General features: G+C 52.1%; 97 protein-coding genes, 6 rRNA genes and 1 other RNA gene (1 of these 104 running past the window's edge). 51 read left to right on the top strand and 53 right to left on the bottom strand.

The annotated features are described in order from the left end of the window. From dnaA to gyrB, 4 genes are all read left to right on the top strand, one after another. A complete protein-coding gene (gene dnaA, locus B6A39_RS00005; RefSeq protein ID WP_083000146.1) occupies positions 1 to 1,467 on the top strand; it encodes a chromosomal replication initiator protein DnaA in 1,467 nt (488 codons plus the stop codon). A 55-nt stretch (positions 1,468 to 1,522) separates the two neighbouring features. Next, on the top strand, positions 1,523 to 2,626 hold the full coding sequence (dnaN, locus tag B6A39_RS00010) for a DNA polymerase III subunit beta (protein ID WP_009723350.1): 1,104 nt from the start codon (positions 1,523 to 1,525) through the stop codon (positions 2,624 to 2,626). Between the two features lie 100 nt (positions 2,627 to 2,726). After that, positions 2,727 to 3,830, top strand: coding sequence for a DNA replication/repair protein RecF (gene recF, locus B6A39_RS00015; RefSeq protein WP_083000149.1), 1,104 nt, complete (start codon positions 2,727 to 2,729; stop codon positions 3,828 to 3,830). A 39-nt stretch (positions 3,831 to 3,869) separates the two neighbouring features. After that, positions 3,870 to 6,290, top strand: a complete 2,421-nt coding sequence (gene gyrB / locus B6A39_RS00020) for a DNA topoisomerase (ATP-hydrolyzing) subunit B (RefSeq protein ID WP_083000151.1) — start codon at positions 3,870 to 3,872, stop codon at positions 6,288 to 6,290. A 191-nt stretch (positions 6,291 to 6,481) separates the two neighbouring features. Here the strand turns inward: gyrB and gmhB are convergent, their stop codons facing one another. From gmhB to glyQ, 4 genes are all read right to left on the bottom strand, one after another. Further along, the gene (gene gmhB / locus B6A39_RS00025) at positions 6,482 to 7,063 is read right to left on the bottom strand and encodes a D-glycero-beta-D-manno-heptose 1,7-bisphosphate 7-phosphatase (RefSeq protein ID WP_083000153.1); all 582 of its coding nucleotides are present in this window, start codon (positions 7,061 to 7,063) and stop codon (positions 6,482 to 6,484) included. A 9-nt stretch (positions 7,064 to 7,072) separates the two neighbouring features. After that, on the bottom strand, positions 7,073 to 7,870 hold the full coding sequence (locus B6A39_RS00030) for a hypothetical protein (RefSeq protein WP_083000155.1): 798 nt from the start codon (positions 7,868 to 7,870) through the stop codon (positions 7,073 to 7,075). A 234-nt stretch (positions 7,871 to 8,104) separates the two neighbouring features. Next, on the bottom strand, positions 8,105 to 10,171 hold the full coding sequence (gene glyS / locus B6A39_RS00035; RefSeq protein WP_083000158.1) for a glycine--tRNA ligase subunit beta: 2,067 nt from the start codon (positions 10,169 to 10,171) through the stop codon (positions 8,105 to 8,107). After that, positions 10,171 to 11,142, bottom strand: coding sequence for a glycine--tRNA ligase subunit alpha (glyQ, locus tag B6A39_RS00040; RefSeq protein ID WP_083000160.1), 972 nt, complete (start codon positions 11,140 to 11,142; stop codon positions 10,171 to 10,173). Before glyQ ends, glyS begins: the two co-directional genes overlap by 1 nt. A 110-nt stretch (positions 11,143 to 11,252) precedes the next feature. On the opposite strand from glyQ, the gene rfaD reads away from it, so the two are divergent. Then, positions 11,253 to 12,209, top strand: a complete 957-nt coding sequence (gene rfaD, locus B6A39_RS00045; RefSeq protein ID WP_083000163.1) for an ADP-glyceromanno-heptose 6-epimerase — start codon at positions 11,253 to 11,255, stop codon at positions 12,207 to 12,209. Next, a complete protein-coding gene (gene waaF, locus B6A39_RS00050; protein WP_083000165.1) occupies positions 12,202 to 13,242 on the top strand; it encodes a lipopolysaccharide heptosyltransferase II in 1,041 nt (346 codons plus the stop codon). The genes rfaD and waaF overlap by 8 nt, the downstream gene beginning before the upstream one ends. Here the strand turns inward: waaF and B6A39_RS00055 are convergent. The 4 genes from B6A39_RS00055 to B6A39_RS00070 are packed head-to-tail and all read right to left on the bottom strand — an operon-like array spanning position 13,232 to position 17,557. Then, on the bottom strand, positions 13,232 to 14,872 hold the full coding sequence (locus tag B6A39_RS00055; protein ID WP_083000168.1) for a sulfatase-like hydrolase/transferase: 1,641 nt from the start codon (positions 14,870 to 14,872) through the stop codon (positions 13,232 to 13,234). The genes waaF and B6A39_RS00055 overlap by 11 nt on opposite strands. A gap of 57 nt (positions 14,873 to 14,929) precedes the next feature. Continuing rightward, positions 14,930 to 15,634 (bottom strand): YrbL family protein, encoded by a 705-nt coding sequence (locus B6A39_RS00060; RefSeq protein ID WP_083000171.1) that lies wholly within the window; start codon positions 15,632 to 15,634, stop codon positions 14,930 to 14,932. 20 nt (positions 15,635 to 15,654) lie between these two features. Further along, positions 15,655 to 16,773, bottom strand: coding sequence for a glycosyltransferase (locus tag B6A39_RS00065; protein ID WP_083000173.1), 1,119 nt, complete (start codon positions 16,771 to 16,773; stop codon positions 15,655 to 15,657). A gap of 25 nt (positions 16,774 to 16,798) precedes the next feature. Then, positions 16,799 to 17,557 carry a glycosyltransferase family 2 protein gene (locus B6A39_RS00070; protein ID WP_083000175.1) on the bottom strand — a complete coding sequence of 253 codons (759 nt, stop codon included), beginning with the start codon at positions 17,555 to 17,557 and terminating at the stop codon, positions 16,799 to 16,801. A 74-nt stretch (positions 17,558 to 17,631) separates the two neighbouring features. Between B6A39_RS00070 and B6A39_RS00075 the strand changes: the two genes are divergently transcribed. Next, a complete protein-coding gene (locus tag B6A39_RS00075; protein ID WP_232318738.1) occupies positions 17,632 to 18,660 on the top strand; it encodes a glycosyltransferase family 4 protein in 1,029 nt (342 codons plus the stop codon). Positions 18,661 to 18,700: 40 nt separating this feature from the next. Here B6A39_RS00075 and B6A39_RS00080 read toward each other — a convergent pair whose 3' ends face one another. Then, complete coding sequence (locus B6A39_RS00080) at positions 18,701 to 19,480, bottom strand: 3-deoxy-D-manno-octulosonic acid kinase (RefSeq protein ID WP_083000180.1); 780 nt, start codon at positions 19,478 to 19,480, stop codon at positions 18,701 to 18,703. Between B6A39_RS00080 and B6A39_RS00085 the strand changes: the two genes are divergently transcribed. The 3 genes from B6A39_RS00085 to waaA are packed head-to-tail and all read left to right on the top strand — an operon-like array spanning position 19,479 to position 23,285. Beyond that, the gene (locus tag B6A39_RS00085) at positions 19,479 to 20,576 is read left to right on the top strand and encodes a glycosyltransferase family 9 protein (RefSeq protein WP_083000182.1); all 1,098 of its coding nucleotides are present in this window, start codon (positions 19,479 to 19,481) and stop codon (positions 20,574 to 20,576) included. The genes B6A39_RS00080 and B6A39_RS00085 overlap by 2 nt on opposite strands. Continuing rightward, positions 20,566 to 21,996 carry a bifunctional D-glycero-beta-D-manno-heptose-7-phosphate kinase/D-glycero-beta-D-manno-heptose 1-phosphate adenylyltransferase HldE gene (gene hldE, locus B6A39_RS00090; protein ID WP_083000185.1) on the top strand — a complete coding sequence of 477 codons (1,431 nt, stop codon included), beginning with the start codon at positions 20,566 to 20,568 and terminating at the stop codon, positions 21,994 to 21,996. The genes B6A39_RS00085 and hldE overlap by 11 nt, the downstream gene beginning before the upstream one ends. Continuing rightward, positions 21,996 to 23,285, top strand: coding sequence for a lipid IV(A) 3-deoxy-D-manno-octulosonic acid transferase (waaA, locus tag B6A39_RS00095; protein ID WP_083000187.1), 1,290 nt, complete (start codon positions 21,996 to 21,998; stop codon positions 23,283 to 23,285). Before hldE ends, waaA begins: the two co-directional genes overlap by 1 nt. On the opposite strand, the gene rpiA is transcribed toward waaA, so the two are convergent. Beyond that, complete coding sequence (rpiA, locus tag B6A39_RS00100; RefSeq protein ID WP_083000190.1) at positions 23,277 to 23,951, bottom strand: ribose-5-phosphate isomerase RpiA; 675 nt, start codon at positions 23,949 to 23,951, stop codon at positions 23,277 to 23,279. The two genes, waaA and rpiA, sit on opposite strands and share 9 nt — an antisense overlap. A gap of 160 nt (positions 23,952 to 24,111) precedes the next feature. Between rpiA and ilvA the strand changes: the two genes are divergently transcribed. Continuing rightward, positions 24,112 to 25,626 (top strand): threonine ammonia-lyase, biosynthetic, encoded by a 1,515-nt coding sequence (gene ilvA / locus B6A39_RS00105; RefSeq protein ID WP_083000192.1) that lies wholly within the window; start codon positions 24,112 to 24,114, stop codon positions 25,624 to 25,626. A gap of 412 nt (positions 25,627 to 26,038) precedes the next feature. On the opposite strand, the gene B6A39_RS00110 is transcribed toward ilvA, so the two are convergent. The 3 genes from B6A39_RS00110 to B6A39_RS00120 all read right to left on the bottom strand — a co-directional run bounded on the left by B6A39_RS00110 (position 26,039) and on the right by B6A39_RS00120 (position 27,248). After that, positions 26,039 to 26,671 carry a 5-formyltetrahydrofolate cyclo-ligase gene (locus B6A39_RS00110; RefSeq protein WP_083000194.1) on the bottom strand — a complete coding sequence of 211 codons (633 nt, stop codon included), beginning with the start codon at positions 26,669 to 26,671 and terminating at the stop codon, positions 26,039 to 26,041. A gap of 34 nt (positions 26,672 to 26,705) precedes the next feature. Further along, a non-coding RNA gene (gene ssrS / locus B6A39_RS00115) (6S RNA) lies at positions 26,706 to 26,888 on the bottom strand. A 51-nt stretch (positions 26,889 to 26,939) separates the two neighbouring features. Beyond that, entirely contained in the window at positions 26,940 to 27,248 is a 309-nt protein-coding gene (locus tag B6A39_RS00120) for a cell division protein ZapA (protein ID WP_009723371.1), read from the bottom strand. 207 nt (positions 27,249 to 27,455) lie between these two features. Here B6A39_RS00120 and B6A39_RS00125 point away from each other — a divergent pair, with 207 nt between their 5' ends. The 4 genes from B6A39_RS00125 to B6A39_RS00140 all read left to right on the top strand — a co-directional run bounded on the left by B6A39_RS00125 (position 27,456) and on the right by B6A39_RS00140 (position 31,998). Beyond that, complete coding sequence (locus B6A39_RS00125) at positions 27,456 to 28,034, top strand: UPF0149 family protein (protein ID WP_083000197.1); 579 nt, start codon at positions 27,456 to 27,458, stop codon at positions 28,032 to 28,034. A gap of 14 nt (positions 28,035 to 28,048) precedes the next feature. Further along, positions 28,049 to 29,389: a Xaa-Pro aminopeptidase gene (pepP, locus tag B6A39_RS00130; RefSeq protein WP_083000199.1), complete on the top strand. Its 1,341-nt coding sequence runs from the start codon at positions 28,049 to 28,051 to the stop codon at positions 29,387 to 29,389. Positions 29,390 to 29,474: 85 nt separating this feature from the next. Continuing rightward, complete coding sequence (gene ubiH / locus B6A39_RS00135; protein ID WP_083000201.1) at positions 29,475 to 30,716, top strand: 2-octaprenyl-6-methoxyphenyl hydroxylase; 1,242 nt, start codon at positions 29,475 to 29,477, stop codon at positions 30,714 to 30,716. A 25-nt stretch (positions 30,717 to 30,741) separates the two neighbouring features. Then, positions 30,742 to 31,998 carry a UbiH/UbiF/VisC/COQ6 family ubiquinone biosynthesis hydroxylase gene (locus B6A39_RS00140; protein WP_083000203.1) on the top strand — a complete coding sequence of 419 codons (1,257 nt, stop codon included), beginning with the start codon at positions 30,742 to 30,744 and terminating at the stop codon, positions 31,996 to 31,998. Here the strand turns inward: B6A39_RS00140 and B6A39_RS00145 are convergent. The 3 genes from B6A39_RS00145 to gpmI all read right to left on the bottom strand — a co-directional run bounded on the left by B6A39_RS00145 (position 31,995) and on the right by gpmI (position 36,088). After that, positions 31,995 to 33,296 (bottom strand): S41 family peptidase, encoded by a 1,302-nt coding sequence (locus tag B6A39_RS00145; protein WP_083000205.1) that lies wholly within the window; start codon positions 33,294 to 33,296, stop codon positions 31,995 to 31,997. The genes B6A39_RS00140 and B6A39_RS00145 overlap by 4 nt on opposite strands. Positions 33,297 to 33,383: 87 nt before the next feature. After that, a complete protein-coding gene (locus B6A39_RS00150; RefSeq protein ID WP_156886184.1) occupies positions 33,384 to 34,520 on the bottom strand; it encodes a murein hydrolase activator EnvC family protein in 1,137 nt (378 codons plus the stop codon). Between the two features lie 5 nt (positions 34,521 to 34,525). Further along, positions 34,526 to 36,088: a 2,3-bisphosphoglycerate-independent phosphoglycerate mutase gene (gene gpmI / locus B6A39_RS00155; protein WP_083000209.1), complete on the bottom strand. Its 1,563-nt coding sequence runs from the start codon at positions 36,086 to 36,088 to the stop codon at positions 34,526 to 34,528. Between the two features lie 252 nt (positions 36,089 to 36,340). Here gpmI and B6A39_RS00160 point away from each other — a divergent pair, with 252 nt between their 5' ends. From B6A39_RS00160 to ruvX, 7 genes are all read left to right on the top strand, one after another. Then, positions 36,341 to 36,763, top strand: a complete 423-nt coding sequence (locus B6A39_RS00160; RefSeq protein ID WP_030071716.1) for a rhodanese-like domain-containing protein — start codon at positions 36,341 to 36,343, stop codon at positions 36,761 to 36,763. A 70-nt stretch (positions 36,764 to 36,833) separates the two neighbouring features. Further along, on the top strand, positions 36,834 to 37,343 hold the full coding sequence (gene secB, locus B6A39_RS00165) for a protein-export chaperone SecB (protein ID WP_083000211.1): 510 nt from the start codon (positions 36,834 to 36,836) through the stop codon (positions 37,341 to 37,343). A 2-nt stretch (positions 37,344 to 37,345) separates the two neighbouring features. Further along, positions 37,346 to 38,101 carry a 16S rRNA (uracil(1498)-N(3))-methyltransferase gene (locus B6A39_RS00170; protein WP_083000215.1) on the top strand — a complete coding sequence of 252 codons (756 nt, stop codon included), beginning with the start codon at positions 37,346 to 37,348 and terminating at the stop codon, positions 38,099 to 38,101. A 285-nt stretch (positions 38,102 to 38,386) separates the two neighbouring features. Further along, entirely contained in the window at positions 38,387 to 39,091 is a 705-nt protein-coding gene (locus B6A39_RS00175; RefSeq protein WP_083000217.1) for a CvfB family protein, read from the top strand. Positions 39,092 to 39,167: 76 nt separating this feature from the next. Next, on the top strand, positions 39,168 to 40,124 hold the full coding sequence (gene gshB / locus B6A39_RS00180; protein WP_038480022.1) for a glutathione synthase: 957 nt from the start codon (positions 39,168 to 39,170) through the stop codon (positions 40,122 to 40,124). A gap of 73 nt (positions 40,125 to 40,197) precedes the next feature. Next, positions 40,198 to 40,755 (top strand): YqgE/AlgH family protein, encoded by a 558-nt coding sequence (locus B6A39_RS00185; RefSeq protein ID WP_038480025.1) that lies wholly within the window; start codon positions 40,198 to 40,200, stop codon positions 40,753 to 40,755. Positions 40,756 to 40,767: 12 nt separating this feature from the next. Next, positions 40,768 to 41,223, top strand: coding sequence for a Holliday junction resolvase RuvX (ruvX, locus tag B6A39_RS00190; RefSeq protein WP_083000219.1), 456 nt, complete (start codon positions 40,768 to 40,770; stop codon positions 41,221 to 41,223). Between the two features lie 15 nt (positions 41,224 to 41,238). On the opposite strand, the gene pyrB is transcribed toward ruvX, so the two are convergent. Beyond that, positions 41,239 to 42,264, bottom strand: coding sequence for an aspartate carbamoyltransferase (gene pyrB / locus B6A39_RS00195; protein WP_083000221.1), 1,026 nt, complete (start codon positions 42,262 to 42,264; stop codon positions 41,239 to 41,241). A gap of 594 nt (positions 42,265 to 42,858) precedes the next feature. Here pyrB and B6A39_RS00200 point away from each other — a divergent pair. The 5 genes from B6A39_RS00200 (at position 42,859) to B6A39_RS00220 (ending at position 51,531) form a co-directional block, all read left to right on the top strand. Beyond that, positions 42,859 to 44,391, top strand: a 16S ribosomal RNA gene (locus tag B6A39_RS00200). A 321-nt stretch (positions 44,392 to 44,712) separates the two neighbouring features. Next, positions 44,713 to 47,606 (top strand): 23S ribosomal RNA (locus B6A39_RS00205). A 166-nt stretch (positions 47,607 to 47,772) separates the two neighbouring features. Next, positions 47,773 to 47,888 (top strand): 5S ribosomal RNA (rrf, locus tag B6A39_RS00210). The 16S, 23S and 5S rRNA genes sit together here, the layout of an rRNA operon. 635 nt (positions 47,889 to 48,523) lie before the next feature. After that, positions 48,524 to 50,059, top strand: coding sequence for a class I SAM-dependent methyltransferase (locus tag B6A39_RS00215; protein ID WP_083000223.1), 1,536 nt, complete (start codon positions 48,524 to 48,526; stop codon positions 50,057 to 50,059). A 128-nt stretch (positions 50,060 to 50,187) separates the two neighbouring features. Next, on the top strand, positions 50,188 to 51,531 hold the full coding sequence (locus B6A39_RS00220) for a deoxyguanosinetriphosphate triphosphohydrolase (RefSeq protein ID WP_083000226.1): 1,344 nt from the start codon (positions 50,188 to 50,190) through the stop codon (positions 51,529 to 51,531). Positions 51,532 to 51,535: 4 nt separating this feature from the next. Here B6A39_RS00220 and B6A39_RS00225 read toward each other — a convergent pair whose 3' ends face one another. Genes B6A39_RS00225 through B6A39_RS00235 form a run of 3 tightly spaced genes read right to left on the bottom strand, consistent with a single transcriptional unit; the run spans position 51,536 to position 53,578 of the window. Then, positions 51,536 to 52,444 (bottom strand): nuclease-related domain-containing protein, encoded by a 909-nt coding sequence (locus B6A39_RS00225; RefSeq protein ID WP_083000228.1) that lies wholly within the window; start codon positions 52,442 to 52,444, stop codon positions 51,536 to 51,538. A gap of 58 nt (positions 52,445 to 52,502) precedes the next feature. Beyond that, complete coding sequence (locus B6A39_RS00230; RefSeq protein ID WP_083000230.1) at positions 52,503 to 52,877, bottom strand: translation initiation factor Sui1; 375 nt, start codon at positions 52,875 to 52,877, stop codon at positions 52,503 to 52,505. Positions 52,878 to 52,879: 2 nt separating this feature from the next. After that, positions 52,880 to 53,578, bottom strand: coding sequence for an HAD family hydrolase (locus B6A39_RS00235; RefSeq protein ID WP_083000232.1), 699 nt, complete (start codon positions 53,576 to 53,578; stop codon positions 52,880 to 52,882). Positions 53,579 to 53,827: 249 nt separating this feature from the next. On the opposite strand from B6A39_RS00235, the gene B6A39_RS00240 reads away from it, so the two are divergent. Then, the gene (locus tag B6A39_RS00240) at positions 53,828 to 54,151 is read left to right on the top strand and encodes a hypothetical protein (RefSeq protein WP_083000235.1); all 324 of its coding nucleotides are present in this window, start codon (positions 53,828 to 53,830) and stop codon (positions 54,149 to 54,151) included. Between the two features lie 5 nt (positions 54,152 to 54,156). Here B6A39_RS00240 and B6A39_RS00245 read toward each other — a convergent pair whose 3' ends face one another. The 7 genes from B6A39_RS00245 to tkt all read right to left on the bottom strand — a co-directional run bounded on the left by B6A39_RS00245 (position 54,157) and on the right by tkt (position 61,159). Then, a complete protein-coding gene (locus tag B6A39_RS00245; RefSeq protein WP_083000237.1) occupies positions 54,157 to 54,498 on the bottom strand; it encodes a hypothetical protein in 342 nt (113 codons plus the stop codon). Between the two features lie 122 nt (positions 54,499 to 54,620). Further along, a complete protein-coding gene (gene fba, locus B6A39_RS00250) occupies positions 54,621 to 55,685 on the bottom strand; it encodes a class II fructose-bisphosphate aldolase (RefSeq protein ID WP_083000240.1) in 1,065 nt (354 codons plus the stop codon). A 65-nt stretch (positions 55,686 to 55,750) separates the two neighbouring features. Next, entirely contained in the window at positions 55,751 to 56,920 is a 1,170-nt protein-coding gene (locus B6A39_RS00255; RefSeq protein ID WP_083007816.1) for a phosphoglycerate kinase, read from the bottom strand. A 47-nt stretch (positions 56,921 to 56,967) separates the two neighbouring features. Next, complete coding sequence (locus tag B6A39_RS00260) at positions 56,968 to 58,011, bottom strand: type I glyceraldehyde-3-phosphate dehydrogenase (RefSeq protein ID WP_083000242.1); 1,044 nt, start codon at positions 58,009 to 58,011, stop codon at positions 56,968 to 56,970. Between the two features lie 60 nt (positions 58,012 to 58,071). After that, positions 58,072 to 58,791, bottom strand: coding sequence for an LrgB family protein (locus tag B6A39_RS00265; RefSeq protein ID WP_083000245.1), 720 nt, complete (start codon positions 58,789 to 58,791; stop codon positions 58,072 to 58,074). Beyond that, positions 58,781 to 59,134, bottom strand: a complete 354-nt coding sequence (locus B6A39_RS00270) for a CidA/LrgA family protein (RefSeq protein ID WP_083000247.1) — start codon at positions 59,132 to 59,134, stop codon at positions 58,781 to 58,783. The genes B6A39_RS00265 and B6A39_RS00270 overlap by 11 nt, the downstream gene beginning before the upstream one ends. 33 nt (positions 59,135 to 59,167) lie before the next feature. Beyond that, on the bottom strand, positions 59,168 to 61,159 hold the full coding sequence (gene tkt / locus B6A39_RS00275) for a transketolase (RefSeq protein ID WP_083000250.1): 1,992 nt from the start codon (positions 61,157 to 61,159) through the stop codon (positions 59,168 to 59,170). A gap of 247 nt (positions 61,160 to 61,406) precedes the next feature. Here tkt and metK point away from each other — a divergent pair, with 247 nt between their 5' ends. Then, the gene (metK, locus tag B6A39_RS00280; protein ID WP_083000252.1) at positions 61,407 to 62,627 is read left to right on the top strand and encodes a methionine adenosyltransferase; all 1,221 of its coding nucleotides are present in this window, start codon (positions 61,407 to 61,409) and stop codon (positions 62,625 to 62,627) included. Between the two features lie 183 nt (positions 62,628 to 62,810). Beyond that, a complete protein-coding gene (gene ligB / locus B6A39_RS00285) occupies positions 62,811 to 64,556 on the top strand; it encodes an NAD-dependent DNA ligase LigB (protein WP_083000254.1) in 1,746 nt (581 codons plus the stop codon). A gap of 5 nt (positions 64,557 to 64,561) precedes the next feature. On the opposite strand, the gene B6A39_RS00290 is transcribed toward ligB, so the two are convergent. Then, complete coding sequence (locus tag B6A39_RS00290) at positions 64,562 to 65,500, bottom strand: AEC family transporter (protein ID WP_083000257.1); 939 nt, start codon at positions 65,498 to 65,500, stop codon at positions 64,562 to 64,564. Between the two features lie 178 nt (positions 65,501 to 65,678). On the opposite strand from B6A39_RS00290, the gene metF reads away from it, so the two are divergent. After that, a complete protein-coding gene (gene metF / locus B6A39_RS00295; protein WP_038480077.1) occupies positions 65,679 to 66,521 on the top strand; it encodes a methylenetetrahydrofolate reductase [NAD(P)H] in 843 nt (280 codons plus the stop codon). A gap of 118 nt (positions 66,522 to 66,639) precedes the next feature. On the opposite strand, the gene B6A39_RS00300 is transcribed toward metF, so the two are convergent. The 4 genes from B6A39_RS00300 to prlC form a co-directional block, all read right to left on the bottom strand. Beyond that, positions 66,640 to 68,838 carry a TRAP transporter permease gene (locus B6A39_RS00300; protein ID WP_083000260.1) on the bottom strand — a complete coding sequence of 733 codons (2,199 nt, stop codon included), beginning with the start codon at positions 68,836 to 68,838 and terminating at the stop codon, positions 66,640 to 66,642. A 97-nt stretch (positions 68,839 to 68,935) separates the two neighbouring features. Further along, on the bottom strand, positions 68,936 to 69,916 hold the full coding sequence (locus B6A39_RS00305; protein WP_083000262.1) for a TAXI family TRAP transporter solute-binding subunit: 981 nt from the start codon (positions 69,914 to 69,916) through the stop codon (positions 68,936 to 68,938). Positions 69,917 to 70,297: 381 nt separating this feature from the next. Then, complete coding sequence (locus tag B6A39_RS00310; RefSeq protein WP_009725002.1) at positions 70,298 to 70,549, bottom strand: YheV family putative zinc ribbon protein; 252 nt, start codon at positions 70,547 to 70,549, stop codon at positions 70,298 to 70,300. A 62-nt stretch (positions 70,550 to 70,611) separates the two neighbouring features. Further along, the gene (gene prlC, locus B6A39_RS00315; RefSeq protein WP_083000264.1) at positions 70,612 to 72,660 is read right to left on the bottom strand and encodes an oligopeptidase A; all 2,049 of its coding nucleotides are present in this window, start codon (positions 72,658 to 72,660) and stop codon (positions 70,612 to 70,614) included. A 223-nt stretch (positions 72,661 to 72,883) separates the two neighbouring features. On the opposite strand from prlC, the gene B6A39_RS00320 reads away from it, so the two are divergent. The 3 genes from B6A39_RS00320 to B6A39_RS00330 all read left to right on the top strand — a co-directional run bounded on the left by B6A39_RS00320 (position 72,884) and on the right by B6A39_RS00330 (position 75,589). After that, positions 72,884 to 74,224 (top strand): sodium-dependent transporter, encoded by a 1,341-nt coding sequence (locus tag B6A39_RS00320; RefSeq protein WP_083000265.1) that lies wholly within the window; start codon positions 72,884 to 72,886, stop codon positions 74,222 to 74,224. A 43-nt stretch (positions 74,225 to 74,267) separates the two neighbouring features. Further along, a complete protein-coding gene (locus B6A39_RS00325) occupies positions 74,268 to 74,804 on the top strand; it encodes a gamma carbonic anhydrase family protein (protein ID WP_083000267.1) in 537 nt (178 codons plus the stop codon). Between the two features lie 113 nt (positions 74,805 to 74,917). After that, positions 74,918 to 75,589 carry a metal-dependent hydrolase gene (locus B6A39_RS00330; RefSeq protein WP_083000269.1) on the top strand — a complete coding sequence of 224 codons (672 nt, stop codon included), beginning with the start codon at positions 74,918 to 74,920 and terminating at the stop codon, positions 75,587 to 75,589. On the opposite strand, the gene B6A39_RS00335 is transcribed toward B6A39_RS00330, so the two are convergent. The 3 genes from B6A39_RS00335 to B6A39_RS00345 are packed head-to-tail and all read right to left on the bottom strand — an operon-like array spanning position 75,565 to position 79,629. Further along, positions 75,565 to 76,947: a sigma-54-dependent transcriptional regulator gene (locus B6A39_RS00335; protein ID WP_083000271.1), complete on the bottom strand. Its 1,383-nt coding sequence runs from the start codon at positions 76,945 to 76,947 to the stop codon at positions 75,565 to 75,567. The genes B6A39_RS00330 and B6A39_RS00335 overlap by 25 nt on opposite strands. Then, complete coding sequence (locus B6A39_RS00340; protein ID WP_083000274.1) at positions 76,940 to 78,859, bottom strand: sensor histidine kinase; 1,920 nt, start codon at positions 78,857 to 78,859, stop codon at positions 76,940 to 76,942. Before B6A39_RS00340 ends, B6A39_RS00335 begins: the two co-directional genes overlap by 8 nt. Next, entirely contained in the window at positions 78,856 to 79,629 is a 774-nt protein-coding gene (locus tag B6A39_RS00345; protein ID WP_009724995.1) for a GntR family transcriptional regulator, read from the bottom strand. Before B6A39_RS00345 ends, B6A39_RS00340 begins: the two co-directional genes overlap by 4 nt. 309 nt (positions 79,630 to 79,938) lie before the next feature. Here B6A39_RS00345 and lldD point away from each other — a divergent pair, with 309 nt between their 5' ends. From lldD to rrf (B6A39_RS00365), 4 genes are all read left to right on the top strand, one after another. After that, positions 79,939 to 81,093, top strand: a complete 1,155-nt coding sequence (gene lldD, locus B6A39_RS00350; protein ID WP_083000277.1) for an FMN-dependent L-lactate dehydrogenase LldD — start codon at positions 79,939 to 79,941, stop codon at positions 81,091 to 81,093. 529 nt (positions 81,094 to 81,622) lie between these two features. Next, positions 81,623 to 83,155: ribosomal RNA gene (locus tag B6A39_RS00355) — 16S ribosomal RNA — on the top strand. 321 nt (positions 83,156 to 83,476) lie between these two features. Then, positions 83,477 to 86,370 (top strand): 23S ribosomal RNA (locus B6A39_RS00360). A 166-nt stretch (positions 86,371 to 86,536) separates the two neighbouring features. Continuing rightward, a 5S ribosomal RNA gene (rrf, locus tag B6A39_RS00365) occupies positions 86,537 to 86,652 on the top strand. 278 nt (positions 86,653 to 86,930) lie between these two features. Here the strand turns inward: rrf (B6A39_RS00365) and B6A39_RS00370 are convergent. From B6A39_RS00370 to flgA, 4 genes are all read right to left on the bottom strand, one after another. Continuing rightward, positions 86,931 to 87,686 (bottom strand): SDR family NAD(P)-dependent oxidoreductase, encoded by a 756-nt coding sequence (locus B6A39_RS00370; RefSeq protein ID WP_083000280.1) that lies wholly within the window; start codon positions 87,684 to 87,686, stop codon positions 86,931 to 86,933. 79 nt (positions 87,687 to 87,765) lie between these two features. Continuing rightward, positions 87,766 to 88,215 carry a flagella synthesis protein FlgN gene (locus tag B6A39_RS00375; RefSeq protein ID WP_083000283.1) on the bottom strand — a complete coding sequence of 150 codons (450 nt, stop codon included), beginning with the start codon at positions 88,213 to 88,215 and terminating at the stop codon, positions 87,766 to 87,768. A gap of 10 nt (positions 88,216 to 88,225) precedes the next feature. Continuing rightward, positions 88,226 to 88,492 (bottom strand): flagellar biosynthesis anti-sigma factor FlgM, encoded by a 267-nt coding sequence (gene flgM, locus B6A39_RS00380; protein ID WP_038480118.1) that lies wholly within the window; start codon positions 88,490 to 88,492, stop codon positions 88,226 to 88,228. Between the two features lie 85 nt (positions 88,493 to 88,577). Beyond that, entirely contained in the window at positions 88,578 to 89,294 is a 717-nt protein-coding gene (gene flgA / locus B6A39_RS00385) for a flagellar basal body P-ring formation chaperone FlgA (protein ID WP_083000285.1), read from the bottom strand. 194 nt (positions 89,295 to 89,488) lie between these two features. Here flgA and flgB point away from each other — a divergent pair, with 194 nt between their 5' ends. From flgB to flgL, 11 genes are all read left to right on the top strand, one after another. Continuing rightward, the gene (gene flgB, locus B6A39_RS00390; RefSeq protein ID WP_009724004.1) at positions 89,489 to 89,920 is read left to right on the top strand and encodes a flagellar basal body rod protein FlgB; all 432 of its coding nucleotides are present in this window, start codon (positions 89,489 to 89,491) and stop codon (positions 89,918 to 89,920) included. Between the two features lie 24 nt (positions 89,921 to 89,944). Beyond that, complete coding sequence (gene flgC / locus B6A39_RS00395; RefSeq protein ID WP_038480124.1) at positions 89,945 to 90,355, top strand: flagellar basal body rod protein FlgC; 411 nt, start codon at positions 89,945 to 89,947, stop codon at positions 90,353 to 90,355. Positions 90,356 to 90,357: 2 nt separating this feature from the next. Further along, positions 90,358 to 91,053, top strand: coding sequence for a flagellar hook assembly protein FlgD (locus B6A39_RS00400; protein WP_038480127.1), 696 nt, complete (start codon positions 90,358 to 90,360; stop codon positions 91,051 to 91,053). Positions 91,054 to 91,087: 34 nt separating this feature from the next. Next, positions 91,088 to 92,374, top strand: a complete 1,287-nt coding sequence (gene flgE / locus B6A39_RS00405) for a flagellar hook protein FlgE (protein ID WP_038480130.1) — start codon at positions 91,088 to 91,090, stop codon at positions 92,372 to 92,374. Between the two features lie 42 nt (positions 92,375 to 92,416). After that, positions 92,417 to 93,175, top strand: coding sequence for a flagellar basal-body rod protein FlgF (flgF, locus tag B6A39_RS00410; RefSeq protein ID WP_083000288.1), 759 nt, complete (start codon positions 92,417 to 92,419; stop codon positions 93,173 to 93,175). 30 nt (positions 93,176 to 93,205) lie between these two features. Beyond that, positions 93,206 to 93,988, top strand: a complete 783-nt coding sequence (gene flgG / locus B6A39_RS00415; protein WP_038480136.1) for a flagellar basal-body rod protein FlgG — start codon at positions 93,206 to 93,208, stop codon at positions 93,986 to 93,988. 51 nt (positions 93,989 to 94,039) lie between these two features. Continuing rightward, positions 94,040 to 94,729, top strand: a complete 690-nt coding sequence (locus B6A39_RS00420) for a flagellar basal body L-ring protein FlgH (RefSeq protein WP_083000291.1) — start codon at positions 94,040 to 94,042, stop codon at positions 94,727 to 94,729. A gap of 39 nt (positions 94,730 to 94,768) precedes the next feature. After that, on the top strand, positions 94,769 to 95,911 hold the full coding sequence (locus B6A39_RS00425) for a flagellar basal body P-ring protein FlgI (RefSeq protein WP_083007817.1): 1,143 nt from the start codon (positions 94,769 to 94,771) through the stop codon (positions 95,909 to 95,911). Further along, a complete protein-coding gene (gene flgJ / locus B6A39_RS00430) occupies positions 95,912 to 96,976 on the top strand; it encodes a flagellar assembly peptidoglycan hydrolase FlgJ (protein WP_083000294.1) in 1,065 nt (354 codons plus the stop codon). Positions 96,977 to 97,038: 62 nt separating this feature from the next. Further along, the gene (gene flgK, locus B6A39_RS00435) at positions 97,039 to 98,697 is read left to right on the top strand and encodes a flagellar hook-associated protein FlgK (protein ID WP_083000296.1); all 1,659 of its coding nucleotides are present in this window, start codon (positions 97,039 to 97,041) and stop codon (positions 98,695 to 98,697) included. Positions 98,698 to 98,712: 15 nt separating this feature from the next. Continuing rightward, complete coding sequence (flgL, locus tag B6A39_RS00440; protein ID WP_083000298.1) at positions 98,713 to 99,966, top strand: flagellar hook-associated protein FlgL; 1,254 nt, start codon at positions 98,713 to 98,715, stop codon at positions 99,964 to 99,966. Between the two features lie 163 nt (positions 99,967 to 100,129). Here flgL and fliR read toward each other — a convergent pair whose 3' ends face one another. The 13 genes from fliR to fliF form a co-directional block, all read right to left on the bottom strand. Then, on the bottom strand, positions 100,130 to 100,921 hold the full coding sequence (gene fliR, locus B6A39_RS00445; RefSeq protein ID WP_083000300.1) for a flagellar biosynthetic protein FliR: 792 nt from the start codon (positions 100,919 to 100,921) through the stop codon (positions 100,130 to 100,132). A 4-nt stretch (positions 100,922 to 100,925) separates the two neighbouring features. Then, the gene (fliQ, locus tag B6A39_RS00450; protein WP_038480153.1) at positions 100,926 to 101,195 is read right to left on the bottom strand and encodes a flagellar biosynthesis protein FliQ; all 270 of its coding nucleotides are present in this window, start codon (positions 101,193 to 101,195) and stop codon (positions 100,926 to 100,928) included. A 28-nt stretch (positions 101,196 to 101,223) separates the two neighbouring features. After that, a complete protein-coding gene (fliP, locus tag B6A39_RS00455; protein ID WP_083000303.1) occupies positions 101,224 to 101,991 on the bottom strand; it encodes a flagellar type III secretion system pore protein FliP in 768 nt (255 codons plus the stop codon). An 8-nt stretch (positions 101,992 to 101,999) separates the two neighbouring features. Further along, the gene (gene fliO, locus B6A39_RS00460; RefSeq protein WP_083000305.1) at positions 102,000 to 102,452 is read right to left on the bottom strand and encodes a flagellar biosynthetic protein FliO; all 453 of its coding nucleotides are present in this window, start codon (positions 102,450 to 102,452) and stop codon (positions 102,000 to 102,002) included. Then, positions 102,449 to 102,967 carry a flagellar motor switch protein FliN gene (gene fliN, locus B6A39_RS00465; protein WP_083000308.1) on the bottom strand — a complete coding sequence of 173 codons (519 nt, stop codon included), beginning with the start codon at positions 102,965 to 102,967 and terminating at the stop codon, positions 102,449 to 102,451. Before fliN ends, fliO begins: the two co-directional genes overlap by 4 nt. Continuing rightward, positions 102,964 to 104,019 (bottom strand): flagellar motor switch protein FliM, encoded by a 1,056-nt coding sequence (gene fliM / locus B6A39_RS00470; RefSeq protein ID WP_009723988.1) that lies wholly within the window; start codon positions 104,017 to 104,019, stop codon positions 102,964 to 102,966. Before fliM ends, fliN begins: the two co-directional genes overlap by 4 nt. Positions 104,020 to 104,039: 20 nt before the next feature. Then, positions 104,040 to 104,516, bottom strand: coding sequence for a flagellar basal body-associated protein FliL (gene fliL, locus B6A39_RS00475; protein WP_083000310.1), 477 nt, complete (start codon positions 104,514 to 104,516; stop codon positions 104,040 to 104,042). 168 nt (positions 104,517 to 104,684) lie between these two features. Further along, positions 104,685 to 107,003: a flagellar hook-length control protein FliK gene (locus B6A39_RS00480; RefSeq protein WP_083000313.1), complete on the bottom strand. Its 2,319-nt coding sequence runs from the start codon at positions 107,001 to 107,003 to the stop codon at positions 104,685 to 104,687. 23 nt (positions 107,004 to 107,026) lie between these two features. Beyond that, positions 107,027 to 107,479, bottom strand: coding sequence for a flagellar export protein FliJ (fliJ, locus tag B6A39_RS00485; protein ID WP_083000316.1), 453 nt, complete (start codon positions 107,477 to 107,479; stop codon positions 107,027 to 107,029). A 2-nt stretch (positions 107,480 to 107,481) separates the two neighbouring features. Next, complete coding sequence (gene fliI, locus B6A39_RS00490; RefSeq protein ID WP_083000318.1) at positions 107,482 to 108,870, bottom strand: flagellar protein export ATPase FliI; 1,389 nt, start codon at positions 108,868 to 108,870, stop codon at positions 107,482 to 107,484. Positions 108,871 to 108,910: 40 nt separating this feature from the next. Then, on the bottom strand, positions 108,911 to 109,678 hold the full coding sequence (fliH, locus tag B6A39_RS00495) for a flagellar assembly protein FliH (RefSeq protein WP_083007818.1): 768 nt from the start codon (positions 109,676 to 109,678) through the stop codon (positions 108,911 to 108,913). Then, positions 109,671 to 110,678 carry a flagellar motor switch protein FliG gene (gene fliG, locus B6A39_RS00500; protein WP_009723982.1) on the bottom strand — a complete coding sequence of 336 codons (1,008 nt, stop codon included), beginning with the start codon at positions 110,676 to 110,678 and terminating at the stop codon, positions 109,671 to 109,673. Before fliG ends, fliH begins: the two co-directional genes overlap by 8 nt. Continuing rightward, positions 110,671 to 112,434: a flagellar basal-body MS-ring/collar protein FliF gene (fliF, locus tag B6A39_RS00505; protein ID WP_083000321.1), complete on the bottom strand. Its 1,764-nt coding sequence runs from the start codon at positions 112,432 to 112,434 to the stop codon at positions 110,671 to 110,673. The genes fliG and fliF overlap by 8 nt, the downstream gene beginning before the upstream one ends. Positions 112,435 to 112,691: 257 nt before the next feature. Here fliF and fliE point away from each other — a divergent pair, with 257 nt between their 5' ends. Continuing rightward, positions 112,692 to 113,018, top strand: a complete 327-nt coding sequence (gene fliE, locus B6A39_RS00510; protein ID WP_083000323.1) for a flagellar hook-basal body complex protein FliE — start codon at positions 112,692 to 112,694, stop codon at positions 113,016 to 113,018. 134 nt (positions 113,019 to 113,152) lie between these two features. On the opposite strand, the gene B6A39_RS00515 is transcribed toward fliE, so the two are convergent. Next, positions 113,153 to 113,536, bottom strand: a complete 384-nt coding sequence (locus B6A39_RS00515; RefSeq protein WP_083000326.1) for a flagellar protein FlaG — start codon at positions 113,534 to 113,536, stop codon at positions 113,153 to 113,155. A gap of 230 nt (positions 113,537 to 113,766) precedes the next feature. Between B6A39_RS00515 and B6A39_RS00520 the strand changes: the two genes are divergently transcribed. Further along, positions 113,767 to 115,343, top strand: partial view of an HD domain-containing phosphohydrolase gene (locus B6A39_RS00520; RefSeq protein WP_083000328.1) — the 5' portion only. It continues 115 nt past the right edge of the window; only the first 1,577 of its 1,692 coding nucleotides appear in the window; its start codon is at positions 113,767 to 113,769; its stop codon lies beyond the right edge, outside the window.

Consider the following 115,343-nt stretch of genomic DNA (forward strand, 5'->3'; position numbering starts at 1 on the left):
GTGTCACTCGCGCTTTGGCAACAGTGCCTGGACTACCTGCAGGACGAACTGAATTCCCAGCAGTTCAATACCTGGATACGTCCGCTGCAGGCAGAAGAAGGAGAGACCAATGAGCTGCGCTTGTTGGCGCCGAATCGCTTTGTGCGCGACTGGGTGAGTGATAAGTACTCAAAGCGTATCAGTGAGCTGATGCGCGAACTTGCGCCATCCAAGCCTCCCAAAGTCAGCTTGACAGTAGGTAGCCGCCGTGTCGCAGCACCTGCTCCGCAGCCGAGAGATTTAGGTAACCCGGTCTCAGCATCCCCTTCAAGGCAAGCATCGCCTGCGGTTCATACACCGCCAAGGGGAGACCTTGCTGATGAGCGAGAAATTGATCAACTGCGAGAAGAGTCACCGAGTAGGCGAGTAAATGAGCGCCAAGTACAGGTTGAAGGCAGCCTAAAACACGGTAGTGGGCTGAATCCTAATTTTACCTTTGATACTTTTGTTGAGGGTAAATCGAACCAGCTGGCTCGCGCTGCATCTCGTCAGGTATCCGAAAACCCTGGTGGCGCCTATAACCCGCTATTTTTATATGGTGGCGTTGGTTTAGGTAAAACACACTTGATGCACGCTGTTGGTAACGCTCTGGCTGGCCGCCGTGAAAATGCCCGTGTGGTGTATCTACACTCGGAGCGTTTTGTCGCAGATATGGTGAAAGCACTACAGTTAAATGCGATTAACGACTTCAAACGTTTTTATCGCAGCGTTGATGCATTACTTATTGATGATATTCAATTTTTTGCTGGTAAAGAGCGTTCCCAGGAAGAGTTTTTCCACACCTTTAATGCGTTGTTAGAGGGTGGCCAGCAAATGATTCTTACCTCTGACCGCTATCCAAAAGAAATTAGCGGTGTAGAGGAGCGTTTGAAATCACGCTTTGGCTGGGGTTTGACAGTGGCGATTGAGCCACCGGAGTTGGAAACCCGTGTAGCGATTTTGATGAAAAAGGCAGATCAGGCGAAAGTTGATCTCCCACACGACGCTGCCTTCTTTATTGCTCAGAAGATTCGCTCGAACGTCCGCGAGCTTGAGGGTGCGCTGAAAAAGGTTATTGCAGACTCGCATTTCATGGGTAAAACCATTACTCAGGACTTTATTCGTGAATCGCTTAAAGACCTATTGGCGTTACAAGATAAGCAGGTAGGGGTTGATAATATTCAGCGGACGGTTGCTGAATATTACAAAATTAAAGTTGCTGATCTGCTTTCTAAACGCCGCTCTCGTTCCGTTGCGCGGCCAAGGCAAGTGGCTATGGCGCTAGCAAAAGAGCTGACGAATCATAGTTTGCCGGAAATAGGCGATGCCTTTGGTGGTCGTGATCACACAACCGTGTTACACGCATGCCGTAAGGTAAAAGCACTGCAAGAAGAAAATGCGGATATTCGTGAAGATTATAAGAATCTTCTTCGCCTGCTAACTAGTTAACCGTTATCGTTTGGGCCTGCACTGTGGGCCTTTCAGGATAGAAACCGGAGTACCGATGAAATTTACTATTTCCCGAGAGGCGTTGCTTCGCCCGCTGACTCTGGTGGCGGGCGTAGTTGAACGGCGCCAAACGCTACCAGTACTTTCTAATGTACTGATCCAAGTAGAAGGGGATCAGGTAGCATTAACCGGTACCGACCTAGAAGTGGAACTAGTAGGCCGTACCGTGGCGAGTCAAGTTGATCAAGAGGGCGCCGCCACGGTTCCTGCTCGTAAGCTGATGGATATCTGTAAATCGTTGCCCGATCAATCTGAGATTCAACTGGCGGTGGAAGAGGGGCGTGCCGTTCTTCGCAGTGGTCGTTCACGCTTTACGCTATCGACGCTACCCGTTGCAGAATTTCCGAATATTGAAGACGCTGATGGTAGTCAGGAACTTAGTGTACCTCGGGGAACATTGAAGCACCTGATTGAGTCAACGTCGTTTGCAATGGCTCAGCAGGATGTTCGTTACTACCTAAATGGCATGCTGCTCGAAATTCAAAGCAACTTATTGCGCACCGTTGCGACGGATGGACACCGTTTAGCCATGTGCTCACGGCCTATCGATATTGTTGTTGATCAAGCACAAAAGCTAATCGTGCCGCGCAAAGGTATCCTAGAGCTTTCTCGCTTGTTGGATGATAGTGATGAGCCGGTAAGCCTTACCCTGGGCTCAACCCATGTTCGCGCTCATACAGGTGACTTTACGTTTACCTCAAAACTTATTGACGGCAAGTTCCCTGACTACGAGCGTGTAGTGCCTCGCAATGGCGATAAAGTATTAATCGCTGAGCGTGCTGAATTACGTCAGGTGCTTTCACGTACAGCTATCCTCTCAAATGAGAAATATCGCGGTGTACGGCTGTACCTTGAGGAAAACAATCTTAAAGTAATGGCCAACAATCCTGAACAGGAAGAAGCCGAAGAGAATGTGGCCGTTGAATATAATGGTGGAGCCATGGAAGTTGGCTTTAACGTAGGCTACTTGGTAGATGTACTATCGGTTCTGGACGAGGACCGAGTGCAAATGACGCTAGCAGATCCCAATAGTAGTGCGCTGTTAGAAGAGCCCGGCGGCGGCGATGCGCTTTACGTTGTTATGCCGATGCGATTATAGCCGCAATAGGTAGCTAATGAGGGCGGCGCTTCTGATGGCAGAAGCGCCGTTTTCGCGTTTACAAGGAAGGTTTCATGGTCTTATTTATCGGCAATCGTTAATGAGTGTGACTCGATTAAATCTTCAGGGATTGCGTAATTTAGCGCCAGTTGATATGTGTCCTTCACCCCGTATTAATTTGATATATGGCGTTAATGGCAGTGGAAAAACCAGCCTGCTAGAAGGTCTTCATATCCTAGGGATGGGGCGCTCTTTTAGGACTCGTCAGCTGAAGCATGCTATACAGGCTGAGGCGCCCTATATGACACTCTACGGCCGCTTGGCAGGCGACCCTGAGGTTGCGCTTGGCGTAAGGAGAATGCGCGCACAGCGTGAGCTAGAGCTCCGCTTACGTGGTGAAAAAGGTGTTCGCTTAGCAGAGCTAGTTGAAGCCATGCCGTTGCAGTTAATAAACCCAGATGCCTTTCGCCTTCTTGAAGGGTCGCCCGCTGGGCGAAGGGAGTTTCTAGACTGGGGTGTGTTTCACGTGAAACACTCTTTTCTCGACGCATGGAAGCGAACGCGTCGCGCTGTGAAACATCGGAATGCGCTCCTTAGGCGTGGTAGAATAGTGCCAAGCGAAATAGCGGTGTGGGAGCAAGAGTTGGCGCTCTGGGGGGAACAGATGGATACGCTAAGGCAAGCATGGTTCAGTGATTTCTTGCCAGTGTTCGATCAAACCCTAAAAGAGCTGATCTCTCTACCTGATTTAACGCTGCTTTATGCAAGAGGCTGGGATAAGCAGCGCGCACTTGCGGATGTTTTGCAGGATAGCCGCCAAGCGGATCAGCAAATGGGCTTTACCCAGCAGGGGCCCCAGCGTGCGGATATACGAATCAGATTGAACAAGCAGCCTGCTGTTGAAGTCCTTTCCAGAGGCCAGCAAAAGCTGGTAGTTAGTGCGCTGAAGCTTGCCCAGGGGCGGCTTCTGGAAAGTACAACGCAACGACATTGCATCTATTTAATCGACGATTTGCCAGCGGAGCTGGATAGCAGGCACCGAGCTCGGTTTTGCAATTTACTTGAAAAGATGCAGTGCCAGGCATTTATTACTAGCGTCGAACCCTCCGCGCTTCGTGGTATATGGGAACCCTCAACAGATGTCGGGATGTTTCACGTGAAACACTCAGATCGAGGGTTAAGCCAATTACTGCCGGACGGGTAGGCGACACGGAACGAGACAGACTTCACGACGGAGTGGTCAATGAGCGAGCAGGCTTACGATTCATCAAGCATTAAGGTGCTCAAAGGGCTAGACGCAGTGCGCAAGCGCCCAGGCATGTATATCGGCGATACCGACGACGGCACCGGGCTGCACCACATGGTTTTCGAGCTGGTGGATAACTCCATCGATGAAGCTCTGGCGGGTCACTGTAGTGAAATTCGTGTGGTTATTCACCCGGATGAATCAATAACGGTGAGTGATAATGGCCGTGGTGTTCCTACCGAGTTACATGAAGGCGAAGGCGTCTCAGCAGCAGAAGTTATCATGACAGTACTGCACGCTGGCGGTAAATTCGATGATAATTCATACAAAGTGTCAGGCGGTCTACACGGTGTAGGGGTGTCGGTTGTTAACGCGCTGTCAGAAGAACTGCGGCTAACCATCTGGCGTCAAGGGGAAGTGTTTGAGCAGGTTTATCATCACGGTGTACCACAGGCGCCATTAGGTGTAGTAGGTAAAACGGAAAAAAGTGGCACCCGTGTGCACTTCCGTCCGTCACCGAATACTTTTGCGAATATTGAGTTCCACTACGATATTCTCGCTAAACGCCTGCGTGAACTCTCATTCTTGAATTCAGGCGTTGCTATCCGTTTAATGGATGAGCGTAGCGGAAAAGAGGAGCTGTTTCATTATGAAGGTGGTTTGAAAGCATTTGTTGATCACCTGAATAAAAATAAAACAGTTCTGAACCCCGTCTTTCATTTCAATGCAGTGCGAGAAGATGGCGTCGAAGTAGAAGTGGCAATGCAGTGGAGCGAGGCCTTCACGGAAAACATTTTTTGCTACACCAATAATATTCCTCAACGAGATGGTGGAACCCACTTAGCGGGTTTTCGTGCCGCGCTTACACGAACGCTTAACCACTATATCGAAGCTCAGGGGCTGCTGAAAAAATCGAAGGTCAATACGTCGGGTGATGATGCTCGTGAAGGCTTGACCGCGATTATCTCTGTTAAAGTTCCTGATCCTAAATTCTCGTCTCAAACCAAAGACAAGCTGGTTTCCAGTGAAGTTAAAACGGCGGTTGAGCAGGAAATGGGGCGGCTGTTTGCTGATTACCTGATCGAGAAACCTAACGAAGCTAAGTCGATCGTTAATAAGATGTTAGATGCTGCTCGAGCGCGAGAAGCCGCTCGTAAAGCACGGGATATGACTCGCCGTAAGGGCGCGCTCGATATTGCGGGGCTACCTGGAAAGCTTGCTGACTGCCAAGAGAAAGATCCAAGCCAATCAGAACTTTATCTGGTGGAGGGTGACTCTGCTGGTGGCAGCGCTAAACAGGGACGTGACCGTCGTACCCAGGCAATTTTACCGCTGAAAGGTAAGATACTAAACGTTGAGAAAGCGCGCTTCGATAAGATGCTGTCATCTGCTGAAGTCGGCACGCTGATTACAGCGCTAGGCTGTGGTATCGGTCGCGAAGAGTTTAACCCCGATAAGCTACGTTATCATTCAGTCATTATTATGACCGATGCCGACGTTGACGGTTCGCACATCCGTACGTTGCTGCTAACGTTCTTTTTCCGTCAGATGCCTGAATTGATTGAGCGTGGTCACATCTTTATTGCTCAGCCCCCCCTTTATAAAATTAAGCGGGGTAAGCAAGAGCTGTACCTGAAAGATGAACAGGCAATGACCGACTACCTGACCACCACTGCATTGGATGGGGCTGGGTTATATGTCAATGCTGATGCACCTGGCATCGCTGGTTCTCAACTAGAAGCATTGGTTACTCAGTACCGAAATGTGATGAAGCGGATTGATCGCCTTGCACGTGTCTATCCCATTGCAGTACTCAAACAGGCTGTGCATGCAACGGCGCTTCAGGGTGAGGTAAGTCTTAAAGACCGCATCACCATGGAAAATTGGATTGCTGAGCTACAGAAAGCTATGGATGACATGGTAGCTTATGAGGGCGGACCGCGTTACCAGTTCTATCTTCATGAAGATAGCGAGCGCGGCTTACACTTGCCAGCAGTGTCTTTGATTGCCCACGGCGTTACGACTGAGTATGTGTGGGGACTGGACTTCTTTGAGAGCACTGATTATCGAGCCATTACGGGCCTTGGTGAGACGTTAAACGGGTTGCTTGAAGAAGGTGCTTATATTGCCCGTGGCGAGCGCCAGAAGCCAGTTACGCACTTCTCCGAAGTGTTGGCGTGGTTGATGCAAGAGGGGCAGCGTGGGCTCTCATTCCAGCGCTATAAAGGCCTGGGGGAAATGAACCCTGATCAGCTGTGGGAAACCACTATGGATCCCGACAGCCGTCGTATGCTGCGAGTAACCATTGAAGATGCGGTTGCAGCCGATATGATGTTCAACACGTTGATGGGGGATGAAGTGGAGCCTCGTCGTGAATTTATTGAGACGAATGCCCTAGTTGCTAATCTAGATGTCTGATAGGTGTGTCGGCATATGTTTCACGTGAAACAGTTCAGTTCAGCATAGTCATTAGTTCTAGGCTCTAAATAAACGCATCGTTAGATGAAAACCAAAACGCCGCGCCTAAAAAAATGGGAGAGCGGCGTTTTTTTATGAGGTTAAAACTAGTTAGAGAAGCCGGGGTGAAACCGGAAAGCTGAAGCCTTGTGTTACTGCTGTTGGCATAGCCAGTCTGCAAACGCGGCTAAATCTGGATAAACAAGTGTGTTATCAAGGTTAGTGTGGCTTGCTAGCGTTTTCTCCCCTTTGCCTGTTCTGACCAGCACGGTACGGCATCCTACTGATTCGCCAGCGCTTAGATCCCGCAGGCTGTCGCCGACCATCCAACTGCCGATAAGGCTCTCCATACCTAATTGCTGCTGAATTTGCAAAAGCAATCCGGGCATTGGTTTTCGACAAGAGCATTGATCATCTGGGCCGTGAGGGCAGTAAGCAATATGCGCAATACATCCCCCTTTCGCCTCAACCAGTGCTATTAAGCGATCATGCATTGAATGGAGCGTTGCCTCATCGTAATAGCCCCGTGCAATACCCGACTGATTGGTAGCTATTGCCACGGTGTACCCTGCCTTGTTTAGTTGTGCAATAGCATCGATCGCTGAAGGGTAGGGGACCCACTCTTCTAGTGATTTAATATAAGCATCAGAATCGTGATTGATGACACCGTCACGATCAAGAATGACTAGGCAGGAGGCTGCAGGGAGCTTTGATGAGTCTGAAATAAGGGACATAGCGTCCTTCTATTGGCTACGTAGCTGTTGGTCTAAAGTGGACAGTGCATGAAGGGTAGCTGCAATTTTCTTCCCATCACTACCTAAAAAATGAAAGGGGATGCGGCCTAAACGCTTAAATCGTGAGAGCGTGCCAATGAAGCGTTCCTGAACTTCTGGTTGCGACTGCCTTAATCCATTGAGTAGTGCTGGCGTTAAACGTTCCATATGAGGGGCACGAGAACTTAGTTTGCCATAGAGAGAGAAAATAAAGCAGTGCCAGTCCCGGACCATGCAGTTCGTCAGCTCATGATAGGTACCAGGATCGGTCTCAAAATCGATAAAGACAATACCCTCTTTATTGACCAATATATTTCGTGCAAAGGCTTCACTTAAGTAACACTGCTTTGCGTGAACATCATTCAGCGCCTGAGTGCTCATCTGTAGGTAATGATCAATCTCATTGACACTTTTAGCAGACAGTAATTTATCCAGCAGCGTTTGCGAAGGCTCCTCTGCATCGCTTACATCCGCAAGAAGTAGTGCTTGGGGAGATTCGGCTAATATAATCGGGACTGCTATTCCTGCCTTAGAAAGGGATTTAATTCGAGCTGCTTCTAGAGCAACGCTTTTCTCTCCCCCTAAGTTAGGAACGGGTTTAAGTGCTTCAATACTCAGCCACTTAGCTAATAGGGTAAGCGGTAGGTAGGCCAGGCGTGAATTTCGTTTCGTCGCCTTTTTTAGCCATACTCGTTTTGTATTAAGCATATAAGGCGCAATGTTTGCCTGTTGTTGAGGAAGAGTATCAAGCAAGAATAAGTCGTACATAGGCCGGTTCCATGGCGATTAAAGCAGTTATGACCATGGCCTTTTACAAGGAAATGGCGCTGCGATTAAGCTCTAATTTTACCTTGGTGTTTCACGTGAAACAAATAGTCGGCATAACCCTGAGTTTAGTCTGAGGGGAGGAGGCGAGACAAATGTGATAAGCGAAAAAAGCCCGGCTTGAGTGAAGCCGGGTCTTCTGTTGTTATTTGGGTGAACCGATAACGGTACAGGGGCTTATTGCGGCAGCTGGGAAATATCCGCCACTTCAAGGAACAGCGCTTGCAGGCTGGCAAGCAGCGCCAAGCGGTTTTGGCGGACAGCGTCGTCATCGGCCATGACCATTACCTGATCGAAGAAAGCATCGACAGGTTCACGTAACGTTGCCAGTGCATCCAGTGCTTGCTGGTAGTCGCCGGCTGAAAATAACGGAGCTACTTGCTGTTGGCTGGCCGTTACTGCATTGAATAGCGTCTTCTCAGCTTCTTCCTGAAGCAGGCTCTGATCAACCTGGGTACTACCGTTGTGTTCCTGCTTGCTCAGAATATTAGAAACCCGCTTGTTCGCGGCAGCTAAAGCAGCGGCTTCTTCCCGCTGAGCAAAGGCCTTAACGGCACGTAAGCGACGAGCAAAATCCAGCGGTTTGGTTACTGGGCGAGCGCGTACCGCCAAGTACATTTCAGCACTAATACCTTCTTCTTGGCCCCAGGCGCGGAAGCGGTCCAGCATGTAGGTCAATACATCTTCCACCAAGCCTTCCGCCTTAGGCAGGTCTTGGTGCTGTTCTGCAGCTACGCTGAGTAGCTCGCGAAGATCTAAATTAAGCTGACCTTTGACCAGAATGTTTAATACACCAATAGAGGCACGGCGTAGGGCAAACGGATCCTTTGCGCCGGTTGGGCGCTGGCCAATACCAAAGATGCCAACAAGGGTATCTAGACGGTCGGCTAACGCCAGCGCTTGGCCTGCAAGGCTTTGTGGAATGTCGTCACTGGCAAAGCGGGGTAGATACTGCTCTTCTAGTGCCTGAGCAACCTCAGCGGGCTCACCATCCTGTTCTGCATAATAGCGGCCCATAATGCCCTGAAGCTCTGGGAATTCGAGTACCATCTCGGTGACCAAGTCGCACTTGGAAAGTGCCACTGCACGCTGGGCATGGTTCACATCTGCATTAATGTGCTCAGCAATATAAGTGGCTATCGCCGTGCTGCGACGTGCCTTGTCAGCCAACGTACCTAACTGTTGCTGGAATACCACGCTTTCCAGCTGTGGGATGCGAGAGGCCAGGGTTTGCTTGCGATCCATATCGTAGAAGAAAGCAGCATCCGCTAAGCGCGGGCGGATCACCTTCTCGTTGCCGGAAATCACTTGCTGAGGGTCGGCGCTGTCAATGTTAGAAATGGTAATAAACAGCGGCTTTAGCTTGCCTTGGTCATCCAGCAAGTGGAAATATTTTTGGTTGGCCTTCATTGAGGAGATGAGACACTCCGCAGGCACTTCCAGAAAGCGCTCATCGAAGCTGCCGGTTAATGCGACCGGCCACTCGACTAATCCGCTGACTTCAACCAACAACGCTTCGTCGATAACGGCATTGGCTTCTTGAACTTCGGCTTCAGCTAATACCTGTTCACGGATGCGTTCGCGGCGCCGCTGGCGATCAGCTAGTACGTAGGCATTTTCTAGTGCAGCTAGATAATCATCGGCATGCTCAAGCTGTATGGCATCTGGCGCATGGAAGCGGTGGCCAAAGGTGGTACGGCTAGCCTGAAGGCCAAGCGCTTCTGCGGCAATGACGTCGCAGCCATAAAGGGCAACTAGCCAGTGAACCGGACGGGAGAATTCAACGCGTGACGAACCCCAGCGCATATTCTTAGGTACCGGTAGCGACTGTAGTGTTTTGCGAACCATCTCTGGCAGTAGCGCCTGTACAGTCTCGCCTTGCTGCTGTTCGCGGAAACCAAGCCAAGTACCTTTATCGGTTTCTAGGTGAACCAACTCATCAACGCTGACGCCGCAAGAACGCGCGAAGCCTTCGGCTGCTTTGGTGGGCATGCCATCCTTGTATGCAGCGGCTAGGGCAGGACCTCGGCGCTCAACTTCACGGTCAGGCTGCTTGTCTGCAAGCCCAGTAACCTGCACGGCTAAACGTCGCGGGGTCGCGTAAGCGGCGATGCTTTGGAAAGGAATCTCGGCTTCTTGCAGGCCTTTTTCGATGCCCGCAGCAAACGCATCAGAGAGTGCGTCCAGCGCGGTTGGGGGAAGCTCTTCTGCGCCCAGTTCTAATAAAAGCGTATCAACGGCCATTATGCGTCTCCCTGATCGGCGAGTGGTTCTTGTAACAGTTCGCGGCGCAGGGCTTCGGGCGCCATCGGGAATCCTTCTGCTTTACGAGACTCAAAATAGGCAGTAGCGACATCGCGTGCCATGGTACGAACGCGCAGAATAAAGCGCTGGCGTTCGGTCACGGAAATCGCATGACGAGCATCTAACAGGTTAAATGTATGGGACGCTTTCAGAACCTGCTCGTAGGCAGGCAGCGGCAGATTGGCTATCAGGAGCTTGCTGCACTCTTTTTCTTGGTGATCAAAGGCGGCGAATAGCTGATCAACATCAGCATGCTCAAAGTTATACGCCGACTGCTCACGTTCATTTTGAAGATAAACATCGCCGTAGCTGACCTTGCTGCCGTCAGGTGCAATGGCCCACACTAAGTCATACACGCTATCGACGTTTTGCAGGTACATGGCGATACGCTCAAGCCCATAGGTGAGCTCGCCAGTTACGGGATAGCATTCAATGCCGCCTGCTTGCTGGAAATAAGTAAACTGAGTGACTTCCATGCCGTTGAGCCACACTTCCCAACCAAGGCCCCAGGCGCCTAGAGTAGGGGATTCCCAGTTGTCTTCCACGAAGCGCACGTCATGAATGAGAGGATCGAGTCCCAGGCGCTTTAATGAGCCTAAATAGAGGTCCTGCAGATTGCTGGGCGATGGCTTCATTACCACCTGAAACTGGTAATAATGCTGTAGGCGGTTAGGGTTTTCGCCGTAGCGGCCGTCTGTTGGACGACGGGAAGGCTGTACATAGGCAGCATTCCAGGTTTCTGGACCAATTGCTCGTAGGAAGGTGGCAGGGTGGAAGGTGCCCGCGCCGACTTCCATATCGAGAGGTTGGAGAATGACACAGCCTTGTTCTGCCCAGTATTGCTGCAGAGTAAGGATCAAGCCTTGAAAGGTCGACACATCAGATGTCGATTGGTTTGTCGAGACACTCATCGCGGAAAGCACCGTTGGCCATGAATTCATAAGCCGTCAAGTATACAATCACAGAGAGATGGGTTATAGGCACGTTAGCCAACAGAGCTGCTTTTGATAAGGAGAACGAGATGATCGTTGTAACTGGCGGGGCTGGTTTTATCGGTGCCAATATTGTCAAAGCGCTGAACGCTCGTGGCCGTGATGATGTGATGGTGGTTGATGACTTACGCGATGGTACCAAGTTCGTCAATTTAGCCGACTGCACGTTGGCTGATTATCTGGATAAAGATGATTTTCTAGCGCGGATTAAAGCTGCGTTGCGCGGTGAGTCTGTCGATTTGCCGACCATTGATGCTATTTTCCATGAAGGTGCATGCTCCGATACAACGGAGTGGGATGGGCACTACATGATGGAGAACAACTTCGAGTACTCAAAAGTACTGCTTAACTACTGTGAAGCGTTAGGCATTCCTTTTTTATACGCGTCATCGGCGGCTACTTACGGCGGCAGTGAGGTATTTAAAGAAGCGCCTGAGCATGAAAAACCGCTCAACGTCTATGGCTACTCTAAGCTGTTGTTTGATCAGCATGTGCGTTCACGCTGGGATGAGTTGACGACACAAGTGGTTGGCTTTCGCTATTTCAATGTTTATGGTCCTCGTGAGCAGCATAAGGGCAAGATGGCGAGTGTGGCCTACCATAATCATTTACAAATTCGAAATGGGGAAACATTAAAACTTTTTGGGGCTTACGGCGGCTATGAGGCCGGAATGCAGAGTCGTGATTTTGTTTTCGTTGGGGATGTGGTCGACGTCAATCTGTGGTTTTTAGATAATCCTCATGCGTCCGGTATTTTTAATTTGGGCACTGGACGGGCAGAGCCATTCAAAGCCATTGGCGAGGCTGTAATCGGCTTTTATGGTCAGGGTGAAATTGACTACATTCCATTTCCTGAAGAACTAAAAGGGCGTTATCAAAGCTATACCCGAGCCGATATCAGCAACCTGCGCGCCTCAGGGTGTGATGTTGAGTTTAAAACAGTTGCCCAAGGCGTAAATGCATATTTGGAGTGGCTGAATGGCTAATTCTGCCAAACGAATGTTAGTAGTTGGCCCTTCCTGGGTAGGTGATATGGTGATGGCACAAAGCCTGTTCATCACCCTTAAAGCCCGCAATCCAGGTGCAACCCTGGGGGTAGTAGCCCCTGCGTGGTCAAAGCCTATTCTTGAGCGTATGCCTGAGGTAGACGAGGTGCTTCCATTGGCAGTGGGGCATGGTGAATTTGGCCTTGCCAGCCGCCGTGAGCTGGCTGCCCGTTTACGAGGACGCTTTGATCGTGCCATTGTTCTGCCGCGCTCATGGAAAGCGGCGCTGGTGCCCTTTATGGCGCGTATTCCCGAGCGTATCGGTTTTTTGGGTGAACACCGCTACGGCTTATTGAAAGAGCGCCGCAAGCTGGATAAGCAGGTGTTGGATCAAACGGTTAAGCGGTTTGTTTCTCTGGGCCTGCCGCTGGAAGAAGCCATAAAAGGCGAATTTGAGATTCCGACGCCGCGTTTAACGATTGATCGAAATAACTTGGTCAATTTACGCCTTACTCACGCGCTATCGTCGCGTCCAGCTATTGGAATGATGCCAGGAGCGGAGTACGGGCCAGCTAAGCAGTGGCCGTTAGGCTATTTCCATGCGTTAGCAGTGCGACTGGTTAAGGATGGATTTGAGGTGCGTGTGTTTGGCGGGCCGAAAGATCATGCCGCTGGAGATAGCATTGTGAAAGGGTTGCCCCACGCGCATAACTTATGCGGCAAAACCCAATTGTCGGATGCGGTAGATCTATTGGCAGACTGCCGCCAGGTGGTCACCAACGATTCAGGCTTAATGCACGTTGCCGCTGCGGTAGGCGTGCGTATTCACGCTCTATACGGTTCTTCATCACCTGCTTACACACCGCCCCTAACCGATAATGCTGTCATTCACTATCTAGCGCTTTCCTGCTCACCTTGCTTTAAGCGTACTTGCCCACTGGGGCACACCAACTGTCTGAATGACTTAGGCGTAGAGCAAGTGTATCGAGCGATGAGGGTCGATAGTCAGCGCGCTAATAACGTTAGCGCATAATTTCGACTTCATCGGCCTGATCAGCAGGGGTTTCTATGACTTGTTGTTCGGTGCTTTCTTGTGGTTCGCGCCGTTGAGGGGTCAGTCCTTCCCAAAGGCGATGCTGTAACGCTGTCTCTTCCCGTAGGCGCTCGTTAAGCACCTCAAGCCCATGCGTTTCAACCAGCGTTGGTTGACTGCTAAGCAGAGATGCCCCAAGTCCTGCACGGTTATCGTTAAGCGGCAGGCCCATGGCGTCCAAAATAGTGGGGAATACGTCTAACATTGTCGCCCCCCGATGTACTGTCAGCGGTGAGATACCTTCGCCCAACATGATCAGCGTATTCTCTCGATCAAGCGTTGTTAGTTGATCCCAAACCGACACACGCATCGTAAGATGATCACTGAGCACGACAACCAATGTGTTTTCGAGGAGGCCTTCTTGTTCAAGACGCTCAATAAGATCGCGCGCCTGGCTAGCCGAGCATTTCACTGAATATAAGATATCTTGGCCGTCGAATTCCCCCTGGCGGTCTAGGCACGTTTGGGAGGGAAAACCGCTAGGGGCGTGTCCGGCAATGCTTAGATTAACCACTGCCCAAGGGCCGTCATCCTCTTCATTCAAACGACGAATTTCATTCACAGTAAAATCGTAAAGAGTGTCGTCATAGAGCCCCCAGCTATTTATGTACTCTGGGTCATCGAGCTCCGCTGAAAGCTCCTCTTTTCCCTTTACCGTATTAAACTGATGGCCGCGATAGAAAAGCCCTTTACCAGCAAACTGAGCACTAGCTCCACCCAGATAGCTAAGTCGATAACCTTGAGCTGCGAGCACATCGCCTAGGCAATCGACGCCGGGGACTACTTTGGAGAGCGGGTCGAACTGACTGTCATGCAAAAGTCCCGCAGGCATCAGTGGTACGCCACATTGGCTAGCAATCATGCCGGCCATGGTCCAGCCAGTGTTTTCCATTTGCTGGATACCTTCGAAGACCAGCCCTCGTTCGCCTAGCGCGGTTAAGTCAGCGTAAGCATCACCAAATAGTTCATTGCTATACGTACGCTCAATGCTTTCCAGATACATCACCAGAAGGTTAGGCGCATTGGTTTGATCTTCCGTGGGCGGCGGCACGTAACGGCGATCTAACCAAGCACCATCGTCCGTTACGATGGCCGCGCTGCGCTGACCTAAGCCGTATAGCATTGGGTTTGCTGCTAACAAGAGAAGTGCAGCAAAGCGTTCAGCTATCCGCCATCGCTGATCATGCCGCGTAATCCAGGTAACCGATGCCAGCACTGCGAGCACGCTAATTGTGTAAATAACGGCAGTGATCATTTTTCCAGCACCACCATGTTCGGCCATGCCCGCTTGAAGGTGGAAAAACACTGCGCCTAAATCGACATTGCCAAAGCTGTCAGCTAAGTAGATATAAATGCCTAACAAGCTGATAGGTACCAGCGACCAAGGCCACACTGGGCGGTAGCGAGCGTTTAGCGGTGCTCCCCAGCGTAGCTTGATGCCAAAGCCAATCCACACGGTGGCTGTAAAAAATAGCGTCCACCAAGGCAGCCGAGTCAGCACAGTGATGGCGTAGCCAATACATAAACCGATGACAGTCACTGCTATTTTTCGGATAACGCTAGGGTCCATATATAACCTATGTTTTCAGTCGAGCCGTGGCTGGCAAGCAGATATGACATATGTCAGTTAGCCACGCGAATTATCAGAAGACGCTTTCGAAGTCGCATGTAAAGGCGGGGCTGCTGCGTAGCGATAATTGCCTGCATAAACCTCTTGAGCACATTTAGTAAATTGCGATTTTGCTTGCTGCCATTTTCGATGAGTATAAAAACCTGATAATCGCTTACTTTTTAATAAAAGGTATGTCTTGAAGTTTAGTTTTTTAGGTGAAAAGCCATCCACCATAATGAGTTTATACTCATTATGATTACCATTTAAAATGAAATTATCAATATTGAAGTCAGACGCTGGGATGCCCGAATTGAAAAAGCTTCTGATAATATCCTCGACCAATATCAAGGCTTTATCAACCGTAAGTTCTTTTCTGAACAAGAGCTTTCGCAGCGTTAACGACTTACCTTTATCGTCGAAGATCTTATCTACTACTAATCCCGGTCCCCTGTTGGTAGTAACCCAGGTGTGACAGAAGCTTATGTGACTACTTTTGCACATTTTTTTTATTTTCTGAGACACATACCACTCAGACAGACTTTGCCGATGACCTTTTTTCCAATGATTTGAATCTCGTGAAATTTTAATTAACTTAGAAGGGTGTTCTTTATAGAGATAACAAATACGATTGCTGCCATAGGATAAAATGTCATCGTCATGCAAGATGATTTGCTCACTATTATTAATTTCTTTAGCGATCTTTTTATATGAAAAATACATGGATCATCCTTGATCTTTGTTTAAAAGAATTGCGAAAGTAAAGTTTTGAGCGCCTTATACTGATATTCATAAGTGAATTGGCTAGCTCTGTTCGCAACCTGATTTGATAGCAAGTCATTGTTTTGCATCAATATTTTTTCGGAGGCCTGAGCCCATTGGCAAGCGTCATAGCCGGACACAATGAGCTGTTTATAGTCCCCTTCCAATATTTCTCCAGCACCGACACGCTCAGATATTAGAGGCAGTGTAGAACAAGCCATTGCTTCTAACACCACGCAGCCAAATTCCTCGATATGTGCGGGTAACATAAATAAATCTAACGCAGCATAATATTGCTCTACGTTGGGAACCGTTTTTTTCCAAATAAAATGGTGTCCGATATTAAGTTTTTCAGCTTTTTCTTTGTAGGCGGCCGTGTTTCCCTGGCCAATTACCAGGAATCGATAATTTAAAGTGGCTTTTTTTACGAGACAGTCAGCAATATCAATAAATAAAGATAAATTTCTCTTTTTGAAATCTCCAGAGGTTACTAGGCCTATCAGTTTTTCTTGTTTTTTAATGCCGAGCTCATCTCGGCGAGCCTCTCTATAATTAATTTTAACGGAAGCGTTAAATTGCTTAGGATTATACCCAGGATAAGAAACTTCAATTTTATCCTCAGGTAGGTTGTATCGACTACTTAAATCATTTGCCATCAATCGAGAGTTGGCAACCACTTTTTTAAAGGCTCCTTGCGACATAATCTTTCGATGCATTTTCGAGACATCGCTTTGGAGATCAGCAGCTTCCGGATAGATAAGCCCTTGGGCAAGGTCGACGCAGTTATGCATAAAAACGATATCGGCATTGTCTGAATCGCCGTGGCTGATAACGAGGTCAGGCTTATGGCGTAGGCGCCAGGCATTGGCACGAGCACTAAACCAGCGCCGACGTACTAATCCTTTGAAAGGAAAGGTAGATATCTTATGTAATGTGCCTCCGGTGGAGTGGATATTGGCAGCATCCGCTTTTTCACACAAGACGGTGACGTTATAGCCCATCGCGCTCAAAATCGAGATTTGTTGCAATGCAATTCTTGCAGCACCTGTCATTTTGTTAAGTTTACGTATCGCAACAACAGCGGTGGGTGCTTTCTGCATTGTCAAACCTATAGAAGTCTAAAATTTAGCGATTGGTCTTTAAATAGTTTTTCATGTACTTCCAAAAGACACCGTTAGCATTGGATACTGCAATGACGAGACCTCTCCAACCATCTAAACATCCGCGCTGTAATAAATAGGTGCGAATGAAGGCAAATAGCGCTTTTATAAAAACAATGGGCACCGGATATGCTTTCAGCTTTCCTGAGTCAGCCCGAATAGTCGAATAACGGTTAACTTTTTCTAAAAGCTGGGATAAGTCTGTGACTGCCGTATGCGTAATGGTGCCTGTTAAACGCTGCACACGGCTATGTTGGCTAAGTGCAATTGACTCATGAACCATGGCATCGTTGAAATTATGGCATTGGCGGTTAAATAAGCGAATCAGCCAGTCATTACCCCATCCGGAATGGCGCACAGGGCGGCCCATCATCCAATTTTCGCGCAACACCTGGCCAAGGTCGTTTGGCAAGGCCTTGTCTACCCAGGCAAGAATAGCTTCTACCAGTATCGGAGATAGGGCCTCATCCGCATCTAACGACACAATCCAGTCATGTTTTGCTAGCGAAACAGCGTGACGTTTGGTTGGGCCAAAACCTAGGAACTCACCTTCATATGACGTTACGTTTGGATAGTCTGCCGCGATTTTTAGCGTATCGTCGCTTGAGCCGTTATCGTAAATAACAACATCATCAAAATCCTGAACAGAGTCCAGGGTTTGTCGCAGTGTGGCGGCAGCATTTCGAGTGATGATAACAACGCTTACGCTAGCGGGTATGGGCATGACTGTCCTGTTAGTATGAGCGACGGGTGCTATTATATCTGCTTTTATACCCAAAATATTCAAGTGAGGCGCTTTTGCAAATTATTCACGTTAATCTGGCTAAGGGTTTTCGAGGAGGAGAGCGCCAAACGGTATTATTAATACAAGCCCTCGCTAAACGTCCGGATGTAAAACAGCAAACCCTGGTTTGTCAGCCCTTGTCGCCTCTGCGCGACGAGTTAGCTGATACAGCTAATGTGCGGTTTGTTAATGCATCGTCTCAGTTGGCGGGGCACTGGCTTGCTGGAAAAGCGGATATTGTTCATGCTCACGAGGCAAAGGCTGTTCATTGGGCTTGGCTGCACAAAAAGCTGTTTCAGACGCCTTATATTCTTACCCGCCGTGTCGATACGCCTATCAAAAGGAAGTGGAGCAACGTAGTTTTTTATCGTAATGCCCACCGTTGTGTCGCCATTTCCAGTGTAATAGCTAATGAAATTGGCTCACTGAGCTCCCGGCCAATACCTTTAATCCCCAGCGCCTTTTCTCCCTCGACGCCTGATCTAATGATTGCTAAAACGTTGCGCCATACTTATAGCGGGCGTTTTATTGTGGGCCATGTGGGGGCACTGGTAGATCGTCACAAAGGACAGCGTGTACTACTAGAGGCAGCTCGGCAGCTAGAGCAGACGCATCCTGAAATACTCTTTCTCTTTTTTGGCCGTGGGGAAGATGCCTCGTTACTTCATAAAGAGAGTGCCGAATTAGGTAACGTTGTTTGGATGGGCTTTAAACCCGATATTAACAACTATATGCCTGCTTTTGATCTCTTTGCATTCCCTTCCCGTAATGAAGGCTTGGGGTCAGTACTGCTGGATGTGATGAATGCAAATGTGCCGGTTATTGCCAGCGAGGTGGGAGGAATCCCGGATATCGTCAAGCATCTCGAAACTGGTTTTTTGGTTCCACCCAACAATGCCAAGAGGTTAGCCGAAGGCATTGTGGCACTTAGGCACGATGATTCGTTAAGAAATAGGTTAGTGACGACAGCGCGTTCCACGCTTAACAACTACTCTTCTGAGGCGATGGCAAGTGCTTACTTGGCGTTATACCGTACTTTGTAGTGCGCCAACGTTTTCAGAAACGTGCTCTTAAACGTTCTTTTTATGCGTCGTACCCTTGGCGTATAGCATGCAGATTCGCATGTTGAGTGAATTTGTTAATCGAGCGTTCAAGGCGGGCTAGGTTATCTTCCTGCCACTTGCCTGGTGGCCGCAAGCGGCAGCGATCCAGGTCAATCAACCAGGGCTCACCATGATGATCAATCAAGATATTGCGCGCATTAAGATCAACATGATCAAGGCCTGCTTGATGGAAGCAATTGATCATTGTGCCAACGCGCTGAAGCAAAGCGTCATCTGCTTTCCCTGCTGCCAATAAGCTAGCAAGCGCCTGAGCGCCTGGAATCCTGACAGTTATGAGCGCGGCTTCATACGTAAGGCCATAACGAATAATGCAGCAGGCAACGGGGCGCGGCACGGGCAGCCCCTGGTCATACAGCGTAGCGGTTAAGCGCAGCTCGCGAAACGCACGGGTGCGCTCTTCACCCAGCCACAGGTAGCGTTTCTTACTCAGCTTGGCAATGAGTCCACCGCGGCGATAAGGCCGCAATACCCACTGTTCTGAATCACTGGCCTTTAAGAAAAAACTGCTTCCCCTTCCTGGTGCTTCCCCAACGATTAAATTACGCTCACGCCAATAGGCCTGATGGAATAGATCGGGATGAAGTGGGTGTGACTGCCCTTGAGACTGTTGTTGTGATTGATGTTGAGATCCAGCTTGCGATCGTTGTTGCGACAGTTGGTGTGACGTGGCAGCGTCACTTAAACTGTCTACATCATGTAAAATCAGCCAATTTCTTTGCCGGAGTGCCGCTAAGCGCATGAAGCCCTCTCTGCCTGCTCAACCTAACCATATTGCTATTTTGCGCCTCTCCGCGTTGGGAGATGTGTGCAATCTTGTGCCCACGGTGCGTGCTTTGCAGCGCCAATGGCCGCACGCTCGCATTACCTGGATAATCGGCAAGGGGGAGCACAGTTTACTGTCGGGGCTTTCTGGGGTCGAGTTTGTTGTTTATGACAAGTCCACCGGTCTTGCGGGCATGCGTACCCTGTGGAAAGAGCTTTCCGACACTCGCTTTGATGTACTGCTACATATGCAGCAGGCGATACGCGCTAGCGTGCTTTCGCTTGGCCTCAAGGCCAATGTACGGGTGGGCTATGATAAGTCGCGTGCTAAAGACGCCCAGCATTGGTTTACTCAGCATCAGCTTGCGCCGCATCCTAACGCCCATGTGTTGGAGTCGTTTATGGATTTCGCTCGCTTGCTCGGCGTAGAAGATGATCGATTGGAATGGAATCTGGCTGTACCACCGCTGGCTTATGAGGAAGCTCGTGGGGTCAGCGGCGAGGCGCCGTATCTCGTTATCAACCCTTGCAGCAACGCACGGTTGCGCAATTTTCGTAACTGGTCAGTGGAAGGCTATGCCAGCGTGATTGAACATGCTTGGGTACACCATGGTCTGAAGAGCGTGCTGACCGGAGGTGGTAGTTCTTTAGAGCGAGAAATCGGCGATCAAATTGAGGCGTTATGTCAACCGGATAGCGTTATTAATGCTATTGGCGGTACGTCGCTTAAAGGGGTACTGGCGCTGATTGATAATGCTCGTGCGGTTATTGCCCCCGATACGGGGCCAGCGCATATGGGGAATGCCATGGGTACGCCTACGCTTGGCCTCTACGCGACCACCAATCCCCAGCGTGCAGCGCCTTATTGTTGGCGGGATTTTGCGGTCAATGCCTACCCAGAAGCGGTTCGCACGTATCTGAATAAATCCGTCGATGAGGTTAGCTGGGGGCAGCGAGTACGCCATGCCGATGCCATGGATTTGATCAAGGCCGACGACGTGATTGCTAAGTTAGATGCGCTGCTGGCGTATACCGCAGTGCCGCCAACAACAGGACCTTCGGATGAGAGTTGATTTAACCGCCCTGGAACATGCCCGCGTACTGGTGGTGGGGGATGTGATGCTCGACCGCTATTGGCATGGTGGCACGTCGCGTATTTCACCCGAAGCGCCGGTGCCGGTGGTGCGTGTAGAAGATGCTGATGACCGCCCCGGTGGCGCGGCGAACGTGGCGCTGAATGTGGCCTCTCTCGGTGGCCAGGCTGCACTGGCCGGTGTGGTGGGAGAGGATGAAAATGCTGAACTGCTGACATTGCGTTTGGCGGCTTCGAATGTAAGTACTTACTTTCAGCGAAGCTCAGAGATACCTACGATTACCAAGCTGCGTGTGATGAGCCGTAATCAGCAGCTTCTGCGGCTGGACTTTGAACAGCGCCTCGATAGCGTCGATACCACAGCACTGCTGGAGCAGGTCGAAAAAGCGCTGCCTGATTGCGATGTGATGATTCTTTCCGACTACGGTAAAGGAACCCTTAATCAGGTCGAGACGCTGGTTCAGATGGCGCGTGCTTTTGGCAAGCGAGTGCTGGTCGACCCAAAGGGCCAAGATTTTAGTAAGTACCGTGGGGCGAGTTTGATTACGCCTAACTTAACCGAGTTTGAAGCGGTTGTTGGCCACTGCGCCAATGACGATGTTCTGGCTCAGCGCGGAGAAGCGTTGCGCGCCGAGCTTGAGTTAGAAGCGCTACTGATCACTCGCAGCGAAAAAGGTATGACCCTCATTCGTGAAGGTCACGCACCGCTCCATTTGCCCACCCGAGCCCAGGAAGTGTTCGACGTAACCGGCGCCGGCGATACCGTGATTGGCTTGATGGGGCTAGCGCTCGCATCAGGCCATGCATTACCAGAAGCGATGATGCTGGCCAACTTGGGGGCCGGCTTGGTGGTGGCCAAGCCGGGAACAGCGACGCTTTCGATAGCCGAGCTATACACCGCGTTACATGGCGACAAACTGGCTGAGTTTGGGGTGATTGACCAAGTCCCGCTGGTCGATGCCGTGCGTGCTGCCCAGCTGCGCGGCGAGCGCGTGGTGATGACCAATGGCTGCTTTGATATTCTCCATGCAGGGCACGTGGCCTACTTAGAACAAGCCAAACGCCTGGGGGATCGTCTTATCGTTGCGGTGAATGACGATGCCTCTATTGGGCGTTTGAAAGGCCCTAAACGGCCAATCAATCCGCTTAACCGACGTATGCAAGTGTTAGCTGGATTAGGCGCTGTCGATTGGGTCGTGCCATTTAGTGACGATACTCCCCAAGCGCTAATTGAAGCCGTTTTGCCGGATATTTTGGTAAAAGGCGGCGATTACCGCCCTGAAGATATTGCCGGTGGCGGAGCTGTTATCGCCAACGGCGGCGACGTAAAAGTACTGGGCTTTGAAGATGGCGTATCGACCAGCGCAATGATTAGCTCCATTCTGGATCGTGAGGGGTGATGGCGTCGCCAATTTGGCCTCGGCTGACTTATTCAGCGGTGCTTTATATGTTATCTCCGCTGATTGGGTGGCGCATCTGGCGTGAGCAAGTACTTACGTACTCACGCTTACAGCGACTTGGTATACGTTTGGGTACACTTCCCCCTGCGCCGCGAATTTGGTTGCACTGTGCTTCGGTGGGGGAAGTGCGCGCTGCCCGCCCCCTAATAGAGGGCTTGCTGGCGCGTTACCCTCAGTACAGCCTGTTGCTGACCACCATGACCGCGACGGGTGCTCAGCAGGTTCAAGCACTCATCGGTGAGCAAACCGCGCCGGATCAAGTAAGGCTTGCTCACCGCTTCCTCCCTTTAGATTTTCCAGGTGCGGCCAAGCGCTTTATTACCCGCGTGCAGCCCACTCTTGCCATTCTGTTTGAAACCGAACTGTGGCCCAACCTTCTGCACGCTTGTCACCAACAAGCAGTACCTGTCGCCGTAGTGAACGGGCGGCTATCGCCACGAGCCTTTGCACGCTATCAGCGCTTGCGTTCGTTAATGGCGAGTGCATTAGCTAATGTCACATGGTTGGCTGCTAAATCTGTACAAGATGCCGAGCGCTTTCAGGCACTAGGTTGCCGCGCAGAAGTAACCCGTGTCGTTGGTTCGTTAAAATTTGAGGTGCCATCTCAAGAAAAGGCTTTAAGAGAGAGTGAGCACTTACTTCAAGCCTGGAGCGCACGCCCAGTATGGGTGGCGGGTTCCACCCGGGATGGGGAAGAAGCACTACTCTTGGAGGCTCACCGTCAGCTATTGAAGCGCTTTCCAACAGCGCTACTGGTATTGGTGCCGCGACACCCGCAGCGTTTTGACGAGGTGGCCAAGCTGTGTGCCCAGGGCGGCTGGGAACTAAGTCGTCGAAGCCAGCAGCAGGCCGTGACGCCACAAACGCAGATTTACCTGGGGGATACGCTAGGTGAGCTGGCAGCGCTGTATGCAGCAGGGCATGTGGCCTATGTTGGCGGTAGTTTAGTGCCGTTGGGCGGCCACAATGTACTGGAGCCTGCGGCGTTGGGTAAGCCCGTGCTTTGCGGACCTTCACTTGAGAACTTTAGCGATGTGGCTGAGCCACTGTTAGCGGTAGGCGCGTTAAGCGTGGTGGATACCCCTGATGCCTTAGCCGACGCGCTGGCCGAGCGGCTGGCAGCGCCATTATTTGCTCTGCAAATTGGGAAGGCCGGGCAAGGGGTGGTTGAAGCCCATAGAGGCGCGCTGACGCGAACTCTCGATGGGCTTAGCCAGTGGCTAACGTAACGTGGTTCGTTCCACGCCGTCCGTCTTACCTAGCAGCAGTACATCGGCACCGCGCTGGGCGAATAAACCGTTAGTGACGACGCCAACAATGGCATTAATGCGTGCTTCCATGGACGCTGGGTCATCGATCATAAAGTCAAAACAGTCGATAATTTGATTGCCATTATCGGTGACGACACCTTGCCGATAGACGGGGTCAGCGCCTAATTTGACCAGCTCCCGAGCGACGTAGGAGCGTGCCATCGGAATAACTTCTACCGGTAGTGGGAAGTTGCCAAGTTGGCTAACGTATTTCGATCCATCGGCAATGCAAATAAATCGCTTGGCGCAGGCGGCGACGATTTTTTCCCGGGTCAGTGCTGCGCCACCTCCTTTTATCATTTGTAAGTTAGCATTTACTTCGTCTGCACCGTCGATGTAAAAAGGTACATCGCCAACATTGTTGAGTTCGAATATCTCGATACCTAGTGTTTGTAGGCGTTTAGCACTAGCTTCAGAGCTGGCAACGGCACCTTTGAAACGATCTCTTAGCGGGCCTAAACGATCAATAAACAGGTTCGCTGTTGAGCCTGTGCCAATACCGAGCACAGTGTCTTTTTCGAGATGAGGCTCAATCTCTTTAATCGCAGCGTCCGCTACGGCCGCTTTCAATTCATCTTGGGTCATCATATTTTCCTGCGTCAGGGTTAGGCAGTGCTCCCTAGTATAACGGCCTTAGCGTCCACTGCCGATGGAAACGCCGCTAGACGACGCTAGGCGTAATCTGCTACCAATAAAGGCTTTGCTCTCACCCGTCAGGGTCACGTTATTTTTTTGGGATTTCCGCATGCTCGAAGCAACCGTCAAAAAGATCCTCCAAGCCCGCGTTTATGAAGCCGCTTGTGAGACCCCTATTTCACCTGCACCCTTTTTGTCGCGTCGTTTCAACAACCAAATTTTGATTAAGCGCGAAGATCTTCAGCCAGTGTTTTCTTTCAAGATTCGTGGTGCTTACAACAAAATGGCCCAGCTAACTGAAGAGCAGAAGGCCAAGGGCGTGATTGCAGCATCAGCGGGGAATCATGCCCAAGGGTTGGCTATGGCAGCCAAGCTGATGGGTGTGAAAGCAGTTATTGTGATGCCGCGTATTACGCCCGATATCAAGGTTCAGGCAGTACGTGCCCGCGGTGCGAAGGTTATTTTGAAAGGTGATGCATTTGCTGCTGCTGCCGAGCATGCCCAAGAGTTGATTAAAGAGCATGGCTATACCTATATTCCGCCATTTGATGATATTGATGTGGTCGCAGGACAGGGGACTATCGGGGTAGAAATTCTGCGCCAACACAGTGGCCGTTTAGACGCTATTTTTATTCCTGTCGGCGGCGGCGGCTTAATTGCTGGCGTCGCAGCGTATGTGAAATATCTGCGCCCGGATATCAAAATCATCGCCGTAGAAGCCGAAGACAGCGCCTGTTTAAAAGCAGCACTAGAAGCCGGGGAGCGGGTCGTGCTGGATCAAGTTGGCGTGTTTGCGGAGGGGGTAGCCGTTGCGCAAATCGGTGAAGTGCCCTTTTCTTTAGTGCGCGACTTAATCGATGAGGTTATTACGGTGAATACCGATGAGATGTGCGCTGCGGTGAAGGATATCTTTGAAGATACCCGCGCTGTCGCAGAAACGTCTGGGGCGCTTTCGCTGGCTGGCCTAAAGAAATATGTGCAGCAAACCGGTGCCGAAGGCGAGACGCTGATATGTATTAACTCTGGTGCGAATACTAATTTTGATCGTTTGCAACATATTGCGGAACGTACCGAGCTGGGTGAGCAGCGTGAAGCGATCTTGGCGGTGACCATTGCGGAAAAACCAGGCAGCTTTAAAAAGTTCTGCCGCACACTGGGTAAACGCATGGTCACCGAGTTCAGCTATCGCTATGCGGATAATAGCGAGGCCCATATCTTTGTTGGTGTTCAAGTTAAACCGGGTGGTGAAGATCGTCAGGCGGTGATTGATAAGCTTCGTGAAGCTGGCTATCAGGTTGAAGACTTGACTGACAATGAGTTAGCGAAGCTACATATTCGCCACCTTAGTGGTGGTCGCCCCAGCGAGCGGTTTGAAGAAGAACTCTACCGCTTTGAGTTTCCTGAGCGCCCTGGTGCACTCATGAACTTTTTAACCCAGTTACCCCATGACTGGAATATTTCTTTGTTTCACTACCGAAATCATGGCGCTGCTTATGGTCGTGTATTGGTTGGCATGCAAGTGCCGAGTAGTGATCAAACCCATGTTGCAGAGTACTTAGATGCGATTGGCTACCGGTATTGGCGGGAAAGCGATAATCCGGCGTATCGGCTTTTCATGGCGTAACTAATTGTAAGTGCTTACTAACCCCGTGATGCAGAGCTGCTAAGAAGTGTGAACTTTTAGAAACGTTTAATGACGCGTTAAAAATAGCGCTGAAAGCAGTTGTCAGTCTTCCCCTATGGCCCTATAGTCGTTGGCGAAATTAAAGAGGGGTGTCATCTTTAGATAAGCACTGCTTAGATGGCGCACTAAGGGCATTTGACAACTGTGAAAGACGTTGGAGATGAGGCATGCGGCGGAAAAAGCCTGATATGGTGATGGCGCTAACGATGGTGTTTTTACTTGGGGTGCTCGCCACTGGATATGCGCAAGCGCTATCAGGAAGTTAACATTCCAAGTTAATCACAGCGCTTTCAGCGTAAACGCTGCACCTAGCTAAATGAAGCTGATATTTAAAACGGGCTGATCTTTAAGATCAGCCCGTTTTTGTTGGTCGAATAACCCCTGTGTCACTAGCTATCACGTCCAGCGGAATATCCCACGGCTCGATGGGTAGCACATCTACCTGCTGGCAGGCGTGAGCAACGCCTATAAGTGTTGGCGATGGCCCTTGGCCGCGCATAAAAGCGAGGCTTCGATCATAGAAACCACCTCCCATGCCCATGCGATTTGCTTGCTTATCAAACCCTACCAGCGGAACAATAAGCGTATCTAGCGCCCAAGCCGGCATGCGATTACGTCGCTCGGCAGCAAATCGTGAGCAGGGCTCAGCGATGCCAAAGCGGTTTTTAACCATCGGGGTGGACTCGCGGTAGGCAACAAACCAAAGGCGATTAGTCGAAAATGGGCGCAGTACAGGTAAGTAAATACTTACTTTTCTCTGACGAAGCCAGGGTATTAAGTGTGTCGGGTCTATCTCACCATTAACCGGTAAATAAAGGCTAATGCGTTTCGCCCGACGAATTTCAGGCAGCTGTTTAAGACGCTGGCAAAGGGCGGCAGCAGCTTGTTTTTGCTGATCTAGGGAAAGGATACGGCGTCTGCGTCTAAGCTCGCGGCGAAGCGCAATTTTGTCGCCGACTGTACTGCGGTCAGCAGTATCGTTCATAACGAGCTACTCATGGCGAGCTAACCAAAACTAAGTGTTCCCCAGAATGCCGCTGTCGTTCTGGCCCTGAACCTACTGGTTCAGGTGGGTGGCCGCAGCCAAACCGTCAGGCTTTCCGACGCACGGACATGCACACGGGTTTGGCTAGCATTTGGCCCCCTGGGTACTTCGCATAGGCTCGAGGGACTATAACGACTGGCGTACACCCCAGAGAACATCTCTATCCTAACAGAGCCAGTGATAATGCCAAAGAGCCGACAGCAGGTTCTTACGGTTCTTTTTGTTGGCGTGTATCCGCTAGTGCTCGTTCAAGGCGGTCGTTTAGGCGGCTAAGGTTTGCTTCGCTCGCGCGGTGCTCATCCATAATCTCAAGCAACTCATGGGTGATATTCAGGGCTGCCATTACTGCAACCCGCTCGCTGCCAAGGGCATTGCTTTGGGCATGAATGCCATTCATCGCGCGATCTAAATAGCGAGCAGCACGTTCAAGCTTAGCTTCTTCGCCAGTGTCGCAAGCAATCATGTAGCTGCGACCCAGTAGGGTAATTTCTTTGGTTGGCCGCTTCGCATTACTCATCAAAAACTCCAGCACAGGCCATTTTGTTGACCAATGCGTTAACATCGCTGCATAGGAAGGATAGTTGGCGTTCACTATAAGAGAGCGGCTTATGTGGGGTCAACGCACAGGCGCGTGCGCCGTGAGATTCCTTCTGAGGTTTAACACCCTTTTAGACATGTTGTTACGACGACTTCATTCCCCTTTTTTGTATAGCGAGCAATGCCCATGTCCTTAATCAATGAACGCCAGGATTTTTCTGACGTGGCGGATGTTTTTCTTCTGCATGGAAGTATGCAGTCGCCCGCGTTTTTGGATGGCCGCCTAAGTGGTCTATTAGCGCTACGTGATGTGACGGCTGAAGCATGGCTAGAAGAGGTATGCCTAAGCTTAGGAGTCGAACAGCCGCGAGATCCTGCTAGCGCTGAACGCTTATTAGGTTGGCGGCGTCAAACACTGGAGGCATTGAGCGCCAGCGATTTGAATTACACACCACTGCTACCCGATGAGCTTTTTTCACTTGCCGAGCAAGCCCAGGGACTAAAAGAGTGGACGCTAGGTTTTATGGAAGTCGTCGAGGACGTGGCTGATGAGGCGCTACGCGAACGCTGGTCTAAGACGTTACAAGAGGCCATCGATGACCTCGCAGGACTGGTTCAGATCGAGACCGATATTGATGATAGTCCTGAAAATGAAAACGATCTATTTGCGCTGACGGAACATGCGCGTATGGCGGCAATGCTGCTCTACACCGAGCAGCACCCAGGAATGCCCCAGGTTGAGCAGACCGACGCCCCCGTTCATTAATACAGGAGTTATCTATGTTGCCTGAGTTACTGCCTCGGCCCGCCGCTATTGCGCCTGCAGAATACCGCCAGCGCCGAGAAGCGCTCATCGCCCAGCTGCCTGCCAATGCTGCGCTAGTGGTGCCAAGCGCTGCCTTGGTAACGCGCTCTCACGATAGCGAATACGCGTTCCGCCAGCAGAGTGATTTTTACTACTTAACCGGCATTCAAGAGCCCGATGCGTTGCTTGTAGTGCTGCCTGGGCGCGAGGCAGGCCAAAGCGTGGTGTTTTGCCAAGACCGCGACGCCACTATGGAAGCCTGGACAGGTAGGCGACTAGGAGCCCAGGGCGTTGAGGCTCAGCATGGCATTGACCAAGCGTTTGAAAATGCTCAGCGGGAAGAGCTGTTACCAGGTCTATTGGCAGGCCGCGAACTGCTCTACCTGCCATTAGATAACACTGAGGCGTTGAATATTGCAGAAGAGGCGTTGGCCTGCGCTCAAGCTGGTCTACGCCGAGGTAAGCCCGCATTGAAAGGATGGCTGGATAGCCGCCCGCTTGTTCATGAGATGCGCCTTATTAAAAGCCCTGCTGAAATTTCCTTAATGCGCCATGCGGCAGCTATTTCAGCAAAGGCGCATACGCGTGCGATGCGTATCTGCCGTCCAGGGTTAAGCGAGTATCAGTTGCAGGCAGAGTTAGAGCACGAATTCGTTTGGCAGGGGGCTAGCGGGCCAGCGTATAGCACCATTGTTGGTGGTGGCGTTAACGCTTGCGTGCTGCACTATATTGAGAACAGCGATACGTTGCAGGCCAATACACTTGTGCTGATTGACGCAGGGGCCGAGTTCGACCTCTACGCTGGGGATATTACCCGTACTTTCCCGGTTAATGGTCGGTTCAATGACGCTCAGCGGGCGCTTTATCAAGTGGTGCTAGAGGCGCAAGAGCGTGCAGTGCACGCCGTCAAGCCGGGAGCCACGCTGGCGGATATTCATCAAGGAGTCGTGAGGGATTTAACCGCTGGGCTGATCGGTCTCGGGTTGTTAGAGGGCAATGTGCAGGCACGCATTGACGATGAGAGCTATCGGCGCTTTTACCTGCACTCTACGTCCCATTGGTTGGGGTTAGACGTGCATGATGTAGGAACTTATCGGTTGGATGAAGAGACGCCGCGCCTGCTAAACGAGGGGATGGTCGTCACGATTGAACCGGGTTTATATATTCCTAACGATGACGATATTCCTGTTGCTTACCGCGGTATTGGCATTCGTATTGAAGATGATGTCGTGGTGACCCGTGATGGGCATGAAGTGCTTACGTCAGCCGTGCCGAAGCGAATTGCTGATATAGAGCAATTAATGGCTAATAAATAAGCAGTAAAATTTTACTGATATTTTTTTATGTAATGTACATTACGAAATTACATTTGCTGGGTTTGGTTATCCATAGGAGATGTCAATGCATGGGACTAAGCAGGTAAAACAACACCAGCAAGCAGCTACGCTCACCCACGATGTCGTCATTGTGGGGGGCGGACTGGTCGGTGCCAGCTTAGGCTGTGCGTTAGCGCCGTTGATTGAACGCTACGGCTGGCGTGTGGCAATTGTTGAAGCGTCAGCCTTGCCTGAAAACGGTGAGAAGTCAGCGTGGCAGCCAAGCTTTGATGCTAGGGCCAGCGCTATTGCTGAAGGCTCTGCCCAGCGCTTTCGTGAACTGGGTGTTTGGGAGGCGATGCGCAGTGAAGCCACACCGATCAAGCGTATCCACATCAGCGAGCGGGGTCGCTTAGGTGCCACGAGGCTTAGTGCTCGGGAGCTGGGCGTGTCGGCATTGGGGCATGTCATTCCTAATGCTTGGATGGGGCGCGTGCTGCATCACCATCTTCAGCAACTGCCGATTGAGTGGCACTGCCCTGCAACGGTGGCGCAACTCACGCCACAAGCTAACGGCCACCGCCTTGTGCTTTCCGATGGGAGTGAACTAACGGCAGCACTGACTATTCTCGCTGATGGCGGGCGATCTGGGCTGAAAGAGCAGTTGGGCATCAGTAGTCGCCACCGCTCTTACGAGCAAACAGCCGTCATTGCTCATGTCGGTATTAGCCAGCCCCACGAGGGAGTTGCCTATGAGCGTTTTACAGCTGAAGGGCCGATCGCACTGTTGCCATTACCTGGCCAAGCGATGGAGCTGGTCTGGACGCATGCAAGCGGCACTGAGCAGGCGCGGTTAGCGCTCTCCGATTCGGCGTTTTTGCGCCAACTACAATCTGCCTTTGGTGATCGAGTCGGGCGTTTTACACGGTTGGGGCAGCGTTTCAGCTATCCGCTTTCTCTGATTACCGCGGAAGAGCCCGTTCGACCTGGGCTGGCAGTGTTGGGAAATGCTGCCCATGCGCTTCACCCAGTAGCGGGTCAAGGTTTCAACTTGGCACTACGTTCAGTGATGGATCTGGTCGAAGCATTAGCGCAGGGTGCCCAGAACCAACGTGCTCTTGGTGATATGGACATGCTACTAGCCTTTGAGCGGCGTCGAGCACAAGACCGTGCCAATGTCATTCGATTTAGCGATGGGTTAGTGCGTCTATTTGGCTATTCATTGCCCCTACTGCCGCACGCCCGAGCAGCTGGCCTGGTGGGGCTCAATTTAGTGGGCCCGCTTCGCCGCAGCTTGGCACGCAGAGCAATGGGGCTGGAGCGCTGATGCAACAAGCAGCTAAGGGAACGTTATGAAAACGCAAACAGCGGCAATAGATGTGCCGGTTGAACGTTTTGACGCGGTGATCGTAGGCGCTGGAATGGTCGGCACGGCGCTAGCAGGACTGCTGGCTAACGCTGGGATGCAAGTGGCGCTAGTAGAAACCAAAGCAGCACCACTGCGCTTAGATGCTTTTGGTGACCATCCGCCTGCTCCCAGGGTGAGTGCACTAACACCGGTTTCTCAGCGGCTGCTCTCACATTTGAAGGCGTGGCCCGCGATGGCTGCTACTAGGATAACGCCTTACCGTTATATGCAGGTGTGGGATGCAGAAGGCAGCGGTAGCATCCATTTTTCCGCCGATGAGGCAGGTGCGCCCGTACTTGGACATATTGTTGAAAACGATGTGACATTGGCCGCGTTAAATGAGCAGGTGCTAGCGCTGCCTTCGGTTAGCACTTTCTTTGGAGTGGGCGTGGAGGCTTTGCAAACCTCGGATAACGGGCGCTGGTTAGTGCTGGATGACGGCCGACAACTGAATACGCCGTTATTAATTGCTGCCGACGGTGCGCGTTCCACCATGCGTGAATTGGCAGGGATATCGGTGGCCGAAGAGTCTATGCAGCAAGAGGCCGTCGTTACCACCGTAAGGTGTGAAAAATCCCATGGTGACAAGGCCCGTCAGGCTTTTATCGCTGGCCATCCACTGGCTTTTTTGCCGTTAACGGTGAGCGGTGATGACCGCTACTGTTCGATTGTCTGGTCGACCACACCTGAGCATGCACATCAACTTACTGAACTCTCTAGTGATGCGTTGGGGCAGGCGCTTAGTGATGCTTTTGACTACCGTTTAGGTCAGGTGAGTGCCGTTGATACTGCCTATCGTTTTCCGCTGATTCAGCGCCATGCCGCTCACTACGTACAGCCTAATTTTGCATTGGTGGGCGATGCTGCCCATAGCATTCACCCGCTAGCGGGGCAGGGCGTTAACCTAGGATTTATGGATGCGGCAGTGCTGGCTGAGGAAGTGGTTAATGCATGGCAGCGAGGAGCCCCCTGGGGGGCGCTGACCACGCTCAGTCGCTACGAGCGGCGAAGACGCTTCGATAACAGCGCTATGCTAGGGCTGATGAAAGGGTTTAAAGTGCTTTTCGGTAGCCAAGTGCCCGCATTGACGCTGGCGCGCAATATGGGGATGAGTGGCATGAATCAGTTAGTGCCGTTAAAACGACTGGTGATGCGGCAGGCTATCGGAGAGCGAGGACGCCTGCCACAATCGTGTCGTTAACGGCGCCGACGGTCCACTACGTTCAGTGCCTTGAGTAAGTTCAGCGCTTCACTAAGCTGATAGTCCTCGCGTAGGCGCTGAGACATTTCAGCCCGTTCTCGGGGTATTGCGTCTTGGCCGCTTAGATGACCATCAAGATCAGCTTCGCGGATTTGACGTTGCCCCTCAGCCACTTCCAGGCGGCCGCGCACCACTTCCACGTCAGGCTCGATACCTTGTGCTTGGATTGAGCGCCCATTGGGGGTGTAGTAAAGCGCGGTTGTCAGCTTAAGGCCTTCACCATTGCCAAGCGGCATGATCTGCTGCACGGAGCCTTTGCCAAAGCTTTCGGTTCCCATGACCACGCCGCGGCGTTGGTCTTGCAGCGCCCCAGCGACAATTTCAGCTGCCGAAGCACTGCCGCTGTTTATCAGTACAACTAACGGCACATCATCGGCAGGCGTCTCTGCCGATGCCGAAAACGACATTTCAGTGTCGGAAAGACGTCCTTCGGTATACACAATTAGGCCTTCATCGAGGAATAGGTCGGCAACGCCAACGGCGGCCTGCAAAACGCCACCTGGGTTATTGCGTAAGTCGAGAATGAGTCCTTCAAGTGGCTGCTCTCGGGCCATTCGCTCTAACGATCTGCGTGCCTGTTCTGGGGTGCGCGACTGAAACTGGCTAATTCGCAAGTAGCCATAGCCTGGCTCCAGTACTTCATGCTTTACGCTTTCGCTACGAATCACTTCACGCGTCAGTGTAAACTCACGCGGCGACTCTTCGCCTGCCCGCAAGACAGAAATACGCAGTTGACTACCTGGTTCGCCGCGCATCAGGTTAACCGCCTCTTGTAGCGATAAACTGTCGGTTGGCGTTCCATCGATAGCCACAATCACATCACGGGATAATAGACCTGCTCGTGAAGCTGGAGTGTCATCGATGGGGGTGATGACCATCAGCTGCCCGTTTTCTGTTCCTACTTCAATGCCAATACCGCCAAACTCGCCTTGGGTGGATTCGCGCAGGCTTTGGTACTCTTCTTCGTCTAAATAGGCTGAATGGGGATCTAGTTCGCTGAGCATGCCTCGCATGGCATTACGCAATAACGTTCGATCGTCAACCTCTTCGACATAGCCGCGTTTAATGCGCTCAAACACTTCAGCAAAGGTCTGGATCTCTTCAAGCGGTAGGTCATCAGCAACGCTATTTACAGACTGAGCCACTAAGGGGAGTGGAGCCGTCAGCAGTACAAGAGGGAGCAGGGTAGCCAAAAAGCGCTTGGCTGGGGCCGATACCTTGGTAACAGATAGCGTCATGCGGACTCCGCTAGGCGAAAGGCAGCGCCAGAAGGCGCTGCATAAGTTAAGACATGATTGTTAATTCATATGAGCCAGCTTATCCCGTCAGCGGCGTGCAATCCAACGTTGTGGATTAATTGGTTCTCCGCTACGCCGTACTTCGAAGTAAAGCGCGGGGTTGGTCTGCCCGCCACTGTTGCCGACACGTCCAATTTCAGTGCCACGACTTACTTGTTGGCCGGGCCGCGCACTAAATTGTTGCAAGTGAGCATAGAGCGTCATGATCTGATCACCGTGATCAATAATCAGTAGGTTGCCAAAGCCACGCATCCAGTCGGCGAATACTACGCGGCCCGAATGAACGGCTGCTACTGCACTACCTGAGTCCGCTCGGATCACAATGCCGTTATAGTGCACGCCGTCTCTACGTTGAAAGGTTGCCGTAATGGCTCCTTGAACGGGCCAGGGTAAGTCCCCCTGCGTGCGGGTGATGTGTGTGGTCGGTGTTGGCTTGGCTAAGCGAGCCAGCTCCGCTTGTATCGCCCTTAGCTGCTGCTCGGCCTGTTCACGGCTTTGGTTAAGATCGGCTAAGCGATCTTCTTCGCTGCCATAGCGATCATCCAGGGTCGCTACGACACCACGCCGTTCCTCGGTTCGCTGGGCGAGTAAAGCGCTTTGCTCTTCTAGCTCGCCGGCTAATGCATCAAGGCGCGTTTGACGCTCGCTGAGCGCTTGCTCAGTATCTGCCAGTGCGGTGTCGAGGCGGCTTATATCCGTAAGGCGTTGCTGGCGCGCCTGAGTCAGGCGATTTAGATACGCCTGCATTCGATCCAGCTCGGCTGGATCGCTTTGGTTAAGAAGCAGTTTTAACTGGGGCGTTGGCCCCAGTCGATAAAGGGCTGCCAGCTGTTGGCTCAGCGCAGCGTATTGTGCTTCACGCTCACCTTCCAAGCGCTCTCGGTGCTGGCGAAGTTGGGTCGTTTCGTCGGCCAGTTGACGGCGCTCAGCCTGAAGTTGATCCAGACGCTGGTGAGTCTCGGCAAGCTCCGTTTCCACATGGCGCAGCTCGCGCTCGGCACTATCCCGTGCTTGCCCGGTCGCACTGAGGCGCTGGGCAGCCGCTTCGATCTCCTGGCCAATCGCATCCAACTGCTGGCGCGCGGCATTTTCATTTGGCTGGGCTAAACTTGCTGGCGCATAACCTAACGCCAGCATGAGCGCGACAGCTAACGTCCATCGCATCAGCATCAATCAAAATGAATCAGTGGGTTACCTGTCATTGCTTCGGGCTGAGCCTGGTTCATCATGGTTAACAGCGTCGGCGCTAAATCGCACAGTCGTCCATCTTCCAGCCGTCCATTCTGCTCTCCCACGTAAATCAACGGTACCGTAAAGGTAGTATGGGCTGTTTGCGGCGCGCCTGTTTCTGGATGCACCATCTGTTCGGCATTGCCATGGTCAGCTGTGATCAGGCAAGCACCACCAGCACGCTCAATGGCCTCCACTACCCGGCCAACGCAAGTATCAACGGTTTCAATCGCTTTTACCGCGGCGTTGAAGTCACCGGTATGCCCAACCATGTCGCCATTGGCATAATTGCACACCATTAAGTCAAAGCGACCACTGTCGATAGCGTCCACCAGCTTATCGGTGATCTCAAAGGCACTCATCTCCGGTTTTTCGTCATAGGTTTTAACGTCACGGGGGGAGGGCACTAAGATGCGCTCTTCGCCCTCATATTCGGCTTCATTACCGCCGGAGAAGAAAAAGGTGACGTGGGGGTACTTTTCTGTTTCTGCAATGCGCAGTTGAGTTAGGCCTCGTTTAGCAACCACTTCACCCAAGGTGTCGGTGAGATCAGAAGGGGGAAAGGCCGCTGGTGCTGGGATGTTGGCGGCGTACTGGGTCATCGTGACTAAACCGTCGCCAGCCAGTGTGGGGCGTACACGCCGCTCAAAGCCGTTAAAATCAGGTTCAGTGATTGCGCGCGTTAATTCGCGGGCGCGGTCGGAGCGGAAATTGAGGAAAATAGCCGCATCGCCGTCTTGGAGCGTAATGGCGGTACCCTTCAGCGGAATACTGCTAGAAGCGACAAATTCATCGGTTTCGCCGCGCTGGTAAGCGTCGCGCAGGGCGGTTTCAGCGCTGGAAGCAATAAAGTCAGCGTGGCCATCGGTCAGCAAACGGTAGGCTTGCTCAACCCGCTCCCAGCGGTTATCACGGTCCATTGCATAAAAGCGGCCAATGACTGAGGCAACAAAGCCATTGTCGGCACCCACCAGCTCTGCCAAACGTGCATTAGCACGCTCGATCGAACGGAGCGCACTTTGCGGCGGCATATCGCGTCCGTCTAAAAACGCATGGATAAAAATGCGCTGCGCGCCGCGTCGGGCAGCAAGCTCAGCCATGGCAATAAAGTGATCTTCGTGGCTGTGCACGCCGCCGGGAGAAAGCAGCCCAAGTAAGTGGACAGCACGGCCATTGGCAACGGCCTCATCGATGGGCTTGGTCAGTACCTCGTTGGTGTCTAGATCGCCGTCTTCAATTGCTTTGGTGATGCGGGTGAAGTCCTGGTACACAATACGTCCGGCACCAATATTCATATGGCCTACTTCAGAATTACCCATCTGCCCGTCAGGCAGACCCACATGGCGACCATCGGTGTGCACAAAGGCATGCGGGCGATTGGCCCACAGTTTGTCCATGTTGGGCGTATTGGCAGCGGCCACTGCGTTGTGGGCACTATCGGGATTGTGGCCGTAGCCATCTAAGATGATTAGCGCCACGGGGCGCGGTGCAGTTGTAGCCATGAAAAACCTCGTTATGTTGGTCAGCCAAGCGACATGAGGTGCTGTTTGAAACGTTGGTGAAGGTTGCTCAAACAGTTTTCAGACAACACCTTATAATCAGGGTCGCGACAGGCGCGCGCTTGGGGCATCATAACGCAGGCAGCCGTTGGGCGTCATGGCCTGCGCGGTATGCCGTGTGACGTGTATACTTGTTGCGTTTCTGGAGGCGGCTAGGCCGCTTTTTTCTGCATAGACCAAGAGATTGTGTTCACGATGATCGATCAGCTGTTCGAATTCGTAATGAACCACCCCCTACTTGTCGGGGCGTTTTTGCTGGTATTAATAGCATGGGTGGCGTACGAAGCGCGCAGCGCCGCCACGCATGCTGTGACCTCTACACAGGCGACTCAGCTTATTAACCGTGAAGATGCGGTGGTGCTGGATATCCGTGAAAGCAAAGACTTTAAAGCAGGACATATTGCAGGTGCACGCAATATTCCCCAAAGCAGCCTCGACAGCCGCATGAATGAACTGGAGAAAGTGAAAAGCCAGCCGATCATCGTGGTATGTAAGCATGGCCAGAGCTCTGGTGCTGCCCAAGCAAAGCTTGCTAAGGCAGGTTTTGAACGTGTCAATAAGTTAAGAGGTGGCATGGTGCAGTGGCAGGCCGATGGTCTTCCGGTGGTAAAAAAGTAATTAAGTAGAACGTATTTAATCGTGCGCTGTCGCGCAATTTTTTAGCAGATGAACAATTAGGAGTATTCCAATGGCGGAAGATAACAACACCCCGCAGGCAGGCGCCGCAGAAGGTGAAAAGCCTCAGCTGAAGTTCTCTTTACAGCGCATCTATGTGAAAGATATTTCCTTTGAAGCGCCGAACTCACCTTCCGTATTCAAGCAGGCATTTAAGCCTAAGGTGAATCTGGATCTGAACACTACTAGCCAGAAAATCGCCGACGATCAGTACGAAGTGGTTGTAAAGGTGACAGCTCAGGTTAACGATAGCGAAACCGGCACTACGTCGTTCCTTGCAGAAGTAGAGCAAGCCGGCCTGTTCCGTATTGCTGGAATTGAAGGGGCTCAGCTGGAACAAACTCTGGGTGCGTTCTGCCCCAACTTGCTGTTCCCTTATGCCCGTGAATGCGTTGACAACCTAGTCAATCGTGGTGGTTTCCCGCCGCTAATGCTGGCGCCGGTGAATTTTGAAGCCATGTACGCTCAGCGCAAGCAGCGTGAAGCGCAGCAGGCTCAGCAAGCAGCCGAGAATACTCACTAAGTATGCATGCTGCTGACTGGGTTGCCTTACACGGCAAAATGCCCCGCCTTTATGTGCCCGCTGAGTTTGCAGTGGGCGCAACCATCACTCTGCCTGACGGCCCGGCGCGGCATGTGACGCGGGTGCTACGGTTGGGCGAAAGTGCACCGCTGATGCTGTTTGATGGCAACGGCCAAGAGGCTGGCGTGCGCTTAGCCGATGTTGGTCGCAAGCAAACGACAGTGATCATCGAGGCTGTCTGGCCGGGTAGTGGCGAATCGCCGTTAGCGGTGCACCTTGGCCAAGCGATCTCGAAAGGCGACCGGATGGATTATGCCATTCAAAAAGCCGTTGAGCTGGGCGTTGCAGCGATTACCCCGCTCTACACAGAGCGGGGTGATGTGCGTCTCAAGGGCGACCGTGAAGAGAAAAAACTGGCTCACTGGCAGGCGGTTGCGGCTAGCGCTTGTGAGCAGAGTGGGCGAGCGGTTGTCCCCCCCGTCTATCCACCAAAAGCACTGGAGGAGTGGCTTGCCGAGCGGCAAGAGCCATTACGCTTGATGCTTCACCTAGCGACAGGCAATGTATTTTCGCAGCAGCCATGCCCCGCTTCAGTAGCACTCTTAATCGGCCCAGAGGGTGGCTTAAGTGATGTGGATATTAACGCAGCCACTGCCGGTGGCTTTACACCGCTGACGCTCGGCCCAAGAGTATTGCGTACCGAAACGGCGCCTGTTGTTGCGCTAACGCTGCTACAGCACCACTTCGGCGATGTGTAAGTACTCACTTATTAGCGCTCGCTTTCCAGTACCTGCTTTTAAAAGCGCATTTTTAAGAGCTTATATTTTCAAGAACTTATATTTACAAGCGCTTATTCTTAAGAACCTATTTTAGGGACTGATTTTTAGGGGCTTTTGTAAGTAAGTGCTTACTGCCAAGCTACTGCTATTGTAAGCGGTAGTAGCCGCTATTTATCGCTGTCGAATTTACGTATACCGGCTGCGCTTTGCCTTGTGTTCGCGAGGCACCATAATGAAGATCTACTTTTTGTAAGGACGGTACCCATGGTCCGTGAGTCACACTCTTCTCCCCGATCCGCAAGCGACGCCGCCGCTCAGCTGGGTGACGTAGCCTATTTGACCGTGACGGCGGTCAATAGCACAGGGGCCTTTCTGCAATGGGGGCAGCCCAAAGATGTACTACTGCCTTATAGCGAACAGCGCTTTCGCCCCGACCCCGGTAAGCGGGTCTTGGTAATGCTGTATAGCGATGACCAAGGGCGACCTGTGGCTACCATGCGCCTGGATCGTTTTTTGACAGATGACGCCTGGGCGCTAGAAAAAGGTGATGAAGTGGCTGTGGTGGTGGCTGACCGTACTGACCTTGGGATGAAGGTAGTGGTTAATCACCGCTACTGGGGGTTGATCTATCAAGATGATATTACCCAGCCGCTGCGCCGTGGGCAGTCGCTGAAAGGCTATGTAAAGCAGCGCCGCGAAGATGGCCGTGTTGATATTTGCCTGCTCCCCCCAGGTGTGGCTCGCTTAGATGTAGTGGGTGATAAAGTATTGCAAGCGCTGCGTCAAAGTGGTGGTTATCTAGCGTTAGGTGATAAAAGTTCAGCACATGATATTAAAACGCGTTTAGGGGTTAGCAAGAGCGCTTACAAACAGGCCATAGGGCGGCTTTATAAGCAGCAATTAATAACGCTAGAGCCTGGTGCTATCCGACTTGTGCCTGGTGCGTTAACGGATGAGGAAGAAGAGTAGCCACTAGCGACGGTTGGAGCTGTGCAGGCAGTGCGGCATACTGCTTACCTTTTGTTCATGTATGGATGTTACCCCGATGAGCCAATCAACGTTGCATCTCGGTGTGGTGATGGATCCCATCAGCGACATCGCTTACAAGAAAGATACCACCATGGCCATGCTTTGGGCGGCGCAAGAGCGCGGCTACACACTGCATTATATGGAACAAGAAGATCTTTTCTTGAATGCAGGACAGGCTTATGCACGTATGCGCCCGTTAACGGTGCATCGCGATCCTAACCATTGGTACGACCTCGGTGAAGCGGCTCAGCGCCCACTGGTGGAGTTGGATATTGTACTAATGCGCAAAGACCCGCCTGTCGATGCCGACTTTACCAATGCGGTCCATCTGCTGGGGTTTGCCGAACGGGAAGGCGTTCTGGTAGTGAATCCAACCGCTGCGCTGTTGCAGTGTAATGAAAAATTATTTGCCCAGCAGTTTCCCCAGTGTTGTGCGCCCACTATTGTCGCCAGTCGTGATGACGTCCTGCGCGCTTTCCACGCGGAGCATGGTGATGTGATTTTCAAACCCCTTGATGGCATGGGCGGTACTGGGATTTTTCATATCGGCCCTGATGGCCGCAACATTGGTGCGGTCATTGAGCAATTAACCCTGCGCGGCCAGCGGCAAATTATGGCGCAACGCTACCTAGCCGAAATCAAAGATGGCGACACACGCATCTTATTAGTTGACGGTGAACCCGTGCCCTATGGGCTGGCGCGCATTCCCTCGGCGGGTGAAACTCGGGGTAACCTCGCCGCTGGCGGGCGTGGTGTTAGCCGTGAGTTGACTGAGCGTGACCACTGGCTGATTCAGCAAGTGCAGCCCATGATTCGTGAAAAAGGGCTGATGTTTGTTGGTTTAGATGTGATTGGTGACTACATCACTGAAATTAACGTCACCAGTCCTACCTGTGTACGTGAAATTGATGATCAGCGCGGCACGGACATTGCCGGAATGCTGCTGGATGCTATTGAGCGTCGCCTTAACTAACCGATGCCGTTGAACGTTCTATTCGCCTAATAACGCGAGGCTCGCTGAGTATTCAGCGAGCCGTAGGAGACGCATGCAAAGCTTTAAGCATCATTTTTTGATGGCTATGCCTCATTTGGATGACCCTAATTTTGCCGGTAGCCTGATCTACCTTTGCGACCATGATCACAATGGTTGCATGGGGGTCATCGCCAATCGTCCACTTGAAATAACCCTCGATGCCCTCTTTGAACAGCTGTCGCTGGGAGGCGATGATAGTCCGCACCGTAATGCACCGGTCTATTATGGTGGCCCTATGCATAAGGATCGTGGCTTCATTCTGCATATCGGTGACAGCCAAGAGTGGGACTCCAGTGTTCAGGTAGAAGACGGTATCGCGCTTACCACCTCGATGGATATTCTTCAGGCACTTGCCGACGATACCGGCCCCGAAGATTTTCTGGTGTGCCTAGGCTGTGCTGGTTGGGACGTTGGGCAATTAGAAGACGAGCTAAAAGAGAATGCGTGGCTGACGGTCGAAGGCCAAGGCAGTGTGCTTTTTAACACCCCTCCCGCCGAGCGTCTAACCGCTGCCGCTGGCATACTGGGCGTTGATCTAAACCTGATGACCCGCGACGCGGGGCATGCATGATGGTTGAGTTTTATGGCTGATCGTGGGCAACGTCTAATACTCGCATTTGATTTTGGTACTCGGCGTATTGGCGTTGCGGTAGGCAATGAGTTGCTTAATAGCGCACGCGAGCTAACGCCCCTAACCGCTCGAGACGGCATTCCTGACTGGCACGTTGTTACACGGTTAGTAGAGGAGTGGCAGCCTGACTTGTTTGTGGTTGGCCTGCCGCTGAATATGGATGGTACTGAGTCTGCGATGAGCGCGAGGTCACGCAAGTTCGGTAATCGCCTGCACGGGCGCTATGGCAAGCCCTGTGAAATGGTTGACGAGCGTGGCTCTACTCGCGAAGCGAAGCAGATCGCTCATGCTGCAGGCCATCGTGGTAACTATCGAGAAGAAAGTGTCGATGGCATAGCTGCTGTGCTTATTCTAGAAGGTTGGTTTGCCCACCAAGAAGGACTTCCTGGTGGGCGGATCGCTCATTAAACCTGATGTAATGACTTAACGGTCTAGAGTGCCGGTTTGAGATGGCACAAACCAGCGCACTGGTCTCAGGTCTTTCTCAATCAGCTCATCTACCTTTAATAGCGTGGCAAAAATGGCCATCCGCATGGGGATCCCGTTGTCAGTTTGGCGGAAAATCGCCAAACGCGGGTCACCGTTAAGATTCACGTTTAGGTCATTGGCGCCAGGGCGGCTATCTCGGGGGAGCGGGTGCATGACAATCGTGCTCTGGCTGCAGCGCTGATCTAGGAAATCGCGATTAACCATAAAGTCATCGGAAAGCCCCTGAAAGCTCTCGTTCATTTCATCGGTAAAACGCTCTTTCTGAATGCGTGTGGTGTAAACCACGTCCAGATCTGAGAAGTCGCTGGCCAGTGAGTCACGTTGTTCGACGCGGTGCCCGCGAGATGTCACAAGGTCAATCAGCGCAGTCGGCATTTCCAGGCCCGGTGGAGATACCAAGGTAATGCGCAGCGGATCATAGAGAGACAGTAGCTTGATCAGCGAATGCACGGTGCGGCCATATTTCAAATCACCGGTCAGCAGAATATGTGCGCCGCTGAGTGATTTACCTAATCGCTGAAACTCTTTATCAATCGTATAGAGATCAAGCAGTGCTTGGCTTGGGTGTTCACCTGGGCCATCCCCTCCGTTAATTACCGGTACATTAGTGGCGGCGGCAAACTCTGCTACCGACCCTTGATCCGGATGGCGCATAACAATCGCATCGCAATAACCACTCATCACACGGCTGGTATCGTATAGTGATTCACCCTTGGCCATGGAAGAGAAAGTAAAACCGGTGGTGTCACACACACTTCCCCCCAGGCGGCAAAACGCGGCATTAAAGCTCACGCGTGTGCGTGTACTCGCTTCAAAGAATAAATTACCAAGCACAGCACCTTCCAGCACCCGAGTAACATGGCGGCGGCTGGCAATAGGCTCCATACGCGCTGCAACGCGTAGCAGGTGGTCAACGCTTTCGCGCTGTAATGAATCGACAGTTAATAGATGCTGGCTCATCACGGACCTCAAAATGGGGTGGGCGTTGGGTGCTATAAAGCTGGTGTAAGTGTAACCGTCAATGGAGTACCGTCGAAGCGCTTTCAAACACCAAACGGTTTGCCTTAAAACTTTTTTGCATTTATCTATAAATAGCCCTTGCCAAGACGGCAGCGAATCCGTAAAGTACGCATCCGCTGCCGGGGACGCACAGCGTTACCAGCGGTGATTAAAGGTGAAAACCTTCGGTTTGTCAGAGAGTTAGGGCAGTTATAAAGAAAGTATCGTTATCTCGCTTTCTTAACCCACTCGCTTCACTCGCTAAAAACAGTGATTGACAAACACTAGGAAATGCGTAGAATACGCCTTCCTCGCTGAGGCAAGCCAGTTCATCGGTTAGCCAGTCACTTCTTCGGAAGTTCAGCAGCGAAAACAGCTCTTTAACAATTTGATCAGGTAATTCATGTGGGCGCTTGCCGATGAGGGTGATAAATCACCAAATATCAAGGCAAGCGGTCATGACAATGTAAATTGAAATGAATTCGTTTGAACCTTGAGCCAAGTTTGATGCGCTTTTGTTGCCTTCGGGTGACGAGTAAGTATCACAATGATTTTAAACTGAAGAGTTTGATCATGGCTCAGATTGAACGCTGGCGGCAGGCCTAACACATGCAAGTCGAGCGGTAACAGGGGTAGCTTGCTACCCGCTGACGAGCGGCGGACGGGTGAGTAATGCATAGGAATCTGCCCGGTAGTGGGGGATAACCTGGGGAAACCCAGGCTAATACCGCATACGTCCTACGGGAGAAAGGGGGCTCCGGCTCCCGCTATTGGATGAGCCTATGTCGGATTAGCTAGTTGGTGAGGTAAAGGCTCACCAAGGCAACGATCCGTAGCTGGTCTGAGAGGATGATCAGCCACATCGGGACTGAGACACGGCCCGAACTCCTACGGGAGGCAGCAGTGGGGAATATTGGACAATGGGGGCAACCCTGATCCAGCCATGCCGCGTGTGTGAAGAAGGCCTTCGGGTTGTAAAGCACTTTCAGCGAGGAAGAACGCCTAGTGGTTAATACCCATTAGGAAAGACATCACTCGCAGAAGAAGCACCGGCTAACTCCGTGCCAGCAGCCGCGGTAATACGGAGGGTGCAAGCGTTAATCGGAATTACTGGGCGTAAAGCGCGCGTAGGTGGCTTGATAAGCCGGTTGTGAAAGCCCCGGGCTCAACCTGGGAACGGCATCCGGAACTGTCAAGCTAGAGTGCAGGAGAGGAAGGTAGAATTCCCGGTGTAGCGGTGAAATGCGTAGAGATCGGGAGGAATACCAGTGGCGAAGGCGGCCTTCTGGACTGACACTGACACTGAGGTGCGAAAGCGTGGGTAGCAAACAGGATTAGATACCCTGGTAGTCCACGCCGTAAACGATGTCGACCAGCCGTTGGGTGCCTAGCGCACTTTGTGGCGAAGTTAACGCGATAAGTCGACCGCCTGGGGAGTACGGCCGCAAGGTTAAAACTCAAATGAATTGACGGGGGCCCGCACAAGCGGTGGAGCATGTGGTTTAATTCGATGCAACGCGAAGAACCTTACCTACTCTTGACATCCTGCGAACTTGTGAGAGATCACTTGGTGCCTTCGGGAACGCAGAGACAGGTGCTGCATGGCTGTCGTCAGCTCGTGTTGTGAAATGTTGGGTTAAGTCCCGTAACGAGCGCAACCCTTGTCCTTATTTGCCAGCGGGTAATGCCGGGAACTCTAAGGAGACTGCCGGTGACAAACCGGAGGAAGGTGGGGACGACGTCAAGTCATCATGGCCCTTACGAGTAGGGCTACACACGTGCTACAATGGCCGGTACAAAGGGTTGCGAGCTCGCGAGAGTCAGCTAATCCCGAAAAGCCGGTCTCAGTCCGGATCGGAGTCTGCAACTCGACTCCGTGAAGTCGGAATCGCTAGTAATCGTGAATCAGAATGTCACGGTGAATACGTTCCCGGGCCTTGTACACACCGCCCGTCACACCATGGGAGTGGACTGCACCAGAAGTGGTTAGCCTAACGCAAGAGGGCGATCACCACGGTGTGGTTCATGACTGGGGTGAAGTCGTAACAAGGTAGCCGTAGGGGAACCTGCGGCTGGATCACCTCCTTAAACGATGCATCATCCTCGCGGTAAGCGCTCACAATGAATTACCTGATCAGAATGCTGTTGATACGCAGTGATAAGCGTTTTCTTCATAGTGAAAGAAGAGAAAAGAGCTTTTTTAAGATCTTCTTTAAAGACCTTTCTTTTCCTTTTAATGTGAAAAAAGCAACCGCTTATCACTGCGCATAGCAGTCGCTCTTTAACAATGTATATCATGCTGACATAAACGCTTCTTTGAAGTGTTTATACGTAATTGTTTTGTGATACGTCTCAAGCGTATCCGGCAATCGTTATCATTGCGAGACACCAGACTCCTTCGGGTTATAGGGTCAAGCAATGAAGCGCACACGGTGGATGCCTAGGCAGCCAGAGGCGATGAAAGACGTGGAAGCCTGCGATAAGGCTCGGCGAGGTGGCAAACAACCTGTGACCCGGGCATTTCTGAATGGGGAAACCCACTCATCATAAGATGAGTATCTTGCGCTGAATATATAGGCGTAAGAGGCGAACCAGGGGAACTGAAACATCTAAGTACCCTGAGGAAAAGAAATCAACCGAGATTCCCCTAGTAGCGGCGAGCGAACGGGGACCAGCCCTTAAGCATGTGACTGATTAGGCGAATGCGCTGGGAAGCGCGGCCATAGTGGGTGATAGCCCCGTAGTCGAAAATCTGATCATGTGAAATCGAGTAGGTCGGGGCACGAGAAACCTTGACTGAAGACGGGGGGACCATCCTCCAAGGCTAAATACTCCTGGCTGACCGATAGTGAACCAGTACCGTGAGGGAAAGGCGAAAAGAACCCCGGAGAGGGGAGTGAAATAGATCCTGAAACCGTGTGCGTACAAGCAGTAGGAGCAGACTTGTTCTGTGACTGCGTACCTTTTGTATAATGGGTCAGCGACTTATATTCAGTGGCGAGGTTAACCGTTTAGGGGAGCCGTAGGGAAACCGAGTCTTAACTGGGCGACACAGTCGCTGGATATAGACCCGAAACCGAGCGATCTATCCATGAGCAGGGTGAAGGTTGAGTAACATCAACTGGAGGCCCGAACCAGGATCTGTTGAAAAAGATTTGGATGACTTGTGGATCGGAGTGAAAGGCTAATCAAGCTCGGAGATAGCTGGTTCTCCTCGAAAGCTATTTAGGTAGCGCCTCACGTATCACCGCCGGGGGTAGAGCACTGTTTCGGCTAGGGGGTCATCCCGACTTACCAACCCGAGGCAAACTCCGAATACCGGTGAGTGCGAGCGTGGGAGACACACGGCGGGTGCTAACGTCCGTCGTGAAAAGGGAAACAACCCAGACCGTCAGCTAAGGTCCCGAAATCCTGGTTAAGTGGGAAACGATGTGGGAAGGCTCAGACAGCTAGGAGGTTGGCTTAGAAGCAGCCATCCTTTAAAGAAAGCGTAATAGCTCACTAGTCGAGTCGGCCTGCGCGGAAGATGTAACGGGGCTAAACCAGGTACCGAAGCTACGGGTTCACACTTAGGTGTGAGCGGTAGAGGAGCGTCGTGTAAGCCAATGAAGGTGAATTGAGAAGTTCGCTGGAGGTATCACGAGTGCGAATGCTGACATGAGTAACGATAAAGGGAGTGAAAAACTCCCTCGCCGGAAGACCAAGGGTTTCTGTTCGACGCTAATCGGAGCAGAGTGAGTCGGCCCCTAAGGCGAGGCCGAAAGGCGTAGTCGATGGGAAACGGGTTAATATTCCCGTACCGGACATGATTGCGATGGGGGGACGGAGAAGGCTAGGTGAGCCAGGCGTTGGTTGTCCTGGTGAAAGTGAGTAGGCTGGCATCTTAGGTAAATCCGGGATGCTTTAAGGCCGAGACACGAAACGAACTGACCACGGTCAGGAAGTCATTGATGCCACGCTTCCAGGAAAAGCCTCTAAGCTTCAGATCATGTGCGACCGTACCCCAAACCGACACAGGTGGTCAGGGTGAGAATCCCAAGGCGCTTGAGAGAACTCGGGTGAAGGAACTAGGCAAAATGGTGCCGTAACTTCGGGAGAAGGCACGCCGGCGTAGGGTGACGAGACTTGCTCTCAGAGCCCGAACCGGTCGAAGATACCAGGTGGCTGCAACTGTTTAGTAAAAACACAGCACTCTGCTAACGCGCAAGCGGACGTATAGGGTGTGACGCCTGCCCGGTGCCGGAAGGTTAAATGATGGTGTTAGCCGCAAGGCGAAGCTCTTGATTGAAGCCCCGGTAAACGGCGGCCGTAACTATAACGGTCCTAAGGTAGCGAAATTCCTTGTCGGGTAAGTTCCGACCTGCACGAATGGCGTAATGATGGCCACGCTGTCTCCACCCGAGACTCAGTGAAATTGAAATCGCCGTGAAGATGCGGTGTACCCGCGGCTAGACGGAAAGACCCCGTGAACCTTTACTATAGCTTCACACTGGACGCTGATGTTGCCTGTGTAGGATAGCTGGGAGGCTTTGAATCTCGGACGCCAGTTCGAGGGGAGCCAACCTTGAAATACCAGCCTGGCATCATTGGCGTTCTCACTCAGGTCCGTTATCCGGATCGAGGACAGTGTGTGGTGGGTAGTTTGACTGGGGCGGTCTCCTCCCAAAGAGTAACGGAGGAGCACGAAGGTACCCTCAGCACGGTCGGACATCGTGCAGTGAGTGCAAGAGCATAAGGGTGCTTGACTGCGAGACAGACACGTCGAGCAGGTGCGAAAGCAGGTTCTAGTGATCCGGTGGTTCTGTATGGAAGGGCCATCGCTCAACGGATAAAAGGTACTCCGGGGATAACAGGCTGATACCGCCCAAGAGTTCACATCGACGGCGGTGTTTGGCACCTCGATGTCGGCTCATCACATCCTGGGGCTGAAGTCGGTCCCAAGGGTATGGCTGTTCGCCATTTAAAGTGGTACGCGAGCTGGGTTTAGAACGTCGTGAGACAGTTCGGTCCCTATCTGCCGTGGGCGTTGGATGTTTGAGAAGGGCTGCTCCTAGTACGAGAGGACCGGAGTGGACGCACCTCTGGTGTTCCGGTTGTCACGCCAGTGGCATTGCCGGGTAGCTATGTGCGGACGGGATAACCGCTGAAAGCATCTAAGCGGGAAGCCCCCTTCAAGATGAGACATCCCTGAGGCCTAGAGCCTCCTGAAGGGCCCAGCGAGACCAGCTGGTTGATAGGCACGGTGTGGAAGCGCTGCAAGGCGTTGAGCTAACGTGTACTAATGGCCCGTGAGGCTTGACCCTATAACACCCAAGGGGTCTGGTCGCAGTGATAACGAGACGAGTGTGAAGACACTCAGAGAACCGGATACGCGAATCAAGCCCAACGTGACACACGAAGGACTTGAGACGAAAGAGACGCCACAAAACATCAGTAACATGTTCAGCATGATATACATTAAAAGTTACGCCTGACGACCATAGCACGCGTGAACCACCTGATCCCATGCCGAACTCAGAAGTGAAACCGCTTAGCGCCGATGGTAGTGTGGGGTCTCCCCATGCGAGAGTAGGTCATCGTCAGGCACTTATACCGCAAAAAACCCAGCCCATCGGCTGGGTTTTTTGTTTGTGCGGAAGAAAAAAGCACCCTCTGGCCCCTATCACAAAGCGGCCACTTCCCGAAGCGTACACCGCACGTCATCCCCGAGCCACCGCACCGTCATTCCCGAGTCACCACACCGTCATTCCCGAGTGGGGTTATCGGGAATCCACCTTGACCTTGGACAGCAGAAGCCTGGAACCCCAGCTCAACATGGATTCCCGCTAAGGGCCTGTGGGAATGACGAGAGCTGGGTGGAGCCATCGCCAAGTACTTATTCGAAGAAATCCCCCAGAGCCTCGTGCCCTGGGGGATTTTTTGTTTGAAAGAAAGCTGCTTAACAGATATCAAAGAGACGGTTACGGATTGGTTTAGATAATTAGCCAATGGGTACGTAACAATCCTTAAAACTTGTCACGGTCTCTTCAGTAGACCCCATGGATCAAATACTTCACTATCAAGGCTCTAACAACAGCGTTTGTGTCAGGCTTCATGTCATAGGGTTTGTGCCAGAGGATAGAGGCGCTATATCACTACATTCTATCTGTTGCTCAAATTCTGGTGGTAGGTGATTTCGCTTTAAAATTGAATAATACGCCATTGCTTGGGAGCAGGTGTTATGTCGGATTGGACGTCTGGATACGTAGCGGATATTAGTTACACATATGGATATTACGCTGAACTTAATCCTTTGCGAATTGCGCTAGGGTTTATCAACGCCGGTATTCGGCCGCCAAACGTTATCAATGCCTGTGAGCTGGGGTTTGGTCAGGGCGTTAGTACCAACATTCATGCGGCGGCTTCACAAATCAACTGGTACGGAACAGATTTTAATCCCCATCAAGCAGCCTTTGCGCAAGAGTTATCATCTATTAGTGGTGCTAATGCAAAGCTACACGACGATGCGTTTGATGAATTTTGTCAGCGTGACGATCTACCTGAATTCGACTATATCGGCCTTCACGGCATATGGAGCTGGATTTCGGATGAAAACCGTGCAGTGATTGTCGATTTTATTCGCCGTAAGTTGAGGGTAGGGGGTGTGTTGTACATTAGCTACAACACACAACCAGGTTGGGCAGCGATGGTGCCAATGCGTGACTTGCTAGCGGAGCATGCTGATATCATGAGCGCGCAAGGTGCAGGCACCATTTCACGTATTGATGATGCCATTGCGTTTGCTGAGAAGCTGGTAGCTGTAAATCCAGAATACTGTAATGCTAATCCTCAGATTAAGAATCGCTTAGCGAAAATTAAACAAGATAATAAAAATTACGTAGCTCATGAATACTTTAACCGGGATTGGGAGCCGATGGCATTTGCTAAAATGGCACGCTGGCTAGAGCCTGCAAAGATGGATTGGGCTTGCAGTGCGCGATATGCAGATGCCATCGAAAGTATTCAGTTAACCAATGAGCAACAGGCCTTAATTAATAACATTCCTAACCCGCTATTTCGCCAGTCGGTGCGTGATTTTTGTGAGAATCGTCAATTTCGTACCGATTACTGGGTAAAAGGGGCGCGCCGTTTAAGTGGTCTTGATAAAGATGAAATGCTAGATGGTCTTCGCGTGATTATGGGAGTACCACGTAAAGATGTGCAGCTAAAAATCGCAGGGAGGCTGGGTAACTTTGACTTGCCTAGCAATATTTATACGCCGCTGCTAGATACGCTTTCATCCTACCAGCCGGTATTTGTATCCGAACTTTGGCAGGTTGCAAAAGAGCATGGAGTGGGACGTTCTGCATTGAACAGTGCAATCGCCATACTTGCATCAAAAGGTATTATTTTGCCTGCCCAGTCCGATGATGATATTTCCAAAGCAGCTTCCAAGACTGATCGACTCAATCGCTTTTTAATGAGCCAGTCAAGAAGCACGACGGAGTTGAGTTATCTAGCAAGCCCTGTGACAGGAGGTGGTATCGCTGTATCGCTCTTCCATCAGTTTTTCCTGCTTGCCACATTAGAGGGAGGCGATGATGCTAAAACGTTAGCTACTTTTGCATGGCGTATTTTGGCGTCTCAAAACAAATGCCTGCTTAAAGAGGGCAAGCCAATTTCGGATGAGAATGAGAATTTGGCTGAGCTTGAGCGCCAAGCTGGTGATTTTTTAGATAAGCGGTTACCCCTCTATCGAGCGCTAAAAATTATCTGATCAGTAACACATACTGTCATATAGCATGCGTGCAGTAGCGAAGGTCGCTACTGCACGCATGTCTTGGGGTTGAAGACGGTTATCTTGCTTGGATTTATGTCAAAATGTTGCTCTCACGGAGGAACGCTATGACACAGATGCAATGGGACCAGTTATTATCCCCTCAACGTCTTCACGATAAACGCCCCGGCGGTGTGCGTGAAGCAACCCATGAAATCGGGCGAAGTCCTTTTCATAAAGATCATGATCGTATCGTTTTTTCGGGCTCTTTCCGGCGCTTGGGTCGGAAAACGCAAGTGCATCCGCTGACTGAAAATGATCATATTCATACACGCTTGACCCATTCACTGGAAGTCGGCTGTGTTGGACGCTCGCTAGGTATGATTGTTGGCGAGTTACTAAGAGATCGCCTGCCTGGTTGGATTACACCCGCTGACTTAGGGGTGATCGTCCAGACAGCGTGCTTAGGACATGATATTGGCAACCCTCCTTTTGGTCATGCTGGTGAATATGCGATTCGTGATTGGTTTCGGCGTGCTCAAAAAAGTGGCTTGCTAGACGGTTTATCTGATGCAGAGCGTGACGATTTACTAACGTATGAAGGTAATGCCCAAGGCTTCCGTGTTATTACCCAAATTGAGTACAACCAGTTTAATGGTGGTATGCGGTTATCTGCCGCTACATTGGGTACTCTGCTTAAATATCCCTGGACGGTACGCTACAGCGGGCGTGCTGGTAAGTTTGGTTGCTACCAGTCTGAACAGGCGCTGTTAAAAGAAGTGGCTGAGGCTGTCGGGCTTCTTCCCCAAGGAGATCAACGTTGGTGTCGACATCCGCTTGCTTGGCTTGTCGAAGCGGCTGATGATATCTGCTATGCCCTGCTTGATTTAGAAGATGGTTTAGAGATGGGTATTCTGCGCTATGAGGAAGTAGTCGAGATACTGCGCCAGATCGCGGGCGAATTCCCTCCAGAATATGCTGAGATGGAGAGGCGGAAAGTATCTCAGCGACGTCGAATTGCGTTACTGCGCGGTGCCGCTATGGAACGCGCGGTGAATGATGTGGGGGCAGTTTTTGTGCAGCATGAGCAAGCATTGCTCAGCGGAACGTTAGGCCAGGATTTATTAGAGCTGTGTCACCCTGACCTGGGATGGGGTGTTCAATCGGCAAAGCAGTTAGCCCGTGAGCGCATTTTTCAAAATGAGCGCAAAGCTAAACTTGAAATTGGCGCCTATACAACGCTGGGAATTTTATTAGAAGCGTTTATTGGTGCCGCTAATGAACTGCATCACACAGGGCATAGCTCATTCAAGCACCAGCGCGTGCTGGCATTGATTGGTGAAAATACGCCATTGCCGTCCTGGACGCTCTACGATAGCTATCGGCGCATGCTGGATTTTATTGGTGGAATGACCGATCACTATGCTGTCGATCTCGCGCAAGAAATGGGTGGCCGCTTGCGAGGTAATTAACCTTCTATACGGAGGGTTGACGGAGGTGTTTAAGCTCCATAAGACGTGCACGCTCAATAAGTATATGAATCACTTTGTCGTGAATGGCATCGCTCATCTGGCCAGGGGTGAGCTCGGTTAGCTGCCGTGCTAGCTGTTCACCGCTAACGACTAATATATCGGGGGCCGCTTCGCTAGTATCAACGACCCAACCTGGCAAAACCAATACGCCTCGTACAGGCACAGGAACACCACAACGACGCTCAAGCCATTGAGTCAGCCAACTAACGCCCTGACGTGTTTTATGCAGAGGGCGGCGTTCTTGCCAGTGAGGAAAACGTAGCCGCTCACGTTCAACGGCTACGCTATTAAGCTCCTTGCCATCGCTACCAATCGCTAATGCTCGTGCGCGCGTTTCTACCACGAAGACGCCGTGTGGTGTGACGACCACATGATCAATAGTGAAGCTATCGGTAGGAACGTCGTGAAACACATAATAGGGGTGGGCTTCTGGTCTCACCATGCGCTCTAACTCTTGACCTACGGCTAGCTCGCAAGCTAAACCGAGTTTGAGTCGGCGGATACGCTGATAATCACGGACAAGTAACAGTGAAAAAGCCAGTACTAGCAGCGTACTAAGTAAGCCATATAACGCCCACTCCACCCAGTCTTGCTTTTCCACAAACAGCATACGGCCCATGCCGTACACGAGTGGAGCAAGGCTAATAATGGGGCCGAGCGCACCGTTTAAAAACAGGCTAGAAAAAGCTTGATCAAGGCGATGCCGCAGAGCCTGACCGGGTTCACGCAAGGGTGCATTAAAGGGGGACTGAACGCGTGCATCGTGAAGGCTACGCAGTGCCAAGACAATGCCACCCATGGCTGCCATGGGGAATAGGAAAATGAGTGGTAGCAGGTATTCTAACCAATTCATTGCAGTGCCTTGCCCTTTAGTGCTTTGCCTCAAGGCAGAGCGCTATCACAGAGGTGTGTCAGCCACCTGCTAATTTAACTTGGTAGCCTAACGATGTTAATGCTTGCTGTAGCGTTTCCCGATGATCTCCCTGAATTTCGATAATGCCATCCTTTACAGCACCACCGGTGCCACAGCGTTTCTTCAATGTCTTAGCAAGCGTTTTCAACTCTGCATTGGAAAGCGGTATACCGCGAATGGTGGTAACCCCTTTCCCCTTACGACCACTGGTTTCACGTCGGATGCGCACAATCCCGTCTAAATCAGCAAGGCGTGCTTGCTCGCTGGTATCTGCGCAGCGGCAGTGGTCGATAGACTCGCGGCAGCTTGGGCAAGTCTTGCCTTGTTCTGTTGAATACACAAGGCCGCCGAGCTGATCACGTAATGAAGCCATACTTATTTCTCTATTGAATGTTGAGGCACTGGCATCTGCCACTTTTCATGAGTAAGGCGCTCAACGACTGCAGGCAACTGATACATATTGCTGATCATAATAGCGCCTTCAGGTGTAGTTTCAGCGTCCGGGTAGCGATTCAAGTGAATGACGGTCATGCCAGCTTGTAGTGCTGCCCTAACGCCAACGAGTGCGTCATCGATGGCAATACAATCACTTGCTGCAAAACCCATAATACTAGCTGCATGAAGGTGAAGACAGGGCTCTGGTTTCCAGCAGTTAGCGGTATAACCGCTAAACAAACGCTTACCAAAGTAGGTGGCTAGGCCGGTTGCTTGTAAAGCAGTATGAATTTTGCTCTCAGGCCCATTAGAGACAACCGCACTCGGGTAATTATTAAGCACCTCTAGAGATTCATGGGCACCAGGAATCGCCTTTAGCTCGCTAGTTAAACGATTAGCTAAGCTGGTTCGCATCGAGTGCTCCATGCTAGCTAATTGATCTTCATCGACATTACCGTAACGCTGCTGTAACTCTGCCACAATTCGTCGAAAACGGGCACCTCGAAACTCTCCGAGATAATCGGTGGATTTAAAGGGTAAGCCTACCGAATTTAGACCGATAGCCATTTCTTCAGCCAGAAGGGGCTCGCTATCAACGAGAGTGCCATCACAATCAAACAGCAAAAGTGGAAGCGGCATTGTCATTCCTTGCAGCGTCTTTTGCGCTGCCCGTGTTAGTTTAAGCCGACCATACTGCTATTGAACGAGATTTTGAGCTCTTTGTGAACACTGTTTGATAATTTTTTATAGGTTTATATCAAGGTGCCCAAGGAAAGTGCTGACTGATAGCTTCATTGTTGGGGACAGGAATGGCTTTTTAAAGCAATAACACTGATGCGTAGCCATGTTTAGACTAAGCTTTGATAACCACAATAAAGGAGAGCGTCGATGCGATTTACACCGTGGGTGTTTTCAATTGCTTTTTGTACATCCCTACTAGTGGCAGGGCAAGCGCAAGCTGAAATGTCAGATTCAGATAATGCGCAGCATGACGCATTAGACGATGCGGCATTAGAAGAGAAATATGGTATCAAGGCAGGATCACTTCAGCGAGATGAGCCCACTTCCAACGGCGCTGAGGAAACCAGCGACGATGAAAGCAACCATAGTGATAATGAAGAAGACACAGAGGGAGGTACAGGAGGAACTGGTAGTGCCGAAGATGCAATTGAAAGCGGTGAGGGTGAGCAGAGCAACGACGATAACGAATAGAGCTTTTAGCGTGTTAAGCGTCGTGAATTAGCGCTACTACGTCGATGGTAGGGTTTCATGGTCTTTTGGCTGGTGACCCACCAAGGAGCATAGTGACCGTTCATAGCGTTCAATAACGTTTTTTGCATAACAAGGCCAGCTTCAATGCTGGCCTCCATTTTTTCGGTCACCATGCGTTGGTTTTCGCGCATCATTGAAGGACTGAAAAATGGCTGTGTTTGCCACATCTGTTGACGCATAGCGATGGTGGACAGCGATGAGCTCCACAGTTCAAACGCCATAAACCCCGCTTTCCACATATCAAACATGGCCAACGGCGTCGTCGATGTTGTAGAAGAGTACTTCATAGGGGACTACCTGCTGAGAGAATAATTAGTTACAACCCCTCTAGTATTAGCCTATATATGCTGCGTTGCAATAAAATAAGGCGGCCAACCGGCCGCCTTAAGGGGAATACGTGAAGAGAAAGTTACTTCACTTTCGGTGCCAGCTCACCACGCTCGTAGCGCTGGAACATAACTTCTAGACTGACCGGTTTGATTTTGCTCGCATTACCAGCAGTGCCGAAGGCTTCATAGCGCGCGATACACAGATCACGCATAGCCGTCACCGTTTCTTTAAGGAATTTGCGTGGGTCAAATTCAGAAGGGTTTTGAGCCATAAAGCGACGGACGGCTCCCGTAGAGGCAAGACGCAAATCGGTGTCGATGTTTACTTTACGAACACCGTATTTAATGCCTTCGATGATCTCTTCGACCGGCACACCATACGTTTCCGGAATTTGACCGCCATACTGGTTAATCACTTCCAGCCACTCTTGTGGCACGGATGATGAGCCATGCATTACCAAATGCGTGTCGGGAATGCGCGCATGGATCTCTTTAATACGTTGGATCGACAGGGTGTCGCCAGTGGGTGGCTTCGTAAATTTATAAGCCCCGTGGCTGGTACCAATGGCGATAGCCAGCGCATCCACGTGGGTTGCTTTGACAAACTCAGCGGCTTCTTCAGGGTCGGTGAGCATCTGTTCCATGTCCAGCTTGCCCTCGGCACCAATGCCATCTTCCTCGCCAGCCATGCCCGTCTCTAAGCTGCCTAGGCAGCCTAGCTCGCCTTCAACGGAGACACCACAAGCATGCGCCATTTCTACAGCACGACGAGTGACATCGACGTTGTAGTCATAGTCCATCGGTGTTTTACCGTCTTCACCCAAAGAGCCGTCCATCATTACCGAGGAGAAGCCGAGTTGAATAGAGCGTTGGCAAACAGCAGGGCTAGTGCCGTGGTCCTGATGCATCACGACTGGAATGTGCGGGAATTCTTCAACTGCTGCCAAGATCAGGTGGCGTAGGAAGGGAGCACCGGCATATTTCCGCGCGCCAGCAGAGGCTTGCACGATAACCGGAGAGTCAGTGGCGTCAGCAGCTTCCATGATGGCGCGCATCTGCTCGAGGTTATTTACGTTGAATGCTGGAATACCGTAGCCATATTCGGCTGCGTGGTCGAGCATTTGGCGCATGCTGATCAAAGCCATGGGATCACCTTAGTTGGGTTGTATGTAGGTACAAAGGCAGTGAGCGTGCCATTTTGTTTCACAATTTAACTGCGCTGAGCGGCAGCCTCGAGTGCGGCGACGGCAGGCAACTGCTTGCCTTCAACGTACTCAAGAAATGCGCCACCGCCAGTAGAGATATAGGAAACGCGGTCAGCAATGGCATATTTATCAATCGCCGCTAACGTATCACCGCCTCCTGCGATAGAGAAAGCGCTACTGTCGGCAATCGCCTGAGAAAGCACTTCGGTTCCTTTACCAAACTGATCAATTTCAAATACACCGACAGGGCCATTCCACAAAATAGTGCCTGCATTTTTCAGTAAGCTGGCTAAGTGGCTAGCAGTTTCGGGGCCGATATCCAGAATCATTTCGTTATCAGCGACCTGATCAACTGGCTTGACAACCGCTTCTGCGGAATCAGAAAACTCAGTGGCAACGACGACATCCGTCGGTAATGGAATGGCTACTTTTTCCATGAGTGCTTTTGCCTGGCCAATTAAATCTGCCTCAAAGAGCGATTTGCCAACATTATAGCCTGCCGCAGCGATAAACGTGTTGGCGATACCACCGCCAACAATCAGTTGGTCGCATTTGTCTGAAAGGGCGGTGAGTACGTCTAACTTGGTGGATACTTTAGAACCGCCTACAATCGCTGTCATAGGCCGCGCCGGGTTTGCCAATGCTTTTTCAAGCGCATCAAGCTCTTGCGCAAGCAGCGGTCCTGCACACGCCTGTGGGGCAAAGCGCGCCACGCCGTGAGTAGAAGCCTGCGCGCGATGAGCCGTACCGAAGGCATCCATTACAAAAACGTCGCATAACGCTGCGTATTGTTTGGAAAGCTGTTCGTCGTCTTTTTTCTCACCGTTGTTAAAGCGCACGTTTTCTAGCAGCACAACATCGCCGTTAGCCAATGTTGGCGCTGTATCGAGATAATCGCTAATTAGCGTTACGGGACGGCTAAGCAACTCGCCTAAGCGCTCTGCGACGGGAGCGAGTGAAAATTCTTCAGCAGGCTCTCCTTCAGTCGGGCGGCCTAAGTGACTCATTAGCATCACTTTCGCACCTGCTTGAGCTGCTGCCTGAATAGTCGGCAGCGCTGCGCGAAGACGGGCGTCACTGGAAACACGGCCATGTTTGATCGGTACGTTAAGGTCTTCACGAATCAGCACGCGCTGCCCTTCCAGGGGCAGATCGGTCATTTTTTGCACGTTCATGTGAGCGGTTTCCTCGTGTTCAAGCAGATGAAAAGACATGATGCAGCCTAGCGAGCGTTGCTTTTGGAAAGCGATGCCAGCCGTTGGGTGATATCCAGCATACGATTGGCAAAGCCCCATTCATTATCAAACCAACACAGCAGCTTAATTAAGCGTGTCCCTGCGACCCGTGTTTGCGTGGCGTCTAGGATGCCAGAGCGTGGATCATGATTAAAATCTATCGATGCCATGGGGGCTTCGGTATAGCCTAATACGCCAGCTAGGCGCTGCTGGCTGGCACATCTAAGTAAGTCGTTAACGTGCTCGGCGCTCGTGTCACAGCGCACAGTCAATGCGGCATCCATGGCAGAGACATTAATAGTTGGCACGCGCACATGTAGGCATTCAAAACGACCGGACAGGCTTGGCATCAAGCGGCTGATTCCGACGGCCAGCCCAGTATCCACGGGGACAATGGACTGCATGGCCGAGCGTGTCAGGCGCAGATCCGTTTGATGATAAGCATCAATGACGGGCTGGTCGTTCATGGCCGAGTGGATGGTGGTGGTAACGCCGTGTTCAAGCCCCAGTGCTTCGTCCAGCACGGTGAGTAACGGGACGAGGCAGTTGGTGGTGCATGAGGCTGCTGAGAGAATGCGGTGGGAGAGTGTGAGCTCATGTTCGTTGATGCCCCACACAATCGTCGTATCCACATCGCTTTCGGCGGGTTGCGAAAACAGCAGCCGCTTAGCGCCAGCGGTTAAATGCTGTTCTGCCGTCGCTCGGTCCTTGAAACTACCTGAGCATTCCAGAACTAAATCAATGTCTAATGCTGCCCAGGGCAGAGCCTGTGGGTCACGTTCGCAAAGAACGTGTATGCGCCGGCCATTGATAAGTAGGCATTCACCGTCATTGTCTACCTCGCCAGGGAAACGGCCATGGGTCGTATCGTAGCGAGTAAGGTAGGTAATCGTCGCAAGATCAGATAGCTCATTGATGGCGACAACTTCAATTTCTGGGTGGTTGCGCTCAACCAACGCTCTTAACACGCATTGGCCAATGCGTCCGTAACCATTAATGGCAATTCGATATGTCGAGTTTGCATTAGCCATGTCGCGAAGCGGCTCTCAAAAAATTGCTCAATGATAGCGTATTTCAACTGAGTTTGTTTTTCAGCTGACCGTGCCGATCAGCCGCCAAGCGAGTGGCAGCAGCAGCGCGGTAAAAATACCGGTTAGACTCATGCCTAACGAGGCAAACGCGCCAGCCGTTGGGCTTAGTTCAAATGCTCGCACAGTGCCAATGGCATGGCCATTAAGACCCAGTGCGAAACCAATAATGCGCTCATCGTTAATTTTCAGCAGCCGAGCAACGACACTCACGAAGGGTATGGTAACCACTCCTGTCATTAACAGTGCCCCCATCAGTAACGCTACGTTGCCGCCGAGCTGTTCAGTAATGCCGATGGCGATTGGCGCGGTGACTGATTTTGCGGCGAGTGACGCCAAAATAGTGGGACTAGCCCCCATTAGCCAAGCAATGCCTATTGCGTAGCAGGCCGCTAGTGCGGCGGCGATCGGTAAACAAAGTGTCAGCGGCTGCCAAAGTTCACGAATGCGCGGCAGTTGTTGATAGAGTGGCATGCCCAAGGCAACGGTCGCCGGCCCTAACAAAATGGTGAGCCATGAGGCCCCTTGTTGGTAAATCGAATAAGGCAGCCCTATCGCGACGAGTGCCGCTGCTAATAGCAACGCTGCGATTAAAATAGCGGGTAGCCAAGAAGGGTTACGCAAGCGCTTAAAGATCAGGTTGCCGAGCAAATAAGCTGCAAGTGTAAGTCCTACAGCAAACAGCGGTGTGGCTGTTAGAGTGGACAGCACGTCAGTGGGCATCTGATCGCCCAATTAGCCGTTGTAATAACCATAACGTGGTAATCACGCTTAATAACGTCCCTAGCAATAGCGCAATAAGTATGGCGAACCACTGACCCGCGAGTTCATCCAGAATAAAGAACACGCCAACGACGCCTGGCATAATCAACATGGCCAGAAGCGCGATTAACGGTTGTGCTGCGGCCGCCAAACTTGAAGGCACACGGCCTAAGACAGCAAGGGTAGCGCATAGCAATAGCATGCCCACCACCCCTGAAGAAAAAGGTAAACCGGAGAAGTGGATGACCACTTCCCCAATTAACCAATAGCTAATTAGCCATAGCAGACCATTTAGCGCAGGCATGGCAGAACCCGCGCTAGATCAGCCTGCATGGCGTTAGGCCAGTAGCTCATTAGCCTGCTTAACAATATTTTCAACCGTAAAGCCGAAATGCTTGAACAGTTCGCCCGCAGGTGCCGATTCACCGTAGGTGGTCATGCCGATAACACGACCATCCAGGCCAACGTACTTGTACCAATAGTCGGCATGACCCGCTTCGATCGCAATCCGTTTAGTGACTGCCTTCGGCAGTACACTTTCACGGTATTCCGCGTCCTGGCCATTAAAACGGTAGGTTGACGGCATGGAGACCACGCGCACTGCTTTACCTTGCTGCTCTAGTTCTGCTGCTGCGTCCATGGCAAGCGATACTTCAGAGCCGGTGGCAATCAAAATCAGCTCGGGTGTGCCGACGCTGTCTTTCAAAATGTAGCCACCGCGCTGAATGGCCGCTAGTTGCGCCTTGGTGCGCTGCTGGTGAGGCAAGTTCTGGCGCGAGAGTACCAACGCGGTGGGGCCGGAGTGGCGTTTCACCGCTGCATCCCAGGAAGCCGCTGTTTCAACCGCGTCACAGGGGCGCCATGTGTTCAGGTTAGGCGTTGTGCGCAGGCTGGTCAGCTGCTCAATCGGCTGGTGGGTGGGACCATCTTCGCCCAGGCCAATAGAGTCATGGGTAAATACATAAATGGCTTGCTGGCCCATCAGCGCGGCCATCCGCACGGCGTTACGCATGTATTCCATGAAAATCAGGAAGGTCGCGCCATAAGGAACGAAACCACCGTGAAGGGCGATACCATTCATCACCGCGCCCATGCCGAACTCACGTACCCCGTAGTGCAGATAATTGCCGCTAGCGTCTTCTGGAGTGATTGCCTTGGCGCCCTTCCAGAAGGTCAAGTTAGATGGCGCGAGATCGGCGCTACCGCCGAGTAGCTCGGGCATTTGCGGGCCGATAACATTCAACGCTTCAAAAGAGGCCTTACGAGAGGCAATGCTTTCACCCTTCTCTTGAGCTTGCTCAATGAGCGCGGCGGTTGAAAGTTCTGCCGGTAGCTGCGCCTTCATGCGGCGCTCAAACTCTTTGGCTTCGGCTGGGAATGCTTCGGCATAACGGGCGAAGCGGACATCCCACTCCTGCTGGCGGGTTTTGCCAGCGTTACGGGCATCCCAAGCAGAATAAACGGGCTCGGGGATATGGAACGGTGCGTGTTCCCAGCCGAGTTGCTTACGGGCGAGGGCCACTTCGTCGTCACCTAAGGGTGCGCCGTGAGCCTCTTCTTTACCCTGTTTGTTAGGTGCGCCAAAGCCAATGATCGTTTTGCAGATAATCAGGCTCGGCTTATCGTCGTGGCTCTTGGCTAATTCAATAGCCGCTTTGATCTCTTCCGGCTTATGACCGTCGACGTTTGGCACCACGTGCCAGCCGTACGCCTCAAAGCGCTTAGCGGTGTCATCGGTAAACCAGCCTTCAACCTCACCATCAATAGAGATGCCGTTATCGTCATACAGGGCAATCAGCTTGCCAAGCTGCTGAGTACCCGCCAGCGACGCGGCTTCATGGGAGATGCCTTCCATTAAGCAGCCGTCACCTAGGAAGCACCACGTATGGTGATCAACAATGGTGTGGCCAGGGCGATTAAACTGCGCTGCCAGCGTTTTTTCAGCAATCGCAAAACCAACGGCGTTGGCGAAACCTTGGCCCAGGGGGCCGGTGGTGGTTTCGATGCCTGGGGCGTAGCCAAATTCCGGATGGCCAGCCGTGGGCGAATGCAACTGGCGGAAGTTCTGCAGCTGTTCCAGGCTTAATTCATAGCCGCTGAGGTGCAGCAGCGAGTAAAGCAGCATTGAGCCGTGGCCATTAGACAACACGAACCGATCGCGATCAGCCCACTTGGGATCTTCGGGGTTGTGCTTGAGGTAGTCATTCCACAGCACCTCGGCGATATCAGCCATGCCCATAGGCGCGCCAGGGTGGCCAGATTTGGCCTTCTGAACAGCATCCATGGAAAGGGCGCGAATGGCATTGGCCAGCTCAAAACGGGACGGCATGGGGGTGCTCCTCGCCTGAAAACGGAAATAATAAAGGTGCTATTGTCGCTGACTTCCCCGGCGGCGGCAAATTCTGGAGCCACGTTCTGGGAAGAACCCCCAACAGCGTGTAGACTCTGCCTCCCGAAGTGGTAGCGAAAATAGTCGTGCCGCTTCTATATATGGGCAGGGAACTGAACTTCCTGCCATGATTTCCTGCTGATGCTGCGGTCACTCTGCAGCCGTCATACAGAGGGTCGAGAGCGCGATGAGCGAATATTCCCTGTTTACCTCCGAGTCTGTCTCAGAAGGGCATCCTGATAAGATTGCCGACCAGATTTCCGACGCGGTACTAGATGCCATTATCGCCCGAGATAAACAGGCCCGCGTTGCCTGTGAAACCATGGTGAAGACAGGCGTTGCCATTATTGCTGGTGAGATCACCACGTCTGCGTGGGTTGATCTGGAAGCACTGGTGCGTGACGTGATTACTGATATTGGCTACACCTCATCTCGCGTGGGCTTTGATGGCGCAACTTGTGGGGTAATCAACCTGATCGGCAAGCAAAGCGTTGATATTGCTCAAGGTGTCGACCGCACGAAACCTGAAGATCAGGGTGCTGGCGATCAGGGATTGATGTTTGGCTACGCGACCAACGAAACTGATTCGTTTATGCCGGCGCCAATTCACTACTCGCACCGTTTGGTTGAGCGTCAGGCGGAGCTGCGTAAAAACGGTCTGCTGCCGTGGCTACGCCCAGATGCCAAAAGTCAGGTAACGTTCCGTTATAACGCGGAAGGCAAGCCCTGTGGTGTCGACGCCGTCGTATTGTCTACTCAGCACGACCCGGAAATCGGCCAAGATGACCTGCGCAAAATGGTTAAGCGCGAAATCGTCGAGCAAGTGATTCCCGCTGAGTGGCTGGATGAGCATACCCAGTACCACATTAATCCGACCGGCCAGTTTGTTATTGGTGGCCCGGTGGGCGACTGTGGCTTAACAGGGCGTAAAATTATCGTCGATACGTACGGCGGTATGGCGCGTCATGGCGGTGGAGCTTTCTCTGGTAAAGACCCGTCTAAAGTTGACCGCAGCGCCGCTTACGCTGGCCGTTACGTGGCTAAAAACGTCGTTGCCGCAGGTCTGGCTGATAAGTGCGAAATCCAGGTTTCCTACGCTATCGGCGTTGCCGAGCCGACGTCGGTTTCCATCGATACCTTCGGCACCGGTAAAATCGACGATGTTAAAATTGTCGAGCTAGTGCGTGAGCACTTTGATCTGCGCCCTTACGCGATTACCAAAATGCTCGATCTGCTACATCCGATGTATCGCCTCACGTCTGCTTATGGTCACTTTGGGCGTGAGCCGTTTGAGCATAGCTACAGCTGGGTAGATGACAAAGGCCAAGTTCATACAGAAACCTTTACCGCCTTCCCGTGGGAAAAAACTGATAAAGCCGACACTCTGCGCCAGGCTGCTGGTTTGTAACAAGACGTGTGACGGTAGTGTAAGCATGTCGATAACGTGCCCCTTGGCTGATGCCAAGGGGCTTTTTATTGCGTTGAATGTTTATTTTTCACTATGCGCTAAGGTCACTCTTCTCATCTGGCGTTTTATTAGACGCTGCTAGTTAAAAGGGAAGCGCCGCGACAGGGTGCCGAGAGAGAGCGTATGGATACCAACAGAAAAGCATACAAGCGTTGGCTACTGATCACCGCTTTATTGAGACTAATATTGGGGAGAGCAACGCTATTAAGCGCAGTGTTGTTAAGTGCGTGCTTACCGAGTGTCACCTTATCCGCACAGGCCAATGTGTGCCCTGACTGGCCCCGTGAACGGCTAGCGCAAGAGAGCGAAACACTGACTGAGCATATTGCTCGATGGGATACTGCCTATCACGATCAGGGCGAGTCACTGATTGATGATGAGCTTTACGATCAAGCGGTCGCTCGGCTAGCAAACTGGCAAGCCTGCCTGGGTGAAGCGGCCCGGCAGCGACCGCTAACCAGAGTCACCCGTAGCGCTGGCACTCTAGATCACCCCGTGGCGCAAACGGGATTGAATAAAGCCGATGATGACGGTGTGCGACGCTTTATTAGCCGCCGGGACGATCTTTGGATTCAGCCTAAGGTCGATGGTGTCGCGATAACGCTACGCTACGAAGAGGGCGTGTTGGTCGAAGCGGTTAGCCGCTGTGACGGTGAACGCGGGCAGAACTGGACGGCTCGTGTACAGCAGCTTCCCGCCGTGCCAAACACACTGCCAACGTCGCTATCCGCCGTATTCCAGGGCGAACTCTACTGGATATTAAATGGCCATATTCAGTCGCAGAGTCCCGCCTCTGGCGCGCGAGGTGCTGTTGCCGGGGCCATGGCTCAGGCATCACCTTCGCGGCAAACCCGTGAGCGTATCGGGCTGTTTATCTGGGATTGGCCAGAAGGGCCGAGAGAGATGAATGAAAGGCTAGGCCAACTGACCGCGTTAGGCTTTGATACCGCCGATTACACCCACCCTATCAATGCCCAGCATGACGCCGCCAACTGGCGCGATACGTGGTTTAACGGCCCATTGCCGTTCGCCACCGATGGAGTAGTACTGAAACAGTCCGAACGCCCTGGGGTTCAACGCTGGTCATCATCGCCGCCGGAGTGGGCTGTTGCGTGGAAGTATCCCGCTCAGCAGGCGTTAGCTCAGGTTCGTGGCGTCGAGTTTCGCATTGGCCGAACAGGGCGCGTGACGCCGCTGTTGTGGCTTTATCCAATCACGCTAGAAGGACGGCGTATTAGTCGTGTGTCGCTGGGGTCTCTAGAGCGCTGGGAAGCATGGGATGTGCGCCCGGGTGATCATATCGCGATCACACTGGCGGGTCTCACCATTCCCCAGGCAACAGAAGTTGTTTGGCAAACCGACGAGCGAGCGACCCTTGGCGTTCCCTCGCCAGAACGTTATCACCTATTAAGTTGTTTTACACTCACCGCGGGGTGCGACGCGCAGTTGCTGGCGCGGCTTAGCTTCTTAAGCGATCAGTTAAACATGCAGGGCGTGGGAGAGGGCACCTGGCAAGCGCTTATGGAGGCAGGTGTTGTGACCGAACTGCTAGGCTGGCTGGCAACAACGCCGGCACAGCTTCAGCGGGCACATGGCGTGGGAAGCGTTCGTTCAGCAGCGCTTGTCGCTCAGTTCCAGGCCGCACAGGCGGCCTCCTATGCTCAGTGGTTAGGGGCGTTAGGGATACCACCAGGTGGCAGCGCCCAGCTAGGGGATTGGGATACGTTAGCAGGTTACACACACTCAGATTGGCAAGCCGAACCCGGCGTTGGCTCCGTGCGTGCTGACGCGCTGGTGGCATTTTTCAGCCATCCAGACGTGCAGCGGATGGCCGCTCAGCTAAAGCTGGCGGGGGTTGAAGGCTTTTAACCCAATCAGAGGCCTAGCCCGGTAAGTTGCAGCATTAGGTGAAGATAGAGAGGAATTAGTAATGGCGCTAATAGCGTGGTGGTAAGCACCGCTAATGCTCCTTTTTGCGGTTGAATCCCTAGCTCCATCGCGACCACCACCACGTTAGAGGCCATGGGTACGACGCCTAACAGTAACAACGCCATACCGAGTTCTGGTGCAAGCGAGCCCAAGGCTTGAAGTAATAAAACGGCGATTAGCATCACCAGCGGCCAAAGTAGATAACGTAAGCCTACGCAGGTGGCAACAAAGCGGGAATCCCAAGCATCAAGCGTAACCTGGCTAAGGGTCATGCCAATAATCATCATGCCTAGCAGGGTGTAGGTGGCGGGGAAAACGTCAAGCGAGTTCATCAGTGCGCTGGGAAGTGTCACGTTGAGTGCACTCAGCAGCAGCGCAGACAAAAATGCGTAGACCAACGGCAGTCGAGCAATTTTGATCAGACTTTGGCGAATGGAAAAGTGGCCACGCGCACTTAAGTAAAATCCCACCGTAAACTCATATAGATTAATCCCTAACATGCAGAATAGATAAAGCGTGACACCTTCTGGCGGCAGTAAAATTAGCGCCACAGGCAGGCCAAAGTAACCCGTGTTGCCAGTGCCAGAAGAGAACGCTAAAAGTGCCCCCTCCTGAGGCCCAAAGCGGTGCTGGGTAAACCAGCGCACGGCCAGCGCCATGATGCTCACCAAGCTGAACAGCGCCAGTGTTAACAGTAGATAATCTGGTGTTGGGCCGCCGTTCATTAATGCGCGGAAAATGGTGAGTGGTGCAATCATGTATACCAATAGTGTGGCGATGGGGCGTGGGTCGATTTTTAAGCGCTGTGCAGCAATCCACCCCAATCCTACAAACCCCAATAACATCAACAGTGGCCCCATTAGGGCACTTGGCGCTAAATCCATTTCTGCATCCTGAGTCGTTAGGTGACGACGTCGTTGTGTGAATAGCTAAGTAGTTGCGTAAATAGCTAACATGAGCCGAATTAAAGGCCGACTGTGGAATCTTTCATTAGCTCCAGCGCGGCGGAAAGAGGAGAATAACCTAAATTATCACGATGTTAACGCTTTGCGAGGAAGTCCCATGAGCAGTCAAGAGCACCCGTTAGGTATTAGCTTTGAATTCTTTCCGCCCAATACCGATGCGGGAAGAGAGAAGTTAATGCACGTGCGCGATGAACTGGCCGCTCGACATCCGCGCTTTTTCTCGGTCACTTATGGTGCCGGTGGTTCCACTCAAGCGCGCACACGCGATATTGTGCGCACCGTTAGCCAAAGCGGCATTACGACAGCGCCACACCTTTCCTGCATTGGCAGTGAAAAAGCGCAATTGCGCGACCTGCTAGCGCAGTATCGTGAAGAGGGTGTCGACAGCTTAGTGGCGCTACGTGGCGACATGCCATCGGGCATGGGAAGCATTGGTGAGTTGCGCTACGCCAACGAACTTGTAGAGTTTATCCGTGCGGAAACCGGTGACCATTTTGATATTGCGGTGGCTGCTTATCCTGAATCTCATCCACAGGCACCCAATCTCGATAAGGATGTGGAAAACTTTGCCCGTAAAATGAAGGCTGGTGCCAACATGGCCATTACCCAGTACTTTTTTACCGCGGATGCCTACTTCCATTTTGTTGAAAAAGCCCGAGCGCTAGGTGTTGAGCAGCCTATTATTCCAGGCATTATGCCGATTACTAACTACACCAAATTGGCGCGTTTTTCAGATGCTTGTGGCGCAGAAATTCCCCGTTGGATTCGCAAGCAGTTGGAAGCTTATGGTGATGATAGTGACGCTATTGCCGCTTTTGGTACGGATGTTGTTAGCCGTTTGTGTGAGCGCCTACTTGATGGTGGTGCGCCTGGTCTACACTTCTACACGCTTAATCAGGCAGCACCCGTACTGAAAATTGTTGATAATCTGAGAGGCTAGTACGCCCTTAAAGAACCTAGCTTAGTGATCAATAAGAACGCCCGCTCGATAAAACTCGAGCGGGCGTTTTCGTTGGGCGATTAACGGCTAGTGGTTGAGTGAATAGCAGATTGCGCCGTCATGTGGTGCTGGGTGTCGCCTTATTGCCATGCTGTTTACGCTGCATAATGAACAGCGCTGCGCCAATGGCCAGGCCAGCAATATCGCTGTAAATGCCGCCGTAAATCATAAACAGCGCACCGACCAGCATAACCACACGCTGTAAGGTGTTTACCGGCCCAAAGAACCATGCTTGCACCATGCCCGAAAGCAAGATGATCCCCAGTGTGGCGGTCACACCGACACGCAGTATTTGCATCGCGGAGCCTTCCATTAGCATGGCTGGGCTGTAGAAGAACATAAACGGCACGATAAATGCAGCAAGACCAATTTTGAACGAAGCGACCGATGTGCCCATGGGGTTATCCCCAGAAATACCGGCGGCGGCGTAAGATGCTAACGCCACTGGCGGCGTAATGGCCGACACGACCGCAAAGTAGAACACAAAGAAGTGTGCGACGAGCGGCTCGATACCGATATTGATCAAGCCGGGTGCCACTACCGATGCTGCTACCGCGTAGGCTGCCGTCGTAGGCATGCCCATGCCGAGCAGGATACTGATCAACATCGCAAAGACCAATGCCAATAGCTGGCTAACCCCTGCAAGGCCTAACAGCAGTGAAGAGAAGCGCGCGCCGACGCCCGTCAGCGATATGACGCCAACAATAAGGCCTGCGCAAGCACAGACAGCAATGATCTGAATCGACATTATGCCCGCTAGTTGGAGTGCTCTCAAAATAGCCCGAATACCCATTTTATTGGGTGAGATCCAACTGACAACTGCCGCTGATGCTGTCGCTAGTGTACCGGCACGAATGACGGAGTAGCCCATAAAGAGAGCGACAATAAGAATGATAATGGGGGCGAATAGGTAGACCTGTTTTACTAGTTTGGAGAATAGCGGAATTTCATCTTTACGCATGCCACGCATGCCTTTACGCGCCGCTTCAAAATCCACCATAAAGTAGATAGAGGCGAAGTAAAGAATGGCTGGAATGACCGCCGCAATTGCAATTTCTGTATAAGGAATGCCGGTGACTTCCGCCATGATAAAGGCGCCTGCCCCCATGATGGGCGGCATGATCTGACCACCCGTGGACGCCGCTGCTTCAATGGCACCAGCACTGCGCGCTGGATAGCCGACTTTTTTCATCAATGGGATGGTAAGCGAGCCAGTCGATACCACGTTGCCCGCTGACGTACCGTTGATCATGCCCATTAAGCCGGAAGCAAAAATAGATACCTTCGCCGGGCCACCACGGGCACGGCCAGCGGCTGCAAATGCGAAGTTGACGAAGTAATCACCTACTTTCGAGGCCTGTAAAAACGCCGCAAAAATAATAAACAAAATGATATAGGTCGATGACACCGCCGTCGTTGGGCCAAGAATGCCTGCATCGGTATAGACCTGACTAAAGAAGCGCTGCACAGATAAACCTGGGTAGCCTAGGAAACCTGGTAGATACTGGCCAGCAAAGACATAGACCAGGAAAACCGCTGAAATCACCACCAATGCTAAACCAGCCACCCGACGAGTTAGCTCTAGAATCAGCAGTGAGCCCGCAATGGCCGCCCAAGAAATGCCGGGAGGAGCAAACGAGGTGCCTGTCGACATGCGCATATTGGTATTAAAGGCCATCAACAAGTAAGCAGCGCTGGCGATGGCACACACCATTAAAACGAGGTCGGCGGGATTAAAGCGGTGGCGTGCCTGCCGATAGAACCAAGACAGGGCAATGGCTGCTGCCGTGGTGGCTATGAGTGGATAGCCGTAATGCAGTGTCTCAATGCTTGGATCAATGCGCATCGCACCGCCATTGAGTGTTTGCTGCATCAAAAAGACTTGTATAAGTGAATAGATCGCAGGCGCTAAGAGCGCATAGCTGGCCCATTTGAGCCATGCAGGGGAGGCTTGCTGATCATCTTCTGCAAAGCGAGCACCGGCAAACAGCCCGTACCCTAAAATGAGCGCACCAGCGATATGTACAATGCGAAACGACCAGGTTTCCATCGGGTACACATTGAGCGAAAACAGGTGGAAGCTTGAATAGCCAATGGCCAGTGCAGCAAACAAAAAAAACTGCCAGCCAACAAACACACGGCGGTTGGACTCGACAACCTCTTCATCGACACCCTCGGCAATTGACTCGGGTATCGATGAAGCAGTTTGGGCATCATCCTTGAGGCCGTTGGGGTCTTGATCGGTATTGTGACTCATCAGAGGTCACCCTCACAGCAAAAGCAAAAAAGAGGCGGTAGCGAACGCTGCCCCATCCGGCCAGCGGAAAACAGGGCAGCGTGAAGAGGGGCTTGGCTTAGTTGATCATGTCATCATCAATGTCGTAGCCATTCTCTTCATACCAGCGTGCGGCGCCCGGATGGAAGGGCAGCACATTGTTGTGGACGATGTTTTCTGGAATGGTGGTTTCAGCGCTGCGGTGCACTGAGCGCATACGGTCATTGTTTTCCATCGTGGCTTTGGTGACTTCATAGATAAAGTCTTCCGGCAGATCACAGCCCGCAATGGCAAAGTTCCACATAGAAACAGCGCGTGCGTCTTCTTCCAGTGTGGTGTAAGTGCTCGCTGGGATAGTGAATTCAGCAACCGGGAAGGCGTCCAGGACGGTGGCCATCTCTTCTTCGGTAAACTCAATAATGTTCACATCGGTCTGCACTTCGAGTTGGCTAACGGCCGGAATCGGAATACCCGCTGCAAACGCGATCACATCCAGCAGGCCATCCTGCAGCTGACCACCTAAGTCAGACCAGCCGCCATTACGACGATCAAACTCAACGCCCAGCGTTTCGAGGATAGCGGGGAAGTAAGTGTCTGATGTAGAAGCTGCTGGGCCGAACCCGATGCGCGCGCCATCAGGAATGTCAGCGATGGACTCAATGCCTGAGCTCGAAAGAGCGGCAATAGAGAAGGGGGTTTCATACATCGGGAACAGTGCACAAACATTGTCCATTGCCAGGCCTGGCGCTAGTGGACTTTCACCCTTAACAGCATCCGACGCTGGGCCCATCGTGGTAAGACCAAAGGCCATATCGCCGCTGTGTACGAGCGCTAGGTTTTGAGTTGGGCCGCCTGTGACTTCACCACCGCCTGAAACGTCTAGCTCATCAGCAATAAAGTTAGCCCAGCCTGAGCCATAAACGAAGTAGGTGCCGCCTTGACTGGCGGTACCGACAGTGAAGTTATCGGGCCATTCTGAGCGGTCTGCTTGGGCAGTGCCTGCTGCTAGAAGGGCACTACTGGCAAGAAAGGCGACGGTTTTAGGCATCATATTGCGCATGGCGAGATTTCCTAAGCTGTTATTGGGATTATCGTCTGGCGTGCTGGCACTGCCAGTGGCTTTATCTTAAGCAATTTACATAGAGCGATAGTCATGCCAATAGGCGGGCTGATTATTAAAATCAGTAGCTTAAAGTTCTCTTATTCAACTTTGGTTGAAACTAAAAAAACGTTAAGTGTCTGGGGTTTCGCACACTATAGGTTCGTTAGTGTGTGGTTTTTCGCACACTTTCATGAGTGAGGAGTGAGGAGTGAGGAGTGAGGAGTGAGGAGTGAGGAGTGAGGAGTGAGGAGTGAGGAGTGAGGAGTGAGGAGTGGCTTGGCCTCCAGCGTGGTGGAGGCTTAAATTAAAAGCGGTGACATAAATGCTTGGAATAGGTGGTTAACGTTTAGGTTTGCCAGGGTCGAGAATGCGTACGGGCTGTACATCCTGCGTTTTTTGCTCTTCGCGTACTTGGTTAACGCGGGTAGTTAGCTCTGGTGCTGCCTCATCTTCAATCGGCAACTGCTCGAAAAAATCGCAGTTAACGCATTCCCGGTAGCGAATGTTGTTTTGCTCCCAGGCGCGAATCCGGTCCATGGCCGCGCAGCGTGGGCAGGTTACCCCAGCAATAAAGCGTTTCACACTCGACATAACAGGCTCCAAGGGTGCGGTAACAAGACAGATACCGCACCCGGTGATAGTGAAAATAAACGTCAGGCTGCGCGGATACCGCTATGGCGTAATAATGGTTCTACGCTTGGCTCACGGCCTCGGAAAGCGCGAAATAGCTCGGCGGCATCCCTCACGCCGCCTGATTCTAGAATTTCCTGACGGAAGCGTTGGCCAGTGGAAGGGTCAAAAATCCCTGCCTCCTCGAACGCGCTCCAAGCATCGGCAGAAAGTACTTCCGCCCATTTGTAGCTGTAATAGCCCGCCGCATAGCCACCCGCAAAAATATGGCTAAAGCTATTCTGGAAGCGGTTAAAGCCAACTGTCGGCACGACCGAGGTGTGGCTACGTACGTCATCCAATAGCGTTTGAACGTCACTGGCGCTGGGCGCTTCCAGCTCATGGTGCAGGCGCAAGTCGAATAATGAAAACTCTATTTGGCGCACCATTCCCATTGCTGATTGGAAGTTTTTGGCAGCCTGTAAACGCGCTAGCAGGTCAGCGGGCAGGGGCTCGCCAGTATCGACATGCTTGGCGATCAGGTCTAGTCCTTCGCGTTCCCAGCAGTAGTTCTCCATGAATTGGCTGGGTAGTTCAACCGCATCCCAAGCAACACCGTTAATGCCAGAGATATCGGCAATGTCCTGTTTGGTCAGCATGTGATGCAAGCCATGGCCGAACTCATGAAACAGCGTGGTGACTTCATCATGGGTTAGCAGAGCGGGTTTGTCGCCCACTGGGGCGGTAAAGTTACAGGTCAGAAATGCCACTGGCAGCTGTAGGCCGTTTTCAGTTTGGCGGCGTACTCGGCAATCGGCCATCCATGCTCCGCCGCGCTTGCTTTCGCGAGCATACAAGTCCAAATAGAAACCGGCGATCGGCTCACCTTGTTCTGTAATGCGGAAGTATTGAACATCGTTGTGATAGCTAGGCGCATCAGGTGCTGCTTCCACGCGAACGCCGTAAAGACGTTCTACTACCTGGAATAGCCCATCCACCACCCGTGGCGCTGGGAAGTAAGGGCGAAGCTGCTCTTGTGAGATGGAGTGACGTGCCTCGCGTAGTTTTTCACTGGCATAGGGCACATCCCATGGCTCAAGCGTTTCAATCCCTAATGCTTCACGAGCATAGTCGCTGAGCTCCGCGACTTCTTCCTTGGCCTGGGGAACGGCACGGCGAGCTAGGTCATTCAAAAACTCAAGCACCTGCTCGGGAGAATCGGCCATCTTAGTGGTGAGCGAGTAATCGGCGTAGGTCTTAAAGCCCAGCAAGTGGGCGAGCTCTTGGCGGAGTGCCAAAATCTCTTCAAGAACGGGAGCGTTATCGAACTTGCCTGTGTCTGGGCCTTGATCGGAAGCACGAGTGACAAACGCGGTGTATACCTCACGCCGCAACTCTCGGTTATCGACATAACTGATAATGGGGAAAAAGCTTGGGAAATCTAGGGTGATGCGATAGCCATCGACGCCTTTTGCCTGGGCGGTTGCTTTTAGCGTATCAAGGGCGCTTTCCGGAACGCCAGCAAGTGCATCAAGGTGGTCAATATCCTTATGCCAAGCTTGGGTAGCATCGAGCACGTTGTTTGAAAACTGGTTGGATAAGGTGGAGAGGCGCGCTTGAATCGCGCCGTAGCGAGCCTTTTTGTCAGCAGGTAAATCGACACCGGCTAAGCGGAAATCGCGTAAAGTGTTTTCTACCGTGCGTTGCTGAGCAGGCGTTAGACTTGCCCATGCATCACCCTGCTTAAGCGCTTGCCAGCCCTTAAAGAGTCCTTCGTGTTGTCCCATCCAGGTGCTAAACGCCGAGAGTTGTTCCAAGCATGCCTGATAAGCTTCCCGCAGTTCGGGGGTGTTCATCGTGCCGTTGAGATGTGAGATGGGCGACCACGCTTGGGTAAGCCGGTCATTAACAGCCTCTAGCGGCGCAGCAAAGTTATCCCAGTGTGGTGGCACTGTGGCGGCCTGTTGAGCGAGTCGGTCAATGACTTCCCGGCTTTCATTCAGCAGCGTTTCTACCGCAGGCACGACGTGTTCAGCGCGAATGTCAGCGAAAGGGGGAAGCTCATGCGGCTCTAGCAACGGATTGCGGGACATAGGCACCTCGTAGGCATTAATTTTTTAACTCGTAACGTTTTTAAATACGTTAGTGGCGCATAAAAACGCAATAATAATGACACAGTGCGGGCGGTGAGGCCGTGTTTCAATGTCTGGGCTGAATACTGTGGCTTACACCAGGGTTTGGCCTAGGCGTAAGCGCCTGCTAGTCTTGCCGCCTTTTAGTGTCGCCAATTAGTGCCACCAATGGTAGGAGCAAGTGATGAGTGAAACGCTGGAGCGCTGGGGGTCAAAGCGAGCCTTCATCTTAGCGGTAACGGGGGCTGCAGTTGGGTTGGGTAATATTTGGCGCTTCCCGTATGTTGCAGGCGAGAACGGTGGTGCGGCATTTCTATTGATCTATGTGGCGTTTGTACTGCTGTTAGGTATCCCTGTAATGATGGCCGAGATTTTAATTGGCCGGGCTGGGCGACGGGGGCCTATGCAAGCGCTGAGTAGGCTGGCTGTAGAAGCCGGCGCTTCTCGGCACTGGCGCTGGTTAGGCTTATTTGGAGCCTTCACCGTCTTCTGTATTTTATCGTTTTACTCGGTGGTGTCAGGTTGGTCGATTGAGTTTTTAGTCGCTTCAATAAACGGAAATTTTGATGGTGCAAGTGCCGCAGAAATAGGTGCGGGTTTCGATGCGTTTCTGGCAAACCCAGGCCTGTTGATTTTTAACCACTCGTTATTCCTATTTATGACCATGACGGTAGTGGCGGCGGGCGTTGCCAAAGGCCTAGAGAGGTTGAACAACCTATTGATGCCGCTGCTGTATGGCTTATTGTTGCTACTGGCTGGTTATGCCACGACCACCGACGGATTTGGTACGGCGCTTTCATGGCTGTTTTTACCGTCGTTTGGCGACGTAACGACCTCAGTGGTGTTGCATGCCATGGGACATGCGTTTTTTACCCTTGCCGTTGGGGCCTGCGCGCTAATGGCTTATGGGGCTTATATGCCTGATGAGCAGAGCCTACCGAAAGCCGCGTTTGCAGTTGCAATGCTCGATATCAGCGTCGCTTTATTAGCAGGGATTGCAATCTTTTCGGTGGTATTTGCCCAAGGTATGGACCCTGCTGACGGCCCAGGGTTGATGTTTGTGACGTTGCCAATTGCTTTTTCTGAGCTGCCTTGGGGAGCATTTTGGTTAAGTGTATTCTTTTTGTTGCTCTTATTGGCTACCTGGACCTCAGCGATTAACCTCGCTGAACCCATGGTGGCAACGCTGCAAGGGCTTGGATGGCGTCGCAGTATATCAACGGCCGTCGTGGCGCTTAGCGTATGGTTGTTAGGGCTGCTTTCGGCGTTCTCGTTTTCCACGCTTGCCGATTTCAGGCCGTTGTTCGGACGCAATGTGTTTGAGCTAGTTAGTAGTATTCCGCCCGATATTTTCCTACCTATGGGTGGACTGTTGATTGCTATCTTTGCGGCCTGGGTGATGCCCCGCGTGCAGGTTGTACAGGCATTGGGTGTTGGGGAGAGTGGCTATGCACTCTGGCGTAATATTGTCCGCTGGGTGTCGATTCCGCTGACGTTTATTGTATTGCTCGGCGGGTTGCTATAGTTCTTGAATATTTTAATCCAATAGCGTTAAGCAGGAGTGTGCAATGAGCAATGCCTTACGACCATTTCAAGGTATTTCGCCTCGCCTTGGTAAGCGGGTTTATGTCGACCCCGCTAGCGTGGTAATAGGTGATGTAGAGCTGGGCGATGACTGCTCGGTCTGGCCGATGACCGTGATCCGGGGTGATATGCATCAGATCCGCATTGGTGCTCGCACTAGCGTGCAGGATGGCAGCGTGCTGCATATTACCCATGCCAGCGATTTCAATCCTGATGGCTTTCCACTGACGATTGGTGATGATGTCACCATTGGCCATAAAGCGATTTTGCATGGCTGTACGCTGGGTAGCCGTATTTTGGTGGGTATGGGGGCAATTGTGATGGATGGAGCAGTTGTCGAGGATGAGGTGATTATTGCGGCTGGCGCAGTTGTTACACCGGGCAAACGTTTGGAAAGCGGTCATGTATATGCGGGAAACCCGGCGAAAGCGTTGCGTCCACTTAAAGATAAAGAGCGCGCTTTCTTTCCTTACACGGCAGGTAACTACGTTAAGTTAAAAGATCAGTTCCTCGCTCAGTAAATTTCTTCATACAGGCGCTAAGCAGTTGGCCTAACACTCTTTTTTTCTTAAATAGACATGTTGCGGCAGCCAAAAATCTGGTAATTTATCCAGTTTTCCAGGATGCCGCGCTAATGGCGAATTTTCGCACGCACATTACGGTAGCAGCAGCAGGCGGCGTACTCATGGCTTATGCTGGCTGGCAGGCTGAGTGGTGGCCAGCGACTCAGGCGCTATTAATTATTGCCCTGGTAGCCTTTGGCGGTATTTTGCCTGACATAGATGCTGATCGATCACGATCTATCCGTTTGATTTTTAATCTTTTATCGGTGCCTTCACTGGTGCTTGGTGTGTTGTTGTTGCAGCCCTGGTTAACACCAGGTTTGTTGCTAGTGGCGTGTGGTGGCATTTACGTTAGCGTGCGTTATTTTGCGGCGGTGGTGTTCTCACGGCTAACGGTTCATCGAGGTATTTGGCACTCATTGATGGCGGCTGTGCTGTGCGCGCTGATGACTGCCGCGTTTAGTTTTCATCTGCTGGCACAGCCAGCTTGGCTGGCCTGGTGCCATAGTGCAGCGGTACTGCTAGGATTTATCATTCATTTAAGCCTGGACGAACTTTTCAGCGTGGACCTAGAAGGCGCGCGGTTAAAGCGCTCTTTTGGCACCGCACTTAAGCTTGGCGATGGCCGCCGCCCACTATCGAATGTCTTTATGCTGATTGCGCTATTTACCTTGGTGCCCTGGGTACCACCGTGGGACGTGTTGATTGAGTTGTTTCATCAAGGGTCGCTGCTATGGCGATAATCATCAGCGCTTAAACTGTGTTTTTTGAGTTTGTCGTAGAAGGTTTTGCGGGGTATTCCCAGATGACGGCATACGTCGGTTACGCGCCCATGATGGCGGGACAGGGATTGGCTAATCAGGCTCTTTTCAAATAGCTCTACTTGGCGCGGCAACGTGGGCTCTTCGGTGTCGGCGTTGGCCCCTTCCAGTAGCGCATCCAGACGGTAGTCAAAGGCTGCTCCCAATAGCACATAACGCTCTGCAAGGTTACGCAGCTCGCGAACATTACCAGGCCAGTCGTGAGCCAGCAGGGCGGCAATTGAGTGGCTATCCAGGGTAGGGGCTTCTAAGCCACTGCGGTTGGCAGCGACCACGGCGAAATGCTGGAACAGCAGGGGAATGTCCTCGCGTCGCTCGCGCAGTGCGGGCAGTGGCAGGGTGACCACGTTGAGTCGATAGTAGAGATCTTCGCGAAAGCTCCCCTCTTCAGCAGCAGCTTTAAGGTCCACTTTGGTGGCAGCAATCACTCGTATATTGAGTGGCACCGTCTCGTTGGCCCCAAGACGCTCGACGCTACGCTCTTGTAATACGCGCAATAGCTTCACCTGAAGTGCCAATGGCATTGATTCGATTTCATCCAGGAACACGGTGCCACCATTGGCATGCTCGAATTTACCAATTCGCCGTTCTACTGCGCCGGTAAAAGCACCTTTCTCATGGCCAAACAGTTCTGACTCTATGGTGTTTTCTGGCACTGCACCGCAGTTTATCGCCATAAACGGGCTATTGCGTCGGACGCTACGTTCATGAATGGCGCGGGCGACAAGGTCTTTTCCGGTGCCGGTTTCGCCAAATAGGAGCACATCAGCCTCTACTTGGCTGATGCGTTGAATCATTGCTGCTAGGCGAGAAATCACTGCGGTACGGCCGACTAAACGAGGCCCAAGGGCTGCCTGCTGAACCTCAAGCTCGGCTTTTAAGCGCAAATTTTCCAGGCTTAGCTGGCGCTTTTCGATGCCTCGCCTTACGACATCGAGTAGCTGATCCCCAGCGAAAGGCTTTTCCAGAAAATCCCAAGCGCCTGCACGCATCGCCTCCACCGCGGTTGAGATGTCACCGTGGCCAGTGATTAAGATAATCGGCAGTGTGGCATCGCGGCTGTGTAATTCATGTAATAGCGCCATACCGTCCATTCCGGGCATACGAATATCACTCACGATGACGCCGGGAAAGTTTGCTGGTAGTGCCTCAAGCGCTTGTTCTGCAGACTCAAAACAGTGAGGCGTGTAGCCAGCGAGTTCGAGTGTTTGGCTGGCGGTGATACGCAGGTGCGGTTCGTCGTCGATCACCATGACCGGCAGCGTCGACGGCTCATGCATGGTTGTTGCTCTCCTTGACTGAGTATGGCTGCAGTACGTTAGGTGTTGTTGAACAGGGTAGCGTAATGGTGAATCGCGCCCCGCCAGTGGGCTGATTCGCTACCTGCAGCTTGCCGCCCAGATCCTCCATAATACGTGAGGAAATCGAAAGTCCTAGCCCTAATCCGCTGCCGGGTGCTTTCGTGGTGAAGAAAGGTTCGAAGATCTGGCCCAAGTGTTGTTCTGGGATGCCTGGGCCATTATCGGCAACGCTAATCATCACTTGCTGTTGTGCTATTTCTACGCTTAGCGTCAGCATGGGTGACGATACCTCTTTCATTGCCTGTAACGCGTTACTGATCAAATTCACCAGTACTTGCTCTAGGCGGACTAAATCACCCTCAACCCAAAGCGTCTCCTCTGGCCATTGTTGGACCACCCTGATGCCATCATCACGTAAGCGGCTGTGGAATAAACGCAGGGCGTACTCAATACAGGCTTGGACAGAGATTGTTTCCTGACGCTCGCTGCTCTTACGAGAAAACTGGCGCAGCTGGGCGCTAATATCGGCCATGCGCTGGGTAAGCTCGACAATTTGCGCTAGGTTGGCATCTGCTTTGTCCACCCGCGACAGTTCAATAAACCGTCGACCATTTTCAGCGTAGGCGCGAATAGCCGCTAATGGTTGATTTAACTCGTGATTAATACCGGCAGCCAATTGACCTAATACCGCAAGCTTTGCCGCTTGGATCAGCTCATCTTGGGTTTGGCGTAGATTAGCTTCTGCTCGCCGCCGCTCTTCTATTTCACCAGAAAGCCGCTGATTACTGGCGACTAAATCACGTGTTCTTCGCTCAACGCTGACTTCTAGTTCATCGCGTACTCTCGCTAAGGTTTGTCGTTCGCGTTCCGCAAACGCTTCTCTCTCTCGGCGTAAACGCAAGCGTTGCCAACCAATGCCTCCGCCCAAGGCCACCACGCCATATAAGCCTCCCGCCATCAGCGCCGCGATCCACTGGGCGTTCACCACAGGAGTCAGTGGTTTTAAAATATGCATTTGCCAGCCAAACTCTGGGATGGGGCGCGTAAGGCTTAAATAGTGCCCACCACTTAATGGCCCGCTAGCAAAGCTAACAAGATAGCTATCGGACCCGTAAGGGGCTTCAAGCTCAATGCCGGAAGGCGTTAAAGGCTCCATTGCATAGCGACGAGTTGCCCGTAGGCTGTCGCGTTGGCCGTCGGTAAGAGGGTGGAGGGCATTCATGCGCAGCTCAGGGTGGCTGGCCATGAAAATAATATTGTCGCTATCGGTGACAAACAGTTCAGCGTCCTGCTCAGCCCAGCCCTCTTCAACATCGTCGAGCAGTACTTTGACGACGATAACACCGTCGGGTTTTGCATCGGGCGAGGTGTCATCAAGCCACACCGGCGCTGAGAAATAGTAACCACGCTCAAGCGACTGTACACCTAAGCCATAAAAACGCCCCTGCCCCCCGGTAATGGCATCGGTGTAATAGCTGCGAAACGCGTAGTTTTGACCAATGAATGTATTAGGGCGGTGCCAGTTGCTGGCGGCGATGGTATCGGCGTCACGGTTAAGCAAATAAACATCTGAGACCCCAGAGGTAAAGCGAAAACGGTCAAGCAGTAAGTTGAGCGGCATGGGGTCTTGGCTGTCTGGGGAATCTAAAAAACGTTGTACGCCTTCCCTGGTCGCCAGCATTTGTGGCAAATAATCATAGCGCAGTAGGTAACCATTTAAGTTGGCGGCCGACAGCCGCAGCTCGTTTTCGGCATCGTCTTGTAAGTTTGATAGCGCCTGCTCGCGGGCCAGTTGAGCGGCCTGCCACATGCATAGCATCAGTCCTAGCGGAATCGCGATTAGCCAGAGTAGCCGCCAGCGGTGACCTGAAAGGCGAAGTAAGCGACTCATGCGGGTGTGCTGCTGGTACCTTGGGCACGACGCAGTGCTCGCTGGGCGCGGGTTTCCGCTCTGGCCATCTCGAGAAGGCCTTCCTCAACGTACACTAAGTGCTCGTGCGCGCGGCTGCGGGCATCTTCAGCACGCCCTTCTAAAATCGCATCTAGTAGGGCTCGGTGTTGCTTCATTAGCTGCGAACGCGAGTCGGGCTTTGCAAAAAGATGGGCGAGGTTGTCAACGATGCTTTGCTCTAATAAATGAAAAATGCCTCGAATGGTGTGAAGTAACAGTACGTTATGAGCGGCTTCTGCAATAGCAAGGTGGAAGGCTGCGTCTAGTTTTGCTTCTTGGGCGGGGTTGGCACCCACAAATCCACCATCAAGTTCTTCAAAACGCTGGATTAATACGGCTTTGTCCGCTGGTGTTGAGCGTAACGCGGCGTAATAAGCCGAAATGCCTTCCATCGCATCGCGAAATTCAAGCAAATCCAAATGAAATTCGTTGTGTCGGGAAAGCATCTCCAACAAAGGGTCGGTGTAGCCGCTGTTTAGCGTTTCATTCACGAAGGTACCACCCCCTTGGCGGCTGGTAAGCAGGCCTCGTGCGGCAAGCTTTTGAATGGCCTCACGTAGAGAGGGGCGTGACACGCCAAACCGTTCAGCAAGCTCTCTTTCTGGGGGCAGGCGCTGGCCAGGCTTGAGGCTACCTTCAAGAATCATTGCTTCAAGGCGCTCGGTAATCACATCAGCCAAGCGCTGCTGGCGGAGCGGAGGATAAGTCATTAGTGCAGGCCCTTATAATTGGTAAGACCAATAATAAGGGCTTTAATGATTTGTCTCAACAGTAAAAGGCTAGCAAATTGATAGCTATTGGCACCGTTTATTTGACTTATAACTAAAGTATATGACCGAAACATGCCATGGTGGGCGATGCGTGTTTGACACGACTGCGGCGCCTCATTACTGTTGAGGAAAATTTTTTGTAAATTGGTAAAACCAATTTTTATCTGAAGCGACTAATACTGACGCTTCGATGACCGTTTATAGATAGTACTTATAGATAGTGCATCTATTTATTGCATAGGGCCTGCCATGATCATTTCATCACCTACGGACTACCGCCAAGCTGCCAAGCGTCGTATCCCCCCGTTTCTGTTTCACTATGCTGATGGCGGGTCATACGCAGAGCATACGTTGCGGAGCAATGTTGAAGACCTAGCGGGTGTCGCGTTGCGGCAGCGGGTGTTGAAGGATATGTCGTCGCTATCGCTGGAAACCGAACTGTTTGGTGAAAAGATGGCAATGCCTCTTGCCTTGGCGCCGGTGGGGCTAACAGGCATGTACGCTAGGCGTGGTGAAGTCCAGGCAGCACGGGCAGCGACCAAGAAGGGCATACCGTTTACGTTGTCGACGGTCTCCGTATGCCCAATTGCAGAAGTGGCAGCGGCAGTGGAGCGGCCCATCTGGTTTCAGCTTTATGTATTGAAGGATCGGGGCTTTATGAAGCACGTGCTTGAGCGTGCTAAGGCGGCAGGGGTTAAAACATTAGTCTTCACCGTTGATATGCCTGTGCCTGGAGCGCGTTATCGCGATGCCCATTCAGGCATGAGCGGCAAAAGCGGGCCTATGAAACGTATGCTTCAGGCTGCGTTGCATCCTCTTTGGGCTTGGGATGTCGGTGTTTGTGGCCGCCCGCATGACCTAGGCAACGTGTCTGATTATCGTGGTCAGCCGACAGAACTTGAGGATTATATTGCTTGGCTTGGCGATAACTTTGACCCCTCTATTTCCTGGAAAGATCTGGATTGGATTCGTGAGCAGTGGGATGGCTCAATGATTATTAAGGGCATATTGGATGCTGAAGATGCCCGTGATGCAGTCCGCTTTGGGGCGGATGGTATTGTGGTTTCCAATCACGGTGGCCGTCAGTTGGATGGCGTGCCTTCTACTGCACGTGCCCTGCCTGCTATTGCAGATGCAGTCAAGGGTGACTTGTCCATCCTGGCAGATTCTGGTGTGCGTAATGGGTTAGATGTAGTGAGAATGATTGCCATGGGTGCAGACACAGCATTGATAGGTCGTGCCTTTATCTATGCGCTTGCAGCGGCAGGTGAGGCGGGGGTTGCTAACCTGCTTGAGCTATTCGAAAAAGAGATGAAGGTGGCGATGACGCTCACCGGTGCGCGAACGATTGCTGATCTCAGCACCGAATCATTAGTTCCTGACGCAATTCCTGCGCTTAAATAACGCTCAAATAGAGGGGGTGATGCTGCCAGCATGAGAGTAACAGACGAATGTTGGCGTTTTTTTACAAAATCCCTTGCCAAGACGGCAGCGAATCCGTAAAGTACGCATCCGCTGCCGGGGACGCACAGCGTTACCAGCGGTGATTGAAGGTGAAAACCTTCGGTTTGTCAGAGAGTTAGGGCAGTTATAAAGAAAGCATCGTTATCTCGCTTTCTTAACCCACTCGCTTCACTCGCTAAAAACAGTAATTGACAAACACTAGGAAATGCGTAGAATACGCCTTCCTCGCTGAGGCAAGCCAGTTCATCGGTTAGCCAGTCACTTCTTCGGAAGTTCAGCAGCGAAAACAGCTCTTTAACAATTTGATCAGGTAATTCATGTGGGCGCTTGCCGATGAGGGTGATAAATCACCAAATATCAAGGCAAGCGGTCATGACAATGTAAATTGAAATGAATTCGTTTGAACCTTGAGCCAAGTTTGATGCGCTTTTGTTGCCTTCGGGTGACGAGTAAGTATCACAATGATTTTAAACTGAAGAGTTTGATCATGGCTCAGATTGAACGCTGGCGGCAGGCCTAACACATGCAAGTCGAGCGGTAACAGGGGTAGCTTGCTACCCGCTGACGAGCGGCGGACGGGTGAGTAATGCATAGGAATCTGCCCGGTAGTGGGGGATAACCTGGGGAAACCCAGGCTAATACCGCATACGTCCTACGGGAGAAAGGGGGCTCCGGCTCCCGCTATTGGATGAGCCTATGTCGGATTAGCTAGTTGGTGAGGTAAAGGCTCACCAAGGCAACGATCCGTAGCTGGTCTGAGAGGATGATCAGCCACATCGGGACTGAGACACGGCCCGAACTCCTACGGGAGGCAGCAGTGGGGAATATTGGACAATGGGGGCAACCCTGATCCAGCCATGCCGCGTGTGTGAAGAAGGCCTTCGGGTTGTAAAGCACTTTCAGCGAGGAAGAACGCCTAGTGGTTAATACCCATTAGGAAAGACATCACTCGCAGAAGAAGCACCGGCTAACTCCGTGCCAGCAGCCGCGGTAATACGGAGGGTGCAAGCGTTAATCGGAATTACTGGGCGTAAAGCGCGCGTAGGTGGCTTGATAAGCCGGTTGTGAAAGCCCCGGGCTCAACCTGGGAACGGCATCCGGAACTGTCAAGCTAGAGTGCAGGAGAGGAAGGTAGAATTCCCGGTGTAGCGGTGAAATGCGTAGAGATCGGGAGGAATACCAGTGGCGAAGGCGGCCTTCTGGACTGACACTGACACTGAGGTGCGAAAGCGTGGGTAGCAAACAGGATTAGATACCCTGGTAGTCCACGCCGTAAACGATGTCGACCAGCCGTTGGGTGCCTAGCGCACTTTGTGGCGAAGTTAACGCGATAAGTCGACCGCCTGGGGAGTACGGCCGCAAGGTTAAAACTCAAATGAATTGACGGGGGCCCGCACAAGCGGTGGAGCATGTGGTTTAATTCGATGCAACGCGAAGAACCTTACCTACTCTTGACATCCTGCGAACTTGTGAGAGATCACTTGGTGCCTTCGGGAACGCAGAGACAGGTGCTGCATGGCTGTCGTCAGCTCGTGTTGTGAAATGTTGGGTTAAGTCCCGTAACGAGCGCAACCCTTGTCCTTATTTGCCAGCGGGTAATGCCGGGAACTCTAAGGAGACTGCCGGTGACAAACCGGAGGAAGGTGGGGACGACGTCAAGTCATCATGGCCCTTACGAGTAGGGCTACACACGTGCTACAATGGCCGGTACAAAGGGTTGCGAGCTCGCGAGAGTCAGCTAATCCCGAAAAGCCGGTCTCAGTCCGGATCGGAGTCTGCAACTCGACTCCGTGAAGTCGGAATCGCTAGTAATCGTGAATCAGAATGTCACGGTGAATACGTTCCCGGGCCTTGTACACACCGCCCGTCACACCATGGGAGTGGACTGCACCAGAAGTGGTTAGCCTAACGCAAGAGGGCGATCACCACGGTGTGGTTCATGACTGGGGTGAAGTCGTAACAAGGTAGCCGTAGGGGAACCTGCGGCTGGATCACCTCCTTAAACGATGCATCATCCTCGCGGTAAGCGCTCACAATGAATTACCTGATCAGAATGCTGTTGATACGCAGTGATAAGCGTTTTCTTCATAGTGAAAGAAGAGAAAAGAGCTTTTTTAAGATCTTCTTTAAAGACCTTTCTTTTCCTTTTAATGTGAAAAAAGCAACCGCTTATCACTGCGCATAGCAGTCGCTCTTTAACAATGTATATCATGCTGACATAAACGCTTCTTTGAAGTGTTTATACGTAATTGTTTTGTGATACGTCTCAAGCGTATCCGGCAATCGTTATCATTGCGAGACACCAGACTCCTTCGGGTTATAGGGTCAAGCAATGAAGCGCACACGGTGGATGCCTAGGCAGCCAGAGGCGATGAAAGACGTGGAAGCCTGCGATAAGGCTCGGCGAGGTGGCAAACAACCTGTGACCCGGGCATTTCTGAATGGGGAAACCCACTCATCATAAGATGAGTATCTTGCGCTGAATATATAGGCGTAAGAGGCGAACCAGGGGAACTGAAACATCTAAGTACCCTGAGGAAAAGAAATCAACCGAGATTCCCCTAGTAGCGGCGAGCGAACGGGGACCAGCCCTTAAGCATGTGACTGATTAGGCGAATGCGCTGGGAAGCGCGGCCATAGTGGGTGATAGCCCCGTAGTCGAAAATCTGATCATGTGAAATCGAGTAGGTCGGGGCACGAGAAACCTTGACTGAAGACGGGGGGACCATCCTCCAAGGCTAAATACTCCTGGCTGACCGATAGTGAACCAGTACCGTGAGGGAAAGGCGAAAAGAACCCCGGAGAGGGGAGTGAAATAGATCCTGAAACCGTGTGCGTACAAGCAGTAGGAGCAGACTTGTTCTGTGACTGCGTACCTTTTGTATAATGGGTCAGCGACTTATATTCAGTGGCGAGGTTAACCGTTTAGGGGAGCCGTAGGGAAACCGAGTCTTAACTGGGCGACACAGTCGCTGGATATAGACCCGAAACCGAGCGATCTATCCATGAGCAGGGTGAAGGTTGAGTAACATCAACTGGAGGCCCGAACCAGGATCTGTTGAAAAAGATTTGGATGACTTGTGGATCGGAGTGAAAGGCTAATCAAGCTCGGAGATAGCTGGTTCTCCTCGAAAGCTATTTAGGTAGCGCCTCACGTATCACCGCCGGGGGTAGAGCACTGTTTCGGCTAGGGGGTCATCCCGACTTACCAACCCGAGGCAAACTCCGAATACCGGTGAGTGCGAGCGTGGGAGACACACGGCGGGTGCTAACGTCCGTCGTGAAAAGGGAAACAACCCAGACCGTCAGCTAAGGTCCCGAAATCCTGGTTAAGTGGGAAACGATGTGGGAAGGCTCAGACAGCTAGGAGGTTGGCTTAGAAGCAGCCATCCTTTAAAGAAAGCGTAATAGCTCACTAGTCGAGTCGGCCTGCGCGGAAGATGTAACGGGGCTAAACCAGGTACCGAAGCTACGGGTTCACACTTAGGTGTGAGCGGTAGAGGAGCGTCGTGTAAGCCAATGAAGGTGAATTGAGAAGTTCGCTGGAGGTATCACGAGTGCGAATGCTGACATGAGTAACGATAAAGGGAGTGAAAAACTCCCTCGCCGGAAGACCAAGGGTTTCTGTTCGACGCTAATCGGAGCAGAGTGAGTCGGCCCCTAAGGCGAGGCCGAAAGGCGTAGTCGATGGGAAACGGGTTAATATTCCCGTACCGGACATGATTGCGATGGGGGGACGGAGAAGGCTAGGTGAGCCAGGCGTTGGTTGTCCTGGTGAAAGTGAGTAGGCTGGCATCTTAGGTAAATCCGGGATGCTTTAAGGCCGAGACACGAAACGAACTGACCACGGTCAGGAAGTCATTGATGCCACGCTTCCAGGAAAAGCCTCTAAGCTTCAGATCATGTGCGACCGTACCCCAAACCGACACAGGTGGTCAGGGTGAGAATCCCAAGGCGCTTGAGAGAACTCGGGTGAAGGAACTAGGCAAAATGGTGCCGTAACTTCGGGAGAAGGCACGCCGGCGTAGGGTGACGAGACTTGCTCTCAGAGCCCGAACCGGTCGAAGATACCAGGTGGCTGCAACTGTTTAGTAAAAACACAGCACTCTGCTAACGCGCAAGCGGACGTATAGGGTGTGACGCCTGCCCGGTGCCGGAAGGTTAAATGATGGTGTTAGCCGCAAGGCGAAGCTCTTGATTGAAGCCCCGGTAAACGGCGGCCGTAACTATAACGGTCCTAAGGTAGCGAAATTCCTTGTCGGGTAAGTTCCGACCTGCACGAATGGCGTAATGATGGCCACGCTGTCTCCACCCGAGACTCAGTGAAATTGAAATCGCCGTGAAGATGCGGTGTACCCGCGGCTAGACGGAAAGACCCCGTGAACCTTTACTATAGCTTCACACTGGACGCTGATGTTGCCTGTGTAGGATAGCTGGGAGGCTTTGAATCTCGGACGCCAGTTCGAGGGGAGCCAACCTTGAAATACCAGCCTGGCATCATTGGCGTTCTCACTCAGGTCCGTTATCCGGATCGAGGACAGTGTGTGGTGGGTAGTTTGACTGGGGCGGTCTCCTCCCAAAGAGTAACGGAGGAGCACGAAGGTACCCTCAGCACGGTCGGACATCGTGCAGTGAGTGCAAGAGCATAAGGGTGCTTGACTGCGAGACAGACACGTCGAGCAGGTGCGAAAGCAGGTTCTAGTGATCCGGTGGTTCTGTATGGAAGGGCCATCGCTCAACGGATAAAAGGTACTCCGGGGATAACAGGCTGATACCGCCCAAGAGTTCACATCGACGGCGGTGTTTGGCACCTCGATGTCGGCTCATCACATCCTGGGGCTGAAGTCGGTCCCAAGGGTATGGCTGTTCGCCATTTAAAGTGGTACGCGAGCTGGGTTTAGAACGTCGTGAGACAGTTCGGTCCCTATCTGCCGTGGGCGTTGGATGTTTGAGAAGGGCTGCTCCTAGTACGAGAGGACCGGAGTGGACGCACCTCTGGTGTTCCGGTTGTCACGCCAGTGGCATTGCCGGGTAGCTATGTGCGGACGGGATAACCGCTGAAAGCATCTAAGCGGGAAGCCCCCTTCAAGATGAGACATCCCTGAGGCCTAGAGCCTCCTGAAGGGCCCAGCGAGACCAGCTGGTTGATAGGCACGGTGTGGAAGCGCTGCAAGGCGTTGAGCTAACGTGTACTAATGGCCCGTGAGGCTTGACCCTATAACACCCAAGGGGTCTGGTCGCAGTGATAACGAGACGAGTGTGAAGACACTCAGAGAACCGGATACGCGAATCAAGCCCAACGTGACACACGAAGGGCTTGAGGCGAAAGAGACGCCACAAAACATCAGTAACATGTTCAGCATGATATACATTAAAAGTTACGCCTGACGACCATAGCACGCGTGAACCACCTGATCCCATGCCGAACTCAGAAGTGAAACCGCTTAGCGCCGATGGTAGTGTGGGGTCTCCCCATGCGAGAGTAGGTCATCGTCAGGCACTTATACCGCAAAAAACCCAGCCCATCGGCTGGGTTTTTTGTTTGTGCGGAAGAAAAAAGCACCCTCTGGCCCCTATCACAAAGCGGTCACTTCCCGAAGCGTACACCGCACGTCATCCCCGAGCCACCGCACCGTCATTCCCGAGTCACCACACCGTCATTCCCGAGTGGGGTTATCGGGAATCCACCTTGACCTTGGACAGCAGAAGCCCGAAACCACAGTTCAACTATTGGGGGGCAGTTCACTTACGCCGTGGGGATTTTTTTTGCCTAACATTTACCATTCGATAGGCTTGCTAGCCCAATCCCAGAAGCTGCCGGTATCTTCGGGAGTGCGTTGAGACATTACTTTCAATAATTGTTCAGCGACGAAATCAGGTGTAAATAGCTTTTCGCTGGGTACACGAGCCTGGAAAGGTTGCGACAGCGATGTATCTGTGGTGCCTGGGTGCAGGCACAACACAATAGACTGCTTGTTCAGTCGTTTGAGTTCGATGGAGATGGTCTTCATTAACATGTTGTGCGCTGCTTTACTGGCACGGTAGCTGTACCAGCCGCCATGCCCATTATCGCCAATAGATCCAACGCGTGCCGACAAGCTGGCGATAATAGACGGGTGTTTGCCTTGCAGCGATGATTTAAGTGCGGCTATGAGTAGAGCGGGTGTGGTCGCATTAACATGCATAACATGGGCGAATGACGCTTCATCTAACTGTTCTAAGCGTTTTTCAGGTTGCACATTACGCGCCTCATCATGCAGCGTACCAACGGCATTGAACAACAGGTGTATCGGGCGACCGTTTAACTGTTGGCAAAGAGCCTCACGCCCTGATTTTGTGGTGATATCGACGTTCGCCACCTCAACGGATGCGTCCTGAAAAGATGGGTCTTGAGAAACAAGAGGTGAACGGCTTACGGCAACGACATTACCCACATGGGTATCGGCAAGCAGCCTCTTAATAATAGCGTTACCTATGCCGCCATTGGCACCGATGACAACAGCGGTAAAGTTTTCTGGAAGGTGGGAAAGCATTCTTTCGGCTCCAATTGTGAATATCAATGTTCACATTGAAGCTTCTTGTACAGGTTTTGTCTATGAATGTGCGGAAATACTAGGCAGATGCGTTAAAGCGACCTGGTTGGGCATTATTGCGCCCATTTGGCTTGTAGAGCGTTTTTTCAGCAATTTGGCGAATGTAATCCAGCATTTCCTGATTATGCTTCATTCTAAGCGATAGCATTTGCCCGGTTAATGCATTCATGCGTGATACACGTTCGCTTTTTTCGAGCAAGTTTTCCCAGGTAATCAAACAGTCTGCATCGTTAGCTGCTTGTTTGGCGCCAAGCGCACCCTCTGTATAGCCAAGCTTTGTCTGCACGTTTCGGCGCAATTGCTCAATGCGTTCTAGCTCAACTAGCAGCGCCTGTTTTTTCAGGGCTATAGCAGAGAGAGTGTCGCCGTCAATGCTGCCTTTAGTAAGCTGTGCTTGTTCATCTGAGAGCAGCAGTACTAATTCATCAAGGCGTTGCAGTTGATCTGAGAGCAGTCGTGAAAGACCCATAATCGTTCGCTTATAAATCTTTTAAATTAGCAATTAAGCCGTCAGCAATGCGATCCGCACGAATCTCTAGCTTCCCTTCACGAATAGCTTCGCGAATTTCCTCAACTTTTGCCGTATCGATATCGTGTGAGCTATCCGTATGCGTTTGGCTAAGTTGCGTTGCTGAGCGTGTCGCGCTGTCTGCTTCGGCTGGCTTATTGCCGCCTATTTTCTGTGCTTCATCACGCTGCTGCGCCTGATTAGAACGTAGCAACGGATTAATATTATCGATTTTCACGTTGTTTGCCTCATCGTCAACGTTGGTGCGGCATGCGCTGTATTACCTACTATCGGCCTGAGTAGTAAGGACTTTAGGCATTAGATTAAAAATCTATCACCAATGTTCCTTGGCCAATGACGCGTGCGGTGACTAACTCCCGCGTATCAAAGCGCACACGAATACGCTCGCCTTGTGCACCATCAGACAAGGCCTCTCCTTCGCGTGACACTCGGAAACCAGCGCCTTCTGCTATGACAGTGACGCGCTGCCCTCGTTTCACCACTTGAGGCGCTTGAAGATAGTGGGACTGGAAAGTACTGCCGCTTCGAATAGGACGCTGCGCGACCATACCGATAATATCGTCTTGGTCGGTAAGTGCTTGGGCGGCGAGATCCCCAAGATTGCCTTCTCGTGATGTCAGCATATCACTCGTGATGAGCGTGCCCCTATCAATATCCTGCCCAGCCACGGCGTAACTACCAATGATATCAATTTGCGCTTGGATATACCGCACTTGACGACGGTTTTCGCCACAGCGCACGCCGACCGAAATGCGCCCGATAGGGGATTGATTGGCATTCGGGAAAAAGGGTTCGGGTGCAATGCACTCAGGTAAATGTGCAGAAGGAGGTGAGATATCAATCATCACTTCCTGCCCAAGCGATTGAGATTCTTGATAAAGGAACTGTTGAACGGTATCCATCAACAGTTGGTTATTCGCATGCGCGTGAAATGAAAAGCCAAGGCTGAGCAGTGATAGGCAAAGTATTTGCTTAAGAGTCGCCAGATAGGATCGCGTTGGGCGCAGCGGGTGTGGCATGGGAGAGTCGCTCAATCGAAGGGAAGCAGATGATAATCATCAACCGTGCAGTGTAGTGCAAAAGTACCCTGTGCATCATATGAAATGCTGGTGTAAACGGCAGCTGTTCCATGCTTTAGGCTGACGAAGCGAAGCCTATTATTCATCATCAATAATATCCGTTTTAATTTGCCTCTCAGCGAACGAGGATTGGCATGATTGATCAGCTTGAATCTGCCTTTAATTATCACCAGCAGGCACTGGGCTTGCGTCAAGCGCGTCACGACGTGCTGGCAGCCAATATTGCCAATGCCGATACGCCTAACTATAAAGCGCGCGATCTCGACTTTGCCAGTGAGTTAAAGAAGGCTGTTGCGGGCAGTCAGCCACAGCAGCAGCAAAATGGCGCACTGACGCTCGCACGAACTTCAGAGCGTCATCTGCAAGGTGAAGGCCCTGCATGGCGGGGTGTAGGCAGTGCAGAGCTGCTTTATCGCATCCCCGATCAGCCCAGCTTGGATGGCAACACGGTCGATATGGATCGTGAGCGGACACAGTTTGCAGACAATGCTGTTCGTTACCAAGCCGCACTAACCATCATGAATCGCCGAATTCAGGGCCTGAAAAACGCGATGCAGCCGGAATAACCGAGCGGTAGGAGAAAGTAATCTATGTCGATGTTTTCAGCCTTTGATATTGCTAGTTCTGCCATGAGCGCCCAGGCGCAGCGTATGAATGTTACCGCTAGCAATATGGCCAATGCCGACAGCATTGCAGGCCCTGATGGAGAGACCTATCGGGCCAAACAAGTGATGTTTGAAACCCAAGCGCACAATAATCGATATGGCGTCGGTGGTGTACGTGTCACTGAGGTAGTTGAAGACGACGCTCCGCTACGTCTGCAATACATGCCAAACCATCCTGCTGCGGATGAAGAAGGCTATGTCGCCAAGCCCAATGTTGAACCCGTGCATGAAATGGTCAACATGATCTCGGCGTCGCGTTCCTATCAAGCCAACGTAGAAGTGTTCAACACAACGAAGCAGATGATGGTGCAGACGCTATCACTGGGTGAGGGTTAATTATGAGTACAATCGACCCGGCAACACTTTCGGCAATTAATGGCGGCGGCAGTGCTTCCCAGTTAAAGCAGAGCGCGTCAGATGAGTTGCGTAGCAGTTTTCTAACGCTACTGATTACTCAGCTACAGAATCAAGATCCGCTGAATCCGATGGAAAATGCGGAAATGACCTCCCAGATTGCACAAATTAATACGGTAAGTGGGATTGAAGAGCTGAACACCACTTTGCAAAGCATTACTAGCCAAATGGATGCCAACCAAGCACTGCAAGCAAGTGGCTTGATTGGCCAAGGTGTGATGGTGCCTGGCAACAAGGTCATGCTAGAGCAGGATAGTGAAGGAAAACCCTACACGACACCGTTTGGTATTGAGCTTGCTAAACCCGCCGACCAGCTTACCGCGGTGATTGTTGGCCAAGGTGGCGAAGTGATTAGACGCTATAACTTGGGTGCGGTAGAAGCTGGTGTGCAGTCTTTCCAGTGGGACGGTAAAAACGAACAGGGCGAAGCCGCTGCCAGTGGCCGTTATACGGTTCAGCTAGAGGCTCAAGATGCTGAGGGTGAAACACTAGACTCAACCGCATTGAATTATGCGGTTGTTAATAGTGTGACCCCTAACGATGGTAGTGGAAATATTCAGCTGGATTTAGGGGCTGTTTACGGACAGGTTCAGTTGAATCAGATCAAACAAATTCTTTGATTTAGACGCCTAAATCACTCTCTAGGAGAATGTAATGAGCTTTTCTCAAGCTTTAAGTGGTTTAAATGCACAGTCTGAAAACTTAAAAATTCTAGGCAACAATATTGCCAACTCACAAACTGTGGGGTTTAAAAGTTCGGGTGCTATTTTTGCTGATGTTTTTGCTGGAGCAAACAGCCAAGTAGGCCTTGGTGTTAAAGTAGCTAATGTTCGTCAAGATTTTACTGCTGGTGATTTAGAGTCTACTGGACGTACGTTGGACCTTGCTGTGGCGGGCGAAGGCTTCTACCGCGTTGAGCAGTCAAGTGGAGAAGCCGCCTACACACGTAACGGCCAGTTTAGTCAAGATAATGAAGGTTTCCTGGTTAACTCTTCAGGCCAACGTCTCACAGGCTATGGGCTTTCTGATATCAATGATCCGTTTTCAGAAGTCATTGCTGGCGGCGCGCCTCAAGCATTGCGTATTCCCGCAGATGATATTCCTGCCCAAGAAACTGGGCGTACCACGGCTACTTATAATTTAGACGCCAGTGTTGTTGCTAACGAAAATCTACAAACGGCAGTGCTTTATGATCAGTTTGGTACTACTGATCCTGCCAATGAAGTAGAAGTGGAATATCACTTCTCTAATAGTTTTACGGTTTACGACTCTCTGGGTAATGCTCGAAATGTCTCTACGTATTATACCAAAACCGGGGATAACACCTGGAATGTTCAAGTCGCTAGGGATGGTGTTAAATTAGATAATAGCAATGACTTTGAATTAACGTTTGACGCTAATGGCAATCTTGAAAGAGATGCCAATAACAATATTATTGGTGTTGATGGCGGTGAGGAAGTCAACTTTACTTTCCCCGCCGGCGATCTGGGCGGAGCTGAAGAGTTAGATTTTACTTTCAATTTAGTGGGTACTACTCAGTTTAACAACACATCGATCCAGAATACGTTGACGCAAGATGGTTACTCTTCAGGTAGCTTGGCGGGCTTAGAAATTACTCGCGATGGCAGAGTTATCCGTATCTTTACGAACGAACAGCGTCGTGATGCTGGCCAAGTAGTGTTGGCCAACTTTGCAAACGAAGAAGGTCTTCAGCCGATTGGTGATAATGCCTGGCGTGAAACCAATGCCTCTGGCGTTGGCATCATTGGAACAGCGGGCACTGGCGTTTTCGGCACTATTGAGTCGGGCGTGCTTGAAAACTCTAACGTTGATCTGGCGAAGCAACTGGTTGACACGATTGTTTCCCAGAGAGCCTACCAAGCGAACTCAACGTCTATCAGCACCCAGGACGAGCTCCTGCAGACCATTATTAACCTGTAGTCACTCGTGATAATGGCGTGATGCTGCGCTAAGGAGTCAGTTGTGGATCGTATGCTATACACCGCCATGAGCGGCGCCAAACACACAATGGACCAGCAGGCAGTGGTTAGCAATAACCTGTCGAATGTGTCTACCGCAGGCTTTCGCGCTCAGTTGCAAGCTGCGCGTTCAGTCCCGGTAGAGGGCGCTGGGCTACTCGACACGCGGGTATCGGCGGTAACGACCACCCCAGGCACCGATTTTTCGCAGGGCCCTATTGAACGCACGGGTCGAACCCTCGATATCGCGATGCAGGATGATGCCTGGATGGCGGTGCTAGGAGAGGACGGCACTGAGGCGTACACCCGCCGGGGTGACCTGCAGTTGGATAGTGATGGCGTACTGCTTAGTGTTGGGCGCCCGGTAATGGGGGAAGGTGGCCCCATTGCCTTGCCCCAAGGTGCGCAAGTATCCATTGGTGCGGATGGCACCATCAGCGCTATTCCCCAGGGTGAGGGGCCTGCGGCACTGGTTGATGTCGGCCGCATCAAGCTAGTCACGCCCGATGAACAGGCGTTGACGCGCGGTGAAGATGGCCTGTTTCGCGGGCCTGTGAATGATGAAGGCGTCGCCGCCGTGCTTCCCGGTGATGAAGATGCCCGAATTGTCAGTGGTGCACTAGAGGGCAGTAACGTCAGTGCCGTAGATGCCATGGTGTCTATGATTGATGTTGCCCGCCGTTACGACATGCAAATGAAAATGCTCAGCACGGCGGACGAGAATGCTCAGCGCGCTAACAGCATTTTATCTATTCAGGGCTGATAGCAGCCACTCAGCCAAGGGAACACGCTTATGATTAAGTCCTTGTGGACGGCCAAGACGGGACTGGAGTCTCAGCAAACCAAACTAGATGTTATTTCCAATAACCTAGCGAACGTGAGCACAAACGGGTTTAAACGTTCCCGTCCTGTGTTTGAAGATCTGCTCTATCAAAATATGCGCCAGCCCGGAGCGCAAAATAATATTCAGGATCGCCTGCCTTCTGGCATGCAAATAGGTACCGGTGTGCGTGCGGTGGCGACTGAACGCCTGCATACCCAAGGCGGTCTTGAAGAAACCAGTAACTCCCGCGATCTGGCGATCAGTGGAGAAGGCTTTTTCCAAGTGTTATTGCCTGATGGCACCGTTGGCTACACCCGCGACGGCAGCTTTCAGCTCAATGAAAACGGCCAAATGGTGACTGCCAATGGTTACCCATTAGAGCCTGCCATTTTTGTTCCTGCTAACGCGTTGTCGGTCACGATTGGTGAAGATGGTACGGTCAGCGTACGCCAACCTGGTATCGCTCAAGATGCCGATATTGGCCAGATCAATGTGGCATCGTTTATTAATCCAGCAGGCCTGGAGAGCGTTGGCGGTAACTTGTACTTGGAAACCGGTGCCTCGGGCGCGCCCAACCAAAATGTCCCCGGTAATAACGGTGCTGGCAGGTTATTCCAAGGCTATGTAGAAACCTCAAACGTGAATGTGGTTGAGGAGATGGTCAATATGATTCAAACCCAACGCGCCTACGAAATTAATAGTAAGGCGGTATCGACCAGCGACGAAATGTTAGCGCGCTTGAGTCAGCTCTAACGTTATTGATGAATAGGGCTTACTAAATCGGGCTTACTAACAGGTCGCATTATGTTGGATTTACACGCTGCTTCACGTCGTTTTTTGTTAGTTGGCCTTGCGCTGTTTATTTTATTTGTGGCTGGTTGCGCGCAAATTCCGCGAGCCTCGGTGGTGGGTGAGCAAGAGCAAATTACGATTGTGGATCGACCGCCGCCAATCGCCAATGGCTCTATTTATCAAGCGCGCCGCGGTTATCAGCCGCTATTTGAAGATCGCCGCCCGCGATCCATTGGCGATATTTTGACCATTGTGCTCGATGAAGAGGTGAGTGCTAGCAAAAATGCCCGATCCAATGCAGATCGTTCGGGTAATGCCAGCTTAGAGCTTGCGCAACTGCCCGATGTGCTGGACACGTTGGCCGAGTATGGTTTCGATGTATCGGGGGCGAGTGACTTTGCGGGGGGCGGCGGGTCCCAGGCCAACAATACCTTCACGGGCACGATCACCGTGTCGGTATTGGAAGTGATGAATAACGGTAACTTGCGGGTGCGCGGTGAAAAGCAGATCGCGATTAACCAGGGAACAGAATTCATTCGTTTCTCAGGGGTGGTTAACCCACGCACAATTACTGCGCAAAACACCGTGCCTTCGACCCAAGTGGCAGACGCAAGAATTGAGTATGTGGGTGATGGCTATATCAATGAGGCACAGCATATGGGCTGGCTGCAACGCTTTTTCTTAAATGTATCGCCGTTTTAAGTCAGTCACTCGGCCCGCTAACAGAGACCTATCATGGCTATGCAGTTAAACCGTTATCGTAGTGTTAAGCACTGGCTACGTTGTGTTGCTATGTTCACGGCACTCTTTGCCGTTAGTTGTTTGCTGGCGATGCCAGCCGCAGCGGAACGAGTGCGTGAACTATCAAGCTTTGCCGGGGTGCGCGATAACCAGTTGGTTGGCTATGGTTTGGTCGTGGGGCTGGATAGCACCGGTGACCAAACCACGCAGGCGCCGTTTACCAGCCAAAGCTTGACGAACATGCTCTCCCAGTTAGGCGTTACAGTGCCGCCAGGTACTAACTTACAGCTGCGCAACGTTGCTGCCGTCATGGTCACTGCTGACTTACCGCCGTTTTCACGCCCAGGTCAGCGCTTAGATATCGTTGTGTCTTCGATTGCCAACGCCCGCAGCTTACGTGGTGGAACGCTATTAATGACGCCGCTGAAAGGTGCCGATGGTGATACCTATGCCATCGCTCAGGGCAACATGCTGGTGGGTGGCGCAGGCGCTCAAGCAGGCGGTAGCAGTGTCCAGATCAATCAGCAAGCATCCGGCCGCATTCCTAATGGGGCGTTGGTTGAGCGGGAAGTGCCGCTAAATCTTGGCGGTAACGGCGGACGATTAGAGTTACAGCTTAATGAGTCAGACTTTGGCACGGTACAGCGCATGGTAACGGCCATTAATAACGAATTTGGCCAGTCGGTAGCGTATGCGCGCAACGGGCGGGTGATCGCACTTGATGGCCCGATGGATGAAAACGCCCGGGTTAACTTTATGGCGCGTGTAGAAAATGTGCAGGTGACACCCATGGAGGCACCCGCGCGGGTCGTACTCAATGCACGGACGGGTTCCGTCGTCATGAATAGCGCTGTCACCCTACGCCAAGCAGCCGTTGCTCATGGCAACCTCTCTATCATGATTGATACCCAGTTTGGTGTTAGCCAGCCAGCTCCCTTTGGTGAGGGCGAAACGGTGGTTGTGCCCAATACGGATATTGAAATTGAACAGCAGGAAGCATTTCTACAAATCGTAGAAGGTGCCCAATTGAATGAAGTGGTCAATGCACTCAATGCCTTGGGAGCCACACCGCAAGATTTAATGTCGATTCTTGAAGCGTTGAAGGCCTCCGGATCGCTTCGCGCAGAGCTTGAGGTTATTTAAATGAGCATTGGCGATATGACCAGCCAGTTCGCGCTGGACATGAACGGCTTTCAGCGCTTGCAGCACAACGCCCGAGTGGATCCTGATGCCGGTGTGCACGGTGCTGCGCAGCAGTTTGAAGCCCTGTTTGTGCAGATGATGATGAAAAGCATGCGCGATGCTACTCCTTCTTCAGGTCTGTTGAGCAGTTCGACAACCGATACTTACCAGCAGATGCTGGATCAGCAGTGGTCGCAAGTGATCTCGTCTAAAGGCATGGGGTTGGCGGATATGCTGGTGGAACAGCTGCAGCGCCAAGGGGCGGTTAATCATAAGTCAGATAGCGCTGACCAAGAACTGCAGGCGCTTATTGCGGGCATACCGCGCGGGACACCGAGGGTGTTGGATGAGCCACTTCAGCCGAATCGCGGTGGTTATGCGCCAGCCTCGGGTAATGGGCGGTTCTTAGCTGAACTAGACGCGATTAGCCAACAGCCAGCCGCTGAGACAAGCAATACCAGCACGGCATCGACGACAGTTGCCTCCTCAGCTACGCCCACTTCCGCCGCGACACCTGCCAGTTTTAGCCAGGCACCTGATCACGTTCAGCGCTTCTTAACGACGTTAGCGGCTCCAGCCCAGGCTGCTAGTGATGCCACCGGTGTGCCAGCTGAGCTTATTTTGGCACAAGCAGCGTTGGAAACAGGCTGGGGACGCCATGAAATTGCCACGCAACACGGCGGCAATAGCCACAACTTGTTTGGTATTAAGGCGGGCAGTCACTGGCAGGGCAAGACGACCGATATCGTCACCCATGAGTATATTGATGGCCGTCGTACCCAGGTCGTGGACTCTTTCCGCGTCTATGACTCGTTTGAGCATGCGTTCACCGACTATGCCAATTTGATCGGCAACAATCCGCGCTACGCGGGCGTCGTGCAGGCCGCTGATGCGCAACAAGCCGCCCATGAACTACAGCGGGGCGGTTATGCGACGGATCCACACTATGCTAATAAACTAGTTGCTGTCATGAATACCATGGGGCCGATAGCAACGGGGCGCGATTTTCTCGCAGATTCCCGTTAACGTGTGATTCAAGTTTTTCTGCGCACTGCCGATAGACATCTTATCGGCCTAAGGAATTGACCATGAGCATGTTTTCAATCGGCTTAAGCGGCCTTAATGCGGCGCAGAATGCCCTCAGTACTACCAGCAACAATATCAGTAACGTTTATACGCCTGGGTATAATCGTGAGCTGGCTCAGCTTGGCCAAGGGTCTGTGGGTGGCGGCGTTAAGATCAACAGTATCGAGCGCCAGTTTAATACGTATGTCTCGAACCAGCTTAACAATGCTAAGACCCAATCAAGCGCACTGGCGACTTACAACAACCAAGTCACCCAAATAGATAATTTGCTTGCGGATCGAGAAGCGGGCTTGTCGCCGTTAATGCAGTCGTTTTTCTCCTCTTTGGAAGATTTGGCCAGTGCGCCAGCGGATCCTGCTGCTCGCCAAGGCGTTGTTGGCTCGGCCAATACACTCAGCGCCCAATTCCGTTCTTTTGACGGTTATCTGCAAGATATGCAGAGCAATATTAATAGCCAAGTCAAAGATGAAGTTATTCAGATAAATAACACGACTGAACAAATTGCCGGCCTGAATCGCGAAATTGCGCTTGCCCGTGCACGTAGCGGCGAAGCGCCCAATAGCCTGTTGAACCAGCGCGATCATTTGATTTCTGAGCTCAATGAACGCATGGATATACGCCTAAATATACAGGATGGGAAAAGCTACAACCTCAGTTTGCCGAATGGTCAGCCGTTAGTAACGGGGACCAGCGCGTTTAAGCTTGAAGCTGTGCAATCAGACGCTGATCCACAGCGTACCGTGGTGGCTTATCGTGATGGTGGAGGTGGCGTAACTCAGTTGGGAGAGTCAGCGATTAAAGGTGGCGCCCTGGGTGGTCTGATGACATTCCGTTCAGAAACGCTGGATAAAACTCAGAACCAAATTGGCCAGCTGGCGGTTTCTCTTTCAGTGGCGTTTAACGAGCAGCACAAGCAGGGTGTCGATCTGGATGGCGAGCAAGGTGGCGATTTTTTTGCCGTGCGTGCTCCCCAAACGTTTAGCCATGAGAAGAACAGTGGCACAGCCGTCATTGAGTCTGCCGAGTTTGATATCGACACGATTGACCAGCTGCGCGCGACGGATTACACCGTTCGCTTTGAAGATGGTGCTCCAACCGTTACGCGTAACGATAACGGAGCAACAGTAGATGATGTTGACTGGGACGCGGGAACGGGTGCGCTAACGTTTGGTGGCGTAGCACTTACGATTAGCGGCACGCCTAACAATGGTGACCGTTTTGAAGTGCAGCCGGTGCGCCGGGGCGCAAGTGACATGGATGTCACCATCAAAGAGCTAGACCGTATCGCTGCTGGTACACCAGTGAATCCTGAAGACGACCCTGCCGACTGGGTAGCGACGGGTGCAGGTGATAACCGCAATGCTTTGGCATTACAGGACTTACAGCAAAAAGCCATCGTGGGTGGTAGTGCATCGGTGAGCGGCGCATATGGCGTCATTGTCAGCGATGTGGGTAACCGTACCAATATTACCCAGGTGAATTTAGATGCTCGACAAGGGTTAACTGATCAATTGAAAGCAGTGCAGCAATCTGAGTCAGGCGTCAATCTTGATGAAGAAGCGGCTAACTTGATTCGCTATCAGCAGTATTACCAAGCGAATGCGCGCGTGATTGATACCGCGGGTGCCATTATGGACACCATCTTGAATCTACGGAACTAATAAGGAGCTTAGGCGATGCGTATTAGTACGGTCACCATGTTTGAGCAGAGCACGGCTTCTATTAACCGTCAGCAAAGTGACTTTTTGAAAGTTAGTCAGCAAATTGCCAGTGGCCGTCGCGTGGTTAATCCTTCCGATGATCCGCAGGCAGCATCACGCGCTGTCGGCGTTGATCAATCCAGAGCGATGAACCAGCAGTTTTCAGACTCTCGGGTTTCGGCACGAAATTCACTGTCGCAAACTGAGAGCATTCTTAACAGTGTCAGTGATGCCGTTACTAGTGCTAAAACGCTGTTGATTCAAGCCTCTAGCGATACGCTAAGCGATGTGGATCGTGAGTCCATTGCCAGTGATCTAAAAGGCATTTACGAAACGATGCTGGGGCAGGCGAATGCCACTGATGGCAATGGCCGCTACTTATTCGGCGGCTATAAAGATAACGCCCCGCCGTTTGTTAAATCGGCAGACGGCAATGTGGAATATAACGGTGATAACAGTTCACGCCTGCAACGTGTCGATGCCTCGCGTTTGATGCCCGTTGCTGAAAATGGCGCCACGATTTTTCAGGGCGTCCCCAGCGGTGCTGGCTATATCGCTGAAGCCAATGCAGGAAACCAGGGGGGCGTTACCTTCAACGGTCCTCAGCTTACGGATGTTAACGATCCAGGCTATGGCGACAGCTACCGTGTCGTGTTCAGTGAAGATGCAGCGCTGGATAGCGGCATCAGCTATCAAGTGCAACGTTTTAGCGACGGCGCCTGGCAGGAAGACGCTGCTGATTTGGTGGCTAGTGGTGAATATGTCGGCGACGGTCAGCAACTTAGTTTTGGTGGGATTAATGTCACACTTACCGGCAGCGCCGAGCCTGATGATGAAATCCTGATTGCCCAGGCGGGCAGTGAGCAGCGTGGTGCGGATCTGTTTCGCACCATGGAAGCAGCAATTAGCGTACTAGAAACGCCTGCCCAAAGCACCGCGGAAAAAGCGGCGTTGCGCAATACGCTGAATACGTCGATGCGTGATCTTGATAATGCGCTCGATAACGTGTTGACCGTTCGTGCTTCTGCGGGTGCTCGGCTGAATGAGCTGGATGTGATTGATGCGGTAGGCAGCAACCGAAAGCTTAACTATGAGCAAACCCTGTCTGACTTGGTCGATTTGGATTACGCCGAAGCGATTTCTGAATATAGTCTGCGGCAAGTAGGCCTTCAGGCGGCTCAGAAAGCATTCGTCGATATTAGAGGCATGTCGTTGTTCGACTATATGTAAAACGGCCACTCTTTAGTAACTCATGAGGTCGCATTAAAAAAGGCCCCAACCTCTAGCGGTAAGCTTAGGGTTGGGGCCTTTTTGCAGGTGCGTTTCACAGCTCTTTTTTTTAAAAAGCCCAGAATTTAAAAAAACAGCATTTAAAAAATTAGTACTTTGAACACTAGCCTAACGGCGCCATGGTCTCGATCAAGCTCTGCATAAATGCCAGGCCCTGGCTAAAGAGCTGTTGTAAAAAGCGGCCGATATCTGTCATTAACACCATCAACAGGATCAGCCCAACAGTTAACGAGGCGGGGAAGCCGATATTGAATACCGTCAGCTGTGGTGCTGAGCGGTTAAGAATGCCGAGCGCTAAGTTAATGATCAACAGTGAACCGACCAGCGGTAGCGCAAGCAGCATACCGGAAGCAAAAATAGTTCCCGCATAGCGCGCCAGCAGCTCAAACGCATTCGGGTTTAAGGCACCAATGCCGATAGGTAGCGTTTCAAAACTCATTATCAATGTTTCTAACACCATCAGGTGGCCATTCATGGCAAGAAACATCAACAACGTAATCATATAAAGGATACGCGATAGCACCATGATATTGGTGCCGCTCGACATATCGAAAAAGCTGGCAAACGCCAAGCCCATCTGCAAGCCGATAAACTCCCCGGCAGCCTGAACCACGGCGAAAATAATATGCATGACTAAGCCAATAGCAACGCCTATCAAGAGTTGCTCAATCATGATGCCCAGGCTTGCCCACGACATGATGGGAACATTAGGCATAGCAGGCAATATAGGGGCAATGACAATAGCAATGATAGCCGCCAGCGCCACCTTGGCCTGATTCGGAACGCTGGAATGGCCCCATAGAGGCGAGGCCGCCATAAAGGCAGTAATGCGCGTAAATGGCCAAAGGAAAGCCACTAACCACGCCTGTAGCTGGGCGAACGTCACCTCCACCATGGCGTTACATCACCATGCTGGGAATATTGGAGAAGAGGCGATGCGTGAAGTCGGTGATCAAACCAATTAGCCAGGGCCCGGCAAGTACCAGGACGGCAAATACGGCTAATATTTTGGGAATGAAGGTCAGCGTCATTTCATTTATTTGGGTCGCTGCCTGGAACAAGCTAATGATAAGGCCGGTGAAAAGGGCGGCCAGCAGCATAGGGCCTGCAAGAAAAAGCGTTACCCGCATGCCTTGGTAAGCAATGCTCATCACCATTTCCGGGGTCATGGATACTCCTGGTCGCTGAACGCGACGCTCAAATCATGTAAAAGCTTTCTGCTAGCGAGCCAATAATCAACTGCCAGCCATCGACCAATACAAACAGCATGAGCTTGAAGGGCAGTGAAATCGTGATCGGTGGCACCATCATCATGCCAAGCGCCATCAGTGTACTTGCAACCACTAAGTCGATAATCAGAAAGGGAATGAAAATAGTAAATCCAATCTGAAACGCAGTTTTAAGCTCACTGGTGACAAAGGCAGGTAGTAATACCCGCATGGGCAGCTCTTCGGGACCTTGCATTGGGCCTACATCTGCTAAACGAACAAACAGCGCTAAATCAGGCTCGCGGGTTTGGGCGAGCATGAATTCACGGAACGGTTGCTGAGCCCGCAGTAAGAACTCTTCAAAATTGATCGTTTCATTAGTGAGCGGCATCCAAGCGGTGTCGTACACTTGGTTTAAGACAGGCGACATAATAAAAAACGTCAAGAAAAGCGCGATACCTAATAAAACCTGGTTCGGCGGTGTTGCCTGGGTACCCATGGCTGTTCTAAGCAAGCTAAGTACAATAATGATGCGCGTAAAACTGGTCATCATGAGTAGCATGGCTGGCAAAAAAGCCAGAGAGCTTAAAAATAGCAGCGTTTGTAACGACAGCGACCACTGCTGACCACCATTATCCAAAGGCTGAGAAACCAGTCCAGGAAGCTGCTGTGCATGAGCAGGTAGAACAAATAAGCAGCAGGCGATCGTGGCAAGTATTAGCCACCAACGCCGCCCATAAGGCCAAGCGAAATACATCTCGAATCTCATGGTGTGTGGTTTGAATCGGAGGCGGTAGGGGGTTCGGCATCGCGTTTGCCTCGGCTGGTGGCGAGTGCCTGGGCTAAACGCTGGGAAAACCGCGAAGGAGCCTCGGCGGGCGACGAGGTGGGGCGATCGGTCGGCACAGGACGTTCATGGAGTTTCGTTATCCGCCCATTACTAACGCCGACGACCAGCCAAGTGTCCTCTATCTCAACCACGACAATGCGCTCGCGGTTGCCTACCGCGGTGTTGCCCACAATTTTTAAGTGGGCACCATGTTCATGACGGGCGGTTTGCCAGCGTTTCAGTACCGCTGTGCACAGCAAAATAATGGCAATGACCAGAGCGAGCGCCGCTGCTGTTTTGCCGAGTGCTGCCATGCCTATTAAGGCATCACCGCTGCCGCTTATGGCATCAAGTGAGGTGCTTGATGAAGAAGAGGAAGCGACGCTCATCGGTTGAGTTTATGGATGCGCTCAGAGGGGGTAATAATCTCTGTGATGCGAATGCCGTACTTATCATCCACCACAACCACTTCCCCTTGGGCGATTAAATAGCCATTGATCAAAATATCCATGGGCTCACCAGCGAGACCTTCTAACTCAATCACCGACCCCTGGGCAAGCTCAAGTAGTTGCTTGATGGTCAGCTTCGTACGGCCTAGCTCCACCGTTAGCTTGACCGGGATGTCCATGATCATTTCCAAGTCGCGAGACTCGGCATGGCCACTTTCAGCACTTAACGGGCGAAATACTTCATCGCTCGCTGGTTTTGCAACAGGCGCTTCTGGCTCAGGCTCGCTGCTTGAGGTATCTGCTTCCTCGGCGGCTTCTTGCTCGGCCATGGCCGCTGCCCATGGGTCTTCCTCACCTGCGGTATCGGCACTCGAACTGGGTTCTTCTTGCTCAGACATGGCGTCCGCCCAATCATCATCAGAGACCTTTTGATCGGGTTTATTTGGATCAGTCATGCTTTGGGTTCCTTGGCTTTCTGTCGCGTTGAACCTTTAATAAAGTCCTTGGACGATAGGTTATTCATAGCGGCATGGTCGATCATACGCAGCACGCGCAATGCGCGTTGCTGCTGTTGGCTCCCGTACTCGCACTCCATCACCGGGACACCGTCGACACGAGCGGTGATCGTGTTGGGAATATCCATGGGCAATACATCGCCTTTTTTAAGCCCCATTACGTGGGCTATACGGCTTGGTATTTGTGCAAATTCAGCGACTAACTCAACTTCTGATTGGCGAAGCTCGTTCGCCATGCGCCGCGACCATGTGCCATCGTGGTCATGGTTGCTGTCATTAATCGGATTGGCGAGCAAATCCCTAAGCGGTTCAATCATGGCGTAGGGCATGCAAATCTGGAAGTTGCTCGACAGGTTGCCCACTTCAATATTGAACTTGGTGTTCACCACAATCTCGTTGGGGGAATTGGTGATGTTGGCAAACTTGGATTGCACTTCGGAGCGTAAAAAAAACACCTCTAACGGATAAACAACTTTCCACGCTTCTTGGTAGGCATCAATAGCCAAGTTGAGCAGGCGTTGAATAATACGCTGCTCGGTATTCGTGAATTCACGGCCATCCGATTTCGTCACGAAGCGGCCGTCGCCGCCAAACAGGTTATCTACCACCATAAACACTAGGTTAGGTGGAAAGACCACAAGTGCCGACCCGCGTAGCGGTTTCATTGACACCAGGTTCAAGTTAGTGGGTACCGGAACATTGCGCGAAAAGTCGCTAAAGCTCTGGTAGCGTACCGATTCAACGGTGATATCGGCACTGCGCCGTATTAAGTTGAATAGACCATTGCGGAAGTAGCGTGCAAAGCGCTCGTTAATAAAGTCTAAGGCGTGTAAACGCTCACGAATTACTCGATGTTGTGTCGAGGGATCGTAAGGGCGAACACGGACTTCCTCTTGTGTGGACGATGACGGAGCCGCAGGCTCATCATCTCCACTGACGCCCTTGAGTAAGGCATCAATTTCTTCCTGGGACAGTAGATCGTCCTGTGACATGAACGGCTCCAGTTCCCGGGTTATTGCACAATGAATTCGGTAAACAGCACTTCCCGTAAGTCTAGTGGGGGCTGGTTTTCGGTAAGCGGGACGTTCAAGCGGCTGATGATTGCTTGAGCCAGCTCTTCTTTACCCTCAATGGACGTTAATTCATTAGCCTGTTTGCCTGATAATAAAATCAGCAAGCGACTACGCACCTGAGGCATGTGTTCTTCAATAATCGCCTTACTTTGCTCGTTGCCAACCCGAAGCGTAATGCCGGTATAAAGCAAGCGAGAGCCATAACGATCATCTGCCAGATTGACAGTAAACGGGTCAATACGTGTGAAAACAGGCGGTACATGCTCGACTTCTTGCTGTGCTTCGTCGTTTCCAGTATTTCCGCCGCGCTGATCCAGCACTAAATAAATAGCTGCCGCGGCACCTGCCGACGAAAGCAGTACCAATACAATCATTATCCAAAGCAGTTTTTTAGACCCGCCGCTTGCTTCTGCCATTTGCTGTTCCCATAAATTTCACCCGTAACACTAGCCAAGCATTATGCCTAACGCTGTTACAGGTGATGAAATGAACAAGCTCATTGGATGAGCCTATCTTTTGGTTTAGTTAAGTGATGTTGTGAGTATCAATGTCGTCACACTTAACGCTAATTCCAGAATTAAGCATCAAGCATAGAGATCTACTCGACCATCTTGGCTACCGGGGTCGTCCACCTCAGTAGGTGAAGGGGCGCTATCGTTACCTAGCTCACCGCCTCGATTGCCAGCTGCTTTTCTTGGCGTCTGCTGGGCAAAAGTCTGTTCGTTCGGGTTCTGCTGTTCACCCACAGAGGTTTCGCCTAATGAAATGCCCTGTTCAGCAAGTGCTTCACGCAGTTGAGGAATGGCTTGCTCAATAGCCTGACGAACAGGTGCGTGTGACGATAAAAAATGTGCCTGTGTGCCCTGTTCGGTCACCTTGAGCGTGATCGATAATGGCCCTAGCTCAGCAGGGTGAAGCTGCATTTTAACCTGGTGCTCACCGCCACGCTGGGCAAATTGAATTAACTGCTGCCCTAACTGCGAAGGCCAAGCGGGACTGTTAAGCGGCGTGTTTAAGGCCGCTGTCGCTGGGCTGTTAGGCATTGCTTGGTTTTGTGTTGTCAGCGATGCAGGTAACACCTGCTCACTGCCTTTGCTCGCGCCACTGGTTGCGCTCGCCGTCTCTACTTCAGCAAGTAAGCCAGCCATCGCGTCAGCATTCACCGTCGGCGTTGGCGCTAGTGCAGTATTGAGCGGAGATAGCGCATGCATGCCTGGCTGCATGGTCGTAAACGGCTGAGCGGGAATGGTTTCCAGCGATGCCGTGGGTGTAGAGACGTTCACAGGCGTGGTCGCTGCTTCTGCTGGCAACGCCTTAACGTTTGATGGGCGTGGGGCGTTGGCAACGCCAGCTACTTGCTGTGTTGTGGCTGTCAGAGCACTGGTTAGCAATGCGCCGACTGAAGATTGAGCTAGCTCACTCGTATTATTGGGTAGTGTGGTGGCCGAACTATTGGCAGGCAACGGCGGCATGACTGATGCAGCAGCGTTGGTTGATGTTTGTGTTGCTGTCCGTGGCGCTTCAGCTGTGACTCTTTCGCCGATTAACGCTACCTGCCCATCTCGCGGAGCAGCGCTAGCGGGAGTGTCTTGCAATGTAGCAGCGGTGCTATTGGCAGTTACCGGCGGCAATACGGTTGCTGAGCCAGCGCTGGGTGCTGGTGAACGACCTTGCGGCGTTTCACTGGTTGTCCTGGAAAGCGCTGCCTGTGCCGTTGCTTGCGTTGCCATTGGTTGTGGTGCTGTTGGCTGTGGCGTTGTCCGTGATGTTTCTGCAACAGCTCTTTCGCCTGTTATCGCTATCTGCCCAGCTCGCGGAGCAGTGCTAGCCGGGGAGTCTTGCAATGCAGTTGCGGTGCTATTGGCAGTTAACGGCGACATCACGGATGCTGAGCCAGCGCTGGGTGCCGGTGAACGACCCTGTGGCGTTCCACTGGTTGGTATGGAAAGCGCTGACTGTTCCGTTGTTTGCATTGCCGTTGCTTGTATCGTCGGCTGTGGTGTTAGGGTCACTCTTTCGCCGGTTAACGCTACCTGCCCATCACGCGGAGCAGCGCTAGCGGGAGTGCCTGGCAGCATAGCGGCTTGGCCGTTAGCAGGTGAAACGTCGCTATTGGTGGTCACGGTAGTAGCTGCTTGTGCCGTCGGAAGCTGATGTGCGTTCAGTGCTTGAGTGTGATCTTGGCCTTGTGTCTGTGCTAGTGGAGTAGGCTCTGTGGCTAACGCGCGATCAGACAGCGCCGCAGGCATCGCAAGGGTTGTGCGATCAAGGAAAGAAGTGGCGGCAGTTAACGTGTTGGCAGGCGCAAGTTGGTCGGGTGACGTCTGGGTCGTCGCCTTGCTTAAGCTCGCTGCGGCTGAGGGCATCGCAGGGTTAGTAGGCTGTGCACTACCCGCAACGTTGGTTGCGGTCGGCGGCGTAGAATATGACGCGATGAGGGCTAAGCGCGACGCGACTTCTTCGATAGTAATTCGATTGGTTGTCTGGGTTGTCTCAGAGCCTGCGCTAGCAAGTGGCGAAGAGACTTGTTCTGGTGACCTGGCTTGTTCTTGCGATGCTGATGCTATTTCTAGCGTTTGAGTTGGCGCAACGCTATCGGCCCCAGAAGAGAATGTATCTGCAGCATGCCCCTGAGCGCTTACTGTGGCCACTATGTTCGACAGTGTTTCCTCATCCAGCTCACTATCAAGTGATGCTAATTGTTCAACGATATCGCTCAGTGGAACTGTGGGTGTGTTTTCTGCCGGGGCGTCAGTGAGTGTGCGGGCCTGATAGCTTGCAGCCTGCGTAAACGCCTGGAGAAACATGCCTTGCGTCGCACGAGGAGAGCTTGGGGCTGCAGAAGAGCTTGCTGACGAGTTAGCTCCCTGGCCCTGCATTGATAGCAATAGCTCAATAGTCATAAATACAGATCCTCGGCGCGACGCTAATGCGCCTTATCATTCGGCTGGCGGGCTAAACGGTTAGTCACAAAGTCATCACTCGATTTTTGCTCATGACGTTCTTGGCGGCGATGCTCTTCGGATAAGCGTCGTGATGTCAGCGTATCGTAGGAGGAAAGCTTACGCTGTTCCTGCTGCCAATGCTGTTGACTTTGCTGCACACGTTTTTGCTGAGCCACAAGCGCTTGCCGTGCCCGGCTGAGGGCGGCATCCAGCGACGCCAGAAATTGCTGATAGTTGTACATGGTGGCAGGGTCGATGCCGTCGCGCATCGCCGTCTGTAAACGCTCGGCATACTCCGCCCGATAGCGATTGAGCGATTGAAGCTGCGCTTCTGTTTGTTGCTGCGTTTGTCGTTCTTCTGCCAATAATTTCCCAGCTTTATCCCGCGCATCACGGGCTAAGCCTGTCAGCATGTCGAGCTGTGAATGACTCATCGCTAACCTCCCACTACCGCGTGCAGTGCTTGGCGTGATGCTTCAAGCGTTGCACACTCATCAATATTTTGCTGAAGAAATCGTTCCAATGACGGAAAGCGGTTCACCGCCTCGTCCAGTCTTGGGTCGTGCCCTGGGCTATAAGCCCCTACGCTGATCAAGTCACGATTGCGCTGATAGCGTGAAAAAAGCTGTTTAAAGGTGCGGGCTTCGTGAAGCTGTTCAGGAGAGCTAATGGCGGTCATCGCACGACTGATCGAGGCTTCAATATCAATGGCCGGATAGTGCCCCGCTTCGGCTAGCGTTCTAGAGAGCACGATATGGCCATCAAGAATTGCCCTGGCTGAGTCGGCAATAGGATCCTGCTGGTCATCGCCTTCGGTTAGCACCGTATAAAAAGCGGTGATCGAACCGCCGCCGCGCTCAGCGTTTCCAGCACGCTCGACAAGCCCTGGTAACTTAGCGAACACCGAAGGTGGATAACCCTTGGTGGCGGGTGGCTCGCCAATCGCGAGTGCGATTTCACGCTGTGCCATGGCGTAGCGGGTCAGCGAATCCATAATTAGCAGAACGTTTCGCCCCGCATCGCGAAACCCTTCGGCCAGCCGCGTCGCGTAAGCGGCCCCTTGTAAGCGCTGGAGCGGGGAGGTATCCGCGGGCGCTGCCACGACCACTGCACGCCTGCGGCCCTCAGGCCCCAGGATGTTGTCGATGAAGTCCTGTACTTCACGACCACGCTCGCCGATAAGTCCCACCACGATAACATCCGCCTGGGTATAGCGAGCCATCATGCCTAGTAGCACGGATTTACCTACCCCTGAACCCGCAAAGAGCCCCATACGCTGACCACGGCCAACGCTCAGTAATGCATTGATGGCACGGATGCCAACGTCAATCTGGGCATCAATAGGTGCCCGGGAAAGCGGGTTAAGCGGCGTCGCGTTAAGGGTTGCACGAGGCGTATCTTCAACGCTTTCACGGTCATCTAGCGGGTTGCCATTACCATCGAGCACTCGCCCCAGTAGGTCATCGCCAATCGGAAAACGTCGGGCGCTGTGGCCGCTGCCATCACTAAGCGGAGAGACTCTGGCTCCCGGCATAAGGCCAGAAATTTCTTCTAGCGGCATAAGAAACAGCTTGTCGCCAGAAAAACCAACGACTTCTGCTTCTGCATGCTTGTCGCTATCGTTCAACCGGCCATCTGCACCCGGTAATTCAATGCGGCAAGCACTCCCCACCGCCACGCGTAACCCAACCACCTCAATGACCATGCCTGTGGCACGTATCACTCGGCCACTGGTGCGGTAGTGAGGTAACTGACTAACGCGCTGCGTTGTTCGGTGCAGTGCTTTGCGCCAGCGGTAGAGGTGGGGGCAAGTCGCCTCGCTCATTGCATTACCTGTGTCATCAACGTTTGCGTCAACCCTTGTATTAACTAGAGGATGGGGAATCACTGTTGTGATGGCGTTTGCGTAACTGAGCAACAACTGACTGCCAGCGGCTTTCAAACGTGGCGTCCAGCTCTCCTTGGGCACTGGTGATCCGGCATCCACCACGTGCAAGCTGATCATCTGGCTGAAGCGACCAACTGGCCGCTTGTAGCTCGCTACCGAGATGTTCTTTAACTAACGCATGATCTTGCGGGTTAAGCCACAGACGTTGCTGGCCTACAAGCGGTGGCTCGGTGTGGAGTAGTTCACGAACGATCTCAAGAATTTGCTCAGGGCTCTCTTGCAGCGCGTCTGCGGCTAATTGCTTGCCGGTTGCCAGGGCAAGCTCGGCGAGGTCGTGTGCCACCGTCTCATCAATACGTTCTAGCGCATCAGAAAACTGTTTTGCGAGTGACCGTAGGGGCGCCACAGTTTTACGTATGTGTTGCTCTAACTCAGTCTCTGCCTGGGCGCGCCCTTCGTTCAGCCCTTGTTCAAGACCTTCTTGATGGCCTCGGGCTAAGCCATCCTGATAACCCGCCTCCTCAGCTTCCTGGCGAATGCGTTCATAAAGTGCCTGGCGTTCCTGCTCTTCACGTTGACGCGCCTGCTCGGCTGCTTTCTTGGCTGCCTCTACTTTGCGTTGTTGGGCGGAAGGCGTTGGTATGCCGCCCGGCTGTGAACCTGTCGTCTGTTCAGCCAACTCGTCCATTTGCCAGCGCCGCCAACTTCCGTGGCGGTCAAATTCAGGTGTTTTGGCGTTAGACATATTCATCGTCCCCGCCTGCTAAGACGATCTCACCGGAATCAGCCAATCGGCGCACTACCTGCAAAATAGCTTTCTGTTCGGTTTCTACCTGTGAAACGCGGATAGGGCCTCGGGCTTCCATATCCTCGCGAACAAGATCCGCCGCCCGCTGCGACATATTGCGAAGGAACTTGTCGACCAACGCTTCCTGGGCACCCTTGAGGGCCACCACCAAGGAATTGGTTTCGACTTCCTGTAGCACCATCTGAATCGCACGGTTGTCGAGGTCGAGTAGGTTCTCGAACAGGAACATTTCGTCGATAATTTTTTGCGCCAAGTCCTCGCTGTGAGAGCGAACGGTTTCGATGGCCACTTCTTCTTGAGACGAGTTCATTAAGTTGAGAATTTCGGCTGCCGTCCTTACGCCACCCATCTTGCTGCGCTTGAGGTTTTGGCCATCTAGCATGCTGGTCAGAACTTCTGTTAGCTCTTGCAGCGCGGCTGGCTGAACGCCGCTGAACGTTGCGATACGCAATACCACATCGTTACGCAGCTTCTCTTCAAACAGCTCAAGAATATCGGCCGCCTGGTGCCGGTCCAGATGAACCAGGATGGTGGCGATAATCTGCGGATGTTCGTCACGAATCAGCTCAGACACCATGGAGGCTTCCATGAGATTCAGTGCATCAATGCCTGAGTTGCCGCCCGTGGTTTCGAGGATATCCTCGATGAGACTGGTGGCACGTTCGCTCCCCAGTGCTTTGGTGAGTACCGAGCGAATATGCTCACTAGAGTTGAGGTTCAACGCCACAAACTCTTCGGTTTCTTTATGGAAGGCTTCCAGTACCGCTTTCATGTCTTCGTGTGAGACTTGATGCAAGCGGGCCATTTCCATACTGATGTCTTGTACTTCGCTGGCGCTGAGGAACTTGAAAACCTCTGCCGCGCTATCCTCGTCCAGTGCAAGCAAGAGGATGGCGCTTTTACGCGCGCCGGTCATCTCGGCAATCGGGCTACTCATGAGTGTTCATCCAGCTGCGGATAATCATTGCGACCATACGGGGGTCTTCCTGAGCCATTTCACGTAGGTCGTTAAGATTGTGTTCGTACAGCGAGGTTTTGCGCCGCCGTTTTGGCTTGCTGCTGTAGGTATCTTCGTTCTCACCGGACGCAGATACCTCATTCTCCTGCTCATCTTCTTCGCTTTCGCCTCCCACACTGGCGCTAAACGTACTGCCGGGCATAGCGGCGGCCATTACGGGTGGCTGGGTATAGCGCTTGATCAGTGGCCGTAGAATCAGCAGATAGAGCAGCAGAATTGCCAGGGCGACAAGCAGATAGCGACCCAAGGTTGAGGCAATAGACAACATCTCCGGCTGTTGCCACCAGGCAACGTCAGACTCGCTGTCATCAACACTGGCGAAAGGCGTATTGACGACTTCCACTTGATCACCACGCGCTTGCGAAAAGCCCATTGCCTGTTGAACCAGGCGCTCTAGCTGAGCAACTTCTTCTGGGCTGAGGGCAACTTGCTCTGCTTCGCCTTCCTCATTAATAACCCGACGGAAGTTCACCACAACTGCCGCTGATAGGCGCTCTACTTGGCCAAGGCGATGCTGAATGTGCTCAATACTGCGGTCAACTTCATAGTTCACAACGTCTTCTTGACGCAGGTTCTGTAAGGCGTTTTCAGGTACGTCTTCATCCTCTCCATCAGCGTCGGGCTGATTGATAGGCGACGGCGCTACACCGGGAGGAGTGTTACTTAATGCCCCTGGAATACCTGTTGCCAGAGGATCCTCGCCATCGTACGACAGACTAAGCTGACGGCTGCGAACCGCAGACTCATTGGGGGCCTGGTTGGGTGCATAGCGCTCTGAAGTCTGCTCGCGGCGAGAAAAGTCGATCTGTGCCGCTACCTGGGCGCGTACGTTGTCGTTTCCAAGAATGGGAGACAAAATATTTTCGATACGACGCTGATAGGAGCGTTCAACTTCTGCGATATAGGCAAGCTGAGAGCCATCCAGGTCGTTTCCTTGCGACGCTGTAGACGACAGCAGGCGACCATTTTGATCCACAATGGTGACGTCTTCCGGTGCCAGCTCGGGAACACTACTGGATACCATATGGACGATGGCGCTGACTTGCCCCTCGCCCAGAACACGCCCAGGCAGCATCGTCAGTACCACCGAAGCCTTGGCGGGCTCGCGATCACGAATAAAGACCGACGGCTTGGCCATCGAAAGGTGAACGCGAACTTTATCGACGGGGCCCAGCGATTCAATGGAGCGAGACAGCTCTCCTTCAAGGCCACGTTGAAAGTTAACTTGTTCAGCAAACTGGCTGATACCGAAGGCTTGGTTCTCCATCAGCTCAAAGCCCAAGTTGCCGCCACGGGGGAGTCCTTGCTCAGCAAGTTGTAACCTTAGCGTGTGCACCTGTTCGCTTGGGATTAACAGCGCTTGGCCGCCCTCGCTAAACTGATAAGGAACGCCGCGGCTGTCCAGCTCCGCAATAATGCGACCACCATCGGCTTCATTCAGGTTGCTATACAGAACCCGGTATTCAGGACTGCTGGCCCACATGAAAAGCGCGGCAATAATCGCAATAGAAGCTGCAGCAGCGACCAACAGCACAACCAACGGGTTGCCACGCAGCTGTTTTAACGTGCGCTGAGCCGTCGTGGGGCTTTTGGTGTCATTGTCTGCCGTTCCGCTGCGGGGTGCATGTTGTGTCGTACTATTCTGACGGCCTGCCGTAGCACCAGTTTCGCTCATGCGTGCCTCCACGAGGGCAGGCAAAACTGATGACGGCTCAGGCACATCACCAAAGAAGGCATAGGCTAATATCCGTCAATCGCGGTTATCCGCTAAAAAGATGAAGCGGAATTGTGATGGACGCCATTATCCTGGGGCAGGTCGAGCATAAATGAACGAACAGGTTGGCTTTTAAGGCGTATTTGTACGTATGAGTGATCTGCTACCAGTGATAGGCTTTTGGTATTACTTCACCTTCCTTCGGATGAGGCGTGCTTATGAGTTCACCTGCTATACAATCAGCGCTGCAACAAATGCAAGGTTTATCTACCCAGGCAGCCCAGCCCATTAAGGGTGAACATATTGCCACGGCGGTGGGCCAAGGCAGTTTTGGTAGTGAGTTGCAGGCGTCTATTCAACGTATCAATCGCTTACAGCAGGCCGCCAATACAAAGGCGATGGCGTTTCAGGCGGGTGAGCCGAATGTTGAGCTGAATGACGTCATGGTCGACATGCAGAAAGCGAGCGTTGCCTTTCAGATGGGACTTCAAGTGCGCAATCGTCTGGTGACGGCTTATCGCGACGTAATGAATATGCAAGTGTAGCTGGCGCTTATTTCTTAGCGTCGCTAAAAAGACTGATGCCCAGCGCTAATGAAAAAGACCGTTAATATGATGGGCTGGTGATATAAGGAAGAGAGATCACTGGCTATAGCGAAGTAACCTCTCCTATCGCTTAATCAGGCTTCTAAAGAAATAATTCGCCCTTGTAACTCTTCCAGCCGCTCTGCGACGAGCAGTACCTCTTCGGCCGGTATTTGGCGAATAACATCACCGGTTTCGCGGTCGATGACTTTCGTGATGACGCGCCCAGATTGCTCACTCAGTGCAAATTCCAACCCTCGCGGCCGAAATGTTTCGTTGATCCGCTGTATAGGCTCCGCAAGCGATTCTTTGCTTATGTTGCGCAGCTCGGCTTGATCTCCGCCAACGCCTGGAATGCTTGGTGTCTGCTTCAGCGATGTTTGTTGATTGGCTGGTTGGAAATTGGTTGATTGATGGTTGTTTGATGAATAGGGAGTTGTTGCTATCGATATTAGCTCATCAATTAACAAGGGGCCCATAGACGGAATCCTTTAAAAGTAAACCACGCAGCGTGGTGGCAACAAAGTGATAAGGCCGTCGAATCGTAGCTATGGGCCTCTTCATTACTATCGGCAGGGGAGCTGCAAACTTTATTTTTGCATAGCGCAGGGCTGTGGTCGTTACAACGGCAGCCCAAAAGCTTCTGATATGCTCTGCCCCCTTTTGGCGGGTGTAACGCAATAACAACATGGTAGCGAGCGAGACGAGAATGTCAGTCCAACAAGATGAATATGAAAGTGTTACCAGCCCCACCGCAGTAAGCTCTCTTTTAAATACCATGATCGAAGGTGGGGGGGTGTCGCTTTGTTTGACCTCCGCTGACGCACGCCCAGAACCTATCGTGTTAATGGAGCAGTACGCCGGTAAGACGCTAGTGATGGACTTATCCTCTGTCGATCATTTGTTAAATCGCTTGCAGCAAGGTGAGACGTTTTTTCTGCGCGGCCAGTCCCAAGGCAAAGTGGTGCGCACGCCACTTCTGTCGTTAACTGAAACCCGCCATGCAGGGGGGCGCTTTTTATGTTGTAGCGATTACCCCGCTACCCTGGAAGTGCTTCAGCGCCGCGAATCGTTTCGTGCTGAGCTGCGTTTAGGCATGGTCGTGCCCGCTTCAATATGTGGTGAACGTGGTGATGGGGTTCACGGCGAGCTACGCGACCTTTCCCAAGATGGTTGCCAAATAGAGTTGCCGCTGACCGCCAGTGGCGTGTTGGCGGAAGCAGACCTGTCGCTGACGCTTGCCTTTACGTTTCCAGATGGCACTTATTTTGAAGTACACGGGGTGCCGCGCCATCAAAAAACTGATCCTGAACGGCATTTATTGCGCGTGGGCTTCCGTTTTACGAATTGCACCTCCGAGCAAGAGCGGCAAATTTGGTATTTTGTCTGTGAAATTGAGCGAGAAGCCGCCCGCTATAAAAAAGAAGCGCAGGATGATCGTCAGCCATCGCCGTTGTTCGAGCAGCTTGGTAAGCGTGAGACAGGCAATGAGCATGTCGGACGGCGTGATATTCGCCGCTATGCAACGCCAATGGCGCGGCGTTTAGTGAAAATAGCAGCTTACCTGGATGCTCAACTGCTGCTTTTACAGCAAGGCAGTGATATTGATTCTCGGCAGCTATCACGTAATGCAGACCGTCTTTTGTTGCTTCATGAAGAAGACCGAGAGGCGCTGCTGTTTGCGACGCGCTGCTTGTCGCCAGAGCCGCTTTTGGTTCGTCATGGGATTGCAGTCGCCGTACATTTGCTCGACCTAGTCGGTTCAAATATGCCTCGCGATGTGCGCAAAGCGATTGTAGCGAGTGGCTTAGTACACGATCTTGGTAAAGCGCTCGTTCCGCAAATACTGTTTAAGGCGCCACAATTCGAAGCCACTCATCGCCAAGCCATGAGTGAACATGTGGCGTTGCTGTTAGATCGTCTTCAGCACTGCCAGTGGCTTTCTGCTGCCGTTGCCCAAGCGGTGATTGGCGGTATTAATGAACGGCTGGATGGTAGTGGCTATCCTGATGGTTTAACTGGCAATGATATTAACGAGCTAGCGAAGGCGAGTGCAGTGGTCGATGTGGTAGAAGCGATGCGACGTGATCGCGCTGACCGACCCGCGAAAACGGTACAGCAAATTTATCGTCATTTGCTGAGCCACCCTCATCAATTTGATCCTCGCTGGACCAAGCGCTATATCGAACATTTCAAACCACTGCCCGTGGGGTCGCTGGCGCATTTTTCCAGTGAACAAATGGCTTGGATTATTCGCCTTGACGAGCAGGGTGCGCCGGCTGAAGT

This window comes from Halomonas sp. GT, assembly GCF_002082565.1.
Lineage (GTDB): Bacteria > Pseudomonadota > Gammaproteobacteria > Pseudomonadales > Halomonadaceae > Vreelandella.

What these genes read in the sequence shown, in the direction of transcription:
- dnaN (WP_009723350.1), top strand. Translation starts at nt 1,523, where the DNA reads ATGAAATTTACTATTTCCCGAGAGGCGTTGCTTCGCCCGCTGACTCTG.
- recF (WP_083000149.1), top strand. Translation starts at nt 2,727, where the DNA reads ATGAGTGTGACTCGATTAAATCTTCAGGGATTGCGTAATTTAGCGCCA.
- gyrB (WP_083000151.1), top strand. Translation starts at nt 3,870, where the DNA reads ATGAGCGAGCAGGCTTACGATTCATCAAGCATTAAGGTGCTCAAAGGG.
- gmhB (WP_083000153.1), bottom strand. Translation starts at nt 7,063, where the DNA reads ATGTCCCTTATTTCAGACTCATCAAAGCTCCCTGCAGCCTCCTGCCTA.
- B6A39_RS00030 (WP_083000155.1), bottom strand. Translation starts at nt 7,870, where the DNA reads ATGTACGACTTATTCTTGCTTGATACTCTTCCTCAACAACAGGCAAAC.
- glyS (WP_083000158.1), bottom strand. Translation starts at nt 10,171, where the DNA reads ATGGCCGTTGATACGCTTTTATTAGAACTGGGCGCAGAAGAGCTTCCC.
- glyQ (WP_083000160.1), bottom strand. Translation starts at nt 11,142, where the DNA reads ATGAGTGTCTCGACAAACCAATCGACATCTGATGTGTCGACCTTTCAA.
- rfaD (WP_083000163.1), top strand. Translation starts at nt 11,253, where the DNA reads ATGATCGTTGTAACTGGCGGGGCTGGTTTTATCGGTGCCAATATTGTC.
- waaF (WP_083000165.1), top strand. Translation starts at nt 12,202, where the DNA reads ATGGCTAATTCTGCCAAACGAATGTTAGTAGTTGGCCCTTCCTGGGTA.
- B6A39_RS00055 (WP_083000168.1), bottom strand. Translation starts at nt 14,872, where the DNA reads ATGGACCCTAGCGTTATCCGAAAAATAGCAGTGACTGTCATCGGTTTA.
- B6A39_RS00060 (WP_083000171.1), bottom strand. Translation starts at nt 15,634, where the DNA reads ATGTATTTTTCATATAAAAAGATCGCTAAAGAAATTAATAATAGTGAG.
- B6A39_RS00065 (WP_083000173.1), bottom strand. Translation starts at nt 16,773, where the DNA reads ATGCAGAAAGCACCCACCGCTGTTGTTGCGATACGTAAACTTAACAAA.
- B6A39_RS00070 (WP_083000175.1), bottom strand. Translation starts at nt 17,557, where the DNA reads ATGCCCATACCCGCTAGCGTAAGCGTTGTTATCATCACTCGAAATGCT.
- B6A39_RS00085 (WP_083000182.1), top strand. Translation starts at nt 19,479, where the DNA reads ATGAAGCCCTCTCTGCCTGCTCAACCTAACCATATTGCTATTTTGCGC.
- B6A39_RS00080 (WP_083000180.1), bottom strand. Translation starts at nt 19,480, where the DNA reads ATGCGCTTAGCGGCACTCCGGCAAAGAAATTGGCTGATTTTACATGAT.
- hldE (WP_083000185.1), top strand. Translation starts at nt 20,566, where the DNA reads ATGAGAGTTGATTTAACCGCCCTGGAACATGCCCGCGTACTGGTGGTG.
- waaA (WP_083000187.1), top strand. Translation starts at nt 21,996, where the DNA reads ATGGCGTCGCCAATTTGGCCTCGGCTGACTTATTCAGCGGTGCTTTAT.
- rpiA (WP_083000190.1), bottom strand. Translation starts at nt 23,951, where the DNA reads ATGACCCAAGATGAATTGAAAGCGGCCGTAGCGGACGCTGCGATTAAA.
- ilvA (WP_083000192.1), top strand. Translation starts at nt 24,112, where the DNA reads ATGCTCGAAGCAACCGTCAAAAAGATCCTCCAAGCCCGCGTTTATGAA.
- B6A39_RS00110 (WP_083000194.1), bottom strand. Translation starts at nt 26,671, where the DNA reads ATGAACGATACTGCTGACCGCAGTACAGTCGGCGACAAAATTGCGCTT.
- B6A39_RS00120 (WP_009723371.1), bottom strand. Translation starts at nt 27,248, where the DNA reads ATGAGTAATGCGAAGCGGCCAACCAAAGAAATTACCCTACTGGGTCGC.
- B6A39_RS00125 (WP_083000197.1), top strand. Translation starts at nt 27,456, where the DNA reads ATGTCCTTAATCAATGAACGCCAGGATTTTTCTGACGTGGCGGATGTT.
- pepP (WP_083000199.1), top strand. Translation starts at nt 28,049, where the DNA reads ATGTTGCCTGAGTTACTGCCTCGGCCCGCCGCTATTGCGCCTGCAGAA.
- ubiH (WP_083000201.1), top strand. Translation starts at nt 29,475, where the DNA reads ATGCATGGGACTAAGCAGGTAAAACAACACCAGCAAGCAGCTACGCTC.
- B6A39_RS00140 (WP_083000203.1), top strand. Translation starts at nt 30,742, where the DNA reads ATGAAAACGCAAACAGCGGCAATAGATGTGCCGGTTGAACGTTTTGAC.
- B6A39_RS00145 (WP_083000205.1), bottom strand. Translation starts at nt 33,296, where the DNA reads ATGACGCTATCTGTTACCAAGGTATCGGCCCCAGCCAAGCGCTTTTTG.
- B6A39_RS00150 (WP_156886184.1), bottom strand. Translation starts at nt 34,520, where the DNA reads ATGCGATGGACGTTAGCTGTCGCGCTCATGCTGGCGTTAGGTTATGCG.
- gpmI (WP_083000209.1), bottom strand. Translation starts at nt 36,088, where the DNA reads ATGGCTACAACTGCACCGCGCCCCGTGGCGCTAATCATCTTAGATGGC.
- B6A39_RS00160 (WP_030071716.1), top strand. Translation starts at nt 36,341, where the DNA reads ATGATCGATCAGCTGTTCGAATTCGTAATGAACCACCCCCTACTTGTC.
- secB (WP_083000211.1), top strand. Translation starts at nt 36,834, where the DNA reads ATGGCGGAAGATAACAACACCCCGCAGGCAGGCGCCGCAGAAGGTGAA.
- B6A39_RS00170 (WP_083000215.1), top strand. Translation starts at nt 37,346, where the DNA reads ATGCATGCTGCTGACTGGGTTGCCTTACACGGCAAAATGCCCCGCCTT.
- B6A39_RS00175 (WP_083000217.1), top strand. Translation starts at nt 38,387, where the DNA reads ATGGTCCGTGAGTCACACTCTTCTCCCCGATCCGCAAGCGACGCCGCC.
- gshB (WP_038480022.1), top strand. Translation starts at nt 39,168, where the DNA reads ATGAGCCAATCAACGTTGCATCTCGGTGTGGTGATGGATCCCATCAGC.
- B6A39_RS00185 (WP_038480025.1), top strand. Translation starts at nt 40,198, where the DNA reads ATGCAAAGCTTTAAGCATCATTTTTTGATGGCTATGCCTCATTTGGAT.
- ruvX (WP_083000219.1), top strand. Translation starts at nt 40,768, where the DNA reads ATGGCTGATCGTGGGCAACGTCTAATACTCGCATTTGATTTTGGTACT.
- pyrB (WP_083000221.1), bottom strand. Translation starts at nt 42,264, where the DNA reads ATGAGCCAGCATCTATTAACTGTCGATTCATTACAGCGCGAAAGCGTT.
- B6A39_RS00215 (WP_083000223.1), top strand. Translation starts at nt 48,524, where the DNA reads ATGTCGGATTGGACGTCTGGATACGTAGCGGATATTAGTTACACATAT.
- B6A39_RS00220 (WP_083000226.1), top strand. Translation starts at nt 50,188, where the DNA reads ATGACACAGATGCAATGGGACCAGTTATTATCCCCTCAACGTCTTCAC.
- B6A39_RS00225 (WP_083000228.1), bottom strand. Translation starts at nt 52,444, where the DNA reads ATGAATTGGTTAGAATACCTGCTACCACTCATTTTCCTATTCCCCATG.
- B6A39_RS00230 (WP_083000230.1), bottom strand. Translation starts at nt 52,877, where the DNA reads ATGGCTTCATTACGTGATCAGCTCGGCGGCCTTGTGTATTCAACAGAA.
- B6A39_RS00235 (WP_083000232.1), bottom strand. Translation starts at nt 53,578, where the DNA reads ATGCCGCTTCCACTTTTGCTGTTTGATTGTGATGGCACTCTCGTTGAT.
- B6A39_RS00240 (WP_083000235.1), top strand. Translation starts at nt 53,828, where the DNA reads ATGCGATTTACACCGTGGGTGTTTTCAATTGCTTTTTGTACATCCCTA.
- B6A39_RS00245 (WP_083000237.1), bottom strand. Translation starts at nt 54,498, where the DNA reads ATGAAGTACTCTTCTACAACATCGACGACGCCGTTGGCCATGTTTGAT.
- fba (WP_083000240.1), bottom strand. Translation starts at nt 55,685, where the DNA reads ATGGCTTTGATCAGCATGCGCCAAATGCTCGACCACGCAGCCGAATAT.
- B6A39_RS00255 (WP_083007816.1), bottom strand. Translation starts at nt 56,920, where the DNA reads ATGAACGTGCAAAAAATGACCGATCTGCCCCTGGAAGGGCAGCGCGTG.
- B6A39_RS00260 (WP_083000242.1), bottom strand. Translation starts at nt 58,011, where the DNA reads ATGGCTAATGCAAACTCGACATATCGAATTGCCATTAATGGTTACGGA.
- B6A39_RS00265 (WP_083000245.1), bottom strand. Translation starts at nt 58,791, where the DNA reads ATGCCCACTGACGTGCTGTCCACTCTAACAGCCACACCGCTGTTTGCT.
- B6A39_RS00270 (WP_083000247.1), bottom strand. Translation starts at nt 59,134, where the DNA reads ATGCCTGCGCTAAATGGTCTGCTATGGCTAATTAGCTATTGGTTAATT.
- tkt (WP_083000250.1), bottom strand. Translation starts at nt 61,159, where the DNA reads ATGCCGTCCCGTTTTGAGCTGGCCAATGCCATTCGCGCCCTTTCCATG.
- metK (WP_083000252.1), top strand. Translation starts at nt 61,407, where the DNA reads ATGAGCGAATATTCCCTGTTTACCTCCGAGTCTGTCTCAGAAGGGCAT.
- ligB (WP_083000254.1), top strand. Translation starts at nt 62,811, where the DNA reads ATGGATACCAACAGAAAAGCATACAAGCGTTGGCTACTGATCACCGCT.
- B6A39_RS00290 (WP_083000257.1), bottom strand. Translation starts at nt 65,500, where the DNA reads ATGGATTTAGCGCCAAGTGCCCTAATGGGGCCACTGTTGATGTTATTG.
- metF (WP_038480077.1), top strand. Translation starts at nt 65,679, where the DNA reads ATGAGCAGTCAAGAGCACCCGTTAGGTATTAGCTTTGAATTCTTTCCG.
- B6A39_RS00300 (WP_083000260.1), bottom strand. Translation starts at nt 68,838, where the DNA reads ATGAGTCACAATACCGATCAAGACCCCAACGGCCTCAAGGATGATGCC.
- B6A39_RS00305 (WP_083000262.1), bottom strand. Translation starts at nt 69,916, where the DNA reads ATGCGCAATATGATGCCTAAAACCGTCGCCTTTCTTGCCAGTAGTGCC.
- B6A39_RS00310 (WP_009725002.1), bottom strand. Translation starts at nt 70,549, where the DNA reads ATGTCGAGTGTGAAACGCTTTATTGCTGGGGTAACCTGCCCACGCTGC.
- prlC (WP_083000264.1), bottom strand. Translation starts at nt 72,660, where the DNA reads ATGTCCCGCAATCCGTTGCTAGAGCCGCATGAGCTTCCCCCTTTCGCT.
- B6A39_RS00320 (WP_083000265.1), top strand. Translation starts at nt 72,884, where the DNA reads ATGAGTGAAACGCTGGAGCGCTGGGGGTCAAAGCGAGCCTTCATCTTA.
- B6A39_RS00325 (WP_083000267.1), top strand. Translation starts at nt 74,268, where the DNA reads ATGAGCAATGCCTTACGACCATTTCAAGGTATTTCGCCTCGCCTTGGT.
- B6A39_RS00330 (WP_083000269.1), top strand. Translation starts at nt 74,918, where the DNA reads ATGGCGAATTTTCGCACGCACATTACGGTAGCAGCAGCAGGCGGCGTA.
- B6A39_RS00335 (WP_083000271.1), bottom strand. Translation starts at nt 76,947, where the DNA reads ATGCATGAGCCGTCGACGCTGCCGGTCATGGTGATCGACGACGAACCG.
- B6A39_RS00340 (WP_083000274.1), bottom strand. Translation starts at nt 78,859, where the DNA reads ATGAGTCGCTTACTTCGCCTTTCAGGTCACCGCTGGCGGCTACTCTGG.
- B6A39_RS00345 (WP_009724995.1), bottom strand. Translation starts at nt 79,629, where the DNA reads ATGACTTATCCTCCGCTCCGCCAGCAGCGCTTGGCTGATGTGATTACC.
- lldD (WP_083000277.1), top strand. Translation starts at nt 79,939, where the DNA reads ATGATCATTTCATCACCTACGGACTACCGCCAAGCTGCCAAGCGTCGT.
- B6A39_RS00370 (WP_083000280.1), bottom strand. Translation starts at nt 87,686, where the DNA reads ATGCTTTCCCACCTTCCAGAAAACTTTACCGCTGTTGTCATCGGTGCC.
- B6A39_RS00375 (WP_083000283.1), bottom strand. Translation starts at nt 88,215, where the DNA reads ATGGGTCTTTCACGACTGCTCTCAGATCAACTGCAACGCCTTGATGAA.
- flgA (WP_083000285.1), bottom strand. Translation starts at nt 89,294, where the DNA reads ATGCCACACCCGCTGCGCCCAACGCGATCCTATCTGGCGACTCTTAAG.
- flgB (WP_009724004.1), top strand. Translation starts at nt 89,489, where the DNA reads ATGATTGATCAGCTTGAATCTGCCTTTAATTATCACCAGCAGGCACTG.
- flgC (WP_038480124.1), top strand. Translation starts at nt 89,945, where the DNA reads ATGTCGATGTTTTCAGCCTTTGATATTGCTAGTTCTGCCATGAGCGCC.
- B6A39_RS00400 (WP_038480127.1), top strand. Translation starts at nt 90,358, where the DNA reads ATGAGTACAATCGACCCGGCAACACTTTCGGCAATTAATGGCGGCGGC.
- flgE (WP_038480130.1), top strand. Translation starts at nt 91,088, where the DNA reads ATGAGCTTTTCTCAAGCTTTAAGTGGTTTAAATGCACAGTCTGAAAAC.
- flgG (WP_038480136.1), top strand. Translation starts at nt 93,206, where the DNA reads ATGATTAAGTCCTTGTGGACGGCCAAGACGGGACTGGAGTCTCAGCAA.
- B6A39_RS00420 (WP_083000291.1), top strand. Translation starts at nt 94,040, where the DNA reads ATGTTGGATTTACACGCTGCTTCACGTCGTTTTTTGTTAGTTGGCCTT.
- B6A39_RS00425 (WP_083007817.1), top strand. Translation starts at nt 94,769, where the DNA reads ATGCAGTTAAACCGTTATCGTAGTGTTAAGCACTGGCTACGTTGTGTT.
- flgJ (WP_083000294.1), top strand. Translation starts at nt 95,912, where the DNA reads ATGAGCATTGGCGATATGACCAGCCAGTTCGCGCTGGACATGAACGGC.
- flgK (WP_083000296.1), top strand. Translation starts at nt 97,039, where the DNA reads ATGAGCATGTTTTCAATCGGCTTAAGCGGCCTTAATGCGGCGCAGAAT.
- flgL (WP_083000298.1), top strand. Translation starts at nt 98,713, where the DNA reads ATGCGTATTAGTACGGTCACCATGTTTGAGCAGAGCACGGCTTCTATT.
- fliR (WP_083000300.1), bottom strand. Translation starts at nt 100,921, where the DNA reads ATGGTGGAGGTGACGTTCGCCCAGCTACAGGCGTGGTTAGTGGCTTTC.
- fliQ (WP_038480153.1), bottom strand. Translation starts at nt 101,195, where the DNA reads ATGACCCCGGAAATGGTGATGAGCATTGCTTACCAAGGCATGCGGGTA.
- fliP (WP_083000303.1), bottom strand. Translation starts at nt 101,991, where the DNA reads ATGTATTTCGCTTGGCCTTATGGGCGGCGTTGGTGGCTAATACTTGCC.
- fliO (WP_083000305.1), bottom strand. Translation starts at nt 102,452, where the DNA reads ATGAGCGTCGCTTCCTCTTCTTCATCAAGCACCTCACTTGATGCCATA.
- fliN (WP_083000308.1), bottom strand. Translation starts at nt 102,967, where the DNA reads ATGACTGATCCAAATAAACCCGATCAAAAGGTCTCTGATGATGATTGG.
- fliM (WP_009723988.1), bottom strand. Translation starts at nt 104,019, where the DNA reads ATGTCACAGGACGATCTACTGTCCCAGGAAGAAATTGATGCCTTACTC.
- fliL (WP_083000310.1), bottom strand. Translation starts at nt 104,516, where the DNA reads ATGGCAGAAGCAAGCGGCGGGTCTAAAAAACTGCTTTGGATAATGATT.
- B6A39_RS00480 (WP_083000313.1), bottom strand. Translation starts at nt 107,003, where the DNA reads ATGACTATTGAGCTATTGCTATCAATGCAGGGCCAGGGAGCTAACTCG.
- fliJ (WP_083000316.1), bottom strand. Translation starts at nt 107,479, where the DNA reads ATGAGTCATTCACAGCTCGACATGCTGACAGGCTTAGCCCGTGATGCG.
- fliI (WP_083000318.1), bottom strand. Translation starts at nt 108,870, where the DNA reads ATGAGCGAGGCGACTTGCCCCCACCTCTACCGCTGGCGCAAAGCACTG.
- fliH (WP_083007818.1), bottom strand. Translation starts at nt 109,678, where the DNA reads ATGTCTAACGCCAAAACACCTGAATTTGACCGCCACGGAAGTTGGCGG.
- fliG (WP_009723982.1), bottom strand. Translation starts at nt 110,678, where the DNA reads ATGAGTAGCCCGATTGCCGAGATGACCGGCGCGCGTAAAAGCGCCATC.
- fliF (WP_083000321.1), bottom strand. Translation starts at nt 112,434, where the DNA reads ATGAGCGAAACTGGTGCTACGGCAGGCCGTCAGAATAGTACGACACAA.
- fliE (WP_083000323.1), top strand. Translation starts at nt 112,692, where the DNA reads ATGAGTTCACCTGCTATACAATCAGCGCTGCAACAAATGCAAGGTTTA.
- B6A39_RS00515 (WP_083000326.1), bottom strand. Translation starts at nt 113,536, where the DNA reads ATGGGCCCCTTGTTAATTGATGAGCTAATATCGATAGCAACAACTCCC.